This is a genomic window from Paenibacillus sp. BGI2013, assembly GCF_002843485.1.
In the GTDB taxonomy this organism is placed as follows: domain Bacteria; phylum Bacillota; class Bacilli; order Paenibacillales; family Paenibacillaceae; genus Paenibacillus; species Paenibacillus amylolyticus.
This window is the reverse complement of record NZ_PJFA01000011.1, coordinates 173,015-254,442: the sequence shown is the minus strand read 5'-3', so window position 1 is coordinate 254,442 and position 81,428 is coordinate 173,015. Positions and strand designations below refer to the sequence as shown.

The 81,428-nt window shown below is 46.6% G+C and carries 69 protein-coding genes (1 of these 69 cut by a window edge); 14 read left to right on the top strand and 55 right to left on the bottom strand.

Going from position 1 to position 81,428, the window contains the following annotated elements; all coding sequences use genetic code 11:
- Positions 1–449 precede the first annotated feature (449 nt).
- Complete coding sequence (locus CXK86_RS24145; RefSeq protein WP_036606550.1) at positions 450–2,006, bottom strand: ATP-binding protein; 1,557 nt, start codon at positions 2,004–2,006, stop codon at positions 450–452.
- A 274-nt stretch (positions 2,007–2,280) separates the two neighbouring features.
- Between CXK86_RS24145 and CXK86_RS24140 the strand changes: the two genes are divergently transcribed.
- A complete protein-coding gene (locus CXK86_RS24140) occupies positions 2,281–2,616 on the top strand; it encodes a hypothetical protein (RefSeq protein ID WP_101314719.1) in 336 nt (111 codons plus the stop codon).
- Positions 2,617–2,892: 276 nt separating this feature from the next.
- Here the strand turns inward: CXK86_RS24140 and mglC are convergent, their stop codons facing one another.
- The 7 genes from mglC to CXK86_RS24105 form a co-directional block, all read right to left on the bottom strand.
- Positions 2,893–3,912, bottom strand: coding sequence for a galactose/methyl galactoside ABC transporter permease MglC (gene mglC / locus CXK86_RS24135; RefSeq protein ID WP_076253353.1), 1,020 nt, complete (start codon positions 3,910–3,912; stop codon positions 2,893–2,895).
- 15 nt (positions 3,913–3,927) lie between these two features.
- A complete protein-coding gene (locus CXK86_RS24130) occupies positions 3,928–5,433 on the bottom strand; it encodes a sugar ABC transporter ATP-binding protein (protein ID WP_076253354.1) in 1,506 nt (501 codons plus the stop codon).
- 74 nt (positions 5,434–5,507) lie between these two features.
- Positions 5,508–6,569, bottom strand: a complete 1,062-nt coding sequence (locus CXK86_RS24125) for a galactose ABC transporter substrate-binding protein (protein ID WP_101314718.1) — start codon at positions 6,567–6,569, stop codon at positions 5,508–5,510.
- Positions 6,570–6,731: 162 nt separating this feature from the next.
- The gene (locus tag CXK86_RS24120; RefSeq protein ID WP_180361863.1) at positions 6,732–7,910 is read right to left on the bottom strand and encodes a substrate-binding domain-containing protein; all 1,179 of its coding nucleotides are present in this window, start codon (positions 7,908–7,910) and stop codon (positions 6,732–6,734) included.
- Positions 7,900–9,714 carry a sensor histidine kinase gene (locus CXK86_RS24115; RefSeq protein WP_101314716.1) on the bottom strand — a complete coding sequence of 605 codons (1,815 nt, stop codon included), beginning with the start codon at positions 9,712–9,714 and terminating at the stop codon, positions 7,900–7,902. Before CXK86_RS24115 ends, CXK86_RS24120 begins: the two co-directional genes overlap by 11 nt.
- A complete protein-coding gene (locus CXK86_RS24110) occupies positions 9,711–11,444 on the bottom strand; it encodes a response regulator (RefSeq protein ID WP_036606377.1) in 1,734 nt (577 codons plus the stop codon). Before CXK86_RS24110 ends, CXK86_RS24115 begins: the two co-directional genes overlap by 4 nt.
- A gap of 335 nt (positions 11,445–11,779) precedes the next feature.
- Positions 11,780–12,682, bottom strand: coding sequence for a tyrosine-type recombinase/integrase (locus CXK86_RS24105; RefSeq protein WP_101314715.1), 903 nt, complete (start codon positions 12,680–12,682; stop codon positions 11,780–11,782).
- 168 nt (positions 12,683–12,850) lie between these two features.
- Here CXK86_RS24105 and CXK86_RS24100 point away from each other — a divergent pair, with 168 nt between their 5' ends.
- Together CXK86_RS24100 and CXK86_RS24095 are read left to right on the top strand one after the other, a co-directional pair.
- Positions 12,851–13,051, top strand: coding sequence for a cold-shock protein (locus tag CXK86_RS24100; RefSeq protein WP_017690333.1), 201 nt, complete (start codon positions 12,851–12,853; stop codon positions 13,049–13,051).
- Between the two features lie 99 nt (positions 13,052–13,150).
- A complete protein-coding gene (locus CXK86_RS24095; protein WP_036606368.1) occupies positions 13,151–13,423 on the top strand; it encodes an HU family DNA-binding protein in 273 nt (90 codons plus the stop codon).
- A gap of 331 nt (positions 13,424–13,754) precedes the next feature.
- Here CXK86_RS24095 and CXK86_RS24090 read toward each other — a convergent pair whose 3' ends face one another.
- From CXK86_RS24090 to CXK86_RS24080, 3 genes are all read right to left on the bottom strand, one after another.
- Positions 13,755–14,399: a CatB-related O-acetyltransferase gene (locus CXK86_RS24090; protein ID WP_101314714.1), complete on the bottom strand. Its 645-nt coding sequence runs from the start codon at positions 14,397–14,399 to the stop codon at positions 13,755–13,757.
- 35 nt (positions 14,400–14,434) lie between these two features.
- Complete coding sequence (locus CXK86_RS24085) at positions 14,435–16,123, bottom strand: methyl-accepting chemotaxis protein (protein WP_101314713.1); 1,689 nt, start codon at positions 16,121–16,123, stop codon at positions 14,435–14,437.
- A gap of 371 nt (positions 16,124–16,494) precedes the next feature.
- Complete coding sequence (locus CXK86_RS24080) at positions 16,495–18,495, bottom strand: CotH kinase family protein (protein WP_101314712.1); 2,001 nt, start codon at positions 18,493–18,495, stop codon at positions 16,495–16,497.
- A 457-nt stretch (positions 18,496–18,952) separates the two neighbouring features.
- Between CXK86_RS24080 and CXK86_RS24075 the strand changes: the two genes are divergently transcribed.
- On the top strand, positions 18,953–20,689 hold the full coding sequence (locus CXK86_RS24075; RefSeq protein ID WP_101314730.1) for a methyl-accepting chemotaxis protein: 1,737 nt from the start codon (positions 18,953–18,955) through the stop codon (positions 20,687–20,689).
- A 135-nt stretch (positions 20,690–20,824) separates the two neighbouring features.
- On the opposite strand, the gene CXK86_RS24070 is transcribed toward CXK86_RS24075, so the two are convergent.
- Both CXK86_RS24070 and CXK86_RS24065 read right to left on the bottom strand, forming a co-directional pair.
- Complete coding sequence (locus CXK86_RS24070; protein ID WP_076253360.1) at positions 20,825–21,337, bottom strand: hypothetical protein; 513 nt, start codon at positions 21,335–21,337, stop codon at positions 20,825–20,827.
- Between the two features lie 105 nt (positions 21,338–21,442).
- Positions 21,443–21,805, bottom strand: coding sequence for a hypothetical protein (locus CXK86_RS24065; protein ID WP_076253361.1), 363 nt, complete (start codon positions 21,803–21,805; stop codon positions 21,443–21,445).
- Between the two features lie 305 nt (positions 21,806–22,110).
- On the opposite strand from CXK86_RS24065, the gene CXK86_RS24060 reads away from it, so the two are divergent.
- Both CXK86_RS24060 and CXK86_RS24055 read left to right on the top strand, forming a co-directional pair.
- Positions 22,111–22,692: a TetR/AcrR family transcriptional regulator gene (locus CXK86_RS24060; protein WP_101314711.1), complete on the top strand. Its 582-nt coding sequence runs from the start codon at positions 22,111–22,113 to the stop codon at positions 22,690–22,692.
- 77 nt (positions 22,693–22,769) lie between these two features.
- Positions 22,770–24,956 (top strand): YhgE/Pip family protein, encoded by a 2,187-nt coding sequence (locus tag CXK86_RS24055; RefSeq protein ID WP_101314710.1) that lies wholly within the window; start codon positions 22,770–22,772, stop codon positions 24,954–24,956.
- Positions 24,957–25,082: 126 nt separating this feature from the next.
- Here CXK86_RS24055 and CXK86_RS24050 read toward each other — a convergent pair whose 3' ends face one another.
- From CXK86_RS24050 to CXK86_RS24010, 9 genes are all read right to left on the bottom strand, one after another.
- Entirely contained in the window at positions 25,083–25,424 is a 342-nt protein-coding gene (locus CXK86_RS24050) for a DUF4190 domain-containing protein (RefSeq protein ID WP_101314709.1), read from the bottom strand.
- A gap of 570 nt (positions 25,425–25,994) precedes the next feature.
- Complete coding sequence (locus CXK86_RS24045) at positions 25,995–26,750, bottom strand: amino acid ABC transporter ATP-binding protein (RefSeq protein WP_076253365.1); 756 nt, start codon at positions 26,748–26,750, stop codon at positions 25,995–25,997.
- A 33-nt stretch (positions 26,751–26,783) separates the two neighbouring features.
- Positions 26,784–27,443: an amino acid ABC transporter permease gene (locus CXK86_RS24040; RefSeq protein WP_076253366.1), complete on the bottom strand. Its 660-nt coding sequence runs from the start codon at positions 27,441–27,443 to the stop codon at positions 26,784–26,786.
- 111 nt (positions 27,444–27,554) lie between these two features.
- Entirely contained in the window at positions 27,555–28,325 is a 771-nt protein-coding gene (locus tag CXK86_RS24035; protein ID WP_036672520.1) for an amino acid ABC transporter substrate-binding protein, read from the bottom strand.
- A 132-nt stretch (positions 28,326–28,457) separates the two neighbouring features.
- A complete protein-coding gene (locus CXK86_RS24030; RefSeq protein ID WP_076253367.1) occupies positions 28,458–29,015 on the bottom strand; it encodes a DUF4825 domain-containing protein in 558 nt (185 codons plus the stop codon).
- Complete coding sequence (locus CXK86_RS24025; protein ID WP_076253368.1) at positions 29,012–29,707, bottom strand: permease prefix domain 1-containing protein; 696 nt, start codon at positions 29,705–29,707, stop codon at positions 29,012–29,014. The genes CXK86_RS24030 and CXK86_RS24025 overlap by 4 nt, the downstream gene beginning before the upstream one ends.
- A complete protein-coding gene (locus tag CXK86_RS24020; protein WP_076253369.1) occupies positions 29,704–30,063 on the bottom strand; it encodes a PadR family transcriptional regulator in 360 nt (119 codons plus the stop codon). The genes CXK86_RS24025 and CXK86_RS24020 overlap by 4 nt, the downstream gene beginning before the upstream one ends.
- Before the next feature lie 452 nt (positions 30,064–30,515).
- Positions 30,516–32,021 (bottom strand): alpha-glucosidase/alpha-galactosidase, encoded by a 1,506-nt coding sequence (gene melA / locus CXK86_RS24015; protein WP_076253370.1) that lies wholly within the window; start codon positions 32,019–32,021, stop codon positions 30,516–30,518.
- Positions 32,022–32,210: 189 nt separating this feature from the next.
- A complete protein-coding gene (locus tag CXK86_RS24010; protein ID WP_076253371.1) occupies positions 32,211–33,224 on the bottom strand; it encodes an AraC family transcriptional regulator in 1,014 nt (337 codons plus the stop codon).
- A 181-nt stretch (positions 33,225–33,405) separates the two neighbouring features.
- Here CXK86_RS24010 and CXK86_RS24005 point away from each other — a divergent pair, with 181 nt between their 5' ends.
- Entirely contained in the window at positions 33,406–34,038 is a 633-nt protein-coding gene (locus tag CXK86_RS24005; RefSeq protein ID WP_076253372.1) for a histidine phosphatase family protein, read from the top strand.
- Positions 34,039–34,245: 207 nt separating this feature from the next.
- On the opposite strand, the gene CXK86_RS24000 is transcribed toward CXK86_RS24005, so the two are convergent.
- The 8 genes from CXK86_RS24000 to CXK86_RS23965 all read right to left on the bottom strand — a co-directional run bounded on the left by CXK86_RS24000 (position 34,246) and on the right by CXK86_RS23965 (position 47,187).
- Entirely contained in the window at positions 34,246–36,582 is a 2,337-nt protein-coding gene (locus CXK86_RS24000) for a rhamnogalacturonan lyase (protein ID WP_076253498.1), read from the bottom strand.
- 694 nt (positions 36,583–37,276) lie between these two features.
- Positions 37,277–39,721, bottom strand: a complete 2,445-nt coding sequence (locus tag CXK86_RS23995) for a glycoside hydrolase family 6 protein (RefSeq protein WP_180361862.1) — start codon at positions 39,719–39,721, stop codon at positions 37,277–37,279.
- A 568-nt stretch (positions 39,722–40,289) separates the two neighbouring features.
- Positions 40,290–41,366: an efflux RND transporter periplasmic adaptor subunit gene (locus CXK86_RS23990; RefSeq protein ID WP_047841820.1), complete on the bottom strand. Its 1,077-nt coding sequence runs from the start codon at positions 41,364–41,366 to the stop codon at positions 40,290–40,292.
- A gap of 28 nt (positions 41,367–41,394) precedes the next feature.
- Entirely contained in the window at positions 41,395–42,765 is a 1,371-nt protein-coding gene (locus CXK86_RS23985) for an ABC transporter permease (RefSeq protein WP_101314708.1), read from the bottom strand.
- Positions 42,766–42,783: 18 nt separating this feature from the next.
- Positions 42,784–43,467, bottom strand: coding sequence for an ABC transporter ATP-binding protein (locus CXK86_RS23980; protein ID WP_036606319.1), 684 nt, complete (start codon positions 43,465–43,467; stop codon positions 42,784–42,786).
- A 383-nt stretch (positions 43,468–43,850) separates the two neighbouring features.
- Positions 43,851–45,014 (bottom strand): hypothetical protein, encoded by a 1,164-nt coding sequence (locus CXK86_RS23975; RefSeq protein WP_101314707.1) that lies wholly within the window; start codon positions 45,012–45,014, stop codon positions 43,851–43,853.
- Positions 45,011–46,477: a sensor histidine kinase gene (locus CXK86_RS23970; protein WP_101314706.1), complete on the bottom strand. Its 1,467-nt coding sequence runs from the start codon at positions 46,475–46,477 to the stop codon at positions 45,011–45,013. The genes CXK86_RS23975 and CXK86_RS23970 overlap by 4 nt, the downstream gene beginning before the upstream one ends.
- Complete coding sequence (locus CXK86_RS23965) at positions 46,474–47,187, bottom strand: response regulator transcription factor (RefSeq protein ID WP_036606313.1); 714 nt, start codon at positions 47,185–47,187, stop codon at positions 46,474–46,476. The genes CXK86_RS23970 and CXK86_RS23965 overlap by 4 nt, the downstream gene beginning before the upstream one ends.
- Before the next feature lie 216 nt (positions 47,188–47,403).
- Between CXK86_RS23965 and CXK86_RS23960 the strand changes: the two genes are divergently transcribed.
- Positions 47,404–47,880: an RNA polymerase sigma factor gene (locus CXK86_RS23960; protein WP_036606312.1), complete on the top strand. Its 477-nt coding sequence runs from the start codon at positions 47,404–47,406 to the stop codon at positions 47,878–47,880.
- Between the two features lie 222 nt (positions 47,881–48,102).
- A complete protein-coding gene (locus CXK86_RS23955) occupies positions 48,103–50,889 on the top strand; it encodes a DUF5689 domain-containing protein (RefSeq protein WP_373888076.1) in 2,787 nt (928 codons plus the stop codon).
- 96 nt (positions 50,890–50,985) lie between these two features.
- Here CXK86_RS23955 and CXK86_RS23950 read toward each other — a convergent pair whose 3' ends face one another.
- The 5 genes from CXK86_RS23950 to CXK86_RS23930 form a co-directional block, all read right to left on the bottom strand.
- Positions 50,986–51,246, bottom strand: a complete 261-nt coding sequence (locus CXK86_RS23950) for a hypothetical protein (RefSeq protein WP_101314704.1) — start codon at positions 51,244–51,246, stop codon at positions 50,986–50,988.
- 317 nt (positions 51,247–51,563) lie between these two features.
- Positions 51,564–52,370: a phosphonate ABC transporter, permease protein PhnE gene (gene phnE, locus CXK86_RS23945; RefSeq protein ID WP_101314703.1), complete on the bottom strand. Its 807-nt coding sequence runs from the start codon at positions 52,368–52,370 to the stop codon at positions 51,564–51,566.
- Positions 52,367–53,218 (bottom strand): phosphonate ABC transporter, permease protein PhnE, encoded by an 852-nt coding sequence (gene phnE / locus CXK86_RS23940; RefSeq protein ID WP_036672541.1) that lies wholly within the window; start codon positions 53,216–53,218, stop codon positions 52,367–52,369. Before phnE (CXK86_RS23940) ends, phnE (CXK86_RS23945) begins: the two co-directional genes overlap by 4 nt.
- On the bottom strand, positions 53,215–54,012 hold the full coding sequence (gene phnC / locus CXK86_RS23935; protein ID WP_101314702.1) for a phosphonate ABC transporter ATP-binding protein: 798 nt from the start codon (positions 54,010–54,012) through the stop codon (positions 53,215–53,217). Before phnC ends, phnE (CXK86_RS23940) begins: the two co-directional genes overlap by 4 nt.
- 177 nt (positions 54,013–54,189) lie before the next feature.
- Positions 54,190–55,188, bottom strand: coding sequence for a phosphate/phosphite/phosphonate ABC transporter substrate-binding protein (locus CXK86_RS23930; RefSeq protein ID WP_373865020.1), 999 nt, complete (start codon positions 55,186–55,188; stop codon positions 54,190–54,192).
- A 258-nt stretch (positions 55,189–55,446) separates the two neighbouring features.
- On the opposite strand from CXK86_RS23930, the gene CXK86_RS23925 reads away from it, so the two are divergent.
- Complete coding sequence (locus CXK86_RS23925; RefSeq protein ID WP_101314701.1) at positions 55,447–57,051, top strand: bifunctional metallophosphatase/5'-nucleotidase; 1,605 nt, start codon at positions 55,447–55,449, stop codon at positions 57,049–57,051.
- 92 nt (positions 57,052–57,143) lie between these two features.
- Here the strand turns inward: CXK86_RS23925 and CXK86_RS23920 are convergent, their stop codons facing one another.
- The 4 genes from CXK86_RS23920 to CXK86_RS23905 form a co-directional block, all read right to left on the bottom strand.
- Positions 57,144–57,479, bottom strand: coding sequence for a hypothetical protein (locus CXK86_RS23920; protein ID WP_101314700.1), 336 nt, complete (start codon positions 57,477–57,479; stop codon positions 57,144–57,146).
- 274 nt (positions 57,480–57,753) lie between these two features.
- Positions 57,754–59,592 carry an ABC transporter ATP-binding protein gene (locus tag CXK86_RS23915; protein ID WP_100526568.1) on the bottom strand — a complete coding sequence of 613 codons (1,839 nt, stop codon included), beginning with the start codon at positions 59,590–59,592 and terminating at the stop codon, positions 57,754–57,756.
- Positions 59,573–61,381, bottom strand: a complete 1,809-nt coding sequence (locus CXK86_RS23910; protein ID WP_101314699.1) for an ABC transporter ATP-binding protein — start codon at positions 61,379–61,381, stop codon at positions 59,573–59,575. The genes CXK86_RS23915 and CXK86_RS23910 overlap by 20 nt, the downstream gene beginning before the upstream one ends.
- A 245-nt stretch (positions 61,382–61,626) precedes the next feature.
- On the bottom strand, positions 61,627–62,685 hold the full coding sequence (locus tag CXK86_RS23905; RefSeq protein ID WP_101314698.1) for a CotH kinase family protein: 1,059 nt from the start codon (positions 62,683–62,685) through the stop codon (positions 61,627–61,629).
- A 338-nt stretch (positions 62,686–63,023) separates the two neighbouring features.
- On the opposite strand from CXK86_RS23905, the gene CXK86_RS23900 reads away from it, so the two are divergent.
- The 4 genes from CXK86_RS23900 to CXK86_RS23890 are packed head-to-tail and all read left to right on the top strand — an operon-like array spanning position 63,024 to position 65,993.
- The gene (locus CXK86_RS23900; RefSeq protein ID WP_101314697.1) at positions 63,024–63,779 is read left to right on the top strand and encodes an LSm family protein; all 756 of its coding nucleotides are present in this window, start codon (positions 63,024–63,026) and stop codon (positions 63,777–63,779) included.
- A 53-nt stretch (positions 63,780–63,832) separates the two neighbouring features.
- Positions 63,833–63,970, top strand: coding sequence for a hypothetical protein (locus tag CXK86_RS32285; RefSeq protein ID WP_161799422.1), 138 nt, complete (start codon positions 63,833–63,835; stop codon positions 63,968–63,970).
- Positions 63,971–65,317: an arsenic transporter gene (locus tag CXK86_RS23895; RefSeq protein ID WP_101314696.1), complete on the top strand. Its 1,347-nt coding sequence runs from the start codon at positions 63,971–63,973 to the stop codon at positions 65,315–65,317. It begins immediately after the preceding gene.
- A gap of 13 nt (positions 65,318–65,330) precedes the next feature.
- The gene (locus CXK86_RS23890; protein WP_101314695.1) at positions 65,331–65,993 is read left to right on the top strand and encodes a DUF2642 domain-containing protein; all 663 of its coding nucleotides are present in this window, start codon (positions 65,331–65,333) and stop codon (positions 65,991–65,993) included.
- Positions 65,994–66,057: 64 nt separating this feature from the next.
- Here CXK86_RS23890 and CXK86_RS23885 read toward each other — a convergent pair whose 3' ends face one another.
- The 16 genes from CXK86_RS23885 to CXK86_RS23810 form a co-directional block, all read right to left on the bottom strand.
- Positions 66,058–66,624 (bottom strand): hypothetical protein, encoded by a 567-nt coding sequence (locus CXK86_RS23885; protein WP_101314694.1) that lies wholly within the window; start codon positions 66,622–66,624, stop codon positions 66,058–66,060.
- Positions 66,625–66,762: 138 nt separating this feature from the next.
- Positions 66,763–67,866, bottom strand: coding sequence for a toxic anion resistance protein (locus CXK86_RS23880; RefSeq protein WP_036606281.1), 1,104 nt, complete (start codon positions 67,864–67,866; stop codon positions 66,763–66,765).
- 11 nt (positions 67,867–67,877) lie between these two features.
- On the bottom strand, positions 67,878–68,630 hold the full coding sequence (locus CXK86_RS23875; protein ID WP_036606279.1) for a hypothetical protein: 753 nt from the start codon (positions 68,628–68,630) through the stop codon (positions 67,878–67,880).
- Between the two features lie 147 nt (positions 68,631–68,777).
- Positions 68,778–69,827, bottom strand: a complete 1,050-nt coding sequence (locus CXK86_RS23870; RefSeq protein ID WP_101314693.1) for an ATP-grasp domain-containing protein — start codon at positions 69,825–69,827, stop codon at positions 68,778–68,780.
- Complete coding sequence (locus CXK86_RS23865) at positions 69,828–70,676, bottom strand: HAD family hydrolase (RefSeq protein ID WP_101314728.1); 849 nt, start codon at positions 70,674–70,676, stop codon at positions 69,828–69,830.
- Entirely contained in the window at positions 70,676–71,827 is a 1,152-nt protein-coding gene (locus CXK86_RS23860; RefSeq protein WP_101314692.1) for a cysteine protease StiP family protein, read from the bottom strand. The genes CXK86_RS23865 and CXK86_RS23860 overlap by 1 nt, the downstream gene beginning before the upstream one ends.
- Positions 71,824–73,257, bottom strand: coding sequence for a phosphoribosyltransferase family protein (locus CXK86_RS23855; protein ID WP_101314691.1), 1,434 nt, complete (start codon positions 73,255–73,257; stop codon positions 71,824–71,826). The genes CXK86_RS23860 and CXK86_RS23855 overlap by 4 nt, the downstream gene beginning before the upstream one ends.
- Positions 73,187–74,389, bottom strand: coding sequence for an HpcH/HpaI aldolase/citrate lyase family protein (locus tag CXK86_RS23850; RefSeq protein ID WP_257468102.1), 1,203 nt, complete (start codon positions 74,387–74,389; stop codon positions 73,187–73,189). Before CXK86_RS23850 ends, CXK86_RS23855 begins: the two co-directional genes overlap by 71 nt.
- Positions 74,390–74,598: 209 nt before the next feature.
- On the bottom strand, positions 74,599–75,855 hold the full coding sequence (locus tag CXK86_RS23845; RefSeq protein ID WP_047841800.1) for a TerD family protein: 1,257 nt from the start codon (positions 75,853–75,855) through the stop codon (positions 74,599–74,601).
- Between the two features lie 30 nt (positions 75,856–75,885).
- The gene (locus CXK86_RS23840) at positions 75,886–76,467 is read right to left on the bottom strand and encodes a TerD family protein (RefSeq protein WP_036606267.1); all 582 of its coding nucleotides are present in this window, start codon (positions 76,465–76,467) and stop codon (positions 75,886–75,888) included.
- Between the two features lie 92 nt (positions 76,468–76,559).
- Positions 76,560–77,135, bottom strand: coding sequence for a TerD family protein (locus tag CXK86_RS23835; protein WP_036606264.1), 576 nt, complete (start codon positions 77,133–77,135; stop codon positions 76,560–76,562).
- Positions 77,136–77,225: 90 nt separating this feature from the next.
- Positions 77,226–77,819: a TerD family protein gene (locus CXK86_RS23830; RefSeq protein WP_101314690.1), complete on the bottom strand. Its 594-nt coding sequence runs from the start codon at positions 77,817–77,819 to the stop codon at positions 77,226–77,228.
- A 35-nt stretch (positions 77,820–77,854) separates the two neighbouring features.
- On the bottom strand, positions 77,855–78,301 hold the full coding sequence (locus CXK86_RS23825; RefSeq protein ID WP_036606259.1) for a tellurite resistance TerB family protein: 447 nt from the start codon (positions 78,299–78,301) through the stop codon (positions 77,855–77,857).
- Positions 78,302–78,644: 343 nt separating this feature from the next.
- Positions 78,645–80,300: an extracellular solute-binding protein gene (locus tag CXK86_RS23820; RefSeq protein ID WP_101314689.1), complete on the bottom strand. Its 1,656-nt coding sequence runs from the start codon at positions 80,298–80,300 to the stop codon at positions 78,645–78,647.
- 60 nt (positions 80,301–80,360) lie between these two features.
- Positions 80,361–81,230 (bottom strand): carbohydrate ABC transporter permease, encoded by an 870-nt coding sequence (locus tag CXK86_RS23815; protein ID WP_036606256.1) that lies wholly within the window; start codon positions 81,228–81,230, stop codon positions 80,361–80,363.
- 14 nt (positions 81,231–81,244) lie between these two features.
- On the bottom strand, positions 81,245–81,428 hold the 3' portion of the coding sequence (locus CXK86_RS23810) for an ABC transporter permease (RefSeq protein WP_243391250.1). Its footprint extends 734 nt past the window's final position; 184 of the gene's 918 nt are visible here — the last part of the coding sequence; its start codon lies beyond the right edge, outside the window — the gene reads right to left on this strand; the stop codon is at positions 81,245–81,247.

The window sequence follows — 81,428 nt, the reverse complement described above, 5'->3', positions numbered from 1 at the left end:
TGAATTTGACCGTTTGTTTTTTGAATTCTTCGTTATATCGTTGCCGCTGTTCTCCCATGTGGACACCTCCGTTAGTCTTATTATCCTTCCGTCCGTTAACGGGTGTCCACTTTTTATTCTAGCTCCATGAAGTTTCTTACAAATTAAAGTAAGGACTTGAAGGCCAAATAAGACGTCCTATGTTCCTTAGAAAATCGACTACCCATTCGCCAGGATCAACCGGCTTGAACTTCAGACTTTTATACGCTGACCTCCATCATCATATCGCTTACTTGAATTTGCAGACACACTCTTATATAGCTAAAATGATCTGAACCAATGTAGTCTCCACACATCAACTTATTAATCGAAATATTAAACGCCGCACGGGGTTCTTCTGGACCCATGCGGCGTTTTTATGTTTTTGTCTAATGACTACTTAATTGCTATCTTTGGATCCCTTATACGCTTTATGTCTCCATTGGCAGATGAAGCGTGAAGGTGGAGCCAACCCCCATTTCACTATGGACGGTAATTTTACCATTGTGATCCTGAACGATTTTCTGGCAGAGCGCAAGTCCAAGTCCCGTACCTTCTTCTTTGGTTGTATAAAATGGATTAAAGATGGTGGATAGCGAATTTTCCGGAATGCCGCTTCCTGTATCTGTAATTGAAATGAGCACTGCGTCTCCGTCCTGCAACAAATCCATATGGACCTCACCAGGGTCTGTCATTGCTTCAAAAGCGTTACGAATCAGATTGATCAATACCTGCACAATTTTATCTCGATCCATGATGATCACAACTGGCTCATTAGTCATTTCAAGCGTAATTTGATGCCCTCGGGATGCCGCATCTGACTCGGTCAAAGACATCACTCGTTCAAGGCAGTGACCCAAATGTTCAGGCTTCATGTGATTCGCATGTGGTTTGGAAAACTGCAAAAATTCAGCCGTCAGATCGGTTACTCTTGTCACCTCACCCATAATCACTTCATACCATGGCGCGATATTAAACGCTTGTCCACGGGACAGCTGCAGGAATCCCCGAATTGCGGTAAGCGGGTTCCGAATTTCGTGAGCCATACCCGCGGCCAGTTCACCTACAGCCCTTAGTCTCTCGGAACGAAATACTTCTTCTTCATTTTTCAGCCATTTGCTGCGCTGTTGTTGAAGCAGCCTATCCTCGGCTACCGTCATAAAGTGCTGCAACGAATCCGACATTTCCGGGTACAGGGAGATGCTGTAGCTTACCTGGAGTCCTTGAAGTTGCACGGATAGTAGTGACGACATTCGTTCTTCCACATCCTGTATCTCTGGCAAAACGACCGCAAATCGGTCTCCTGCATACCGGGATATGCCATAGGCCTCGGTGAAATGATTGCTGATCATCTGGCCTGTACCTGTGATTACCGTACACCAAGGATCTTCTGACTCTTTTTTAAAGCCGCTAAAGTTATTGACGTTCAGAAGGACAAGCAAAAAAGACCGTTGCTCTTCTACTGTCTTATGTAACACCTCCATGTAACCTTCGTAATTCAACAGTCCGGTAAGCGGATCATGCAGGGTCAGGAACCGATTTTTTTCCCGAAGCCTACGCTTCTCGACCTCACTGTTGATTAAGGTATGGTACAAAAAAATGATAACAACCGAGGTTAACAGGTCAAATAACGAAACCAGCAAAGCATATGTATCTACAGGCACATACGAAAGCCGAATCAACGTATATTGCAGCATAAGCAGCAACGAAATCGGCAAGGTCTGCGTCAACCTTGGTTTGTCCTGGATCATTGAAATAATGAGCATATAATACAGCATGTTGCACCAGTTCAGTTCACTGAAATAGTGGAATATCCCTAGAAAAATCCACTGAAATTTTCGCAGCACAGGATATCGTCTCTCCCCATAAATACTTGCTACCAATAATGTCGCCGAAAGTGACATTATTGCCATATTAGGGGTAAGCCTGAGAACATAAGAGGACAGAATGACAAGCAGACAACCTAGCGGGAATATCACCATTTTCATCGTGTAACTAAGCAAACAGCCTCGCCCCCTTTGACATAAAACTCACATCAAATAACTTATGTACATGTATTATATCGATTATGATTAGCTGATGTTGTCGATTAGTGGAGGCTCGCCAAATTCGCACGAATGTATAAATTATGAAGGCAATAGGACATATGATGTAATTGTAATCAACAAAAGTGAAACAATTCCTCTTCGCATAGATCAATATTGTGGTACAATACATTAATGGATTAATTTAGGATAAATACTTTCTTATGGAGGATATCACATGACAACACAACGAAAACCACTGGGCCTCGGAACACTCTCTCTACTCGTACTATTGATGGGTCTCGCCTTTAATTTCCAATGGGGCAAAACAAATTTTATGATCAGTCATTATCTTTTTAACTTAATAAACATACCTATTTATAGCAACGGAACTCAAGGACTTCACATTCCTTTTGTAGTAGCAGCCCTCTTCTGGATTCCAGCCTTCTTGATCGCCAAAAAAAATCGTTCACATTATGGCACAAGTGTATCTTATAACGTCGCCGGATTTATGTTGCTCTTATGCATCATTGGACCAGTTATCCCCGTTATCGATTGGATGGTCAATGGTTAAACAATTAAAGCCAGCTCTCTATATCCCGAGGGCTGGCTTCTTTGCTGCTTTACCATATAAGATGAACAAATTGTTTACACGATAACGTAGAGGACAGAAATAACCTGAAGAAGCGGAGCGTTCGCCTAAAAGCTTTCTGAAAGAAAGCTGCATCGGAAGCATATGCTATCCCCGGATTTTCACTTCTTTAGAAGGGAATCAAAAAATCTGGGGATAACAGCGATCAGAAGGTTGTTCTGTCATCGGAGTGACTGATGTAACCTCTTGAGGCTCATCTTATTTCTTCGCCATATACTTACGGATATCAAAAGCCACCGCAGCAACAATGATCAATCCTTTGATAATCAACTGCCAGTATGGACTTACACCGATAAACGTTAGACCATAGTTGATGACCCCGAAGATCAGCACACCCGCCATAACCCCGGGTACCGTTCCAATACCTCCTGCCGTTGATACGCCGCCTACCACACATGCAGCAATCGCATCCAGCTCATACATGTTACCGTAATTGTTTGTTGCTCCACCTGTGCGTGCTGCCTCAAGCACACCACCCAAACCATACAGTGCACCCGCAATGGCATACAGCGTCACCAGGTTGCGAGCCACATGAATCCCGGATACATGCGCTGCCTGAATGTTGCCACCGATCGCGTACATGTTTTTGCCGAGACGTGTTTTGTTAAAGATCACCCAGCAGACTAATGCCACCGCAATAGCAATGAGGACAATATACGGGATGGAATAACCCCCGCCCAGATCAATGTATCCAGAGCCAATAACCGTAAAATCGGGTCTCAATCCTCCGATCGGCTGTGACTGGTTGGGTTCCGTATCAAAATAAATGGAGTTCAGTCCGTACACAGCAACCATTGTGCCCAGCGTTGCGATAAATGGGGGCACATGTAATTTGGCGACAATCAGTCCATTTACCAATCCCACGAACAGACCCGCGGTAATCCCGACAAGGATCGGCAGACCCACCCATAACTGCGGCAGATCGGGGAAGAAGCGATTGGCATATTCATCAATTTGCAACATCGATGCCGATACAACCGCTGTCAGACCAACCACCCGTCCAGCGGATAGATCGACCCCGCCCGTGACAAGGATAAAGGCTGCACCGAGCGCAATAATGGCCCGTGTGGAGGACTGCTGTAAGATGTCCCGCAGTGTGGAGAAGGCCAGAAAATTCGGATCAGCAATCGCAATACCAATAATGAGCAGGATCAGTACGATAAAGATGGCGCGCTGTGTTACATATTGTTTCACTTGATTGATCATCTGTGTGTTCATCTGTTTCCCTCCTGACTAAGCCATCCGCTGCTGCGCGGCCAGCCTCATAATATCCTGCTCGGTTGCCTCGGCCCCGTCCACGATTCCGGTGAGACGCCCTTCGCTCATCACCATAATGCGATCCGACATACCCAGAAGCTCAGGCATCTCTGAGCTAATCATGATAATGCTTTTGCCCTGACGAGCCAGTTCCGTAATAATGGTGTAAATCTCAAACTTGGCCCCTACATCGATTCCACGTGTCGGTTCATCCAGCAGGAGTATCTCGGGGTCGGTCAATAACCAGCGGGCCAGCAGAACTTTCTGCTGATTACCGCCAGACAGGTTTCGAATCAGCGTGTTAACCGAAGGCGTTTTGGTTCTGAACTTCTGCGTCTGCTCACGTGCCTCTTCGCGGCCCTTTTTCTCGTCCAGCAAGCCCATTCGATTTCGGTAGCGTCCCAGACTGGCAATGATCGTGTTCTCATACACCGACAACACAGGGAATATCCCTGTAACCCTTCGTTCTTCCGTGAGCAACGCAATGTTATGACGCTTCGCTGCTGCGGGGGAATTAATCTTCACCTTGCGCCCATGAATCGAAATCGTACCTGAAGCGAGTCCGCGCAGTCCAAACAAGGACTCAATCAGTTCTGTCCGCTGTGCTCCAACCAAGCCGCCAATGCCAAGCACTTCACCTTTTCGCAGCTCAAAGGATACATCACAAAACGATTTGGACTGGCTTGATGTCAGACCCTCGGCTTTTAATATCACTTCACCGGGTACGTTCGTCCGTTCCGGGAAACGTTCGTCCAGATCACGGCCAACCATACGCGTAATGATCAGATCTGTCGTTAGATCAGCAGCATCCCATGTCCCGACAACGAAACCATCACGCATGATCGTCACTTCATCCGAGATCGTCAGGATCTCCTCCATCTTGTGTGAAATATAGATAATAGACACGCCGCGACTGCGCAGTTCATCAATAATGGCAAAGAGCTGATCCACTTCCTTGCCTGTCAGGGAAGAAGTGGGCTCATCCATGACGATGACTTTGGATTGAAAAGAGACCGCCTTGACAATTTCCATGGATTGAATCTTGGAGACAGACAGTGTCCCCGCCTGAGCCTTCGGATCAATATCAAGGTTCAAGTCCTTGAACAGCGCCAGCGTATCAGTATACATCCGTTTCTCATCCACCAGTATTCCCCTCATCGGAAAACGCCCCAGCCATATATTCTCCATCACCGGACGATGCGGGACCGGGTTCAGCTCCTGATGAATCATGGATATGCCTTGCTGAAGTGCCGCTTTGGAATTCGGAATATCCACATCCTTTCCTTCGATACGTATCGTTCCTTCATCGGGGCGATACATGCCGAACAGACATTTCATAAGTGTGGATTTCCCCGCTCCATTCTCTCCCATCAAGGCGTGAACCGTCCCCGGTTTCACTTTCAATGTGACCTGACTTAGTGCCTGCACACCCGGAAATGCTTTGGAAACTCCATTCATCTCCAGCAGGTAAGGTGACTCCATCTTGGTTCCTCCCTTCCATATGACCGGCAAAAAAGGGACGCTACCCGAATGTCGGACGTCCCTGTCTCGTGCTGTTATTGGGCGTCGGCGATGTTGTCTTTTGTAATCTTTTTGTATGCAATCCAGACGTATTTACCATCTGTAATATCGTATTTGGTATTTTCCTTTGTTGGTGTCTCACCTTTAGCAAGTACGGAAGCCAGTGCCACCGTGGCCGCACCCTGATTCTTGGCATCATTAAGCACCGTACCCAGCATCGTGCCATCCTGTAGAGCCTGAATGGCTGGAGCTGTTGCATCCACACCTACAACCGGCATGGATTTGCCATCCTTGAAGTATCCGGCTGCTTTCAATGCCTCAATGGCTCCCAAGGCCATGTCATCATTGTTTGCGAGAACAGCTTCGATCTTGTCACCATGCGAAGCCAGGAATGCCTGCATTTTCTCCTGACCTTTCACCCGGTCCCACATCGCCGTGTCTTCCGCCAGTGCTTCCACTTCGATACCGGCATCCTGGATCGCCTGAACCGAATATTTGGTTCGAAGCTCTGCATCCTGGTGACCCGGTTCCCCTTTCAGCATGACGTATTGCAGTTTGCCATCGCCGTTTTTGTCAGCTTCCGGATGTGCTTTCCAGTAATCCACAATCAGCTGTCCGGAGATCGTACCGGACTCCTCCGCTTTTGCTCCTACGTAGTACACTTTATCCCACTTATTCATATCTTCCACCACTGGCTCACGGTTGAGAAATACCACTGGAATGTTCGCTGCCTTGGCCTTGTCAATGATGACACCTGCCGCCGTCCGGTCAACCGGGTTCACAGCCATTGCATTGTATTTCTTGGACACAAACAGATCCACTTTCTCATTCTGGGTCGGCTGTGCATTCTGGCTATCTACGATATCCAGGGTCGCAATGCCTTCCGCTGCTGCGGTCATCGCATTACGTACACCCGTCATGAATGTATCATCAAATTTGTAGATGGCAACACCAATCTTGGGCGTTTCCGTACCGGCTGCTGTCTGGCCTCCTGTATCTGTTCCCGTACTTCCACCTGCGCTGTCTCCGCCGCTGCTACACCCCGCCGCCACAACCATACATGCCGTAATCAACAGTGTCATCCATGTTTTCTTCATATCCTAATGACCTCCCCCAAGTTCATTCGGCTTCACCGATGTCTTTATTATGAAAGGGTTTACATTAAATTCGAATACAATATCTTCACCTGTTCTATCGAAATCTTCCTCAAGTTAACACACACCTTCATTTCTTCATTCAGCATTCGTTCCAACAATCGTTCATTGTACAAAAGGAAACAACAGCTTCTGGTTATCCATCCAGAACATATTGTCTGTACTAACCAGCTTGGTCTCAAGTAACACTCTCGCTTGCACCTGTTGATTGTTCAGCCGCGCAACGGCTTGATTCAATCCCAGATAACCTGCACTGTATCCATTCTGGACGATGAGATGATCAAAGACTCCTTCTTGCAATTGCTCCAGTTGCTGTTGTTCACTGCCAAATCCAACAATCCTTACCTTGTCCGCAGATTTGCGTCGATTCAGTTCATCAGCTGCCCCCAGAGAAGCCGGTTCCTGAAGAGTAATGAAGCCATCCACCTCCTGCTGGTCCAGCAATTGCTTCGCAGTCTGCCAACACCCATCCCGTGTATTACATATCGATTTGGGTTTCACTTGAATATCAGGATACTGTACCAAGGCTTCCATAACTCCCTGCTCTCTCTGAATCAGACCAGAATTAAGAGGATCGGGGCCCAATAAAGCCACATGCCCTTTCCCTTCCAGAAGCTCCGCCATAGCCTGGCCGGCCTGTCTTCCCGCCTCAACATTATCCATCGAGATGAAACTGGTGATGCCTTTCACGGGGAATTCATCGTTAAGCACGATGACAGGAACAATGGTTCCCTCGGAATTTGTTGTCTGTGCCTCCTGAATGATGTCACTAAGTGCCTTCTCACTTAGGGGATCAACCAATAGAGCTGAAGCCCCCTGCTTCAGAGCCGATGCGGCGGCCTCCACTTGAGCCTGCTCTCGCGCACTGCGAGACAACGTATGGCTGTTGATATTTGCCTGTTTGACCTGCATCTGACTTCCAGCAGAGTCCAGAATGGCAGGCGTGTATATATCACCATCGGAAGGGTATGCTTCCACAGTAATCAGTTCGGCTCCGTTCTCTTTGGCAGCCGCTTCGGCGCCAAGCCGGATAGCTTCCGCAAGTTCCCCTGTCCCAGCTGGCGTAATGAGCGCAATACGTGGCGGTACTGCCGTAGTATCGGGACTCGATAAGCCACAGGCGCTGCATAAGAGCAGACAGCAGCTTGCAGCTGTCTGGGTTACTAACCGACGTTTCCGGATTCCAGGGAAGCTCGCAGCAACCTTTTTCCAAAACGTACGAATGTATGACCCTACAACTCTGTGGCTGTGGATATCGCTCCTATTCACCTTATTATCTGTCATTAGGCTCGCCCTCCTTCTGCTGCCATTGAATGGGAATCCGAACCCAGACCGTGGTGCCTTCTTCCAACTCACTTGCAAATTCAAGGCCATATGCCTCCCCAAAATAGAGCCGGATTCGGTCATGTACGTTGCGTACAGCTACGCCTGATCCTGCACCGCTTTTGACAACAGGACTGCCACTCAATAATCCCGACATCTGTTCTTCCGTCATGCCGACCCCATTATCTGTAATGCGAAACACCAGCTTGTTGTCCTCACAATAAACATCGACCTCAATACTTCCTTCGTCCATGTGGTACTCGATGCCATGAACAATGGCGTTCTCAATCAGGGGCTGGAGCACCAGCTTTAATGTCAGGCAATCCAGAAGCGTATCATCTGCCTTAATCGTAAAGTTGAATTTGCGCTTGAACCTCATCTGTTGAATCGTCAAATAATGCTGCGCATGCTCCAGCTCTTCCCTGATCGTAATGATCGTTTTACCTTGACTAAGACTGATGCGGAACAGGCGAGAGAGAGACGTGATCATCGTAATCACTTCTTCATTGCGACTCATGCCTACCATGCGCACTACTGAATTCAGAGTATTATATAAAAAATGTGGATTGATCTGGGCCTGCAAGGCTTCCAGCTCCAGACGCCGCTTCTGTTCCTGCTCATGGATGATCTCATCCATCAGGGTGCGAATTTTATTGACCATCAGATTAAAGCGACGAGATAGACGTTCCACCTCCAGCGGCCCTTCAATAGGCAACTCCACGTTGAAATCCCCGCGCTCTACGGCCTTCATTTTACGTTCCATTCGCCGAATCGGACGAGTCAGACTGGAGGATAAGAACAGCGAGACAAGAATGACCAGTACCAGTACAACGACCAATACACGAATGAGATATCCGTTCACTTCCTGACGCGTTGTCATAATCTCATCCAAATAAGCAACACCGACGATTTTCCACCCGATATTGGCAACGGACTTTACGGTATTCAGCCTTTTCTGCCCATCTGCTTCATCTTCGTAACTGCCGGAAGCCACCAAAGCCTGTTCGATATTCTCGCTTTTGAGTCCCATATACATCAATTGTTGCTGCGGATGGTACACGATATTGCCCGCACTCTCATCGATGATATACACGTATCCTCGTTGCCCCAGACTGACCCGACGGCTCAGTTCATCCATCTGTTTGAAATTGATATCGACCAGCAGGATGACCTGCCGATCCTGACCATTTTGCCGTATCGTTATGCCTTTGCTCATGGAAACGACCCATTTATATGGGCCTGTGTACATGTTCTGAATATGAGGTAACGAGAAACTCAGGTGATCCGGCACACGAAGCGCAGACTGAAACCACCCTTGCTGTGTCACATGGGCGCTGGTTTTTAATTCGGCTGTAGGTCGGTTCTTGAGCAATTTCCCCGTGGAATCAAGCAGAGTAATCGAGATGATATCCTCACGACTGCTGAGCAGTGTATCAAGCTGTTTGTCCACCAGTTCCCCTTCCCATGTCCCGTCACGCAGCATGTGTTCCTCAATGGCACGGTACAGATGAGACATACTACGGACGTAATCCTCCAGGTTATAACTGACCTGATCCACAATCTGTCTCGTCGTGAGTTCCGCACTTCGCTCGGCAGCCTGCGTGAACTTATCATGCAGAAGCATCGCCATGATGGTCAGCACCAAGACGATGAAGACGGAAAAGGACCACGTAATAATAAACCGGATACTGCTGACTCTGGACGAACGCAGACGAGAGCGTAATTGAGGTCCCATGGACTTCACCCATCTGGACAAGAACTTCATCGGATCGAACCTTCACTTGCCGCCTGGGAAGCCTGTTTACGATATTCTTTGGGCGAGACGCCAATATGTTTTTTGAAACAAAAACTGAAGTAATTGGGTTCGGCAAAGCCAACCTGCTCCGCAATCTCAAACGACTTCAGCTCGGTCGAGCGAAGCAGCTCACGCGCTGCCTCCATTCGGATCTGCATCAGGTACTGCAGGAAGGTAAGTTGTACTTCTTTTTTGAAAATGCCACAAAAATAACCGGAGCTGATATGCAAATGCCCGCACACCTTCTGAATGGACAGGTCCGGGTCAGCATAATGCTCTTTCGTGAAAACTAATGCCTGCTCGACAATATCTTTGTATACATGCTGGCGTCCGCTGGCAATGCGATGTTGTACGAGTAGACAGACTTCCCGTACCTTCTTCTGTGCCTCAGTAAGTCCCGGCAGTCGGAACAAATCCGCATACAACTGGAACCCTGCACCAAAGATATCTTCCATCGCTTCTCCTGATGCCTGTGCTGCCTTCCATACTGTTGTTAATACTTCAATTAAATAGAGTTGAATATCACTTCGCCCGTGTTCCACTGTAATTTCCCGGAAAATGATCGCCAGTGCTTCCTCCAGCTCTGCTTGTGTACCTGCCTTCAGGCATCGTGTCAGCGTCTGCTGCTTCAACTCGTCGAAACGCAGCTTGCCCGCCGTCTGTCGCTCTACGTCCGCAATGTATATGATTGAATCTGTCCCGGGCACAAGCCGATAATCCAATGCCAGCAGGGCATCTTCATAGGCATGATTCACATCCGCGAGTGTATCCACAATCTGACCAGAGCCCACCGTAGCCGGGATACGTAAATAGTGGTTGATGCTGCGCATCACATTTTCCAAAGCCTTCTGTTGCCGCTTCGCTCCATCTGTACCGCCCGAGCGATCCACATAGAGCAGGACAATCGTCTCCTGATGCATAAAAGCATGACCAGCCCCATGCTCCGCCCAAACTTCTGCCGCAATGTTAAGTGCAGCAAAGCGCTTCAGTTCAGCATCCTCAGATTGACGCAAGGAACCTCCGGGAATGAATATCTCAGACTGATCCGCTACCTCGGATGTTGTTTTGTTATGTCGCTGTGGGGGCTCGCTGAATACTCCCTCAGACTTCTCCTTCTGTACATCTCCATCCATATGCAGTGTCAATACGGACACCCCATAGCGTTCCCCTGTCAGATCCAATCCGCATTGTTTGGCTTTACTATGAATATATGTTGAGGATTTCTGTCGATGGAGCAAGGTCGCCATCAGATCTGCCTGTAATAAAGGCAAACTGGTATGATAGTGCTCACGCAGCTGCTGTACATCTTCACGCTCAGCCACTTCAGACGCCATCTGGGCGCGCAATCTTGTGAGCAGTTCGGTGAGATGTCCTGCCGAGAACGGCTTCAGTAGATATTCGTCCACACTTAACGAGATGGCTTGCCTCGCATAATCAAATTCATCATATCCAGTCAAAATGACCACCTTTACGAGTGGATTACGTTTCCTCAATCTTTGTGCGAGTTCCAGACCATTCATGAATGGCATGCTGATATCCGTCACCACAATGTCCGGCTCTACCCTCTCCGCCATCTCCAATGCTTCCCGCCCATTCTCAGCCAAACCGACTATCCGCAGATCGAGCGCTTCCCAATCGACCTCTACAACAAGTCCTTCACGCACATCTTCTTCATCATCCACCAGCAGTACCCGGTACACGTTTGGATTCCTCCCTTTTGATGACGGCCTTAGCCCTATCAACGAATATATATGTAGCATTGTGAATCATTTGATTTCTTATGGCTCACCGAATTGAAGCAAAATGCAAAGGCTCAGCGTTGATCTGTTCCAAGGTTGCCATCATAATATACAATATTATCAGGGATATGTAATCGCTTTCTTTGTTAGAGGTAAGGCAACCCTGTCGGGCAATGCCTAAGTGAAATGTGAAGGATCGTATATGAATGCTAAAGGTAGGTTAAAGTAATACAAACACGGTAAATTTCGAAGTACTTCTAATAAGAGGTGTTTTGATTCTGACTATAATTCAGACTTCATTCTTGTTCTTTACGATGATTCGTACTTAATGCTTTAAAATAAATCATTGTTGTATCTGGGTTGGTGTGTCCCATTATCTCTGCCAAACGGTGCAGTGGCGTATGCTCAGCCATGGCGTAGCCAAAACGATGACGCAGGTCGTGTGAACTCAGTCCTTCCAGCCCTGCTGTTATCATTACTTTTTTAATCAGGTGGCGCAGTGCTCTCTCCGTTAAACGATCATTTGTCTTCTCTGAAGGAAAAAGGTACGCACGATCGGTAGCAAGATCAGATAAGTACTGATTCAACATGACAACACACTGCATATTCAAAGGGATCTTACGTTGCACGTTGCGTTTATCGGCGCTCACTGTCAGGTGACCGCTTCGTCTACCAAGTTCGATATCATGAGGCTTGAGGTTGCATACCTCCATCGTTCGCAAGCCTGTGTGAAACATAAGGGTCAGGATGGTCTGATCACGAAGGGAATTACCATACTCCACTGCCGCGAGGAATGCCTGCTCTTCTTCAAAAGTCATTCGACGTGGACTTACTTTGTCTTCCGGAATGAATTTTAATGGCTTGGAAGGGTCATGACTGAGCCTGGATTCCAAGACAGCCCATTTGAAAAAACGCTTCAGCGTAATCAACCTCCGGTTAATGGTGGCTGGTTTCAATAACATAACTTGGTGAGCATCTTCACGATAACTGACTAAAGTGGATGTATCCACATCTTCAATTCGCAGTGAGAACTCTTCGCTGAGCATGGTGCTTTCCTTGTACCATTCGATAAAGTGCTTCAGATCACTTGCATATTCCTTCACGGTTTTGGGATGCAATTCTCCGTCTTTAGCAAGCATATGTATGAATTCCTCTACTGTCGGTTCCCGCTGCACCGAAACCCCTGATGACTGATTCATTAGAAAATACCTCCAAATCTTGACTTATATTAGCGGACATGGTATTATCATATTAATCGATACATTAGCGGACATCAAGTTCGTGGTTTAAATGCACCAGGTGAGTGTCAATTTTAAATTATACTCGTCATAATGATCGGCTAAAAACTTATTTTTTGGAGGAATCACATGCAAACAGGTACAGTGAAATGGTTCAACGCGGATAAAGGATTCGGCTTTATCGAAACTGAAGAAGGAACAGATGTATTCGTTCATTTCAGTGCAATTCAAGGTGAAGGTTACAAATCTTTGGACGAAGGTCAACGCGTTCAATTTGAAGTAACTCAAGGTAACCGTGGACCACAAGCTGAGAACGTTACTAAACTTTAATTATATGAAAGCTGCCTTATTAATAAGGCAGCTTTTTATTTACACATATGTGTCACAGCAAAGTTTCCACATCCCAAGATTGAAAGCGAGGTATTCCCCATGGATAAAGAACAATTGATCACAGAAGTAGCCAAGGCTGGCGGTTTCTCCAAGAAGAATGCTGAAAAAGCTGTAACCGTTGTACTGGACTCGATTCTCGAAGCTCTCAAAGAAGGCAAAGAAGTTCAACTGGTCGGATTCGGGAAATTTGAAGTGCAGAAGCGTGAGGCAAGAACGGGAAGAAGCCGGAAAACAGGCAAAGAGATTCAACTACCTGCAGGTAAAGTTCCTGTATTCACAGCAGGCTTAAGCATGAAAGAAGCTTTAAATTAAACAACGCAACAACTTATTGAAAAGAGGTTTTTATTCAAACACACAATGATAATATGGATTTAAATGTCGTGTTTACTACCGTTGATGATATCATTAACTTTTATTCAGGCAAACAGACAAACTCGGATCATACAGAAAATCACACTCATTTGAAGCCCCCATCAACAAAGTCTGATTGTACCCTACGACCACCCACCCGTTAAATTAACATTTCATCTTGGACAACAAGAGGCCCTGATCCGCTCAAAACGGTCCAGGGCCTGATTTGCTTGGAAGCCGGCTCCATCAGGAACCAGCTTTTTTTGTCTTTTAAGCACAATGCACATCCATCCTATTTGCTGTTCAGAAGTTCGCGCAAGATCTGTAGATCATATGTAGAGACAAGACGTTCCAAATGCGTATCCAGCCATTCCTCATCCTGATCCCACCACTTCAATTCCAGCAGCAGTGCAATCGTCTCTTCGTCAAAACGCTTTTTAACAGTCTTGGCTGGATTACCACCAACAATCGTATAGGGTTCAATGTCCTTAACAACGGTTGAATTGGAGGCAACGGTTGCCCCGTCTCCAATCGTGATACCAGGCATGATCGTTACATTTTGTCCAAGCCATACATCGTTCCCCAGTACCGTGTCACCCTTATATGGAAGTTGTTCCAGTGTAGGTGTCACACGCTCCCATCCTCCACCAAAAATGTTGAACGGATACGTGGTCATACCCTCCATCCGATGATTCGCGCCATTCATAATGAATGTCACACCTTCCGCAATTGCACAGAAATTGCCAATGACCAGGCGATCACCAATAAAGTCATAATGATGCTGTATCCGGTCATAGAATTGCTCTGGCGGATTTGTGTTATCACTATAATACGTATAATCACCGATGTCCACGTTGGAACGCGGCGGCAGGTTTTGAATGTAACATACCGTACGGATATTCTCATTCGGGAAAAGTTTTGTTTTATCAGGGGCCATATTGTAGTCCCTCCTTTTCCCTATTGTAACAGATATTAAATCTTAAACGGACTAAGTGAGGTCTGCAGCTCTGTCGACACATCAGACAAAATAGCCGCAGATGCCTTGATCTGCTCTACCGACTTGAGCTGTTCATGGACAGAATCGGCAGCCTGTTGTGAATTGGTACTAGCCGTTTGCGCATGGCGAGCGATCTCATGCACAGAAGCTACAATCTGCTCCACGCCTGCGGACATCTCTTCACTTGTCGCAGCCATGTCCTCAATCTCTGTAGCAATACGCAGGTTTGTATCCCGGATCAGGCTGAAGTTTTGCTCCGTTTCCCGGGTCAAGCGCAGTCCTTCCTGTACTTCGTCCTTCACTCTCGACATGGCCGATAGCGATTGCTGCATATCTTGTTCCATGGCTTCGACCAGTTCTTCAATACGATCTGAAGAGTCTCCGGCTTGTTCAGCCAGTTTACGAACCTCGGTAGATACGACGGCAAATCCTCTGCCATGCTCCCCTGCTCTTGCTGCTTCAATGGATGCATTGAGGGCAAGCAGATTCGTTTGATTTGCAATCTCATGAATGGCGGAAACCATCTGGCTAATCTGTGCCGACTTCCCTTCCAGCATACGAATGACTTCATCCGTTGTGGTAACGGAAGATTCAATGGTAGACATCTGCTGAACAGTAAGTTGCACCCCTTCACCTCCGGTTTCAGCCTGTTTGCGTGAATACAAAGCAGAGTCCGAGATGCTGGAGGCCTTGTCCGCCATGCGTTGTACGGCTATCGCCACTTCTTCCATGGCCTGCAGATTTTCTTCTGTACTGATCGTCTGGCTCTCGGCTCCTTGTGCAACTTGTTCAACGGAGGATGCAATCTGCTCCGATTCTTTGGACGTTTGGTCCGCAATCTTCAGTAGCAGCCCAGTCGAATGCTCTGCTTTCTCCGCAGCTTGAAGTCCTCCTTGAATGATGACCTGGAGATTACTTCTCATCTCATTGTATCCCATGCCCAGCATGCCAATCTCATCTTGGACGTTGTCCACAACTGGCTGTGTGAAATCGCCCGTACCCGCACGTTTAATCGCTACGGATACCCGTTCGATTCTTACTCTCACCCTGCGAACGTACAGCAGGATCAGGGTAATTGCGACTAACATTGCAAGCAGGAATACGATCAGGAATGTCTTGAGGAACGAGGAGATAATCACATCAATTAACGATTGAGAAGCGCCAACATAGAAAATTCCGATAATCTCTCCGGATGCGTTCTTGATTGGTTCATAGGCCGTCTGATATTTCTGACCCACAACCACGGCTTTACCGAAGTATTTTTCCCCTTGCTGCAAAACGGTCTGGGCGACCTCGTCCGATACCTTCGTGCCAACAGCACGCTTTCCGTCCACCATGACATTTGTTGCAACACGTTCGTCACCTCGGAAGATCGTCACTGTGTCCCCAGACGCTTGTCCAATCTCATCCACCAATTCGAAGTTGCCTTCCAGCGCGGTATCTCCCTTGAATAATTGTCCGTCCTTAATGGCCCAATCTCCTGGATGCTTATATGTAATGATACTATTCGCCATCTCCAAATCTCGCTTTGCCTTCTCTGTAGCAAATGTCGTGATCCCCTGCCTCATCTCCAGGATTACACTTACCGCCACGGCTGAAGAGAAGACGATAAATATACTGATAACGATCAAACTGATTTTGGTACCGATGCTCATGCTTCGCATGTGTGTGAGCCACCCTTTTCCCTATGTAATTGTGGGGATATTCAAGCCAATTTCGATTCCGTTTCGAATATCACTATAGTCTTATCGGTAGGAGTGTTCACAATATTTATAATATTTCAGTGACTTTTATCACAAAAATAACTTGTTGAAACCTAATATTTTACGAATTATCCGTAATCATGTAAGAATGTTCTTTGAGTGAAGCGAATCAAGCGCATGCCAAAAGTGAGGCCCGACATGGACGAGGCCGGATTTTGCTGGATGTTCGCTCCGTCTAACCTCAAAAAGCAGAGCAAAAAGGGATTCGATCTGACCATCGAATCCCTTTTCTTATTCTCCATACAACAACGTTGCTCTTGAGAAGATATTTCTTATTTGGATGTAAGGCTTACTTGTGCAGCGGTTTGATCCCAGTCCACGGTAAGTCCCAGACCTTCTGAGATGAAGCGTACAGGCACGAGTGTGCGACTATTTTGAATGATCGCTGGTGCATCAATTTCAAGTGTCTCTCCATTTACGGTTGCGGTGCTACTTCCGATCTTGAGCACAAGGGTCTGATCATTCAGAACAGCTGTTACCGTCTTCGCCGTTCTGTCCCAAGTCACTTCTGCACCCATTGCTTCAAGGATTGCGTTCACAGGCACCATCACTCGTCCACTTTGCTGCAGTGGGTCCTGATCCGGGAATGTGATCAATTTACCATCGAGAGTTACGGTAATGGTTTTGTCGGTTGTTCCGGATGAGGTGTTCGAACCTGTCTCTTCCGAAATCTCAGGCAAAGGCGTTACTTCACGTCCAAGTTGCTCTTGCAGATTCGCAAGACGGTTCAGTGCAAATGTCGTCAGTGACCCGGCTGCCATGGAGCCCATGCCTCCGCCCCCACCGCCAAAGTTACCACTAGGGCGTGTCTGCGTATTATCTGTACCCGTTGTTGCATCTGTTGTACCGTTTCCAGTTGCAGCACCCGGCTGAGTTGGAGGTGTTGTTCCATCTGGAGGTGTCATTCCTTCGAAACCTTCAGGCGGCGTCATTCCTTCCATGCCTTCGGGTGGGGTCATGCCTTCAAATCCTTCTGGTGGCGTACCGCCCATACCACCTGCTACGTCTGCGTTTGCAGAATAAGCGATGTTGGATTCAAACTGTTCTGTCGTATAAAACTTCGTTGGATCTGCTTCCACATAAGGACGAATCTCATCGGCCAGGTTAGTGATACGATCCTGAATGCCTTCCATATAGTCTGTCAGTTCATTGACGTAGCTCAAATATTTCTCCTTATACTCCGGCACAGCAAGCAGGTTATTAATCATCGGTACATTTTCCATGTTAATGCCTAGTACCGGCTCGTCCACAGATACGTTTGTCGCGTTGGTGTTGGTCGTGGTTGATCCGGTTGTTGTGCCACGTCCAGATCTACCCGAGTACCCGTTGAAGGACATGTTAAAGTCCCAAGGAACAACGGTGAACTTGCCAGCGGCATCACTGTAGAGCATGTAGTTGTGTCCTTTGTCGCCGTTATAGCTGTCATAGTTGCCAAAAACAATGTTGCCTGCAATATATTGAAGCGCTGAATCCACGTCCAGTACACTTTCAATATCATCTTTTTCACCTTCTGGCATCTCGTTCAGCGTTTGGATGAAGGTTTTGAGTTTGACTTTGTCCTTATCCGTACCCAAATCTTTGGTGATTGTACTGTAGTCACTGCCCTCTTCATATTGAAGATAACTCTTCTCATCCGTATCATAGAGGACGCCTTCTTCGTAATCCTCACCGTAGTTGCGCTCCAGATAGCTATCATCCACTGCTTCAACGCCAGTATAGAAACCAACCAGCTCGCCGTTAACGTACAGATTAACATAGTTCGTCATCGGTACATCCATGCCAATGCTGCGCAGTGCTTCATAGTGAAGAACTTCACGCATGTACGACGGATCGGCGTAGTTATTGTTTAGTACCATTTTATCCAGTCCAAGCAGGGTTTGTGTTTTGTCGTATTTATCAAACTTCAGTCTGAAGCTGTAACGGTCCGAATCTTCCATTGAGGCTACAGCTTTCAGGGTCAGATTGCCCTTGGTGGAGAAACCGACATTGTCCAGCTTGTTGCCGTCCACTTCCACACTAACATTCTTATAATCCTTATCCAACGGACTTTCGAGCATGCTCTTCCAGTCTGCATCATCAATCGTTACATTCACATCAATAACGTTATCCGTCTGAAACAACGATTCATAAGCTTGCGTCACGCCTGCACTTGTGGTTGTCGCTGTACTCTCTGCAGCATATGCCGCATTCGGACTTGCAATCAGACCAAAAGATGTCGTTACCATCGTCACGGACAATGCCGTTACTGCAACTTTTCGTAATAAAATATTCAAATGATGAATCCTCCTTCTTGGATTTCTGTTAAGCAACTGAGGCTTATGTAACCATGGTAGGGGACGAACCTTTAGTGAATCTTAAACGCGATCAAAATGATATGTATCACTATGGAATTTTCATGGATATACAAGAAATATAATGAAAAAAAGCGCAATTATAACCTTGGAACCGGTTCATAAGTCCTATTTTGTTGCAAATATCTAATATTAATATGCCTATATAACGATATATCTGAAGAGTAGAACTTACCTGGAGTTCATATACGTGAATAGCAAAACCCATTACGAAAAGCTTTTAGAAACAAAAGAGAATTTGATCAGACAGGATATTAAGGGACGATTTCACAGTTTTTAAGTCAACAATTACATAGCGTGTACAACACCCAGGGTAAGTCCTTCGTCACAATCGTAGAAGGAGTGAACCATCTTGTTTAATAAGCTTCGCTGGAGTACCATGCCTTTCTTTATCAAAAATTTGGTGATTTCATTCGGCAGCATCATGTTGATCGGTGTAATTCTGATTACTGCCGCGTATCAATTGCAAAAAAATATCTTGGTTGAACAGTTGCACGACCAGGCTACCGTCATCACCCAGAAATGGTACGATGATCTCGACACTGCCAAAGTAGCAGAAGCGGCTAAGGAAAAAAGCTACTCCGGTCCTGTACAGCTGGAAATGAAAGCTTATCTCGATTCCATCCATGAATTCTATCCAAACATCGCGCAAGCGTACATTTTTGGTTCAGAACTTGAGGAAGGAAACGGAACGTCCATCATCGCGATTCCAACGAACCTGTTGGAACCATTCGAGGAAGGTAACCTGCCCGCAGGTGCCATGTACCCGTTGCCTCAGAATAACGTCGTAGTGCTGGAACAGATGAAAAAGGACGGAAAGCCTGCCTTCAGTGATTTCTACACGGATGAGTACGGAACCTGGACCACTCTGATCTATCCGATTAATAACGCAGATGGCTCGATGTACGCTGCTCTTTACTTCGATGTAGATGCAAGTGCCGTTCCAAAAGGCCTGAACAAACTGCTTACGTACGGCTTGATGTTCCTGATCGGTTTCCTGATCCTGTTCATGGTGTTGCAATTCATTTTGCTGAAAAGAACGTTGCTTCCGATCCGCAATCTGATGAAAGGGATCGAGGAAGTCAGCACGGGTAATCTCGACGTAACCATCGATACCGGACGAGATGATCTGGGTATCATCAACGAGAAGTTCAATGCGATGATCCATCGATTCAATACAACCATCTATAAAGTACAGAATACTTCGCATCACCTCTCGGAATCTTCCAAACAACTACTGGGCATTTCCGAGAAAAATAATGTGAACATTCAATCCATCAGCACCAATATTCGAGAAATATCTACTGGACTGGTGTCACAAGACAAAGCCACTGTGGAGAACGCACGCGCCATGACAGAGATGTCAACGGTAGTGCAGACGATCGCCAGCAGCTCAGCCGATGTGGCAGATGAAGCACTCAGCATGGAGCAGCGCTCCAGCACAGGTAATGTGGTGATGCAACAAGTCATTGAGCAGATGCGCCTGATCTCCGGTGCAGTGCAAAATACGTCAAACTCGATTCAGTCTTTGGAAAATAACTCGAACCAGATCAGCAACATTGTTAACGTGATTACGGAGATTGCCGGACAAACCAACTTGCTTGCACTTAACGCTTCAATCGAGGCAGCACGTGCAGGTGAAGAAGGAAGAGGTTTTGCGGTGGTTGCAGGGGAGGTACGTAACCTGGCAGAACAATCGCAGGAATCAGCGAAGCAAATTCGACAGTTAATTGAAGAAATTCAGCGGGATATCATGCAGTCTTCCGAAGCGATGCAGTTGGGTTCCAAGGAAGTTACCAAAGGCTTGGAAGTTACCCAAGAGACTGGTGTATTCTTCGAGAATATTCTGACTGCTACGAATAAAGTTGCAAACCAGATTCAGGATATCTCCAGTTCTACTGAAGAAATCTCGGCAAGCACACAGGAAATGTCTGCCACGGCAGATGAACTCTCTGCCAATGTCAGCAAAGCAGCAAGCAGCAGTAAACAAATTGAGCAGTCAATTGATGAGCAGGAAGCCTCCATGGCAGCCATTGTGAGTGCCTCCGATGAGCTCTCGGTTGTATCCGAGCAACTGCAAGAACTGATCTCATTCTTTAAAGTACGCGCAGAATAGAAGCAATACGAAACAGATAACAAGAATACGACACAGTAAAAAAAACCAAGGCTCATGAGTGATTACACTCAAAGCCTTGGTTTTTTGTTGTTACCAGGGTAGGTGGGTTAGGTTCTAGTTCTATACTTCCCGGTATCATTTAACAGACAGTATTTCTTCTGCTCTTATCATCATCTTTTTCTCATCATTGTAGCCGGATTGTTCGGATCGAAATCCAGCATTAAGAATAAGATCGGCCTCACTATTCGATATATATTGAACCTGCTCCGGTGTAAGGGTTATTTCAACTTTTTCTGAATACCAGCTATCTTTCGTTAATTTCGTTACCAATTCTTCACTGGTACTCGACCTCGGCGGGAGAAGCGTCTTGCCATCCATTTGCAGATCGATATCAAAAAGCTGTTTCGAATGGAAAATCTCGTGGTTGACATCTTGTCCTCTATACCTTATTCCCGGTTGAAAAGTGAAGTCGTGATCACCAGATTGTTGGACACTTAATCGGAGTTCATAATCACCCAATTGTCTGGTTGCCGTCATCGTCTGTCCCTCTCTTTGAATCCGGTCTGCTGTATCGTTGCTTTCCAATGATGAATCGGAACAACCGAGTAGGACAAGACACATCATCAGGATGTAGGAGAAATATTTCAAGGTAGACCTCCTCTCATTCTAATATATAATTTGGCTCTTAGATTTTGGACGCAGAATTGTACCATTAAGTTACATTGTTAATAAAATATAAAAGAAGTTCTCCGCTTAAGAGAAAGCATATCTAAACAGCCCATAGTATAGAGGTCCAATCGCGATAACTAAAGTTATCAACATCCAAACTCTCCTCGTCATAATTGGTAATCCATCCAAAATCTCTTCCCCTTCGTTATCCTTTAAAAGCATTGCGAATAATACATCCCATAACAGCGCTGCCACAGTAATAAATTTCCACAAAGAAGGATTTAAAATAGCTGTTTCCGTTACATATCCTAGCAGCCCTATCCATGTTATAACGGATACGACAAAATCGATTTTGCTAAGTTTCGACTTATACTTTCCTTTAATAAGATACGAGAGTGATGCTGTGCCCAGTAATCCAAGATAGATCGTCCATAAAACGTGTTCCATACATACTCCTCATTCTTTGCTGTATTTTAATATTTACTGTTTCTTCGCCACCCTTTGCTATTATAGCTATTCAACTCTATAACTGATATATTTAGCACTTTTCCATATTATAGTAACTCCTCATCCGTACTTCCTCTACTTATTTATTGTTTTCATCCTCCAGCCCACATTATGACAATGATCACATCCATCTTCCCTGTTCAAGTGCTACATTTGTTAACGACCAGTTGACCGAAACAGTAAATGGGTCATTAGATAACTAACCTTACCCATTACCTTTCAACATATAAGGAGGTGTATATGCGATGAAAACGATAGATCGAAGGCAACAGGTGATGGATTCTGCCGAGAAATCCTTTGCCCTGTTTGGCTATAAGGCCACAACGATGGAGCAGGTTGCGAGACTTGCCAATGTGGGCAAGGGAACGATCTATACTTTTTTCGAAAATAAAGAAGAATTGTTCAGCGAGATTCTGCGCTCGATCATTGCGGATATGAGACAGATTACAGAGCAGACCGTGAAGGAAGAGAATTCCTTTCTGGATAACGTGCATATGAGTATGGATTCTTTGCTGGAGTATCGAGAGGAACATGAGCTGTTGATCAAGCTCTTTCAGGAGGTCAACGAGTTCGGCACGCCGCAGGCCAAGGAAGGTTTGCAGAAAGTGGAGACAGCCATTCTCGAATATTTGGAGCGTCAGGTGAGCCGTGCCATGGAATTAGAGCAGATTCGCAGAGATGATCCCAAGCTGGTTTCTTTTGTCCTGCTGAAGCTGTATGTCACCTTAACCTCAGATTGGAACAAAGCGCATCCTACGCTGCATAAGGATCAGATCAAGGATTTTGTGGGCCTCTTTCTCAAGAATGGCTTATCCCCCACCACATAGAGAAAGGTGTATCACTTGATTCAAAACATAATAGAGATAGAACAAACGGATTAGCGTAAGGATAGGGAGAGAACATGATGAAATCATTCCACGTATTTGGGCAGGATCTGAAGTCCGCCTTCAAAAAACCAAAAGTATTTATTCCGATTCTCGTTGTAATGTTCATTCCGGTGCTGTATAGCGGTCTGTTCCTGAACGCATTTTGGGACCCCTATGGCAAAATGAATGAATTACCTGTAGCCGTGGTCAACACGGATCAGGGCGCAGTCTACAACGACAAATCACTGGCGGTCGGTCAGAATCTGGTCGATGAATTGAAGAAAAGTGATGATTTTGACTGGCAATTCGTGACTCGTGAACAAGCAGAACAAGGTATGCAAGACAACACGTATTATATGACGATTGTGATTCCGGAGGACTTTTCCACCAAAGCAACAACCCTGATGGATAAGCACCCTGAGCCGGCAGACCTGATCTACGAACCCAATGAAGGATACAACTTCCTCGCAGGTCAGATTGGCGGCACGGCGGTCAAACAAATTCGCTCCAAAGTCGCTGCCAAAGTCACAGAATCGTATACCGAAACGTTATTGGATCAGGTCGAAAAAATCTCTGGCGGTTTGGCGGATGCCGGGGATGGCGCAGGTCAGATCCGTGATGGCGCGATCAAGCTGGATAAGGGTGCTGCTACATTAAAAGAGAACCTGTCCAAACTGGCCGCAGGAACCGATAAGCTCGAAACGGGCGTAGTTACATTAAAAGAAGGTACGTCCACTCTCGCCCAAGGCACAGATGATCTTCATACTGGCGCGAGTGCCCTGTCCAATGGATTGTCCCAATTGGCAGCAGCAGGCAAGAAGCTGGGTGATGGAGCAACCCAGGCTGAAGCGGGTGGAAAACAGTTACAGGCAGGAATTCAATCCGCTCAAGAAGGTGCAGCCAAGCTGGATGCAGGACTGACAGCTTCCGAGGAAGGTAGTGCAAAGCTGACTGCTGGGCTGCAAAGTTCTGTTGAGGGTAGCGGCCAAGTTAGCGAGGGCGCCAAAGCGGTTGCGCAAGGTCTTGCCCAATTAGCCGAAGCGAGTCCAGAACTGGCCGCAAGTCCAGCTGTGCAGCAGCTCCTGGCAGTAAGTCAGGCTGTAGCCACTGGCAGCGAACAGGTGTATCAGGGCGGGCAGCAATTGGTCGCAGGCAGTCAAAACTTGTACGCTGCACAACAGCAACTGCATCAAGGCAGCAGTCAGTTAGTGCAGGGTGAACAACAACTGGTACAAGGTGCCACGCAGTTATCCGCCGGACAAGAAAAGCTTGCGACTGGTTTACAACAGTTCAATTCCAAATTATCCGAAGCAGCCGCTGGAGGAGCCAAACTTGCGGATGGTTCAGGTCAATTGAATGCTGGTGCAGGCAAGTTGGTTGCGGGTGTAAGCCAGTTCACTGATGGAATCTCAACCCTTGCAGATGGCTCACATAAGCTGGATGAAGGTGCTGGTCAGTTAAAAGAAGGTACCCTTAAGCTAACAGACGGCTCTGGCGAACTTGCCACCAAGTTGAATGAAGCGGCTGAGCAGACGGGTAGTGTAAAAAAGACCGATGAACTCGTAACCATGTATGCAGAGCCTGTTCAGGTCGATGAGCATAAATATAACGAGGTACCCAACTATGGTACAGGATTCTCGCCATACTTCCTGTCACTTGGGCTCTTTGTCGGCGCATTGATTGCCACACTGGTTGTACCCACACGCGGCAGCACGGTTAGCGAAGCAAGTGGCTGGAATCGTTTTATGAGTAAAACGCTGGCTTTCACACTCATGAGTGCAGTGCAGTCCCTGCTTGCTTCATGGCTGGTCTTATACGGCTTGGGTCTGGATGTTCAGAGCGTTCCATTGTTCCTCTTGTTCAGCTTTGTTACCAGCCTAAGCTTCATGTACATCATTCAGGCACTGGTGACTTGGCTGGAGAATCCGGGTCGTTTCCTCGCGATTCTGATGCTGATCTTCCAACTTACTACCAGCGCGGGCACCTTCCCGCTCGAATTAATTCCAAATTGGCTGAAAGTGTTTAATCCATGGCTGCCTATGACCTATTCGGTAACGGGTTATAAAGCAGTCATCTCAAGTGGACAGTTCGGTGTAGCCTGGGATCAGATTGGTATTCTGTGCATATTCGCCGTGATTGGGCTTGGAGGAACCTTAACGTATTTCCTGATGCATCGCACCACGGAGAACGCAAACGTCAGCAGTGAAGTCGCACTTCACCTGTAAATTCGTAAATTAAAAAGCAAAGGCGTGTACCTAAGCCCCCCTCTTATGGACAACAGAGGTGTTGGCTAAGGTACGCCTTTGCTTTTCTAGTTTTAGATACAATCTAAGTTTGCTAACTTCATATTTCTAGTATGTAGAATAAATTTCAGAACTTGAGATAGCGAAACTAAACAATAGTACGAGCAAAATAAGTAATACATAAATGGCTGTACCTATGATTCCACAGACAAGGCCAGCAATCGCTAACCCTTTTCCTTGCTCCATGCGAACTCTGATCTCTTTGAAGGCTAAAGATGCAAATATAATTGCGGCGATTCCGATTAAAATTCCCACGTAAGGAATCGTGACGGACAGAATTCCCAAAACTAGTGATACAATTGACTTACTATTGGTCTTTGGTACTACATAAGGCGGTGGTGGCAATGTGTCGTTATAATAACGATCAACATCATTTTCGCGATGTTCCAAGGTAAATCCTCCCTGTTTATTAAGTATGTTCATTATAATCGATTATTAGGAAAAATAATATCCACATTATGTTAATTATGAATTGATATTAGATTTATTTTATTCCCATCATCCCTGGACATATACCTACATCCATAAGCTTATAAATTGTACTTCAAGGATATGAGTTTAAGAACCGTTTATCCGTGTGATGATACAAATCATGAATACCTCTAACATATAGATATTATTATGGTAGTACTTTTCTAGATTACATTGGGGGATTAACTCAGATAAAAATCGATAAAGTAATGAACATACTTATGATTGTGATGCTTCTACCTATTGCTCTTTATCGAAATAATGTAGCTGTACTATGTTTTAGTATTGTTTTGTTTGGAATCATGAGTTACACCACTTATCGAATTCGAACACGTTGGAATGTAGTAACTTATATCTTTTTGACCCTTGTACTGATTATCTGGAACATATACCTTTGGACATAAGCTATTACTTTCAAAAAAAAGAACGCACTCCCTTATTACTCATAGGATTGCGTTCTTTCAACATTTCTTAGATTTGAAGTTTCTTCTATCTTTCCACTTCCACCCGCTGCAAAAATGTCCGAGTACGTGCAAGCTTTGGATTGCCGAAGATTTGTTCTGGCGGTCCCGCCTCTGCGATTTCCCCGTTATCCATGAAGAATACGCGATCCGCAACATCACGGGCGAAGCCCATCTCATGCGTGACAATCATCATGGTCATATTTTCCTGTGCAAGTTGTTTGATGACACGCAGCACTTCCCCGGTCAGCTCCGGATCAAGTGCCGATGTCGGCTCATCGAACAGGAGGATGTCCGGTTGCATCATCAGTGCCCGAGCAATGGCAACACGCTGTTTCTGTCCACCGGACAGATTGGCTGGATAGACATCAGCCTTGTCCGACAGCCCTACTTTGCCGAGTAATTCCAGACTGCGGTACCGAATGACGCTTGAGCTTTCTTTTTTCAAAGTTTTCGGTGCAAGTTCCAGATTATCTTGTACGGTCAGATGCGGGAACAAGTTGAAATGCTGGAATACCATACCCATACGATCCGTCATCTTGCGAATATCTGCGGCACCCGCGTAACGGCCATTATCAACCAACGTCTGATCCTGAATGCGAATCGTTCCGCCCGAAATATCCTCCAGATGAATCAGGCTGCGCAGCATCGTACTTTTCCCCGAACCCGAAGGCCCGATCACGGCAATCACTTCGCCTGGTTCCACGTTGAAGGATACCTGTTTCAGTACATCAAGTGCACCGAATGATTTTCTCAACTGATTTACTTCTATTATATGTGTCATATGCAGACAGTCCTTTGATTGATCAGATTTAATTTATTCAAATGAAAACCGCTTCTCCAGTGCCTTGAACAGCACGGTGAGTACGAGTGTCATGAGCAGATACATAACCGCCGCCACGAAGAAAGGTGTCAGCTGTAAGTCGCGATTTACCGCCGCTTGGGCGTAATACAACAGCTCAGGTACAGCCACGGCATAGAGCAGTGCCGTATCCTTGATGAGCGTAATGGATTCATTGGCCGTTGCGGGCAATACTACACGAATCATCTGAGGAATAATGACTTTAGTCATCGTTTGCCACTTTGTTAACCCCAGTACCTTCGCTGCCTCATGTTGTCCCTTATCAATGGAAAGCAGTCCGCCCCTGAAGATTTCAGCGAAGTACGCCGCATAGTTTAGGATGAACGCAATCCCCGCTGCAACAAAACGATCAAACACCAGATACTCTCCAATCACCGGAAGCAACGGTAAACCGAAGCAGAAGAATAGAATTTGGAGCAGTAGCGGTGTTCCTCTCATCACATATACATACGTATGGGCAATCCATGCCAGTGGTTTAATCTGGCTTCTCATCGCAAGCGTGACCGCAAACCCAAGCGGTACAGATAACACGATCGCTAGCAAGAACATGAAAATGGTGGTCTGCGCACCCTCTAGCATAGGTTTTAAAATGGTCGATAAATAATCCCAACTCATTGTTTTGTCTCCTCTAATCTGTTAACCCCGCATTCCTCTGGGGCATAAATCGCTCCAGCATGGAATACGGGGTCCGTTTTGTTCTAACTATATATCAGGTGTGTAACCTGCTTATTTCAGAACCTTATCTTCACCCAACCATTGGGTGGAGATTTTAGCCGCTGTTCCGTCTGCATTCAGCTCATCCAGCGCTTTTTGTAGCTGATTCAGAAGCTCTTCATTTCCCTTTTTGATACCAATGCCATATTGTTCCGGTGCAAGAGATTCATCCAGCAGTTTGAATGTTCCCTCTTCTTTGGACATGTAGTATCTAGCTACCACTTCATCAATGATGACCGCATCCAGACGTTTTGTCTTCAGATCCGTCAGTGCAAGCACGTTATCCTTAAATTCAGAAGCTTTCACTTTATCCTTCAGAGGACTTGCTGCCAATGCATCTGCCGCGGAGGACAGCGCCTGCAATCCCACATTTTTACCATCAAGTTCATCCAGCTTTGTGATTGGCGAGTCTGCCAAGGTAATAGCTACTTGACTGTTTTCCAGATACGGCTTCGTGAAGAGTACTTTCTCTTTACGCTCATCCGTAATGGTGTACCCGTTCCAGATCATGTCGATCCGGCCACTGTTCAGCTCTGACTCTTTGGAAGACCAGTCGATCGGCTGGAATGTGATTTCTTTACCCATTTTCTCCGCTGCAGCTCTTGCGTAATCAATATCAAAACCAACAATTTCATTTTGCTCGTCCCGGAAACCCATTGGAGCAAACTTGTCATCAATTCCTACAACAATCGTGTTATCGTCTTTGCTTGCGGAACTGGAACAACCAGCCACAATCAATACACATATACTAATGAATAATAGTAAAATCGCTTTTTTTCTCATCTCTCGAACCCCTCCAAGTCTATAACCAAAACCCAAACGCTTTAGTTCGTTACCACGTTATCAGAGATTTATAATAACATAGCATGGGAGAAGAGTCGAGTCTCTTGCCTATTTCCTTCTATTTCATGCAGCTTAATTGTCAACAATCTGTGAAAAAACCTCTTTCACTTGTGCCGGTTCCACCAGCTTCTCGCGTACAGTCGAATTCCATAGCTCCGGGTTCTGAAGCTCCTTTAATTCCGTACCTGTCCATTGTTGGGCAGATTCACGACGTAAGGTATGGCTGGTATTCTCAAACTGGTAGACGATCTGCTCCAGATTATCGATCATAACAAAGTTCGCAACCGCATTATATACAAGTATCCGCTCAAGTTCCTCTGCATCCATCCCACGCGTATCCAAGCTATAATTCACTTGGACCGTGAACGTCTCCGGGTACAGTTGGTAACCATTCAATCTTTCACGTAAAGGTAAAGCCTGATTCAGATGACTAAGGTTTGAATTATCACCCATGTAGGGACTGCGATATTTGGCTAAAGCGGCAAAATCATGTGTCAGCGGATTCTGCTGCTCTTCCTCGTACCGAGCCTGTTTCGCCTCGATCTTCGGATTAACGAAACCTTCAACAATCACTAAGCCAATGATGCCCAACACAACAAGTGTTATAATCCATATGTTTCTAATTCTCATAACGCATCACTCACTTCATACTTACTAACGATCCGATACGCGCGATGCACAACCAAAGGAATAATAACACTTAGTAATGGGATGGCAAAGGCAATGACGATCACTGCAAACTGATAGGGTCCATCCACCTGAATGGGTCGATTAAACCAGATGTTGCTTCCGAATCGCAATGCTGCCTGCGTTCCCCATAGTACGAGTATTAATACCGCCCACAACCACCATATTCTGCGATTCCACTGCACTAAGGCAGGGATTCGAATAACCGTGGTTTTCACGGAAGTTGCAGAATCGTTCGTCTTGTTGATCAACAGATACAATATATACATGCCACCAACAATGAGACTCACGATCATAAGCAGATTGTTTATGGCGGAGCCTTGCATCAGCACTCTCATTGGAATGGTAATGATCCAGGCTATGAGGCTGTAAATCAGAGCAGACTGAAACAACGCTGTCCAGTAAGGAACACGTTGTACCCTTCGATGGTCACTCATCACTTCATCCATACCAGCGATATGCTGAATGGCGGTCTGGAACGCCTTCTCTTCACTCATACCCTGCGAGATATAATCTTCAATCCGCGCAGCGAGATTGCTGTGAATCTCTTCTTTTAATTCTCGATTGTCTAATGTATCTTGTGCGTGAGCGAACAAACGATTCACATGACGAGTGATGCGAGCTTCCAATCTCATAGGTCTTCATCTCCTTTTTCTCCAGTGACAATCATGCAATCAATCAGTGCCTTGGCTGCTTGCCAAGCATGAACCTGCTCTCTATAGGCTTTAAGGCCTTGCGTTGTAATTCGGTAATATTTGCGTCGTCCTCCCTGCGTCTCTTCCCCCCAGTAGGACTCCACATATCCACTCTTCTCCAGCCTCTTCAAACTGGAATAAAGCGTAGGTTCCTTCAATTCAAACTGCTCTCCGCTCTTGCGATAGATCTCCTTAATAATGCTGTAGCCATAGTTATCTGCGGGTATAAGTACACTCAGAATGATGGGGTCAATATTGCCCCGAATCAGATCACTGTTAATCACTTGCACATCCATCTACGAGTTTCACCGACTTTCTTCCGTCCTGTGTATACTATAAGACACATTACTATGTCTGTAAAGGTAGTATGTATCACATGGTAAATATGCATCGCAAGAGTAACACTAGCAACATTCCTCTCTTGCAAATAAAATTCTTCAATACGATAAGAACATTGACCACATTGGTATTTCTTTCAACTTTGCTGATATTATCCGGCTGTAATCCTACTCCAAGTCATGGTACAAACAAAACTGCCTCACCCTCAACTCTTTGCGAGAAGGTTCATTCCAGTTAGCGCAGGAAAAAGGTACTCATTATTATGGAGCCTTTGCCCGCTGGACTTCCTCTCAAAATTCGCAGGTTTCCTTGGGTGATACCTCTTTTGCCTTTGTTATCCGTGGTGTGGAAAAAAAATAAAAACAAACAGGGCCCCTCCAATTTTGGAGAGGCCCATACGCATTTTTATCTATTGCTGCACTTTCTCGCGATCTTTCCCTTTATCCGATTCCCCCGCATTTTTGTTCGCAGCATCGCGATCCTGTTTCATTTCTTCCACCGTTTTCACCTTGAGTCTTGCCGCTCCTTCATATTCCATTGTTGGAATAAGGTCACCTGCAGCAAGTCTTGCTTCTGCAGCTGCAATCGCATCTCCGTACTGCGGCAACCACTCGGCCTGTGCAACGAGCATCTCGTCGACCATCTGCCAGATTTCTTTTGGATTACATACGGCACCCACGAGCGGGTCCATCATGAACGCCTGACGAAGTAATTTGTCATCTCCGTTCACCGCAGCTTCAACCGCGAGCCGTTGCACGGAAATACTCACATTACATACCGCAGCCGGGCCAAGGGGCAGATCGCCTACATGTGGCATAGAGATGCCGTTGCGATCCACATATCCCGGTGCCTCAATAATCGCATCGTCCGGAAGGTTGGAGATTACTCCATTATTAACGGTATTGAAATGTCCACGATAGACACGTCCCGTCTCCAGCCCTTCAATAATGTATGAACCGTGCTCCTCGCCCCGTTTTTCCGGAATGAATTGCATCGGTTCATCCTTCATCCAGTTTGGAAAATCAGTTTCAAACCAGTTGCGCCCCTCGGTACATACCCGCAAATATCCACCCGTCTCTCCGTTGATCCAGTTGCCCAGGTCGATCCATTCGTTGATCTCTTCCGGACGTTTGCGGTACCACGGCACATATTCACTCAGATGACCATTCGATTCTGTACTGTAATATCCGAACCGGCGTAGCATATCGATCCGCACTTTCTCAGTACGGCTATACTCCGGATGTTTCTCGAAGGCTTCGAGCAGGTCACCTGTAAGGTCTTTACCTTCATGAGAAGCCTGAATATACCAGGTCTGATGGTTGATGCCGGCACAGACAATATCCACTTCACTCTTTTTCAATCCGAAAGCTTCCGCAATCTGATGATGACCATGCTGTACGCCATGACACAGTCCGATCGTCCGTACACCACCGTACTTGTTGCAAGCCCATGTCAGCATCGCCATCGGATTGGAATAGTTCAAGAGCAGCACGTCGGGTGCGCTCTGTTCACGAATATCCTTACAGATGTCCAGCATCTCGGCGATTCCCCGTTGTCCGTACATAATGCCGCCTGCACACAGCGTATCGCCGACACATTGGTCTACCCCATATTTCAGTGGAATATCTACATCTGTTGCAAATGCTTCCAGTCCCCCAACACGAATCGTACACAGTACATACTTCGCATCTTTCAATGCTTCTTTACGATCTGTTGTCGGCTGAATCTGAATATTCAATCCATTCTCACGGATATCCCGCTGACACAGCTCCGTCACCATGTCCAGATTGTGCTGGTTAATATCGCAGAACGCAATCTCGATGTTGTTAAACTCGGGTACCGTGAGCAAATCCCTTAACAATCCCCGTGTAAATCCGATACTTCCTGCCCCGATAAACGCCACTTTAAAAGACATCCCTATGTCCTCCCTTAATCCGAATCTTTCGCTTCGGTTAATGACTCTCTTCATGAAATCATTGTACCAACCGCTTATAGGGAAGCGTTATCAAAATCATGACCTGTTCAAGATCTTGTTGTCAAAAATCCTAACTTTTACGCGCTAGCTCCAATAATCGATATGTATTCGAAAATAACTGCAATCGGCTCATTCATCCGACGGGTACTGACTAACATGTCGTTCCATAGAGGAGCGAAATTCGACCGGAGTCATGCCCGTCGTCTTCTTGAATAACATATGAAAATACTGACGACTGCCTACTCCAACATAGTCGGAGATTTCCGAAATAGGAATATTCGTCTGCTGAAGCAGCATCTTGGCCTTCTCCATGCGAAGCATCGTCAGGTAGTCGGTAGGTGTGCGCTGCGTGTGCTGACGAAAAATACGATGTAAATAGCCTGGATGCAGATTGACGGCTGCCGCAATATCCTTCATCTGAATGTTGCGATCCATATTGTGATGCATGAATTCAATGGTTCGTTTGACGTACAGTTCCGCCTGATCTGGCGCACTCCGGCTCATTTCTCCGCGCAGACGTGCAACACGAACCAGCAACTGGATAAACAGCGTACGCACCAGCATACCCTGTTCAGGAGACGACAGATTCCGGGCTTCGCGATGTTGTGCCCTTTCCTCTGTAGGAATAACTCCTATCGGTAAAGACGACCTTCCTTGCTCCTGCAGACCGCGCTGGTCGAGTTCCAACACCAGACTTTTCATAATGTGATACACTTCTTCCGGGTCAGGCAGTACCAGATATGGCGAAGCATTAGTGAGTAGAGTGTGGACTTCTTCCTCTTCCAAAGCGAGCTGGCGGATGGATAGCTGTCCAGTAGGCGAGTTTGAGAATGCAAACTCCACATTAAGCATCCGGCAAGGCACGCCATCTTCCACCAGCAAACGGTGCGGGACACCTGCATCTAGCATAATGAACTGCCCTTTTTTCAAAACGGCCTGCTCTGAACTCCCATCCGGCATCTGCACATCCACCCGGCACATTCCCGAAATAATATACATGATCTCTGTCGAATCATGATTGTGATAGGACATACGATAGTTGTCCCATTGCTTGTAGTAGTACGCGTAAAATCGCGGCCCGCAATCCTCTGTTCGCAAACCCTCCTGATACAGGCTTCCTGTCCAAGGCTTTGTTATGCTCATGTCGATACCTCCATTCCTTCAACGATCGATCCTCACTTTTCTCCATTGTAGCAATTCTATAGGTTGAATATAAACTGTCTTGCTTAAAAGCCTCATTGCAATATTTAATTAGATGAATATATAATTAGTTTATCATCTAATCATTTATGTGAACTGTCTATAACTAAGGAGGTTTCCAATCATGAGTACCACCTTTCATTTGGTGAGACATGGTCTCAAAGAACGAAGAATCGGTGATGTCTCCCTCACTTCCGAAGGGGTTTTACAAGCCGAAGCCACAGCACTTCATTTTGCCAGAGCTACCTTTCCCGTTACTAAAATCCTTACCAGCCCACTTCGACGAGCCCAAGAAACCGCCAACATGATTGCCCGCCACACCCATTCCCATACAACCGAAGATCCTCGCCTGCGCGAACGTGCCAATTGGGGCGATTGCCCGGATCAGTCATTCGAAGAATTCATTGCGATGTGGGATCGATGTACGTCTGACCCAGATTACATTCCACCCGTGGGTGACTCGGCCAAACAGGCTGGTGAACGGCTGGCCTCCCTCCTAACCGAATTAGCTAATGAAGAGCCAGAGAACAGTAACATTATTGTGGTTGCACATGGTGGACTCATTACTGATTTTCTGGTGCAAACCTTTACCGAGGGCGAGCTTAACGTCTGGCATTCCGATTTTATAGCTATGCAGAACCAACTTATTCCCGAGTGCTCCATCACCACCTTGATCCATGATCAAGGTAACCACACGATTGGAGCGTTCGCTTCTACCGTGCATCTAGACTCCAATTATGAAAATGGAGTGACGTAAATTCTAATGGATTGGAACACACCAAGCTCTATTTCGCAGATCCTAATGTAAAAAAAGCTCTGAAACCTCCATGTGCCGAGACACATGGGGATTCCAGAGCTTCTAAGCTTTAATACTAACTCTTAAAAACTGATGCTTCCTTACGTTACAGCCTGATCATGAACACATGTTATGTTGCTATTGCTAGCTATTATTACTCCGGCCTGCTTACTTTCCGCCCTTACCTGGTGTGTAGAACTTAGGCAGCGTTACTTTGGACCAGTCCATATCCGATGCCATGTAGAAGGACGGATAGGACGGCTGGTTGTATCCACTGTTCTGTCCGGCAATGCCCACACGATACATCGCATCATGCATCAGCGTGTACAGCTTGCGGTCTGTCTTCTCGGTACTCAGATAGATACGAATCGCTGAACTGTCGGTGGTTCTCACCAGCATCTCTTCTCTCCAATCCCCGAAGATATCAGCTACGAGAGAAGGTGTACCTTTGGTGTGATTGTTGGTCAGTGTGCCTGTTGCCGTCAGCAACGTGCCACGATTCCAGTCTTTGATTGTAGGTGTGACGTCGATGGCACCTTCAACGATCTGTGTCGTCATATCGGCAGACCAACGAATATTCATATTCGTTCCCGGCATCTGATCACTGATTTTCTCACCCTTAGCTGTCCACAAACCTACAGCCCATGTCTCAAGTCCACGCCGAGTCGGATCAACATCACCCACCATGCCGCGACCGGTATCTTTCCCCGTGTACCCACCATAGATTACTTCTCCGGTCTTCGCATCACGCAGGGAATAACCATATGGCGCCCAAGGCCCACCCTCGTGTACCATAAAAATCTCAAGTCCCGGACGATCCGGGTCAATATCTGCCACATGAAGTGCGTCCCCATGACCCAGACGGGCAATCGTTCCCGGTGCAGCACTCTCGGCTGGCATCAGGTCTGTGGAGCTGTACAGCACGCTGCCGTCATGATCAATTGTAGCGGAGCCATAGATAATCTCCTGTTTGCCGTCTCCATCCACATCCGCCACACTGAAATAGTGTGCACCTTGAGTGGTGATGGAACCATACTGCGGATCTGTGCCATCCACACCATGCGGTCCGTCATTGAATGGGTTCTTCATTGGCGTCCAGCCGCTGTCCACTTTCCATTCCTTTTTCAGCTTCTTGCCGTCCCAATTGTAGGCAACCATCGTTGAACGTGTATAGTATCCGCGTGCAAAGATTGCAGACGGTTTCTTGCCGTCCAGATACGCCACGCCTGCCAGGAAACGGTCCACCCGATTCCCCGGTTCAATCCGTGCCATGGCATAATCGCCCCACATCAGACCATCATCATGACGCTCGGGTTCATATGGAATGGTCTCCAGCTCTTTGCCTGATTTACCTTCAAATACCGTAACATACTCCGGTCCATCCACAATAAAACCTTCAAACTTGCGCAGCTCATTGCGGTTACTGCGCTCTACTGCGTACACATCAATGAAGTAGTCGGCCAGACTCTCCGCATCTTGCTGAGATAATGGGTAGTTATATTTTTTCTCAATTCCAAAAGCCTCTTCCAATGTCGCAGGCCAGTTCCCCTTCACAACCTCATCGTGTTTATGCCAGTTTCTGAACATATCCACCACGTGATCGTAGTAACCATCCGCACTTAAACGATAATCATCTTCATTCGAGTACCCTGCCTTGCGATCCTGCTTCGGAAGTGTAATGTACTTCTCGGATGTCACTTTTCCTTTTTTGTTATATTTGATAATCTTCGTGCCCGGAGCGGTCTTGAACATCATCTCGGCCTTGCCATCTCCGTCAAAATCGTAAACTAGCATCTGTGTATAATGAGCACCTGCACGGATATTGACCCCAAGATCGATCCGGTACAACAACTGACCGTCCAGGGTGTAAGCATCAATGTAGGTTTTACCGGTGTACCCTTTTTGCGATACGTCCTTGGCGTTGGAAGGATCCCATTTGACGAAAAACTCATACTGACCATCCCCATCCACATCACCCACGCTCATGTCATTGGCGGAATACGTATAAGCTTCTCCCGCAGGCGTCACACCATCGGCGGGTTTTTGCAGTGGAATGTCCACATACCCGTTCGCCCAAGGTTTGACTGATGCACTGCGTTTGCTCTCCTTGCCCTTCTTGTTCACCGCTGCCACTTCATAACGGGAAGACGATTTGCCCGCGGTATCTACATAGTTGGTGCTGTCGGTGACGGTAGCGATCTTTTTACCATCACGATAGACGTTAAAGTCCGTACCTGTCAGCCCTTTGTCGCTATACCCTGTGGCCTCGTCACCAAGCAATCTCCAACTGAGAAAAACACCTTCAGATGTCGATGCAGCCACCAAACCCCGATTCAGATATTCCAGTTGAATCTCTTTCACGTGACTGCCCCCCTTATGTGATTGCAGGCCAGCCTCCGTCGCCCCATTACCGTTCGAAGCTTCCGCTCCCGTAACGCCAGCCGTTCCTCCAATGAGCAAAGCTACGCTAAGTGCCGAAGAGAGCACCTTGGCTGCAAGTGGCATACGAGCCTTTCTGCGACCTGATTGCCGACCTGACACCGATCCCTTATGTACCGGCGCTGTTGTTCCTGAGTTCATCCACCTTCACGCTCCTTGAGACAGAATGGGTAACGCTTGTACACATCGATGATGATTAGACGTTCGATAATTCATAGAGGCCTTCTTCGAAAGAAGGTTTCAACCCGCAATGATTACGCTTACAAAATTAAAAAAGAGAAATCAGCTTGCCCGACTACCAGAGTTCGGTCCCCCTTCCATTCTCTTTCCAATCCGAGCGAGGTGATCCCGCCCATCGGGTTCTATTATAGACATCCTGTCTGCCAGACCCTAGGCAAATATCCGTCCAAAACGATTAATAATCAGTGTTTTTAGGAGTCATTTAGGAAATAAGTACTTGCAACTCTGAGGGTTATCCGTTCCGGTTACGAATCGTCCTTATGATCGCTGTTATCCCCGGATTTTCTTCCATCCCCTTTCCAAGGGAAAAATCCGTTGATAAAGGCGAGATGATGCTTACGAAGTAGCTTTCTTGCAGAAAGCTTTCAGCTTCGCTTCTTCAGAATCGATTTCGTCCCCTCCACTACGTTCCTCAGTTGATCAAGAACTTCAATCTAGAATGACTCCTTGTAATGCATAGCAAAAAACCGCAATCCTCTAACACACAGAGGATCGCGGTTAAGACAGTTACAATTAAAGTTTAAGGCTCAATACCCCATACCAGGTTTCCACCTTGGTGGAGTGTTACCTTGTTCCAATCCTGGTAGGATGTTTTCGTTGGATCGAAGGAATAGTCATTAGTCTCGTCAAAGTTGGACCAGTCTGTTTTGTACATGCGAAGCTGGATGTCTCCAGTCTGTCCACCAGCCTGAATGCTGCCAGCGGCAGATGTGAAGCTCAGCTCTACATACGAGTCTGTGAAAGTCCGCTGGATATTGGCTCCGCCAACTTGAGCGTAATCGATGGCAGAATCCATCGCAGCCGAGCCTTCTTTGGAGAAGTAATACCGGATCTTCAGATCACTCAGATTCACAGCAGTACTGCCCAGGTTTTTGATGTTGAAATACGGTTTGATCTGGCTATCTTGAGCATTGGTATCTCCAGCACGATATTGCACGACAAGATCACTCGTTGGTACAACGACACTTTGAGGTGTCGCGGAAGCTACAGCGGAATTGGCACTTTGCCCTGCTGCATTCACTGCACTTACCACATAATGATACGTTGTGCCGTTCGTCAGGGCAGTGTTGGTGTAGGACGTACCACTCACATTCGCCGCGATCGTTGTGAACGGACCTGTTGCACTCAGTGCGCGTTTCACATCATAACTTGTTGCACCTATAGAAGCGGTCCACGTCAGGCTCACCTGTGCATTGCCTGCAGTTGCTGTGAGAGCAGTCGGTGCAGCTGGCGCCGTTACACCTGCAACAGGTGTAGCTGTTGCTGTTGCAGAGTTAACACTTTCACCTACTGCATTTGTTGCCGTTACCACATAATAATAGGTTGTACCATTGATCAGACCGGTGTTGCTGTAAGATGTTCCACTTACATTAGCTGCAACTGTTGTGAATGGACCTGATGCACTCAGTGCCCGCTTCACACTATAACTTGTAGCCCCTGTGGAAGCAGTCCACGTCAAGGAGACCTGAGCGTTACCGGCAGAAGCTGTCAATGCTGCTGGTGCTGCCGGAGCTGTTGTTCCGCCCGGAGGATTACCTCCACCGTTACTTGCAGGAAGTACAGGGAATGCGTTTTTCACCAGTGCCACGAATTGATCATGGAACCAGTGACCCGATACCGGAGCATTAGGCAACGCACCTGTTAATACACCATCCCGAGTTGTGAAGGTTGGATCACACATCCGGTCAAAACCTTTGCCTTCGTTATTCGGAATTTCGGAGCTGGAGCCATCGGATTCACCCGGAGGTTTCACCCATACATAAGCATCCAGATGCGCTGGTCCTGGTGCAGCCTTAGGTGCTTCACCAATACCTGCGCCACTGGCATTACACCAGTTCCCCCGATGCTCCCGGCGATCTACACGTCCGGAGTTCACATAATCGTTGATGTTGCTGCCCGTAGCAGATGCTGGACGGTCTACCCCGCCCCACCCATTCCGGCTAGTATCAATCAGGAAACCTGTGCTGCTTGGCCAGCCAGCTTGTACGAAATCGGCATACAGCGCAGCAGTGAAATCGGTTTCGTCAAAATAAGGATTCCACTCATAAAACTTGGCAGATTTAATCGGTTGTCCACCGATATTGAGATCAGGGTTAGACAGGTTCGGCTCCCCCAGCGGTGTAGTGTTTGCTGTATTTGTAATGAAGCCATCTGCACTGCTCAGACCTGCGGCTGTCCCTTGCACAACACTTGTATACAGCGCGACTGCTGCAGAACGGTTGTTATCCCATCCAAGCCAGCCGGAGTGGCCGATATCCAGATAGTTGTACACATTAGGAATGGCGTGCAGCTTGTCCAATGCATACTTCACACCCGCCTCATAGATACCTGTTGAGCTGGCTTGACCACAAGCTGGTGTACTCAGGTTGGTCACGAGGTTAGGCAGACTGTCCGGTTCAATGACAGCAATAATGCGAATATCCTGATACTTCGGATCTGCGAAGATATCTGCGAGCACATCAATATAATCCGTTTTATATGTCTGCAGTGCCGCCTGTGTTAGTGGAAGCTCACCATTCGATGCGAGTGCATGACAATCCCGTCCAGGCAAGTTATAGATAACAAATGAAGCCGTTATAGGCGTACCCGGTTTCTTTTGAGCGAGAACGGCATCAAGATGTTGCTCTACACTTTTGCGACCAGCGTTGTCCGTCCCGCCATAGATTGCAGCAATCCGGTCAACCCATACTGCGGTTGGATACGATTTGACCGTCTCCATCTTGGCCTTCAACGACGCATCGTTGGTCAATGCAATGGACGTATCCACGAGAGCTGAATAGTCCTCGTTCAGATACGCGGTTGCCCCTACAAATGGATTATCCACATGTGCTTCAGCCGCCTGAGTCAAGCCTGGAGACAGTCCAGGGAAAATCCCCGCCGCGAGCAGCGTTGCTGCAAGCATTTGTTTTACACCTTTGCGCAGGATCTTCTTACCTCTCGATTTGGTTTTCAATTTAGTCTTCATAGTTCCACCTTTCCTTTAGTTAGATTGGGTTGTACTCATGTCTGATCCTCTGTGTCATTATGATGCTTAGCACGAAGAGAACGTTCGGATGAGTTGGTTGTATCACCTCCAAAAGAAATGGTTGTATCACTGGAATCTTGAGCAAACAAATGGTGTGTGAGGGCGAATCATGTGAATGAGTATAATATGGTGGGTGTGGTTGAACGTGTGTTAGACATGAAGAAGTGTGAACAATGACTTATGGGATGTCTGAATCCTAAATTGGGTAAGCGCTTTCTTCAAACGGTTAAAAAAAAGGCCTTCGCCTATCCATCTACAAACATGATGTTCGGTGTCACCTCCTTATGTTCTGATTATACGACATGTAAATTTTACTGTAAATTGAATTATATAAATTTAATTATATTTTTTTCCATAATTCAGGCAGGAATCTGGACATCCCTTGCTCCAAAAGACACACGAGGTCCATCGTGGCAATCTGCCACAATGAACCTCGTGTTTTTCAATGCCGAATTAACCGTTCGTCTAGCTAATCATTACATATATGCCTTGTTCTTATATTCTACATCTAAGGCAAAACGACAATGTCTCCCGGTTTCAAGCCACTAACCACTTCCGTCTTGTCCCCCGATTCCATTCCAGCCTGGATCGTCAGCGGCTCTGTTTGTCCATTGCCCTTGTCTAACAGTACGTAAGGCTCGGTCTGATCCCGCATGATCGCGAGACTGGACACTACCGTCACTTTATCCTTCCGCATCGTCTCGATATCGCCTTCCAGACTCACGCCTCCATACATTCTGGCGTCCGGCTTCAGATCAATGACCACGTCAAACTGTGAAGCTTGCTTGAGGTCCGTATCGGTACTCTTGCGGGCGAATTTGGACACCTTACTTACCTTCCCGGTGAATTGCAGGTCTTTCTGCGCTGTCATTCGCACCTTAACCGGCATGCCCACCTTGAGCCTGAACATTTCTTCCTCACCAACAATCGTCATAAATTTCAGTTTGCTGATGTTTGTAATGGACCCGATCAGCTGTCCTTCCGTCACCGCACGTGTCTTGCTATCCTCTTCATTCATCTGAAATATACCGGAAGCGGAAGCATACACAACAGACTTACTTATAACTGCCTGCTTTTTCTGTATCTCCTTCTCCTTGAGGACCAGCGCTTTTTGATTCAATTCATTCGTCAGGCGTTTACCTTCCCGATCTGCAAATGCCTTCTTGCGCTCCTCTTCCGTCACGCCAAGGGACTCACTCATATTCGCCTGATCCAGGGTAACCTGATTCATCTTGTTTTCCAGCTGAGCTTTCTCCAGATCACTCTGCAACTGTTCTACTTCCGTTTGTAACGTGGAAGTATCGAGGGTAAACAGGATATCACCTTTGCTCACCTGCTCACCACTTTTCACATGCCACTGCTTGATGTTGGAAGCATACGGAGCAAAGATATCCGTCTGATCGGTGTATACGGATTTCCCCTTCACCTGTATCGTTTGCGTCATTGTTTCCTGTGTCACATCAAAGGTAATCGGGGGCGGAATCTCTATAGGTGCCTCCGGTTTTGGCTTGTACTTTTCATACAGCCAGTATCCTGCACCTGCCAAAAGTACAACAGTGATGATGATTTTAATCCATTTCTTCATGTGCCCAATTTCCCTTTCGCTGATAAAATTACATTGATTTGATCACAGTTAATGCATTGGTCCGAGATGCGCTGATTGCCGGATATATACCTGATACAATGCCAACCAGAATAGCAAAAACGATGCCAAGTGGCAGAGCCGACTGCTGAATAACGACGGTCATCGGACCATTCATCTGATCTGCCATCTGACTCGCCAGCAGACTGTTCACCCCGCCGAGGGCAGCAAAGGCAATCCCCACACCAGCCACGCCGCCCATTAATCCAAGCATCGCTGCTTCCGTAATAAACATCTGACGGATCTGCCACAGATTTGCGCCCAGCACCTTCATCACACCGATCTGTTTACGACGCTGATGCGTAGACATAATCATCGCTACAATAATGGATAATGAGGCCAGCAGCATGATAAAACCACCGATCCCCAATGCCGCTTTTTGGTACATCGCCAATTGACCTGCCATCGCTTCCTCCTGGAACAGATTACTCTGTGTGTTTAACGTCAGCTTTTTAATCTGTTCTTCCACCTGGGATACATAACGTTTGTCCTCAACCTTGACCAGAGCCGAGTTAAGATGCTTGGCCGCACTGCTGTCGGCCTGCTGTAATCCAAGCTCATCCTGCAATGCACGAGCTGTATCGAGCGGCAGATATACTTTTTTATCGTTTTGAGCGCTCATATCATCCATGTTGGAAGGCTTCATCAGTTCTCCAGACACGCGTATAGAACCACTCATTTTGGTTTTGCTCGCATTCGCATAATCTTCATATCGGAACTGAACCAGCTGCTGAACCAACTGATCCTGCTTCGCAGACATTTCCGTAAACTGCTCCAAAAGCTCATTGTTATATGGATCAGCATTCAACTGCTCAAATAACTTCTGAGTTACTTTGGGGTCCACGAGTCCAAATGCAGCCCCATAACTGGTTACCGCCATACGACCATCCTCTGCCCCACGTCCCTCAGCATACTTGTATCCAAACCCGCCCAGGGTCTCCAGCTGGGTACCAATGACCTCAACATACGTGCTGCGACCATCCGAAAGCACCATTTCCAGCGAATCCAGCTTTAACATGGGAGCCACGGCAACCACATGGGGAAGTCTTTGGATAATCTGAATCTTTTCCAACGTCAATGCTCCCCGTTCAAACTTCGATGTCTGACCATTCCCCTTGCCGTTGCCGGTACGAATGCCCTCATTAGGCGTAATCGTAATTTCATCCATCTTGTAATTGTCGTTTAATGTTTTCTCGCTATAGGTCTGTACAGACTGCCCCACACTAAGTGCAATGATCATGGCGGCAGAACCGATGGACAGCCCCATCATACACAGCAGCGTGACCATTTTTCTACGAATGATCTGTCCCCAGGCCATACGTGCTACATCCCGTATTCTCACATTTCCTCTCCTTTTGCCTCAAACTTCCCTTACAGCCTCTTCAACCAATATTCCATGTTGCAGTGTAAGCACAACTTGCATCTGCTCCGCGACCTCTGCTTCATGTGTCACAATGACAAAGGTTGTATTCATATCCCGGTTAAGCTGCTGCAAAATCGCAATAATCTCTTCCTCCGTCTCGGTATCCAAATTTCCCGTTGGCTCATCTGCAAAGATCACCGAGGGTTCGGTAATGAGCGAACGTGCAATACTGACACGTTGTTGTTGACCGCCCGACAACTGGGACGGGAACAATTTTGTTTTTTCACCCAGTCCAACCTGTTCCAACAGCTTTAATGCTTTAGCTTTGCGTTTCGAAGGGCTTATCCCCATAAACACCAAGGGTAACTCTACATTTTCCCGGATCGTAAGATTGGACAGCAATTCATAGGATTGAAAAATAAACCCGATATGACTGCGCCTGAACTCAGCCAGGCGATTTTCACTGAAACGTACAATATCTTGTCCCGCAATTAGAATCTTGCCCTGATCCGGTTTCATCAGCCCCGCCATCAGATTCAGCAGTGTGGATTTACCCGAACCAGAACTGCCCAGCAGGGCTACCATCTTGCCTTCTCCAATCGTCAGGTTGATATCCTGAAGCACCGGCACAGTTCCCTGGCCATTGCGGAACGAGTGGGATAATTGTTCAACTTGAAGCATTGCTACATGTCTTCCTTTCTACTTGCTAAATATGTACAGAGGTTGTTCAAAAAAACCCGCTTTTGATTACGAAGGATGTCTAATGACATCATCAACATCGAATATAGAATTCAGCCGAAATGTCCGTTGCTCACGTAGTTTTCCCTACGCTCTGCTACTCCATTTCTAGCTTCATCCCATCTTCTCGGTACTGAAAACCAGTTTTTTTGAACTTGTATGTATAGATTCGTGTAGCACATTCCCTTATCATTATAGGGTGGAGATGTATCCGGGCTGGCCGGAGTTGTATCCAACTTGTAACATGTCATAACAAAAAGACCTTGTCCACAGAGCAGCTATCGCTCCATCAGACCAAGGCCTTATATTCGTATACCTTCCGCAGCTTACCAGGCTCTGAAACTAAAGCGGTACATTTCACTTTTATCCACTGAGCTGCTTACAGCAAATAATTCATCGTCATTCCATTTCAGACTGATGAAGTTATCAATATTGCGATAGATCACCGTATCCGACGAAATCTTGCTGTCATTCAGGTAGGCAACATGCAACTCATTTTTCTGATTCTGACTGTCCATCGGGAAAAAGTAAGCTATTCGGGATTCATCTGCATCCAGATCGAAACTCCAGATCGAACCTTGTAATAACAGATCATACTGCTCCTCTGCTGCATGATACCGATACAGCCCCTGTACCTTATTCATCGTTCCCTGGATGAGCATGTCACCATTTTTCAGCAACTTGTACTGTTGAATATCCTCCATTGCAGCATACGCCTTCACTTCATGCTCATCCTCAAGCGATACACGATAGATAGCATACTTGTCTTTCAGCATCACCAGTATATAAAACTGTTGGTGATCCTCACTGACCTGCAACACATCCATAACGATAAACGTATCACTCGAACCTTTCCCTTGTTTTGGTCCTGTGAACATGCTCATCAGCTCTTCATACGTGTAGATGACATGACTCGTCCCCTGGCTCAAATCAACTTGTTTAAATAACAGATCATCCTGACCGATGTAGGATTCGTTCCCTACAAACACTCGATAATACGAGTTGTCGTACGGAAGCTTGCGACGTTCCCCGCTCTGTATTATATACTCATACGTTGTCTTCTGCGTCTGACCTGCCCGATACTGGGAGTAAATGATTTTCTTGTGATCCGGGCTGATCGTTACACCGTAATCCGTATTAGCCGCAATGTTCTTCACTTCCTTATCATCCAGATGCAGAAGAGACAGCTTGAGCCCTGAATAGGAAAATTCCGGCTGATTAAATATAATCGTATTCCGGTCTAACACTTCAAAATCAAAGATCGCAAAGTTATTTGGAATCTTGGTAGCCGACTCGATCTGAATCGTACTGCTCGGTGGTGGTGCCAGACGGCTGTTGAACTGCTCACTTGGCAAAATCACCGTTCTTGGTTTGAGATTTCCGAGACTGAACAGGCTCCCAATCCCAAAAATCCCGCTGACAAATGCGATCAACAACCCTGACAGCATCAATCTGTCACGATTTTTACGCCAAAATCCAGGATGTCTCATGCGTTCATTTCCCCCGGAAGACTGATATTCACTTGTGTCCCTTCCCGCATGATGCTCTTCATCTCCACTGTTCCTCCATGACGCTCAACGATGTTCTTCACAATAGATAAACCCAGCCCGGCACTGCCTTTCTCGGCCCTGTTGATTCCTTTATCCTGGTAAAAGGGTTCAAATACATGTTGGAGCGCTTCTGCACCGATTCCTTCCCCCTGATCACGGATCACAATAGCAATGGAATCACCTAACCTGAAGGATTGTACTTCGATAATGGAGTTCACATCACTGTACTTGACCGAATTATCCAGGATGTTGAGGAAGACCTCCTTCAACTTATCCCGATCTCCCTGCACATACTGATGTTCCTCCAGCTCATAGTGAATGCCTATATTGTACTTGCTCGCCTTAATCGACATGTCCTCACAAGCTTCACGAATAATATCTGATATATCGATACGTTCGAACCGGTATGCCTGAATGACCGCAGAGGAGACCGAGACCTCCAGAATATCCGCAACCATCGTGTTGAGACGCTGGCTTTCCTTGATGATATAATTCATGCCCTTGTCAAAAAAGTCCTGGTCGGTAAATCCGTTATCCCGTAAAATCTGGGCGTATCCCAGAATCGTCGTTAAGGGTGTCTTCAATTCATGTGTCACATTGTCAAAAAAGACTTTGCTTCTGGCCTGTACTTGCTTCACTTCGTCCCGCTCTCGCTCAATCACATCAATCTGCTCCCGAACCCGATCAATCATGACGGTGAAGCTTGAAGCCAGTTCACCGATCTCATCCTTGGTTGTAATCTGAATGTCCGCATTCAGACTTCCTTGGGCCACTTCCGCAGAACGTTTCGTGAGTACACGGATGGGTTGTGTAATTTTCCGGGAAATAAAGATGGATGCGATAAATACAAATACGAAAATAACTGCTGCAAAAAACTTGATTGTATTTTGAAAACGAAGGTTGCGTTTGAACAATTCCGTGTAATCCTTCTTCATCTGTACGATTCCAATCAATTGTTGATCCATCTGGAGAGGGAAGGACAGACTGGCTGTGACCCGACCCTTATCCACAACTGTGGTGTAAGCAATCCGGGAATGTACGGCTTCCTCCACATCAGGATGGTCAGACCGCTTAGCAACGTTAACCTCGCTGCCAACAGATTCGTATGGCGAAGCATCGGGGCGATATACTATAATCTCCCCACCAACGGCTGATCCAATCTGCTCCGCGAGCTCGCGACTCCCTGCTTCGAGCGAGTCTCTGCTCATGCGTTTGTTATGTATCAGAAAGTACTGATTCAGCGCAATGTCCAGATTTCTTTTGGATTGCACCATATCCTCATGCACTTCCCGGTACATATTCTCCTGGGCTACCTTATTGGACAGAATCAGCAGGACGGAGAATCCGATAAATACAATGACCGAGAATAACACCACCATTTTGAACTGGATCGTCCACTTCATGTCTGTACCTGAATATTCAGCTTGTACCCCACACCGAATACCGTTTCAATCATCGAAATGCCTTGCACACCACTATCCAGTTTCTTGCGAATCCGTTGCACATGAATGTCCACCGTTCGGGTATCCCCTGCAAAATCAAATCCCCATACCTTGTCCAGCAGTTCAGAACGTGTATGAACCTTACGATGATGGGTCACGAGAAATAACAATAGATCATATTCCTTATTCGTAAGCCCTGCCCGTTCCCCGTCTTTCCACACTTCCCGTTCATCCTTGCGGATCTCAATATGCTTGCCAAGCCTTACCACCTCATAGGACTGATTCTCCAGTGTCTCGCTGATCAGATCAATCCGGCGAAAGATCGCCCGAATGCGTGCAACCACTTCACGGATATCAAAAGGCTTCGTGATATAATCATCCGCCCCAAGCTCCATGCCAAGTACCTTGTCCAGCATGTCCGACTTCGCAGTGATCATGATGACAGGTATCTTGGAGTTCACAGATAGTTGCCTGCACACATCAAAACCGCTCATATCTGGCAGCATCAGATCCAGCAGGATCAGATCCGGCTTCGAATCCCGAAGCAGATCCAGACCCTCTTTTCCCGTAGCTGCTTCCTTGATCTCAAATCCTTCCTTACGTAACGAATAGGACAAAATATCGCGAATGGACTCCTCGTCCTCAATAATTAAAATCTCTTTTTGTCTCATGATACTTTCGTAATCTCCCTGCTCTATGAATTTCCTTCATCTGCCTTTATTTTGTATCCCAAGCGGTATGCTTGAATAGAGGGAAGCACGAAATGTTACAACTCCGATACAACTCTGAACCTTTTGGAAACAACCACCCGATATACTTGGATAATAAAGAGACTCATACCAGACCGGACCCAAGCCTGATCTGTATCCAAGGGGGATTCACATCATATGAACAGCACACAAATTAATGATGCTTATATCAACTATAAATCAGAAATCACAAGGTATCTATCCCATATTGTCAAACAACCGCAAGATGCAGAAGATCTGGCACAGGATTGTTTCATTCGACTAATGAACGTTACCGTGGATATCCCTGAAGATCGCATTCTCTATTATCTCAAACGCATTGCCCGTAACCTGGCGATGGACAGCTTCCGCAGGCGGACCCGTACACTCAGACGAGACAGCCGTCTGGAGGTACCTACCCACCACGTCGATACTTCCCACCTTGAAATTAGCGAAGGTGTTCATGATCTTGTTTCCCATATTAACAACACCGAACATCGTAAAATATTAGAACTTCGCCTCATCCATGGATACTCCATTAAGGAAACGGCAGAGCTGGTGAATCGCAGTGAAGGCATGATTAAATCCTCTGTCTTCCATGCCGTCAATCGAATTCGGGCCAAAGTCATCTCATAAGAGATGGCTTTTTATTTGCGTAAAATCAATATGTACGCAGAATTGGATGGATTATGACGGGACCGAAATACCTATGGATATGTCAAAAGACCCAATTTTACAAATATCGAGTTAATTTTTACAAATTGTTATGACTATGTGAGATTTTCATGTGGTAGAATATGGACGAACTCATGAATCAACTAATATTTGGGAGGGATTTGGTTGGGTAAATTAACAGGTATGCGAGGAGTAGTTTTAAAATCACTCCTCGCATTGTCCATGGCTTTGCCGCTTCAGGTCGGATTATGGAACGGAGATGCATCGGTTCATGCGGAAGGACCGACAGACCCGGCACCGTTCATCCAGGCAAAGGTTGTGAACCAAAATGCAGGTAAAAAAGTATTGTTCGACAACTCTCACGGCCAAACGGCTGGAGCTGCAGACTGGGTCATTGATGGAGGTTTCTCCGACTTCGGGAATGCACTCGCGAATGATGGTTACTATGTCAAAGAACTTCGCAAGACAACTCCATTTACCTATGATGATCTGAAAGAGTATAACGTATTCGTTATTGCAGAGCCTCAAATTCCTTTCAAAACATCCGAACAAGCAGCACTCAAACAATATGTTGAAACGGGCGGCAGCATCTTCTTTGTTGGAGATCACTATAATGCAGACCGTAATAAAAACCGCTGGGATGGCTCTGAAGTCATCAACGGCTATCGTCGGGGAGCATTCGAAGATCCGGCCAAAGGTATGAGCACCGATGAGCGTAATTCTGAAGCGATGCAAAATGTAACCGGCTCGGACTGGTTGTCCGATAACTTCGGCGTACGTTTCCGCTATAACGCACTTGGCGATATCAACGCCAATATCGTTGTACCGGCAGATCAAGCCTTCGGCATCACAGAAGGCTTATCGGCTGTAGCCATGCACGCCGGTTCAACACTTGCAATCACCGATCCGGAAAAGGCAAAAGGTATTGTGTACCTGCCAAAAACCAACGCAAAATGGAATAACGCGGTAGACCAAGGTGTCTACAACGGCGGCGGGATTGAAGAAGGTCCTTACGTGGCTGTATCCAAGCTGGGCGCAGGTAAAGCTGCCTTCATCGGTGACTCCTCTCCAGTAGAAGATGCATCACCAAAATACTTGCGTGAAGAGACAGGCACACGCAAAACAACTTATGACGGTTTTAAAGAAGCCGATGATGCCGTGTTGCTCGTGAACACCGTAAACTGGCTTGCTACACAAGAGAACTACACAAGCCTGACTGAAGTGAACGGACTTGAACTGGACACAGCTACAGCGCTGTTGCCATTCGAAGAGCCGGCTGCTTCCACAGAACCACAGGCTGAACCTTGGTCCGCACCTGCTGCCGGATATAAGTGGTACGATCGTTCCACGTTCAAGGCTGGTTCTTACGGTGGCCCTGCATCCAGTGCGAACGCTGCATACAGCTTCGTGAAACAGGATACTCTTCCGAATGCAGAAGACTTCCAGATTCGTGTAGTTGTGGAGAACATGGCTCCGAACACAACCGTATCCGGTTATAGTGCCGGTATCTATCTGACTGGCGGAACACAGGTCGCCATGATCCAGAATGAAAGTGGTACTTGGCCAACTTCGTACGGGTATAGCTCCACATTCAGTGTAACCTCGGACAGCCAAGGTCGCGGGATCAAAGATCTGGACGTCCGGATCAAACCAGGTACAACTGGCGCTGCCAGCTTGCGTCTGCGTCTGAATGGTAGCAACCTGATCACCAATGCCGTGACTGTTGGCAATGTGCCAGCAGAACAGCTTCCGGAAGAAGAAGGACCGATTCCAGCAGCTATCACAGTTGCTGAAGCACGTACCAAAGCTGCTGGCACTACCGTAACCATCGAAGGTGTTGTGACGACAGAGCCTGGTGCATTCGGTGGACAAGCCTTCTATCTTCAAGATGAAACTGCCGGAATCTACGTATTCCAGCACACTAGCGGCTTCCATGCTGGTGACAAGGTGAAAGTAACAGCAGCAACAACCATCTATAACAGCGAGTTCGAGCTTACCGATATCGTTGCGATTGAGAAAACAGGTACGGCTTCCGTACCTACTCCAATCGAGGTTACTGCAATTACAGATGCGAACCAAGGTCAACTGGTTCAATTGAAAAATGTAACGATTGAGAATATCATCAGTGCTACACCCGTTGGATCTTTTGAATTCGACGCGGTAGCAGCAGATGGAACGAGCACACACATCCGTGTAGACACCCGTACAGGTGTGACGGAGACTTCCTTCCCTTATGCTGCTGGTGACAAAATCGATATCACAGGCGTTTCCGCTATTTTCAAAGATGTATATCAATTGAAACCTAGAAGTTTGAATGATTTTGTACCTGCTGAAGAGCAAGGTGGCGGCGAAGTGCCTTCCACTCCAGCTGCAGGAGCACCGGGTAAACCGGTGCTTTCTTCTGATAATGGATATACCACTGGCCTGTTCGAAGGTTCGTACAACGTAAGCATGAACCTCTGGTGGGGTGAAAACGGTTCTGAGTACAAACTGTATGAGAATGGCGTTCTGATCGATACGCAGAAGTTGACTGCGGCTTCGCCATCGGCTCAGTCCTCCAAAACCGCCATTACAGGCAAAGCCAACGGCACGTATACTTATGTAGCTGAGCTGACCAATGACAAAGGCACAACACGCAGTGACGTGCTGACGGTACAAGTAACCAATGCTGCTCCGGGCAAAGCTACGTTGTCCCAAAACAACTGGGATGGTGACGGCAACTACAACGTATCCATGAACCTCTGGTGGGGTACAAATGCAACCGAATATCGTCTCTATGAGAATGATGTATTGATTGATACACAAGCGTTGAACGCAGCAACACCAGCTTCCCAAAGTGCTACAACTGAATTGTCGGGTCGCGCTAACGGAACGTACACGTACCGTGCTGAGCTGATCAACGCTGCAGGCGTAACCAGCACCGAGACAATTACGGTTCAAGTTACTAAAGCTTTGCCTTTGGCTAGTTAAGTCTCAGTAAAGAAGCCTAACGTTTAACCAAGCAACTAAAAAACCGAAACCAACATTGCCTGATTCACAGGGTAACATGGTTTCGGTTTTTTAGGTTCATTTCAAACGTTCCAGCTCATTCCATTTCTTCCAACCTAGAATACTGTTCCATACAGCAGCATAAACAGCCACGGCGATAACACTGATGACAAAAATCCAGTTTATGTGGGGATACGGATAACTTCTCCCCGTGAAAACGATCAGGATTGCACTGAGTCCAATATTCTCTATGTTATGCTTTTTAAACTTCTGAAAGAACATTCTGTAGAGTAATAGGAGTACCATAAACCCAATCCATATAAAATAAAATACTTCCATAGGTCACCTTCCTTTTAAAGCTCACTTCTTGTATCGGTATCTATAAAGAGTATTAATTAATATCCTTAATTCCCTTTATATAGAAACATATTAATCTTATATGTAATTGGAAAATTATTCAATCATTATTATACAATTCTTGGAATACTCTTATTCCTCAGCCGTTAGCAGACCATCAAGAACGCTACTTTGTTTATTGTCTGACACACAAAAAAAGACTATCCTTGCCAATATTTTGGCACCGAATAGCCCTCTCTTCTTACGCTATCAACTTATCTTAATTTATCATCTAATATATTCGTAGCGCCACTTTAATTCTACACCAGCTTCTTACGAATATACCCCGAGATCAGGTCGATAATCGTGATCATCACGATAATACCCAGCAGGATTATACCTACTCGCGGCCAGTTCCGGGTGCTCAATGCAAAGATCAGTGGTGTACCAATTCCCCCTGCTCCGATTACACCCAGTATAGTCGCGGAACGTACATTGATCTCAAAACGATACAACGTATAGTTCAGGAATCCAGGCATAACCTGCGGCAGGATGGCAAACCACAACTGCTGCATACGATTGGCTCCGGAGGCAAGCAGCGCCTCAGATGGGCCATAGTCGATATTTTCAACTTCATCCGCGTATAATTTGCCTAACATGCCGATGGAGTGTAATCCAAGGGCGAGTACCCCTGCAAACGATCCGGGACCTACTGCCTTAATGAATAACAAGGCCATGATAATCTCAGGGAACGTGCGGATAAAGCTGAGTACCATTTTACCTGCACCCGAGATGGAACGATGCCCACTCATGTTACGGGCAGACCAGAAGGCAAACGGGATACAGAGCACGGCCGAGATTACAGTACCTAGTACGGAGATTGCCAACGTGTCTAGAAGTCCGCGCAGCAGGTCTTCTCCCTCAGGCAAATATACAAACTCCCAGTCCGGTGAGAAAATCCCGGCTACAATGGCTTTCATAATCTGAGCGGCAGTTTCCTTGAAACCAGTAAACGGTACACCGGCAAGCGCCCAGGCATACATAAGGATTAACAGTAACACAATGACCCAGCGTAGCGGGTTCTTCCGTGGTTTAGGCCGGATGCGGCTTGTTTCATTTTTCATCATAGCAATTTCTCCCGCAGCTTAGTACTTACATAATCAATGACCAGAACAATGACGAGGGTAAACAGAATGATTACGCTGGTCTTGTCATACTCCAGGAACCCAAGTGTTGCCTCATAGTAGAGTCCAATCCCTCCGGCTCCCACCAGTCCCAGAATGGCAGCAGCACGTATATTAATTTCGAAGGCATACAGCACATAGGATGTGAACTGGGCAGCCAGTTGCGGCACCACGCCATATACAATGAGCTGAATCCGGTTCATACCAACAGCCGTCATCGCTTCCAGCGGCCCCTGATCAATGGTTTCCAGCGTCTCATACGTCAGCTTCGCGATCAGACCTATCGAGAACACAGCCAGTGCCAAGATTCCGGGGATTGGCCCCAAACCAAACACAGCAACGAACAAAGCAGCAAGCAACAGATCCGGCACGGTCCGAATCAGGTTCAACAGAAAGCGCGCCGGATAGTAGATCCAGCGACTTGGCATCAGGTTACCGGCACAGATAATCGAGACTGGAATTGCAATAATCGCACCAATGGTTGTCCCAATCAGGGCCATTCGAATCGTTTCAAGCATGCCTTGCACGATATTATCAAAGTAACTCCACCGGGGCGGGAACATCTCCTTCAGCAGATCCAGCATGTTGGGAAAACCTTCAAACAACTCCGTGAAGCTGGCATCCGTCTGTTTGGCACTGGCCCACAGAAGGAGCAGTATGATCACTAAGGTGAGCAAATGTTTCGTACGCCCAGGCGGTTTCGGGCGATTTACAACCTGAGCCGGGCTAGAACCAGGTTCCTTCCCCACTCCGCCTGAATTCTGAAGTGGAACGTTGGACTGCCCCTTCATACCACAACTTCTCCCTGCTCATGCACAGTCTGCTTGTCTAGCAATTCGTCAGCCAGAATTGGTCTGCCGTAAATTTCTGCAAAGCGCTCATCCGTTGCCTCTTCTACCGGGCCGTCGAAGACCACCTCACCTGCACGCAATCCGACAATACGGGTCGCATACTCTCTCGCCAGATCAATAAAGTGAAGATTGACGATCGTCGTAATCCCAAGGTCTTGATTGATGCGTTTCAGGTCATCCATGACCTGTTTTGTTGTAAGTGGGTCAAGTGAAGCAACCGGTTCGTCGGCCAGAATGATTTTTGCTTCCTGTGCCAATACACGGGCAATAGCCACACGCTGTTGTTGTCCACCAGACAACTGATCTGCACGGGAATAAGCTTTCTCCGAAATATTCACACGATCCAGCGCAGTGAATGCCAGTTCAATATCCTCTTTTGGAAAACGACCCATAATGGTACGCATAGTGGAATGATATCCAACCCGTCCAGCGAGTACGTTACGTAGTACACTGGACCGTTTTACCAGATTGAAGCTCTGAAAAATCATGCCGATGTCACGTCTGATCATGCGCAGCCGTTTGCCTTGTGCCTTCGTGATGGAACTTCCGTTAATCAGAATCTCGCCCTCACTAATGTCGTGCAGTCGGTTAATGGAGCGTAAGAGCGTTGATTTACCCGCACCGGACAGACCCACTACAGCAATGAATTCACCCTGCTCAAATTTCAGATTAATATTATCCAGGCCCTTGGTGCCGTTAGCGTAAGTTTTGGTAACGTTATGAAGCTCAATCATGACAATATCCTTCTTTCATTCATAATGATCAACCATACATGAGTCCTTGCTATAATGGCACAAGCCAGCGCAGCGTAGATCACGCTGAACTGGCCTGTCCATTGCTACGATTAAGCTGTTCCCATCCAAGAAAGCTACTACAATGTGAACAGATCCCGAACTACTTTTGGATCAAAATTATTCACCTTTCACTTTTTCGCCATACTGACGAACGATCTCAAACTTGCTATCATCGGACTCTACATAACCTTCATGCGTATAGATTTCTTTGATGATCTGGTGACCTTCAGTATCTTTACCGATATCGATGAAGGCTTGTTTGATCTTCGCAGTCCAATCTGCATTCATGTCTGTACGAACGGCAATGGTATCGTTAGGAATAGGCTCAGTGAACGCCAGTACTCGTGTATCTTCAAATACAGTCGGATAGTCTTTAGCTACCGTGTTGCGGGCATCTTGGAAAATAGCTGCTGCATCAACGTCACCGTTTAATACAGCGATAACACCTTGGTCATGACCTTTCAACGTTACAGGTGTTACATCTTTTAATGGATCAATGCCTCTGTCTAGCAACAGACCTGCTGGCCATACATAACCTGCGGAAGACGTTACGTTTTGGTAAGCGACTTTTTTACCTTTAAGGTCCTCGATGGATTGAATCGGCGAATCTTTTTTCACAATGAACATGGATTTATAGGAATCCGCCAACTCTTCGGTTGGAGCACCTGTCTCATCATTTACACCGAAACGTTGTGCTTGCAAGATAACCTGCGCAGCGCCTTTTTCTTTAGCCAGTACATAAGCTGTCGGAGGCAAGAAACCTACGTCTACTTTGTTGGAAGCCATTGCTTCAATAATTGTGTTGTAGTCGGTGGATACGCTGACTTTTACCGGAATGCCCAGTTTGTCACCAAGCAACTTCTCCAGCGGTTTCGCTTTGGCTTCAAGCGTATCTGCGTTCTGGGAAGGAACAAATTGAACCGTCAGTTCAGTTGGCACATAACCTTCGACAGCTTTCTCTGTCTCTGCCGTAGACGTACCGGATGCATTCGAACTCGAATTATCCCCGTTAGCCGAACCTGTTGTACTACTGCTAGACCCACAAGCACTCAGAAACAGAACCAAAATCAACAATGGTAAAAATAAAGCAGACTTCTTCAAACGAACACCCTCCAAAGAGTTTCTATTTTTCAGTACTTATCTACTATAGTTGCCAAATATTAGCGCGATGTGAAACGAAATTTGGAGTTTTGTAAAGTTTCCTGTCAGGCTGTCAGCGCGACTTGTATCTGTTAGAATAGGCTCATTATGGTTGAAGATATAGGAAGAACATCGGAGATAACGGCGCATACTTCGGTTCTTCAAGCTATTCATTCTTCTCCGTTTTATAGTAATTCCATATATCTGAACTTATATATTAGAGGAGATTGTAAAATGACATCCACAAACCATACGGCAAGCTTCGATATTCTGTATACCAGTGATCTGCACGGGGCGATCCGTCCCATTCATTACAATACCAATGCCTACCGCCCGGCTGGGCTTGCGCTGCTGGCTTCCCTGATTCGGAAGGAACGTGAACGTTCACCTGAATTGATGCTGGTGGATAACGGGGATCTGCTGCAAGGATCACCCTTGGCCTCCTATGCAGCTTCACAGGTTTCCAAAAACGAGGTGCATCCATTCATAACGGTACTGAATGAACTCGGTTATGATGCTGCGGTGATGGGCAATCACGAGTTTAACTATGGTCAGAATCTGTTGCGCGGAGCAGTTGAAGCTTCCAATTTCCCTTGGCTGTCTGCCAATATTGTAAAAGATGAGCAACCAGATGTACCTACCTTCGGTCCTCCGTATCTAATCAAAACCTTGTCTACGGGTGTCAAAGTAGCCCTCTTGGGCGCAACTACGCACTACATACCGAACTGGGAGCACCCGAAAAATATTGAGGGTTTACAGTTCCTTGATGCCTTGGAGACGATTCGTACATGGGTCAGCTATATCCATGAGCATGAACAACCAGATGTAATGGTTGTCAGTTATCACGGTGGATTTGAGAGTGATCTGGAGACAGGCGAGCCCGCAGAACGGTTAACTGGAGAAAATCAAGGCTATGCCATCTGTCGGGACATCGAAGGCATCGATGTGTTGCTTACCGGACATCAGCATCGTCAGCTTACCGCTAATATTCATGGTGTAACCGTCATTCAGCCAGGCTTCAGTGGAAATGGTGCGGGGCATGTATCCCTTCAGTTGGAACAATCATCGGGCGGCAAGTGGCAGATTACAGATAAGCAGGCTCGGTTGTTACTTCTGGATGAACATCATGAGGTTGAACCTAATGCAACCGTCATGAAACTGACGGAAGAGCTGGAAACTGAGGCACAAGCATGGCTTGATCAACCCATTGGCGAGGTGGCTGGGGATTTATCCATCACCAATGCTACGGCTCTGCGACTCAAGGCACATCCATTCATTGCTTTTGTACATCAAGTGCAGATGGAAGCGACTGGAGCGCAGCTCTCCAATACCGCCATGCTGAGTGAAGAAGCTCGCGGTTTCGGGAGTCACATCACCGTTCGGGACGTGTTATCCAACTTCATCTATCCTAATACTCTGACGGTGCTGGAGTTGAGTGGTCAGGATATCCGGGAGGCACTGGAACAAACGGCACGTTACTTTGAAGTGAATGCTTCTGGTGAGGTGGCAGTTAATCCGGCTTATATAGAACCCAAACCTCAACATTATAATTACGATATGTGGGCTGGCATGGAATACGAGCTGGATATCTCCCAACCTGTTGGCAGTCGAGTTGTGAAGTTGGAACATGAAGGCAAGCCAATGGACATGAATGGCATGTACTCTGTGGTGATGAACAGCTACCGCGCTGCTGGCGGCGGGGATTATGCAATGTATCCGGGCAAAAAGGTACTGCACGAAGGTGCCACGGACATGGCCGCACTGGTGGAGGATTATATTCGCAGACACCAACCGTTAACGGTTGAACAGCCAAATAACTGGAAAGTTATTGAAAGTTAAATGAGAAAGAGCAGGTCCTGTGATCAGGATCTGCTCTTTTGTTTTCAACCTATTGCTTACTTGTTCTTGTTGAATTATCCTGTCCTGTCCCGTTATCCGACATATTGAAGAATTAACTGATATAAGGCTATGGCAAATCCTAAGATACTCGCTTTCATTTTAGATGGATGATTTCTTTCGCTGCGAATCAAATAAAAGAAAACCAAAATAAACCCTGCGGGGATCCATAGCTCAAAGACACCATTTGTTGTACTTTGAGAATAAATTGGCGTAATGAACGTACTAATCAAAAAGTAAAAGAAAACCGTAAAACGTCTTGTTTCTAACTGCTTGCTCCACCTTACTAGAATGAAAATAATAATGATTGCGATAATCGTAATGTGTAAAGGGGGAAAAAGAAGAGCAGCATTCCCAAATTTGAATTCCATTCCGCATTGCCCTCCTCTCTTCTAATGCATCACATGACTGACTACAGGCATACGTGTAAAAATTCATTCTCATGCTTCAAAACCGCTGGCAACCGTCCAAAAACGGACCTATTCCAATATATCCTTATTTTAACATACAATCACAGTTCCATTTCCCACGTTTATTCAATAAAATATGCAAAAAGAGCAGAAGTGAGGAGCATCGTGCCCTCATCCCTGCTCATTTTACATACCTACAAGTTTTCTAATACATGTCCCATATTATCCAAAATGACTATTGCGCCTTTTTACGCAGCTGACTGTAATACAGCTCGCTGTAGAAACCGCCTTGTTCCAGCAGGGCATCATGCGAGCCTTGCTCCAGTAGCTGCCCATCCTTCAGCACCAGAATTCGGTCTGCCTGACGGATCGTGTTCAGCCTGTGGGCAATGACAAAGCTGGTACGGCCTTGCATCAGGCGTTGCAACCCTTCCTGGATTTTAATCTCCGTAACAGTATCAATACTGCTCGTCGCTTCGTCCAGTACAAGTATGGATGGATCTGCCAAGATTGCCCGGGCAATGGCGAGTAATTGCTTCTGCCCCTGACTAATGCCGCTTCCATCGGCCTGGAGCACTTTGTCGTACCCATCCTTCATACGCACAATGAAGGAATGGGCATTCGCCAGCCGAGAGGCTGCTTCCACCTCTTCATCCGTCGCGTCCAGACGGCCAAACCGAATATTTTCCCGAATCGTACCCTGAAACAAAAATGAATCCTGTAATACAAATGCCATATGTGACCGCAGATTCTCACGCCGAATGGTGGTCATATCGCGTCCATCTACCGTTAATGTGCCACCTGTTGGATCATAGAAACGGGATAACAGCTGAATTAATGTTGTTTTCCCCGCTCCGGTCGGACCGACAAGGGCAATCATCTCCCCCGGTTTGGCTTCAAAGCTGATGTCATGCAAAATGTTACGTCCTTCATCGTATCCAAAGGATACTTTGTCAAAGCGAACGGCTCCCTCTACCTTGTCCAGAGATATCGCTGCCCCTTCATCCTTCGCTTCCTCATCTTCGTCCAGCACCTCAAATACACGCTCAGCCCCCGCAATCGCGGACAATAACGTATTCCACTGGTTCGCCAGATCATTCAGCGGACGAGTGAATTGACGGGCATATTCCACAAAGATAATAATCACCCCAACCGTAACGGAACCCTGAATCGCCAGAATACCACCGATGCCCGCCACAATCGCAAAGCTCAGGTTGTTCAATCCATTCATCAGTTTCGGGATAAAACCAGAGATCGTCTGTGCCCAGAAACCGGAAATCCGGATGCGGGTATTTCGTTCCTCAAAACCGCGAATCACCCGCTCCTCTTGGGAGAATGCCTTAATGATCCGTTGCCCGGATAACGTCTCTTCGATATAACCGTTGAGTTCACCGAGATTGCGCTGCCGCTCCTTGAAGAGCGGTCCCGTTCTGCGCGTAATCCAACGCATGCCGATGGCCATCAAAGGCACAACGATAAAGGTAAGCAGGGTCAGTAGCGGACTGAGCCAGAGCATAACCCCAAACGTTCCGAGCAGTGTTAATACACTCGAGAAAATCTGGATCGCCGAGCTGTTCAACGTACCGCTGACATTCTCGATATCATTGGTCACCCGGCTCATAATCTCCCCCTGCTGGCGTTTACCGAAGAATGGAATCGGTAATTTGTGCAGATGGGAGAACAGATCATACCGCATGCGGAACACGGTTTCCTGTGCAATTTCGATCATCCATATATTTTGTAACCAGGATGTAAGAGAGAACAAGACATACACTGCGGTTAATCCAATCAGAAACCGAGTCCAGCTTGCCCCGGCTTCGCCCGCGATGAAATCATCCACGGCCACCCCTACCATGTAAGGGCCAAGCAAAGCGAGTGCGGAACTGGCAAACACCATCAACAGTACCATGGACAGCTTAACCTTGCGCCGTGCCAGATAGGTCCAGATACGACCTAGCGTACCTGACCAGTTCTTCGCCCGTGCCTTGGGTTTGCGACCACCGCCTGATCGTAACGTCTCCGGATCAATCGGCGGTGGCGGCTGACGGAAAGGCTCAATGAATGCTTTGAACATGCTGTGCACCCTCCCCGTATTGTGATTCATGGATTCGACGATACAGCTCTGACGACTCCATCAGGTCTTCATGTTTTCCTTGCCCAATGAGTTGTCCATCATCAAGCAGCAGAATCAGGTCCGCCGAAGTGGTTGAACTGATCTTCTGGGTGATGATAAACGTGGTACACGACAATTCCTCCAGCGCATCGAGCAGTCTGCCTTCTGTAGCCACATCCAGCGCACTTGTGCTATCGTCCAGAATCAAAATTCTTGGTCTACGTACCAGTGCTCGTGCAATGGAAAGTCGCTGCTTTTGTCCACCGGAGAGATTCACTCCCCGTTGACCCAGCAATGTATCATAACCGTTTGGTAAATTCTCAATTGTTTCATGGATCTGCGCGCGCTTCGCGGCTTCCACGATCTCATCCAAGGTAGCATCTTCCTGACCCCAGGCAATATTCTCCCGGATGGAACCGGTAAACAGGACAACCTCCTGAGGCACATAACCAATCGCACCACGCAGCATGGACAGATCCAGCTCTGATGCATCGGCACCATCAATCCGTACCTTTCCTTGATCCTCTGTGTATAAACGCGGAATAAGCTGTACCAGCGAGGATTTGCCTGAGCCTGTTGCTCCCATAATGGCAATACGCTCCCCCGCTTTTGCCGTAAATGTGATGTTATCCAGTACTGTAATTTCACTATTCGGATAACTGAAGCCTACACTGCGGAATTCGACCGCTCCCTGAACAGCGCGCTGTTTCTTCGCCGGGAATACAGATTGCGGAAAATGCGAAGATTTCATAGATCCAGCAGATGGTGCAGACGTTGATTCTGCCTTATTCTGTTCAGTCTCCGACGTGTCCTCCGTATTAAACACTTCATTCAGCCTTTGCGCCGAAGCGCTTGCTCTGGAGAAGGTTACCAGAATCCATGACAACGCAGACATGGCACCAATTGTGCGAAGCAGATAGTTAATCACCGCGACCACTTCACCCACGGTTGCATTACCGGAGGCAATGTCGACTCGTCCAAACCATAACACGGCGATGATACAAACGTTCATCATCAGCAGCATGAACGGCATCGTGGTCTCCGTCAAGCGCAGCGCGGAAATTGTGCCTTTCATCAGCTTGCCGCTGAATCCGGCAAAGCGTTCGATCTCATGGCTCATCCGTACGAAGACACGGATCAGCCGAATGCCTGTCAGATTCTCCTGGATGACTCCATTGACGGCATCCAGTCTGCGCTGCACATTGCGGAACAGCAGCGCTGCCTTTTTGATCATCCACACTACAACAATGAGCAGTACAGGCACCATGACAACCAGCAGCAGACCCAACCTCGGGTTCACGATTACTGCCATAATCATGCTACCAATCACCACCAGGGGCACACGTGTCATGAATCGCAGACTCATGAAGACGGTGTCCTGAACCTGGGTCACGTCCCCCGTTAATCGGGTAATCAGGGACGACGTCGCGAACCGGTTAAAGACGGCATAAGAGAACGTTTGCACTTTCTCATACAACTTCTCCCGCAGATCGTATCCGAACCCCAGACTTGCATGGGATGCAAAGAACGAACTCGCAATTCCGGCAGCAAAAGCCACAACAGTACTGCCAACCAGCACACCGCCCCACAACCAGACGACAGAAAGGTCTCCCTGCTGAATCCCGTTATCAATGATCTTGGAGATCAGATAAGGCTGAGCCAGCTCCACCGCAAGCTCAATTAACATCATGACCAGGGCTGCAATCGCGGCAACTCGGTACTTCTTCAAGTAGTACAACAGCTTGATCATAAGCATTCCTCCGGCTCGGAGCACCCTAAACCGATAACACGTTCCAGCTCAGAGCCTCCATTAGACATGTTGTTTTCTCCACAGCGTCCAATATGTAATCATTTCTATGTACACATATGGTTATTATAGCGTATTTTACAATGCCGCTTCTATTCTTATTACCCTACTTTTCCCAATACAATAAACTTCTCTTCATTTTGGCAGTAAAAAAAGGAAGGTCTCCCTCCCCCACACTAGTTAAGTGCTTACAGCTGACGTAGTTTTTCACTTAGATACTCCCGACGTTTCAGCACATATTCGCGAATTCTTTCCGGTTCACCTGCAAATACATCCATGGGCCATTTCATGTAAGGATCTTTGTTGACATCTTCACGAATCTCATTGTGTAACCGATTCACCAAGGGCATAATTCGCTTCTCTGTAAAAGCATTCATCAGATGCTGGCGCATCAGCTTTTTATATTGTTGACGGAAACTGCGGAATGCCAGCAATCGTCCGGTAAGTCTGTTATACCCCTGAATTCGAACAAGATTGGGATCAACTCGAGTTCCATAACAGTTCCTCCCCCAAGTACCCTCATAATCCCAAGGCAGGATGCCATATTTTCCGCTTTTGATTTTCTCATACCATGTGTAATTCTGATGAAATCCGTCGAAGTTCCCTGTAAGCACAGCTCCACTTAACCAGCGTAAATAATTGTCTGTATCCACCCTCGACTGTAAAAAACGAAACAATTCCAGCCTGGACTTTATGTTCAACTGCTGAATAAAGTTACGTAGCCTTGTGCGATCCACATCTTTACCACGAATTAAGCTGTACCCTGACAATAGATCGGTACTTGTTGAAGAGGAATTCGAATTTATCATAAAACCAGCATGATCATTTACCGCATAGAAGATACTGCGCACAGGGATTTTCCGTTGGCGAAAAAAGAAGGATTTCACTCCTTCGATCCTCAGGTATACACCCAGAAGCTGCCCGTTCAGATAGAGTACGCAGTGTTGTGTAGACGGTGCGGGTACACGAATCGACTCAAAAAAACGAAAAGAAAGTGCATTGCGCAACAACGAAGGATCATCATACTCCGCATTAAAATGATACGTTCGGCTGGATGTACGAATCTCAAATGATTTTTTGGGATAACCGCGTGTATGTCCTCCACGGTATCGAAGCCGGATCGGAAACGGCTTACCGTCCATCTGCATCGTGCTGTTCACAAACGTCTCTGACCATATATTGGACGTTAACTGTTGATATTCGGTTGGAGACAAGCTGATATGGTAGACAGGTAGAGCCATTTCCATCCGCCTTTCGAGTACCTGTAAGATTCGCCCGTAGGCTCTTACATCATCCTATGCAGATGCACAGAAAGTCGTACGGGCGAATGCACAGTCCTGATACTTATCGCATCCCAATTCACTTGTCATAATGCGGAATAACCGGGTTATTAATCTATAAATTTACATCATTTTCATAGATTATAGCTGAAATGGTATAAATATAGTTAACTGGCTAGTCCCTCCAAGAGGCATGTCACATATGCTTAAACTACAGACAGACACGAATGACGAATGGAAGGGATCATAATTACATCCACCATTTTTGTCCATCTGAACTTATACCATGGAAGGGGTCAAACACAATGTCTATGAATGGTCAAGGAATGAGAGGTTTGTTGGGAAGAGAGATTAAGATTAACCGGGGAGGACCTGATTCAGTACAAGGTACACTCACGGACGTACGCTGGGACTATATGGCGATGAACTGCAAAGAAGGGATTGTCTACGTTAATGAATCACATGTCAAAAGCATAACAGATACAGGCCGTTCCGGTGGTAACCGAAATGCAGCCATGGGGAATCCTATTCCTTCCAACACGTTTTTGGGCGTTATGCAAGCACTCCGCTTCCGCCGTGTTCAGATTAACCGGGGAGGACCTGAAAAAGTGGAAGGCATCCTGGCCGATGCCAACCAGAACCAATTGATCATGACTTTGAAAAATCAGGAGATTGTTCGTATTCCGATGCAACATGTGAAATCTGTATCCCTCGTACGTGGTGGTGGGAACAACAACAACAATAACAATAACAGTAGTAATACAAGTCAAGGGAACCAAGCAGCCCAAGGTAATCAGGCGGCTCAAGGCAACCAGTCTCGTGGCAACCGTTCTCAAGGGAACCAAGCAGCTCAGGGGAACCAATCCCAGGGTAATAAGTCCGGCGGCAACAAGTCACGGAGCAACCAAGGCAATCGTTCTCAGGGGCAACGAGTTCAAGGCAACCAATCCCAAGGCAATAAATCTGGTGGTAACAAGTCAGGTGGCAACAAGTCGCGAGGCAATCAAGGCAACCAAGGCAGTCAATCCCGTGGTAACAAATCCGGCGGTAAAAAGAAGTAACTGAAATAAACTGACAACTTAAGTTATCTACCAGCTTAAAGGGGGGAATTATCATGTTGATCTTCGTCGCATTAGTCTTGATTGGTGTGCCTTTTTACTGGATCGTTGCACCCGGAAGGCCCACTCCATCCCATGAACATCTGCTTCAGGCTTCGTCAGGACTTCTCCCCCTGGGAGGTGAATCACAGTAAATGCCTGACTACCAGTTGTGGTTAACCTTCGGGGTCTTTATCATCACTGTCATTTTCCTGATGTGGCGTCCTGGCGGATTGAATGAATCTATACCCACCTCGCTTGGCGCCCTTCTTCTTATTTTAACTGGAGTGAGCAGCTATGCTCACATTGTTGGAATCTTCGGGATCGTATCTGGTGCAGCCGTAACAATCCTCTCTACCATTGTCATGTCGATTATTCTAGATAGCATCGGTTTTTTTCGCTGGATCGCTTTGAATATGATTGAGAAAGCAAGAGGTTCCGGCTTTCGATTGTTCTGGCTAATTCTATTACTTTGTTTTCTCATGACCATCTTCTTCAACAATGATGGCAGTATTCTGATCACAACTCCGATCATTATTCGAATCTGTTCTATACTTCGTCTGAAAATGCATCAACAGTTACCCTACCTGATCTCCGGTGCGCTAATCGCTACGGCTTCCAGTGCGCCAATTGGACTTAGTAATCTGGCAAATCTGATTGCTTTGCAAATGGTTGGCTTAAATCTGAATACTTATACTCAGATGATGTTTGTGCCATCCATGCTTGCGATCATGGTGATGACCGTACTGCTGTTCTATTATTTTCGTAGAAGTATTCCCAAAGTTATTCATCATTTCCCTGTATCCCTGCAGTCTTCATCAGGTTCAGGATATCATCCGCTACAGACGACTGAATCCGAGAATAAAGTAGACTGGTGGCTGTTCCGTGTCTGTATAGGCATCGTTGTATTTATCCGTGCAGGATATTTTCTAGCTGAGCAAGTTGGTATACCCATGGAGGTAGTTGCAATCACTGGTGTTATTCTCATGCTCGCTGTGCGTTGGTATCGCACCCGGACTGGACTCAAAGATGTGATAACACAAACGCCTTGGCACATTTTACTCTTCGCCTTCAGCATCTATGTTATTGTAGATAGTCTTCACCGAGCAGGCATGACCGCATGGATCATTCAGTGGATGAAACCGATAATAGAAGGAGGAAATGCCAGCATCATTGCTGTGTCGGGGTTAATGCTCACTCTGCTTTCCAATCTGTTCAACAATTTGCCCTCCGTGATGATTGGGACCTTTGCTGTTACAGACCTTCCACTAAGTGAATCCCAACTGCATCTTGCGTATCTTGCTAATATTCTGGGAAGTGATATCGGAGCCTTGCTGACGCCTATTGGCACCTTAGCAACGTTAATTTGGATGTATATATTAAAGACCCATCATATTCGAATCTCCTGGAAACAGTATATGAAAGTTACCTTTATTGTGATACCGATAAGTCTAATTGTTAGTCTAATTTCACTATATATTTGGACGTCTATAATCTACTGAGAGGAGGTATACTGTGGAACTTCTTACGCATTGGCTGGGTAAATCCGTCGAATTAGAGCTGTCTGGCTGTAAACTACCGATCCAGGGTGAGATCATTGATGTAGGCCAGGATCTGATTGTAGTCTACGGAAATCAGCGATTTGTTTATATTCCGCTTCATCATGTTCAATCCATGCATGTCAGCACAGCAGATGATTCAAGTATAGTTTTGCCAACACCTGACCCCGAGATGGATCACACCAACATCTCTTACCGCAAAATGCTGATGAACGCCCGTGGACGATTCAGTGAAATCTCCATCGGAGGGAAAACATTGCATGGTTATATTACAAATATTATGAATGACTACTTTATGTTCTACTCTCCTTTATATCATTCTATCTACGTTTCCATTAATCATCTGAAGTATATTATTCCTTCCCCTACTAACAGCACACCCTACTCCCTTAGTAAGCAACATTTCCCTATGCAACCCTCGTCCATGTCACTCTCCCGTACACTCGATCAGCAACTTCATAAAATGATAGGTGAACTTGTTGTACTCAACCTCGGTTGCAAGCCTTACCGAGCAGGGTTATTGAAGAATGCAGACAACCACTTGCTTGCATTGGTAGAAGCAGATGGGACTTCTTTAATTATGCATACCGATCATATCCAAACCATTCATCTCCCTTGAGTATCAGAAGAACACAAAGGTTCATCTGCCTATGGCTGATGAACCTTTTTTTCAACTTTACATCCTACCATCTTCTGCGTCCACGATCACCCCGATAGTCATCATTCAACTCGCCCAGGCGATCGTACGTATCCTTATATATCCGAATCACGGCCTGAACTTTGATAAAATCAGCATCTTCCGGTCCAAGCCCCTCCATAAACATTCTCTGAATAATCTGTTGGAAGAACTGTACTCTGGCCTCAATCTGTTCTTGCTCAAGCTGTACTATGTCTTCGAAACTGTGGTTCCCTATGTAATCCATCAACTCGTCATCAGGACTGGAATAATCCGCGTTTCTTCGATCTGCAACCCATTCATCTGGCTCATTGGACTGAAGGTTAACACTGGTGCGTAATTGGGATAAGATGATTTTCTCTTTAGCCAACATGACATGAAAATCTTTGTTACGGAGCAGCTCCGATACAATCAGACTGCACATTTCACGGTTTTGGATCAGTATGCCGTCAAATGGATGTAGCGTCCACTCCCCGTTTGCATAATACAGGTTAAAGTTAAAGAACTCACTGCCATATTTGTATTGAATATTAATCTTGGTCTCATCAATAATCTCGAATGAAAAGTCCAGCATGTTCAGCAAGCTCCTTCGTATAACCCCAGATTTTAGCTTTATTCTATCAAATAAATGAAACAAAGAGACGCACTCAGCGTCCCTCGTAGAAAATAAAACCATGTAGCAATCTCGATACGATATGCAGCGTGTCCTACCCTAATCCAGGAAAGATCCTAATGCACTGGAATCCGGTTTGTTTTTCTCCGGAATGGCAGCAGCCTTCGGTCCTTCCAGACCCAGTCGATCACTCATTTTGGCGTTAAGGGTTGTCATCTTGTTGGTATAGTCATTACAGCTCTCGATAATCCGGCGATTAGACTGCTCGGACAGATCCAGCGCAGACATCAGATCACCCATCGCCTGATTGACTGCTTCAAGAGACATGGCCGGTTTGGACAACAGTTCATTTGTTTTCTCCGTCGTTGTCTTCAACAATCTGGCGTTCTCCTTGAATTGATCTTCAATCGTCTTATTCGTAGCTTCCACAGCAGAAATGACCTTCTCCTGATCATTGAGAGCCATCGCAATCATGGCCGAAACGGTGATCAGATTCGCTGTTTTATCAATGGCATTATTAACGGAATCAATCAGCTTGTCATTGTTATCATTAATGATGTCGGTAGCTGCGATTGCCTGATTGTACAGCATGATCATCTCTGTCATGGATTGAGTACGTGTTACCACTTTGCGCAACCCACGCTCCAGATGTGCTTTACGATTCTCGTTCTCAGGCTTGGCAATCTCGGTTTCGAACAATGCTTTCAATTGATTACCAAAAGAGATTTTGGTCTGCAGATTGTAGATCTCCTGAATGGAGGAACGTTTCAATTGACGCATATTCACGATGCTTTCTTCCAGGTTGTCCTTGCCGTCCCGCAACCCGTTAATGATCGCATCAATGTTCGTGCGAACAGATTGATAACGGTATACATAGTTTTTCAGCGGGCTTTTACGTAACAACTTCCCGACAAAACTCACATTTTTACTCTGCTGCAAACTCTCACATTCATCACGGAGCTTCAGGATCATGTTGGATACCTCTGCCCGGTTCCCGGACATCAATTCATTGACTGGGCGATCAAGCAACTTGAGAGTCTGTCCTGCTCTCTCTTGTGTTTTCACGCCCAACTTGCCGATATCATCCATTAAGGTATCCAGATGAGCCGGATCACTTTGGGACACTTTCTGAATAAGCTGTGTTGCTTCCTGGTTAATTCGTTGCTCATCTTCCTGCTTCAACTGAGCCCATTCCGTTGCCATGCCAATCCCTCCTATAATTCAGAGCTGTTATACCGTTGATGTATTAGTTCCGCTTTGTTCTGGAGCTCCATTAAGTCTTTATGTTCAATCGTTGATACAATATCCGATATCTTGGAATCCACGTCTCGAAGACCATTCAGCAGCATACGCCGATTGTTGCGTTTGGCTTCTCCACTTAAACGCAGAAATGGATTAATAAAACCGTTCAGGTCTTTCAAAATAAGTCTGCGCACCGTATGGTTGATATCTCCGTTATTTAGTTCCTGAAGGGAAGGAATCACACGCTGCAAACGGGCAAACAACGCCAATGATTTCTCCACGATCTCATTATCCAGCTCGTTCTTCTGACCTTCGGAGATGATCATATCCTCCAGAACTTCCAGGTATTCAATCACCGGATCAAATACAGGATCTGGTTCAGTCCGGGAAGGCTTCGCTTGTTCTGTGCTTGCATGCTGTGCGGGAGTGGAACTCGGTTGGGGCTCTGCCAGAGAAGCTTCTCGTGCCCCTGTTGGCACTGTGCTCGGTGCTTGTCCACCATTCAAGCGGGATGGTTCATTTCCGATATCTGTAATGGGTACAGGGGCTGATGACGAACCCTGGACCTGTGTACGTGGCGTGGAACGTGAAGGAATCAATCCTCCGACCACAGTTGCCAGTGCCGGAATTGCCCACGTGATGACATCCGGTAGAAAGGGACTCGTGATCGCCGCGAGACCATAACCAACCAATGCGCCTATACCTATCTTCGTTTTCCGTAACATTACTTGTCCTCCTGCCTTAACAACACATACAGTGCATATTCAAAAAGTCTGATTTTCAGTACCGAGAAGATGGACTTTTTGAATAACCTCTCATCCGTATTGTAAAAAAACCATCCAGAAGGTGTCAATGTTGAGGGAAATTCTCAGCTAGACGTGGTGTACTCCGCTTACCTTCTGAACGTCGATTATAAATGGTTGTTCGATATGACTTCCCAGTATGCCAAACTTCGGATGAAGTGGTCCAATATCATGGCCAAGTGCAGACTTGACCGCCAGATACGGGAAGTTCACGCCCGACAGACAAGACATGTGCAACCCACCCGACATACGCGGATTGATCTCCAGCAACTTCGGTGTATCCTTGCGATATTTCATCTGTATATTAAAATTATAAGGAATCCGATATACTTCTGCCACATTGCGGGCAATCGCCAGCAATTCCTCGTTTTCTTCAAGCAAGCGCAAACGTCCTCTTTCTTTTCTACGCGGAATAGCCGTTAATAGTTTCCCATTGCGATCCGAAAGACAATCAATGCTGTATTCATATCCTTCCAGTACCTCCATCACCATGACATTTTGAAAGGACGGAGCAGAAGAGAACGCACGCAGAGCATCTTCATACGAAATGGAGTTAAGCGCGTATCCGAACAACTCCTGCAACGGATCACGTTCATTGTTAATCACTCGGAATCCCATACCACCCTCACCATTACATGGTTTGAAGCATACATCGTGTCCACGCGCACGCAGCGCCTCATAGGCTTGCTGGAATTGGGCGGCATTATTAACCGTGAAATAATCCGGAATCTCCATAATGCCTTTCTCACGCACCGATTCGTAGAACCGGTCTTTCTCCATCAATTGTTCCAGTAATTCCGTATCTGAGCATACGATAACCCGTGTACCGATCTCTTCGAACAGGGAGATATGTCTGCTGATGTCCAGCATGTTCCAGCGTGGAATAAACACATCAATCTGATGACGACGGCAAAATTCGAGGCAAAAATCAACATATTCCCGGCCCGTTAGACGCGGTTCAACTTCTGCAACATCACAGCCCTGTAATGCCATATGTCCAGGATCAGGATGAGTACCGTAGATCTCAAATTCCATACCGTCCTCATTGTCCCGAATCGCATTCATATAATGGTACGTTACAGAGAACCAACGGTTGAAGTAAATCTTCATTTTTTTCATTTATACGGTCTCCCTTATCTCGGCATGGTCTATCTGGGTCTGTTGATCGTTATGAATACGGTGAACGTAATCGAGAATCTCATCTGCTGCAAAAGCACCGAATTGTTCCGTAAATTGATATGGCACCAGCTCAGGTGCACGCTGTCTCTCCACATGTAACTCTCCGTGGGACGGAGCAATGGCATGCTGCGCAAAGTCCAGCAAACAACGATCCAGCAAGGAATCGCCCGAAGCAATCACAGGCACATCGCCAATGCGTTGCCTAATATGCTCCACTGCAGCTCGTTTGTTCACGGCCGAAGGCACCAGATAGAGCTTCCGGCCCTGAATCGAACTCTCCCATCCCAGCGTCTCTAACACCCGAATCTTGTCCGCAATACGCTCCATGGGAAGCTTGTCACGTTCGATCAACAATGCAAAGAACAGCTCATCACACAATCGTTGATTAATCACCCAGTCCGGGCTCAGTACGTCGTCAAATAAATCCAGGATCTCTTCGGGAGCAGCTGCCTGCTGACGAAGCAAAGAACGAATATGCAGATTCCATTCATCGTCTACCTGACCGTCAACAATGATGTTGCCACCATTACTTGTCACCGCATATTTCGGAATACATTCGCTCTGAAAAATGTGAATGCGCCGATACTGCTCCACGGTACGTGTCGTCACAGGCATAAATACAATGTCTTGTGGCAAAGACTGCAATCGCTCCAGTGCATATGCTGACATAAAAGCGGACAACTTGCCGTTAATCCACTCTGCGGGAACAAGTCCCGGTGTATTTTCGGGAATACGGAGCGCACGACGGGAGTACACCAGCGTCTGGTCCAGATCACTTGCGTAGATCATCATTCTCCTCCACCTCCCAGGGATTGAATAATGCCGCAACAGGAATAGGTTAATCCCGGATATACCTCAACCGGCACATTTCTGTCTCTGGCGAGCATCATGATATGTTGCAAATCCGGATTATCCAGACGGTCCACAAGAATCTTCCAGGGGACCCGTCGCAATAACACTCGGGTTGTTTCTCCGATTCCAGGTTTGATTAGATTGATGTTCGCAATACCAAAGGATTGCTGGATGGACTCGATATCCTGCCAGCCTTTCCAGGTGATTTCCGAAGTACTGGTAGCATTGTCGTCCGAGCGAATCACCACTTGTTCCATCATCTGCGGAAAATGCTGAGCAATAGTATCCACGTATTGGGTCGACACATCCGCAGAGGACCATTCACGATACCATTTGGCCCCGTGAAAATCTGCCGGCCCAATCAGATCATCGCGAAGTACTGTACGGCTCACGAGTCCCGATACCGTGGAATTCAGACAAGCGCTAGGAATGAGATAATCTTCCCTTGTCCCAAAGGTGCCTGAGCATTGCCCCGGATCGGCCAACACGGCAAGATCATCATCAAGACTTACGCCATAAGTCCGTTCCATTTGGTCACAGGATTCTTTCAGCACTTTGCGAATAGCCCCTTTGCCTGTCCAACCGTCTACAAACTGAATGGCTGTTTCCAGACCATGCTGCTGTAAAATATATAAAATTGCGTTCTCGTCCATACCCTTGCCACGAATAATCGAAATGCTATAATGCGGAATCGTCACCTTGTATTTCAATTCAATATAACGTTTGATCAGGATGCCCACAGGTGTTCCGGCTCGAGCCAGAGATACCAGCACCAGATTCAGTCCCCTGCGCTCTACAATCTTCTCAGCCACAATGGCGGTATGACGTGCGATTCTTGCAGCGGATTGTTCCAGCGTCTGATGGAACAGCTCGATGTATTCTGCTGTGGGCTGATATTCCACGGGCAACATCTCCGAATAATGAACCCCGGATTGGATCGCTTGCTCCCGTTCACCTGTTCCCTTTTCCAGATCCACATGGCTGATATCCTTCAGTAGGAAAACAACGTCCGATGCAGCATAACTGCCCATCGGTTCGGGAGACGGAATCTCACGTTGTCTGATTAGCTCCAGTGTAGTTAAGTTCATTGCTCGTTGTCCCCTGTCTTCTCTGGCAAGCCGCAATATACAATATGAATGTGTCCGCATCCCAACTGCCCCAGTACCTTCAACATCGGTTCCATTCGTTCTTCGGACATCTGTCTCTCCAGCAGCACAAAAATCTCGTCATATTGTCCTGGAGCGATGTTATAGATAAAGTTACGAACGGATGCGTCTTCCGGTGAGGCATATCCAGCACCACTACGAACAGCATATCCTGGAGCCGGATGTGTATGGATTGGACTGCGGGTAGTGGATTGATACAACACGCCTTCTCCCATCTCGGCAGCAATACGCATTGGAATGTACATGAACTCCCCTGTTCCCATCACCAACGTCCGTTCTCCCTTACGCTGCGACCGAAGTCGTTCTGCAATCCGGCTAATCTCCTGACGTAGTACCCCATTATGACGGGATTGCATACCAAACCTGCCCGTATGCTGGACGTAGCTCGCTGTGCTACGTTTACCTTCACCATCCTCCGAAGTGGCATGAAGCTGATGGAAGGCATCTGCAACGGTAGAAGTCTGAATCGTCACGGCAGGATGAGGTAGCTGCTCATCTTGTTGTGTTGCTTCCAACTGTGGAGTACCAACCACTTCAATACGGCCCTTCAACAGGCTTAACGGTGTAATGGTAATTCCCAATTCAGCTTCCAGCTCGGCAAACCGAAGTTCGTCCGCTTCCGTACGCCAGTCCAACAGCGAAGCAATCACATATTGCTTCCGGGGGTATCTGGCCTGAATATCCCGAATGATATTCAACGTCGTTTTGCCCGTCGTAATCTCGTCGTCCACCAGAACAATCGGGCCCTCTCCTGCAAAGGCTTCATGATCCAGCGCATAACAACGATGAGCCATCGCGTGGGAATGTTCTTCTTCAAATTGAATATCCGGATGCATCGCTGGAACATATTCGCGAGTGGTGTGAATATAGGAAGCTTGATCAGCAAACATCTCGTACATGCTGTGACCCAGCGCTGTAGCTGTCTCGGCAAAACCAACAAAACGAATCGTTTCCGGCAAACTCAAGCTTTCTTGCAACAGCATGTTGTACGCTTGCCGGGCTTGTTGGGGGTCAATCAGCCCCTCGACCATTTCCCGTTTCCACTCGGTGATCTGAACTTTCGTCTCTTCCGTCTTTTCAGTCAGGTGCTCATATAACAGAACAGCCAATGCCGCGCCACTCAGAAGCGAGGTATACGGGTTAACCGGGATGTGCTTGCCCAGCAGTTTGCTTACAAACAGAAATGAACGTTTCTTATTGATGCGTGCAGCCATGGAAAATAGAGATTCTAGTGGAAGTTGCAGCGGGTTATGTGTAACCTGAACGTTCAGACTGAATTGATCAAGAATTGGGAACGTAGTTATGTTGTTGTTCGTGCTTGGGCAAGAGCCCGACAAAATGCTGCTGTTCATGTAACACCCCATATATTTGTGATCGGATTAGAATTCGATTCGCCCAGCTCAAGTGTGGTTTAATCTCATTCATTTTGTTATAGTAATTACTTTTGAACACACCCAGGCTACCGTCATTACGGGCGATGATGTCTTGGGCATCGGAATATTCCTCATGTGTAACAACGTACATCGCTTGTACGGGCTTAATATGAGAAGGATGAATGATCGTTTTGCCTACAATTCCATTTTCCTTGTCCATCATGACTTCACGCATCAATCCATCCATTGTGTTCGTAATATATTTCATTCTCAGATGCAGCCCTGACTTGCCAAGGGTTTCTTCGAATGGAGTCTGTCGTAATTGAGGTTTGAACACGCGCTCCCGCTGACTGAAATATTCCCAGACAGGACCTGAGATCACATACGGCTTGTCCATCCGTCCAAACAGATTGATAATATCCGAGATGCAGTCACGGATCGTGGCGATATCGTATATGGTCAATTCCGGGCTTCGGCGTAGTCCAAACAGGCTGGAGAAATCGGTCGCACCTATGCGTACATTGAGCACATATTCAACATTTTCATCGAGGATGTTACGAAGGCCCAGTAAGGTCTCCCAACGTGTCTCCCGATATATAATTGAAGCCGTTTCCAATATAGGCATTCCATAGAGAACAGGATAATGTTCCGGTTTCCGTTGATTATACTTGCGGATCTGCTCAAAATAGGCCCTTCCATTCCCCACGCAAAACTTGGGCAAAGCCACGCCTGTCAGCATGGACACCAGTTCTCCCAACGTATCAATGAGACGTTCCAACTGTTGTGGTGAACGTACACGAGCAAACAGAAGAGGCATTTGATCCTGACTCAGCATGCCTGTCTCCATATAAGTCATCAGTTGAGTTAGATGCTGTACCAGACACTGCTCGGCAAACTCTACTTGGTCGTCACCCACAGCGTCCTCCAGATCAATAATAATGGTCGTCAGACCTTCATGTTTACCATTCATAATGTCGTCCGCGATATGTGCGCGCGTCGCGGGCATATATAGAGCAGCCCCAACAGCATATGCCAGTAGATCTTTGGAAGTCCGGTGATTGAACGAGACGGGTGAAGAGAAAAATAAAGTATCTTCTTCTTCCAGACTCAAAAAGTTAAAATATTTCAGGGGTGTCTCCTCCTCGCACCTTTGGCAATAGCCAATCTGCAATAGTTGATTCCAGCTGTCGGGGCATAAAAACCAATCCCTCCTTAGTCTGGAGGGATTGATGGTCTATTATCGAGGATAACGTTGGTCAACAGTATCCTTGCAATGGCGCTGACCGATACAGCGTTTATATATTGAATAAATACAAATGATTACTTTCTTCCCGCAACCCACTGCATTCCCCAATCATGAGCCTCGTCCAACGCCTGATGCCCATTATAGAACTGCACGATTCGTTCAATACTGAATGTCTCATTGTTCACATTGCGTAACATCGCGATGCCACACATGCCAAGCGGGCTCCCGTATTCATTCATTCGAACGATGATATCGGGACCGTCCTTCTGCTGAATGGTTACCACACCGTCTACTTGAGACCAGTTGGCCACACCACCATAAATATAGGTGAATACCAAGATGCGCTCAATTTCCGAGATACGGGCACCATTAATCCGCAGATTCTCTCCCGTCTTAACCGATCCCGTCCGGTCATCCCCATCCAGTGCAATATAAGGGAAACGATTCAGTGAACCAAACGTCTGTCCCAATGCCTGAATCACATCTCGTGTACCATCCTTCATCTCGAACAGGCAGCCCAAGTCCAGATCCACACTCTTGCTGCGACCAAATAACCCTTTGCTACCCTGTTGATTCCAGTTCAGGTTAATCAGGATTTCCCCAAGTCCCCCCGCATTTTTCTTGAGGTTAATGGTGTCCCCCTTCTTCTTCAATTCAATTTTGCTGAAATTGATCGAATTCACAGGAGCAGGCGTCGGTTCTGGTGCGGGCACCGGGGGTGGCGGAGTCGGTACAGCTGTCGGAGGAACGGTTGAAGTCGTTGGTGCGGGGTCTGATCCACCATCCACATCCACACCAAAGTTAGCGCAGAGTGCATTCAAACCACCTGCAAAACCCGACCCTACTGCATTGAACTTCCATTCTCCGTTATGACGGTACAATTCACCGATGACAATCGCGGTCTCCACTGTAAAACCGCTTCCCAGATCATATCTCATTACTTCTTGACCTGTAGCTGCATTGGCAAACCGTAGAAAGCCATGCTGAACCTGTCCAAAATGATGGCGTCGTGCTTCACCGTCATGAATCGTCAGGCTGAAGGCGATTTTCTCAATTCGGGCAGGGATTTTGCCAAGATCAATGGCGAATTGTTTCTTCTCGCCACCAACCTGTCCACCATCCATATACGTGATGAACGAGGTAGAGGGTTGATTATAAAAGATAAAATCCTCATCTCCAGCCACTTTATTGTCTGAACCCAGAAGGAATGCTGATGTGTCCAGCTCTACACCCGAGGCTGCCTCCCAACCAATGCCTACCGTTAGCCGGGACAAGCCCGGATTGGTTTTGGTCAGATCACTCTTCTGGCCTTTCACGACAGAAATCGCCATAGCAGAATCACCTTTCTATGCCAAGTTATGTTATTGTGCATCCAGTCCGTAATTTTTGCATAAAGCAGATAGTCCACCTGTGAAGCCACTGCCTACCGCCTGGAATTTCCAGTCCGCACCTGCACGGTAAAACTCACAGAATACCACAGCTGTTTCTGTAGAGTAGTCTTCTCCGAGGTCGAACCGAAGCACTTCCCGATCACTTGCAGCATCTACAACACGAACAAAAGCATTGGAGACTTGTCCAAAATTCTGCCCTCGTCCATCTCCATCATAGATGGTTACGGTAATACCGATCCGGTGAATGTGCGCAGGGATTTTGCTGAAATCAACGACAACTTGCTCATCATCGCCGTCACCTTCACCTGTACGGTTATCACCAGTATGTGTTACTGAACCCGCACCGCCGCTTGGATTGTTGTAAAAAACAAAGTCATCCGTACCTTTGGCTTTTCCATCTTCGTACAACAAAAAAGCCGAAGCGTCCAGGTCAAAGTCGACTCCACCACTATATTTGTTTGTGTCCCAACCCAAACCAACCACCACACGGGTAAGGCCCGGATTCGTTTTAGTCAGGTCGATACGTTGTCCTTTGGCAAGACTGATCGTCATTTGTTTTTCCACCTTTCCAAATATGTGAGTAAATGAAAAGGAGAACCGTCCAGGAGACGGTTCTTCCCATCCTGTAAGTCGTACTGTACGTCCTATTGCAAACCGTAGTCGCGTGTCAATCCAACCAATCCATCTTGGTAACCACTACCGATGGCACTGAACTTCCACTCGCCGCTATGACGATACAATTCACCAACAACTACACCTGTTTCGATGGAGAAGTCTTCTCCCAGGTCGAAACGAATCAGTTCTTCGCTGTTTGCTTCGTTGACGATTCGCACATAAGCACGGGAGACTTGTCCGAAGTTCTGGCTACGTTCTGTAGCTTCGTAGATTGTAATGGAGAATGCAATTTTCTCTACATTCGCGGGTACGTTAGGCAGGTCGATATTGATCTGCTCATCATCACCATCGCCATCTCCTGTACGGTTGTCACCGGTGTGAACAACAGAACCATTTTCATTTTGTGGATTGTTGAAGAAGATGAAGTTTTTCTCGCCTTCTACTTTACCGTTTGCATTGGCACAGAATACCGATACATCCAGGTCAAAGTCTTTTCCGCCATCATACTTATTGGTATCCCAGCCCAAGCCTACTGTGATTTTTGTCAAACCTGGGTTCGTTTTAGTCAGATCGATTTTTTGACCTTTAGAGAGATTAATTGCCATCGTATGATCATCCTCGCTTATTTAAGTGTATTGTAGTTATCGTGACATATGAATATCAGGATTATTGTCGATTTAGATTAAATCTTGTACTTAGGAGTACCTGCGAGCGAGTTCATTGATATGTACCGCATGGGAACCCTCTCCAATTGCCGAGAATTTCCATTCGCCTCCATGACGATACAATTCACCACAGATCAACGCCGTTGAACCTGTGTAGTTTTCGGATAGATTGAACTTCACGAGCTCACTGGAATTTTTACCATCCAGAATACGAATATAAGCCTTCTCAATCATGCCAAAATCTTGCTTGCGATTGACACAATCGTAGATATTAACAACGATTAATATTTTATGAACATCAGCAGGAATACGGGACAGATCCATTTTGATCTGTTCGTCGTCACCGTCTCCCTGTCCTGTTAGATTGTCACCTGAATGGATAACCGAACGACATGCACTTTGCTTGTTGTGGAAGCAAACCAGGTTGGAGTCCTTGACCAACTTGCCTTCCTCATTCAACATGATCGCCGATGCATCACAATCGATATCCGCTTGTTTTTTTCTTCCAAAGAAACCTTTGGCAGTTACCGGGTCCCAACCGAGACCAGCAATCACCTCAGTAAGTCCTGCATTGCCTTTGGTTAAATCAATCTTTTGTCCTTTGACCAAATTAATGCTTGCCACTGATTTTCACCTCCCTTCATATGTAAAATAGCTACTTAGAGATTGAATTCACTCGGGTTCAGTCCAAGTACGATGCATATCTCGGCAACGACTCTTTTCTCCTGATCATCAAAGTTGCCATCAGCTGAACCAATCGCACTGCATACACCCACAATAACGCGTCCTACATCTGGCTTGGCTTTGAATTTCCCAATAGCTTTCAGCGCTTCCTGCTTCCCGATCTCTGGAGAGAACTCAAAGTTCGCAACATAATGATTAAAGCGTGTAATCACTTCAGCCATATCAAATACTTTCAATTCCTGACTCAGGTTGATATAACCGGCCATCTTGTTCTTTTCCGCTTCATCAATGGAACCATCTGCAAAAGCAACCAGTGCACAACCTGCAACCACGGCATCCATAAAATCTTTATTTTTAAACTTTTTGACTTGCTCTTCAAGTCCTTGTTTTGTTGAATTTAACCAGCTTTTAAATGAACTCATACTCAACCTCCAATAGTTTCAACCTGGTGTTCCGTACATTCTTTTCAAGATTTTTCAGTAACTTTCATGTCTACATCATGTTGAATATAAGTTAAATTATTCCTTAACTATACTCTGAAATACGGCAATATTCTACATTAAAAAACAATTAATACCTTATGATACGCATCGTTCTGGATATAGTTTCAAGCAAGATGCGAGAACTTTCTATTCACTTCATTTTTCAGGCAAATATTCCCCTATTTGAAGCCCAAACATAAAAAGGCTCTGATCAGGGGATCAGAGCGCTTATTTCTACCAACACCAAAATTATAAATTTCATGAATGATTTGAATCCGTGAATTTATTCCGATTTTTCAAAATCAGCCTGTTGTTGTTCATAGATTTCATAGAAGTCGTCCCAGACTAGTACATTATCCTTTTCCTTGCCCCACCAGTCTTTGTACCATGCTTCAATCTCCGGGCCCCCGCCTTGCTCCCACTTCTGCTGTGCTTCCGTTGCAGCCTGTTCGACTGTATATTTGCTTCCGCCAATGATGGAACGGGTAAAGATATCGTTGATCGCTGTTGTCACATTGGTCAACTTCACCTGAAGCTCCTTGGGTAGCTGCGGCATATGTTCTGAATGGGTAACACCCTCTCCTACCGGAAGATCCGTCATGTATACCTCACGCGCTTCCTTGAATAGTCGAAGTCCTTCCTTCTGCGACGGAATCTCTTCGCTGAACAGCATTTCTGTGTACCCGCATTTGCCTTCCTCCAGACGGCTGTACAACATGGCGTAATCGCCTGCCCAGCTGATCTCCTGTTTGTATTTCTCCTGATCCGAGATGCGCGGACAACCTTGATCGTTCAGCGTATAATGCGTGTTTTCAAATCCATTTTTGAAGGTTCGGCCTGACTCTATTTTGGTCAGAAAATCGATATATTGCATAACTGCTTCCGGATTTTTGGCTCGTGCATTCACAGCTGCAGTCATCTGAACCGGGTTATTCCACACCATCGTGTGCTGTCCTACGGACGTGGTTGGCAGAGCGATGACCTTTAATTTGGCCTCAGGAACATTCTGCATAAGTGTATCCAGTTCCTTCGCTGCAAACCCGGTATAATCCGAAGTCATGGCCGCGTACATACCGATTTTGCCATTCAGGAAATCCTGCTTCGCCTTAGCCCCGTCCTTGTCGGTCAATAAGTCCTTATCGACCACACCTGCTTCATATAATGCACGTTTGAATGCCGTGGCTTCTTTCATGTTGTTGGGACCAACCACCATCTCCCCGTCCTCCACATTCACCCAGTTGGCGTTGTACATATAGCGGAATAGACCCGCTGTATCGCCGAACTGAAATCCACCGATGCCGTATGTATCCTTAGCTCCGTTTCCATCGGGATCATTCTCCGTGAAGGCCTTGGCTACCGCCAGCATCTCTTCTTCATTGGTCGGTACCTCCAGATTCAACTTTTCTAGCCAATCTTCCCGGATGAAAAAGCTCGTTAGTGGAAACACCTCGTTCATACGTCCCACTTCATAGAGCTTCCCATCGTTTTTAATGCCGGCCTTCTTGAGCTGGGGATATTTCTCCATCAAGGCTTTGTATTCCACACTCGAGTTCTCGATCAACTCATCCAGCGGCATCAGCTGTTTCTGATTAAACAGTGTGTTACGGATGGGCGTACCGAATTCAAAAATGATATCCGGTGCACTGCCAGAAGCGAATAATACGTTAAGTTTCGACTGAGATTCCCAGCGGGGAACTGCTGTATATTTTACATTTGCCGGGCCATTCTCGTTAATCCACTTGGACCACATATTATCTTCGATCGTACCCATGCCGCTTGGGACCGCGCCACGATCATAGATCGTTGACGTGATGTTCCCCCTGTTGCCTTCGCCTTCCGCCTGTTCGCTACCGTTACCTCCTGTACATCCCGCCAGCAAACCACCGATCAAGCCCAGAACGAGACCCGACTTCATCCATGCCTTCCTCGTTAACGCCATAGATAAGACCCTCTTTCTCTCCTGTAATATGAACCCATGCGGGTTAACCCACAGCCTGCTTTAACCTTTAATTGATCCAAGCATGACCCCTTTAACGAAGTACTTCTGCAAGAACGGATACACTGCCAAAATGGGTATGACCATCACAATGACAGCTGCTGCCCGGATGCCTTCCGGGGTCAGATTCGATATCATCGTTGGATCGGTAAAATCCTGTACATTCAGATTGGACATAATCATATTTTGGACAAGCACGGTCATGTTGTATTTGGACGTATCATTGATATAAATCATCACACTCATGAACGAATTCCAGTAACCCACGCCGTAAAAGAGAGCAATAGTCGCCAGCAAAGGTTTGGATAATGGCAACACGATTCGGAACAAAAGCCCCAGTTCACCACAACCATCGATGCGCGCAGCCTCGTCCACTTCCCCCGGCAGATTTTCAAAATAAGATCGCATAATCAGCATGTTGTACGTGCTCACCAGGCCCGGTAGCCAGAGCGCGCCGTAACTGTTCACAAGACCGAGATTTTGCACGACCAAATAAGTTGGGATGAGTCCACCGTTAAAAATCATTGTGAACACCATCGCCATCGTAAAAAAGCGCCGGTGATAAAAATGTCTACGTGACAGCGGATATGCCGCCATAATCGTCACCGCCATGCTGAGCCCTGTACCGATCAATGTGATCTCCACACTGTTCCAGAATGCATTCAGAATCGGCGTTCCCGTAATTAGGCTGTGATAGGAGAACCAGGTGAAATCGACGGGCCATAACCCCACTTGACCTGAAACTACCGCTCTCGCATCACTAAATGACAAGGCAACAATGTTGAGTAAGGGCAGGATACAGCTGACGGCAACCAATGACAACAATACATAATTGATTAGATAAAAGACTTTTTCTCCTTTGGTTTTTCTCATGCTGTTCTCCCTCCCTACCACAAACCTTCGTTAAATCGCCGCGCGATATAATTGGCACTGAAAATGAGGATAAATGCAACCAGTGATTCGAACAATCCCATCGCTGTTGTCAGGCTGAACTGTGCTCCCTGAAGACCGGTGCGGTAGATATAGGTACTAATTACATCCGCTATCTCATTGACATTGGAATTCTGAAGC

Excerpts from the sequence above, each read along its gene's own strand:
- CXK86_RS24145 (WP_036606550.1), bottom strand. The coding sequence starts at position 2,006 with ATGAAAATGGTGATATTCCCGCTAGGTTGTCTGCTTGTCATTCTGTCC.
- CXK86_RS24140 (WP_101314719.1), top strand. The coding sequence starts at position 2,281 with ATGACAACACAACGAAAACCACTGGGCCTCGGAACACTCTCTCTACTC.
- mglC (WP_076253353.1), bottom strand. The coding sequence starts at position 3,912 with ATGAACACACAGATGATCAATCAAGTGAAACAATATGTAACACAGCGC.
- CXK86_RS24130 (WP_076253354.1), bottom strand. The coding sequence starts at position 5,433 with ATGGAGTCACCTTACCTGCTGGAGATGAATGGAGTTTCCAAAGCATTT.
- CXK86_RS24125 (WP_101314718.1), bottom strand. The coding sequence starts at position 6,569 with ATGAAGAAAACATGGATGACACTGTTGATTACGGCATGTATGGTTGTG.
- CXK86_RS24120 (WP_180361863.1), bottom strand. The coding sequence starts at position 7,910 with ATGACAGATAATAAGGTGAATAGGAGCGATATCCACAGCCACAGAGTT.
- CXK86_RS24115 (WP_101314716.1), bottom strand. The coding sequence starts at position 9,714 with ATGAAGTTCTTGTCCAGATGGGTGAAGTCCATGGGACCTCAATTACGC.
- CXK86_RS24105 (WP_101314715.1), bottom strand. The coding sequence starts at position 12,682 with ATGAATCAGTCATCAGGGGTTTCGGTGCAGCGGGAACCGACAGTAGAG.
- CXK86_RS24100 (WP_017690333.1), top strand. The coding sequence starts at position 12,851 with ATGCAAACAGGTACAGTGAAATGGTTCAACGCGGATAAAGGATTCGGC.
- CXK86_RS24095 (WP_036606368.1), top strand. The coding sequence starts at position 13,151 with ATGGATAAAGAACAATTGATCACAGAAGTAGCCAAGGCTGGCGGTTTC.
- CXK86_RS24090 (WP_101314714.1), bottom strand. The coding sequence starts at position 14,399 with ATGGCCCCTGATAAAACAAAACTTTTCCCGAATGAGAATATCCGTACG.
- CXK86_RS24085 (WP_101314713.1), bottom strand. The coding sequence starts at position 16,123 with ATGCGAAGCATGAGCATCGGTACCAAAATCAGTTTGATCGTTATCAGT.
- CXK86_RS24075 (WP_101314730.1), top strand. The coding sequence starts at position 18,953 with ATGCCTTTCTTTATCAAAAATTTGGTGATTTCATTCGGCAGCATCATG.
- CXK86_RS24065 (WP_076253361.1), bottom strand. The coding sequence starts at position 21,805 with ATGGAACACGTTTTATGGACGATCTATCTTGGATTACTGGGCACAGCA.
- CXK86_RS24060 (WP_101314711.1), top strand. The coding sequence starts at position 22,111 with ATGAAAACGATAGATCGAAGGCAACAGGTGATGGATTCTGCCGAGAAA.
- CXK86_RS24055 (WP_101314710.1), top strand. The coding sequence starts at position 22,770 with ATGAAATCATTCCACGTATTTGGGCAGGATCTGAAGTCCGCCTTCAAA.
- CXK86_RS24045 (WP_076253365.1), bottom strand. The coding sequence starts at position 26,750 with ATGACACATATAATAGAAGTAAATCAGTTGAGAAAATCATTCGGTGCA.
- CXK86_RS24040 (WP_076253366.1), bottom strand. The coding sequence starts at position 27,443 with ATGAGTTGGGATTATTTATCGACCATTTTAAAACCTATGCTAGAGGGT.
- CXK86_RS24035 (WP_036672520.1), bottom strand. The coding sequence starts at position 28,325 with ATGAGAAAAAAAGCGATTTTACTATTATTCATTAGTATATGTGTATTG.
- CXK86_RS24030 (WP_076253367.1), bottom strand. The coding sequence starts at position 29,015 with ATGAGAATTAGAAACATATGGATTATAACACTTGTTGTGTTGGGCATC.
- CXK86_RS24025 (WP_076253368.1), bottom strand. The coding sequence starts at position 29,707 with ATGAGATTGGAAGCTCGCATCACTCGTCATGTGAATCGTTTGTTCGCT.
- CXK86_RS24020 (WP_076253369.1), bottom strand. The coding sequence starts at position 30,063 with ATGGATGTGCAAGTGATTAACAGTGATCTGATTCGGGGCAATATTGAC.
- melA (WP_076253370.1), bottom strand. The coding sequence starts at position 32,021 with ATGTCTTTTAAAGTGGCGTTTATCGGGGCAGGAAGTATCGGATTTACA.
- CXK86_RS24010 (WP_076253371.1), bottom strand. The coding sequence starts at position 33,224 with ATGAGCATAACAAAGCCTTGGACAGGAAGCCTGTATCAGGAGGGTTTG.
- CXK86_RS24005 (WP_076253372.1), top strand. The coding sequence starts at position 33,406 with ATGAGTACCACCTTTCATTTGGTGAGACATGGTCTCAAAGAACGAAGA.
- CXK86_RS24000 (WP_076253498.1), bottom strand. The coding sequence starts at position 36,582 with ATGCCACTTGCAGCCAAGGTGCTCTCTTCGGCACTTAGCGTAGCTTTG.
- CXK86_RS23995 (WP_180361862.1), bottom strand. The coding sequence starts at position 39,721 with ATGAAGACTAAATTGAAAACCAAATCGAGAGGTAAGAAGATCCTGCGC.
- CXK86_RS23990 (WP_047841820.1), bottom strand. The coding sequence starts at position 41,366 with ATGAAGAAATGGATTAAAATCATCATCACTGTTGTACTTTTGGCAGGT.
- CXK86_RS23980 (WP_036606319.1), bottom strand. The coding sequence starts at position 43,467 with ATGCTTCAAGTTGAACAATTATCCCACTCGTTCCGCAATGGCCAGGGA.
- CXK86_RS23975 (WP_101314707.1), bottom strand. The coding sequence starts at position 45,014 with ATGAGACATCCTGGATTTTGGCGTAAAAATCGTGACAGATTGATGCTG.
- CXK86_RS23970 (WP_101314706.1), bottom strand. The coding sequence starts at position 46,477 with ATGAAGTGGACGATCCAGTTCAAAATGGTGGTGTTATTCTCGGTCATT.
- CXK86_RS23965 (WP_036606313.1), bottom strand. The coding sequence starts at position 47,187 with ATGAGACAAAAAGAGATTTTAATTATTGAGGACGAGGAGTCCATTCGC.
- CXK86_RS23960 (WP_036606312.1), top strand. The coding sequence starts at position 47,404 with ATGAACAGCACACAAATTAATGATGCTTATATCAACTATAAATCAGAA.
- CXK86_RS23955 (WP_373888076.1), top strand. The coding sequence starts at position 48,103 with ATGCGAGGAGTAGTTTTAAAATCACTCCTCGCATTGTCCATGGCTTTG.
- CXK86_RS23950 (WP_101314704.1), bottom strand. The coding sequence starts at position 51,246 with ATGGAAGTATTTTATTTTATATGGATTGGGTTTATGGTACTCCTATTA.
- phnE (WP_101314703.1), bottom strand. The coding sequence starts at position 52,370 with ATGATGAAAAATGAAACAAGCCGCATCCGGCCTAAACCACGGAAGAAC.
- phnE (WP_036672541.1), bottom strand. The coding sequence starts at position 53,218 with ATGAAGGGGCAGTCCAACGTTCCACTTCAGAATTCAGGCGGAGTGGGG.
- phnC (WP_101314702.1), bottom strand. The coding sequence starts at position 54,012 with ATGATTGAGCTTCATAACGTTACCAAAACTTACGCTAACGGCACCAAG.
- CXK86_RS23925 (WP_101314701.1), top strand. The coding sequence starts at position 55,447 with ATGACATCCACAAACCATACGGCAAGCTTCGATATTCTGTATACCAGT.
- CXK86_RS23920 (WP_101314700.1), bottom strand. The coding sequence starts at position 57,479 with ATGGAATTCAAATTTGGGAATGCTGCTCTTCTTTTTCCCCCTTTACAC.
- CXK86_RS23915 (WP_100526568.1), bottom strand. The coding sequence starts at position 59,592 with ATGTTCAAAGCATTCATTGAGCCTTTCCGTCAGCCGCCACCGCCGATT.
- CXK86_RS23910 (WP_101314699.1), bottom strand. The coding sequence starts at position 61,381 with ATGATCAAGCTGTTGTACTACTTGAAGAAGTACCGAGTTGCCGCGATT.
- CXK86_RS23905 (WP_101314698.1), bottom strand. The coding sequence starts at position 62,685 with ATGGAAATGGCTCTACCTGTCTACCATATCAGCTTGTCTCCAACCGAA.
- CXK86_RS23900 (WP_101314697.1), top strand. The coding sequence starts at position 63,024 with ATGTCTATGAATGGTCAAGGAATGAGAGGTTTGTTGGGAAGAGAGATT.
- CXK86_RS32285 (WP_161799422.1), top strand. The coding sequence starts at position 63,833 with ATGTTGATCTTCGTCGCATTAGTCTTGATTGGTGTGCCTTTTTACTGG.
- CXK86_RS23895 (WP_101314696.1), top strand. The coding sequence starts at position 63,971 with ATGCCTGACTACCAGTTGTGGTTAACCTTCGGGGTCTTTATCATCACT.
- CXK86_RS23885 (WP_101314694.1), bottom strand. The coding sequence starts at position 66,624 with ATGCTGGACTTTTCATTCGAGATTATTGATGAGACCAAGATTAATATT.
- CXK86_RS23880 (WP_036606281.1), bottom strand. The coding sequence starts at position 67,866 with ATGGCAACGGAATGGGCTCAGTTGAAGCAGGAAGATGAGCAACGAATT.
- CXK86_RS23875 (WP_036606279.1), bottom strand. The coding sequence starts at position 68,630 with ATGTTACGGAAAACGAAGATAGGTATAGGCGCATTGGTTGGTTATGGT.
- CXK86_RS23870 (WP_101314693.1), bottom strand. The coding sequence starts at position 69,827 with ATGAAAAAAATGAAGATTTACTTCAACCGTTGGTTCTCTGTAACGTAC.
- CXK86_RS23865 (WP_101314728.1), bottom strand. The coding sequence starts at position 70,676 with ATGATCTACGCAAGTGATCTGGACCAGACGCTGGTGTACTCCCGTCGT.
- CXK86_RS23860 (WP_101314692.1), bottom strand. The coding sequence starts at position 71,827 with ATGAACTTAACTACACTGGAGCTAATCAGACAACGTGAGATTCCGTCT.
- CXK86_RS23855 (WP_101314691.1), bottom strand. The coding sequence starts at position 73,257 with ATGAACAGCAGCATTTTGTCGGGCTCTTGCCCAAGCACGAACAACAAC.
- CXK86_RS23845 (WP_047841800.1), bottom strand. The coding sequence starts at position 75,855 with ATGGCGATTTCTGTCGTGAAAGGCCAGAAGAGTGATCTGACCAAAACC.
- CXK86_RS23840 (WP_036606267.1), bottom strand. The coding sequence starts at position 76,467 with ATGACGATCAGTCTTGCCAAAGGACAACGTATCGACCTGACTAAAACG.
- CXK86_RS23835 (WP_036606264.1), bottom strand. The coding sequence starts at position 77,135 with ATGGCAATTAATCTCTCTAAAGGTCAAAAAATCGATCTGACTAAAACG.
- CXK86_RS23825 (WP_036606259.1), bottom strand. The coding sequence starts at position 78,301 with ATGAGTTCATTTAAAAGCTGGTTAAATTCAACAAAACAAGGACTTGAA.
- CXK86_RS23820 (WP_101314689.1), bottom strand. The coding sequence starts at position 80,300 with ATGGCGTTAACGAGGAAGGCATGGATGAAGTCGGGTCTCGTTCTGGGC.
- CXK86_RS23815 (WP_036606256.1), bottom strand. The coding sequence starts at position 81,230 with ATGAGAAAAACCAAAGGAGAAAAAGTCTTTTATCTAATCAATTATGTA.